Source organism: Bradyrhizobium sp. T-12, assembly GCF_058314695.1.
Window position 1 is genome coordinate 3,219,839 of record NZ_CM177756.1, and the last position, 111,955, is coordinate 3,331,793.

Annotated in this window: 106 protein-coding genes and 3 tRNA genes (2 of these 109 cut by a window edge); 69 read left to right on the forward strand and 40 right to left on the reverse strand. The window is 64.9% G+C overall.

All coding sequences use genetic code 11. The features are described 5' to 3' along the window. The 3 genes from parC to AC0WRY_RS15105 form a co-directional block, all read left to right on the forward strand. On the forward strand, positions 1 to 1,010 hold the final stretch of the coding sequence (parC, locus tag AC0WRY_RS15095) for a DNA topoisomerase IV subunit A (RefSeq protein ID WP_194407726.1). 1,249 nt of this gene lie to the left of the window's left edge; the window shows 1,010 of its 2,259 coding nt (coding positions 1,250-2,259); its start codon lies off the left edge, out of view; the stop codon is at positions 1,008 to 1,010. Between the two features lie 255 nt (positions 1,011 to 1,265). Then, entirely contained in the window at positions 1,266 to 2,810 is a 1,545-nt protein-coding gene (locus AC0WRY_RS15100) for a GMC family oxidoreductase (protein ID WP_194408271.1), read from the forward strand. Positions 2,811 to 3,726: 916 nt separating this feature from the next. Continuing rightward, on the forward strand, positions 3,727 to 3,912 hold the full coding sequence (locus AC0WRY_RS15105) for a hypothetical protein (RefSeq protein WP_194407727.1): 186 nt from the start codon (positions 3,727 to 3,729) through the stop codon (positions 3,910 to 3,912). Positions 3,913 to 4,978: 1,066 nt separating this feature from the next. Here AC0WRY_RS15105 and chrA read toward each other — a convergent pair. Next, the gene (chrA, locus tag AC0WRY_RS15110; protein ID WP_194407728.1) at positions 4,979 to 6,364 is read right to left on the reverse strand and encodes a chromate efflux transporter; all 1,386 of its coding nucleotides are present in this window, start codon (positions 6,362 to 6,364) and stop codon (positions 4,979 to 4,981) included. Further along, entirely contained in the window at positions 6,364 to 7,182 is an 819-nt protein-coding gene (locus AC0WRY_RS15115) for a chromate resistance protein ChrB domain-containing protein (protein ID WP_194407729.1), read from the reverse strand. The genes chrA and AC0WRY_RS15115 overlap by 1 nt, the downstream gene beginning before the upstream one ends. Before the next feature lie 197 nt (positions 7,183 to 7,379). Between AC0WRY_RS15115 and dmeF the strand changes: the two genes are divergently transcribed. Next, positions 7,380 to 8,342, forward strand: coding sequence for a CDF family Co(II)/Ni(II) efflux transporter DmeF (gene dmeF / locus AC0WRY_RS15120; RefSeq protein ID WP_194407730.1), 963 nt, complete (start codon positions 7,380 to 7,382; stop codon positions 8,340 to 8,342). Positions 8,343 to 8,434: 92 nt separating this feature from the next. Next, positions 8,435 to 9,256, forward strand: a complete 822-nt coding sequence (locus AC0WRY_RS15125) for an N-acyl homoserine lactonase family protein (protein WP_491123307.1) — start codon at positions 8,435 to 8,437, stop codon at positions 9,254 to 9,256. Between the two features lie 7 nt (positions 9,257 to 9,263). On the opposite strand, the gene AC0WRY_RS15130 is transcribed toward AC0WRY_RS15125, so the two are convergent. Both AC0WRY_RS15130 and AC0WRY_RS15135 read right to left on the reverse strand, forming a co-directional pair. Further along, complete coding sequence (locus AC0WRY_RS15130; RefSeq protein ID WP_194407732.1) at positions 9,264 to 9,455, reverse strand: hypothetical protein; 192 nt, start codon at positions 9,453 to 9,455, stop codon at positions 9,264 to 9,266. Positions 9,456 to 9,486: 31 nt separating this feature from the next. Continuing rightward, a complete protein-coding gene (locus AC0WRY_RS15135) occupies positions 9,487 to 10,644 on the reverse strand; it encodes an MFS transporter (protein ID WP_194408272.1) in 1,158 nt (385 codons plus the stop codon). A gap of 173 nt (positions 10,645 to 10,817) precedes the next feature. On the opposite strand from AC0WRY_RS15135, the gene AC0WRY_RS15140 reads away from it, so the two are divergent. Then, positions 10,818 to 12,077, forward strand: a complete 1,260-nt coding sequence (locus AC0WRY_RS15140; protein ID WP_194407733.1) for an adenylate/guanylate cyclase domain-containing protein — start codon at positions 10,818 to 10,820, stop codon at positions 12,075 to 12,077. Here AC0WRY_RS15140 and AC0WRY_RS15145 read toward each other — a convergent pair. Beyond that, on the reverse strand, positions 12,074 to 13,318 hold the full coding sequence (locus AC0WRY_RS15145; RefSeq protein ID WP_194407734.1) for an MFS transporter: 1,245 nt from the start codon (positions 13,316 to 13,318) through the stop codon (positions 12,074 to 12,076). The two genes, AC0WRY_RS15140 and AC0WRY_RS15145, sit on opposite strands and share 4 nt — an antisense overlap. Before the next feature lie 168 nt (positions 13,319 to 13,486). Between AC0WRY_RS15145 and AC0WRY_RS15150 the strand changes: the two genes are divergently transcribed. The 5 genes from AC0WRY_RS15150 (at position 13,487) to AC0WRY_RS15170 (ending at position 23,052) form a co-directional block, all read left to right on the forward strand. Then, on the forward strand, positions 13,487 to 14,839 hold the full coding sequence (locus tag AC0WRY_RS15150; RefSeq protein WP_194407735.1) for an Nramp family divalent metal transporter: 1,353 nt from the start codon (positions 13,487 to 13,489) through the stop codon (positions 14,837 to 14,839). Positions 14,840 to 15,385: 546 nt separating this feature from the next. Next, a complete protein-coding gene (locus AC0WRY_RS15155) occupies positions 15,386 to 18,499 on the forward strand; it encodes an ATP-binding protein (RefSeq protein ID WP_491123308.1) in 3,114 nt (1,037 codons plus the stop codon). Then, positions 18,496 to 19,782: a cytochrome P450 gene (locus AC0WRY_RS15160; protein ID WP_491123309.1), complete on the forward strand. Its 1,287-nt coding sequence runs from the start codon at positions 18,496 to 18,498 to the stop codon at positions 19,780 to 19,782. Before AC0WRY_RS15155 ends, AC0WRY_RS15160 begins: the two co-directional genes overlap by 4 nt. Before the next feature lie 19 nt (positions 19,783 to 19,801). After that, positions 19,802 to 21,613: a hypothetical protein gene (locus AC0WRY_RS15165; protein WP_491123310.1), complete on the forward strand. Its 1,812-nt coding sequence runs from the start codon at positions 19,802 to 19,804 to the stop codon at positions 21,611 to 21,613. After that, entirely contained in the window at positions 21,610 to 23,052 is a 1,443-nt protein-coding gene (locus AC0WRY_RS15170) for a Dyp-type peroxidase (RefSeq protein ID WP_491123311.1), read from the forward strand. The genes AC0WRY_RS15165 and AC0WRY_RS15170 overlap by 4 nt, the downstream gene beginning before the upstream one ends. Before the next feature lie 21 nt (positions 23,053 to 23,073). Here AC0WRY_RS15170 and AC0WRY_RS15175 read toward each other — a convergent pair whose 3' ends face one another. The 3 genes from AC0WRY_RS15175 to hemB form a co-directional block, all read right to left on the reverse strand. After that, positions 23,074 to 23,850 carry an arginyltransferase gene (locus tag AC0WRY_RS15175; protein WP_063194860.1) on the reverse strand — a complete coding sequence of 259 codons (777 nt, stop codon included), beginning with the start codon at positions 23,848 to 23,850 and terminating at the stop codon, positions 23,074 to 23,076. A 135-nt stretch (positions 23,851 to 23,985) separates the two neighbouring features. Then, positions 23,986 to 24,525, reverse strand: coding sequence for an RDD family protein (locus AC0WRY_RS15180; protein ID WP_491123312.1), 540 nt, complete (start codon positions 24,523 to 24,525; stop codon positions 23,986 to 23,988). Between the two features lie 152 nt (positions 24,526 to 24,677). Beyond that, the gene (gene hemB / locus AC0WRY_RS15185) at positions 24,678 to 25,739 is read right to left on the reverse strand and encodes a porphobilinogen synthase (RefSeq protein WP_211416730.1); all 1,062 of its coding nucleotides are present in this window, start codon (positions 25,737 to 25,739) and stop codon (positions 24,678 to 24,680) included. A 124-nt stretch (positions 25,740 to 25,863) separates the two neighbouring features. On the opposite strand from hemB, the gene AC0WRY_RS15190 reads away from it, so the two are divergent. The 12 genes from AC0WRY_RS15190 (at position 25,864) to AC0WRY_RS15245 (ending at position 36,483) form a co-directional block, all read left to right on the forward strand. Next, positions 25,864 to 26,349 (forward strand): DUF6163 family protein, encoded by a 486-nt coding sequence (locus AC0WRY_RS15190; RefSeq protein ID WP_194407742.1) that lies wholly within the window; start codon positions 25,864 to 25,866, stop codon positions 26,347 to 26,349. 467 nt (positions 26,350 to 26,816) lie between these two features. Further along, on the forward strand, positions 26,817 to 27,335 hold the full coding sequence (ldtR, locus tag AC0WRY_RS15195) for a transcriptional regulator LdtR (protein WP_018320040.1): 519 nt from the start codon (positions 26,817 to 26,819) through the stop codon (positions 27,333 to 27,335). A 202-nt stretch (positions 27,336 to 27,537) separates the two neighbouring features. Beyond that, positions 27,538 to 27,774 carry a hypothetical protein gene (locus tag AC0WRY_RS15200; protein ID WP_211416731.1) on the forward strand — a complete coding sequence of 79 codons (237 nt, stop codon included), beginning with the start codon at positions 27,538 to 27,540 and terminating at the stop codon, positions 27,772 to 27,774. Between the two features lie 37 nt (positions 27,775 to 27,811). Beyond that, a complete protein-coding gene (locus AC0WRY_RS15205; protein WP_194407744.1) occupies positions 27,812 to 28,033 on the forward strand; it encodes a hypothetical protein in 222 nt (73 codons plus the stop codon). 269 nt (positions 28,034 to 28,302) lie between these two features. Next, on the forward strand, positions 28,303 to 29,601 hold the full coding sequence (gene glyA, locus AC0WRY_RS15210) for a serine hydroxymethyltransferase (protein ID WP_491123313.1): 1,299 nt from the start codon (positions 28,303 to 28,305) through the stop codon (positions 29,599 to 29,601). Positions 29,602 to 29,616: 15 nt separating this feature from the next. After that, the gene (gene nrdR, locus AC0WRY_RS15215; protein WP_011087793.1) at positions 29,617 to 30,099 is read left to right on the forward strand and encodes a transcriptional regulator NrdR; all 483 of its coding nucleotides are present in this window, start codon (positions 29,617 to 29,619) and stop codon (positions 30,097 to 30,099) included. Beyond that, on the forward strand, positions 30,096 to 31,244 hold the full coding sequence (gene ribD, locus AC0WRY_RS15220; protein ID WP_194407746.1) for a bifunctional diaminohydroxyphosphoribosylaminopyrimidine deaminase/5-amino-6-(5-phosphoribosylamino)uracil reductase RibD: 1,149 nt from the start codon (positions 30,096 to 30,098) through the stop codon (positions 31,242 to 31,244). Before nrdR ends, ribD begins: the two co-directional genes overlap by 4 nt. Beyond that, on the forward strand, positions 31,244 to 31,852 hold the full coding sequence (locus AC0WRY_RS15225; protein ID WP_194407747.1) for a riboflavin synthase: 609 nt from the start codon (positions 31,244 to 31,246) through the stop codon (positions 31,850 to 31,852). Before ribD ends, AC0WRY_RS15225 begins: the two co-directional genes overlap by 1 nt. Positions 31,853 to 31,963: 111 nt before the next feature. After that, positions 31,964 to 32,455, forward strand: coding sequence for a 6,7-dimethyl-8-ribityllumazine synthase (gene ribH, locus AC0WRY_RS15230; protein ID WP_194407748.1), 492 nt, complete (start codon positions 31,964 to 31,966; stop codon positions 32,453 to 32,455). Between the two features lie 4 nt (positions 32,456 to 32,459). Next, complete coding sequence (gene nusB / locus AC0WRY_RS15235; RefSeq protein ID WP_194407749.1) at positions 32,460 to 32,954, forward strand: transcription antitermination factor NusB; 495 nt, start codon at positions 32,460 to 32,462, stop codon at positions 32,952 to 32,954. 147 nt (positions 32,955 to 33,101) lie between these two features. Further along, positions 33,102 to 34,127 carry a thiamine-phosphate kinase gene (thiL, locus tag AC0WRY_RS15240; protein ID WP_491123314.1) on the forward strand — a complete coding sequence of 342 codons (1,026 nt, stop codon included), beginning with the start codon at positions 33,102 to 33,104 and terminating at the stop codon, positions 34,125 to 34,127. Positions 34,128 to 34,362: 235 nt separating this feature from the next. Further along, entirely contained in the window at positions 34,363 to 36,483 is a 2,121-nt protein-coding gene (locus AC0WRY_RS15245) for a sodium-translocating pyrophosphatase (RefSeq protein WP_194407751.1), read from the forward strand. A 100-nt stretch (positions 36,484 to 36,583) separates the two neighbouring features. Here the strand turns inward: AC0WRY_RS15245 and AC0WRY_RS15250 are convergent, their stop codons facing one another. Together AC0WRY_RS15250 and AC0WRY_RS15255 are read right to left on the reverse strand one after the other, a co-directional pair. After that, positions 36,584 to 37,000: a carboxymuconolactone decarboxylase family protein gene (locus AC0WRY_RS15250; protein ID WP_194408273.1), complete on the reverse strand. Its 417-nt coding sequence runs from the start codon at positions 36,998 to 37,000 to the stop codon at positions 36,584 to 36,586. Next, positions 36,939 to 37,367 (reverse strand): MerR family transcriptional regulator, encoded by a 429-nt coding sequence (locus AC0WRY_RS15255; protein WP_194407752.1) that lies wholly within the window; start codon positions 37,365 to 37,367, stop codon positions 36,939 to 36,941. The genes AC0WRY_RS15250 and AC0WRY_RS15255 overlap by 62 nt, the downstream gene beginning before the upstream one ends. Before the next feature lie 359 nt (positions 37,368 to 37,726). Here AC0WRY_RS15255 and AC0WRY_RS15260 point away from each other — a divergent pair, with 359 nt between their 5' ends. From AC0WRY_RS15260 to AC0WRY_RS15280, 5 genes are read left to right on the forward strand one after another with little or no spacing between them, the layout of a single operon-like run. Continuing rightward, positions 37,727 to 37,870, forward strand: a complete 144-nt coding sequence (locus AC0WRY_RS15260) for a hypothetical protein (RefSeq protein ID WP_194407753.1) — start codon at positions 37,727 to 37,729, stop codon at positions 37,868 to 37,870. Further along, positions 37,867 to 38,067: a hypothetical protein gene (locus tag AC0WRY_RS15265; RefSeq protein WP_194407754.1), complete on the forward strand. Its 201-nt coding sequence runs from the start codon at positions 37,867 to 37,869 to the stop codon at positions 38,065 to 38,067. Before AC0WRY_RS15260 ends, AC0WRY_RS15265 begins: the two co-directional genes overlap by 4 nt. Continuing rightward, the gene (locus AC0WRY_RS15270) at positions 38,064 to 39,614 is read left to right on the forward strand and encodes an amino acid adenylation domain-containing protein (protein ID WP_194407755.1); all 1,551 of its coding nucleotides are present in this window, start codon (positions 38,064 to 38,066) and stop codon (positions 39,612 to 39,614) included. Before AC0WRY_RS15265 ends, AC0WRY_RS15270 begins: the two co-directional genes overlap by 4 nt. 35 nt (positions 39,615 to 39,649) lie before the next feature. Then, on the forward strand, positions 39,650 to 41,125 hold the full coding sequence (locus AC0WRY_RS15275) for a hypothetical protein (RefSeq protein WP_491123315.1): 1,476 nt from the start codon (positions 39,650 to 39,652) through the stop codon (positions 41,123 to 41,125). Beyond that, positions 41,122 to 41,394, forward strand: a complete 273-nt coding sequence (locus AC0WRY_RS15280; protein WP_194407757.1) for an acyl carrier protein — start codon at positions 41,122 to 41,124, stop codon at positions 41,392 to 41,394. Before AC0WRY_RS15275 ends, AC0WRY_RS15280 begins: the two co-directional genes overlap by 4 nt. A 141-nt stretch (positions 41,395 to 41,535) precedes the next feature. Here AC0WRY_RS15280 and AC0WRY_RS15285 read toward each other — a convergent pair whose 3' ends face one another. Further along, positions 41,536 to 42,525, reverse strand: a complete 990-nt coding sequence (locus AC0WRY_RS15285; RefSeq protein WP_194408274.1) for a Bug family tripartite tricarboxylate transporter substrate binding protein — start codon at positions 42,523 to 42,525, stop codon at positions 41,536 to 41,538. A 206-nt stretch (positions 42,526 to 42,731) separates the two neighbouring features. Continuing rightward, positions 42,732 to 43,238, reverse strand: coding sequence for an outer membrane protein assembly factor BamE (locus AC0WRY_RS15290; RefSeq protein WP_194407758.1), 507 nt, complete (start codon positions 43,236 to 43,238; stop codon positions 42,732 to 42,734). A 98-nt stretch (positions 43,239 to 43,336) separates the two neighbouring features. Here AC0WRY_RS15290 and AC0WRY_RS15295 point away from each other — a divergent pair, with 98 nt between their 5' ends. The 7 genes from AC0WRY_RS15295 (at position 43,337) to AC0WRY_RS15325 (ending at position 48,080) form a co-directional block, all read left to right on the forward strand. Beyond that, positions 43,337 to 43,888, forward strand: coding sequence for a ubiquinol-cytochrome C chaperone family protein (locus AC0WRY_RS15295; RefSeq protein ID WP_491123316.1), 552 nt, complete (start codon positions 43,337 to 43,339; stop codon positions 43,886 to 43,888). Beyond that, complete coding sequence (locus AC0WRY_RS15300) at positions 43,885 to 44,454, forward strand: YceD family protein (protein ID WP_212068281.1); 570 nt, start codon at positions 43,885 to 43,887, stop codon at positions 44,452 to 44,454. Before AC0WRY_RS15295 ends, AC0WRY_RS15300 begins: the two co-directional genes overlap by 4 nt. Before the next feature lie 299 nt (positions 44,455 to 44,753). Further along, positions 44,754 to 45,815: a phosphate acyltransferase PlsX gene (gene plsX, locus AC0WRY_RS15305; RefSeq protein ID WP_194407761.1), complete on the forward strand. Its 1,062-nt coding sequence runs from the start codon at positions 44,754 to 44,756 to the stop codon at positions 45,813 to 45,815. Then, positions 45,812 to 46,792, forward strand: coding sequence for a beta-ketoacyl-ACP synthase III (locus tag AC0WRY_RS15310; RefSeq protein WP_194407762.1), 981 nt, complete (start codon positions 45,812 to 45,814; stop codon positions 46,790 to 46,792). The genes plsX and AC0WRY_RS15310 overlap by 4 nt, the downstream gene beginning before the upstream one ends. A 134-nt stretch (positions 46,793 to 46,926) precedes the next feature. Then, complete coding sequence (locus AC0WRY_RS15315; RefSeq protein ID WP_018456841.1) at positions 46,927 to 47,268, forward strand: integration host factor subunit alpha; 342 nt, start codon at positions 46,927 to 46,929, stop codon at positions 47,266 to 47,268. Positions 47,269 to 47,292: 24 nt separating this feature from the next. Next, positions 47,293 to 47,874 (forward strand): MerR family transcriptional regulator, encoded by a 582-nt coding sequence (locus AC0WRY_RS15320; protein ID WP_491123317.1) that lies wholly within the window; start codon positions 47,293 to 47,295, stop codon positions 47,872 to 47,874. Between the two features lie 128 nt (positions 47,875 to 48,002). Further along, a tRNA-Pro gene (locus AC0WRY_RS15325) sits at positions 48,003 to 48,080 on the forward strand. A 355-nt stretch (positions 48,081 to 48,435) separates the two neighbouring features. Here AC0WRY_RS15325 and AC0WRY_RS15330 read toward each other — a convergent pair. Then, positions 48,436 to 49,440 carry a GlxA family transcriptional regulator gene (locus AC0WRY_RS15330; protein ID WP_194408277.1) on the reverse strand — a complete coding sequence of 335 codons (1,005 nt, stop codon included), beginning with the start codon at positions 49,438 to 49,440 and terminating at the stop codon, positions 48,436 to 48,438. Positions 49,441 to 49,551: 111 nt separating this feature from the next. On the opposite strand from AC0WRY_RS15330, the gene AC0WRY_RS15335 reads away from it, so the two are divergent. The 3 genes from AC0WRY_RS15335 to AC0WRY_RS15345 all read left to right on the forward strand — a co-directional run bounded on the left by AC0WRY_RS15335 (position 49,552) and on the right by AC0WRY_RS15345 (position 52,485). Beyond that, positions 49,552 to 50,259: a DJ-1/PfpI family protein gene (locus AC0WRY_RS15335; RefSeq protein ID WP_194407787.1), complete on the forward strand. Its 708-nt coding sequence runs from the start codon at positions 49,552 to 49,554 to the stop codon at positions 50,257 to 50,259. A 119-nt stretch (positions 50,260 to 50,378) separates the two neighbouring features. Continuing rightward, entirely contained in the window at positions 50,379 to 51,644 is a 1,266-nt protein-coding gene (locus tag AC0WRY_RS15340) for an ABC transporter substrate-binding protein (protein ID WP_194407788.1), read from the forward strand. Positions 51,645 to 51,756: 112 nt separating this feature from the next. After that, a complete protein-coding gene (locus tag AC0WRY_RS15345; protein WP_246776474.1) occupies positions 51,757 to 52,485 on the forward strand; it encodes a creatininase family protein in 729 nt (242 codons plus the stop codon). Between the two features lie 71 nt (positions 52,486 to 52,556). Here AC0WRY_RS15345 and AC0WRY_RS15350 read toward each other — a convergent pair whose 3' ends face one another. Then, positions 52,557 to 53,180: a TetR/AcrR family transcriptional regulator gene (locus tag AC0WRY_RS15350; RefSeq protein WP_194407789.1), complete on the reverse strand. Its 624-nt coding sequence runs from the start codon at positions 53,178 to 53,180 to the stop codon at positions 52,557 to 52,559. Positions 53,181 to 53,304: 124 nt separating this feature from the next. Here AC0WRY_RS15350 and AC0WRY_RS15355 point away from each other — a divergent pair, with 124 nt between their 5' ends. Continuing rightward, positions 53,305 to 54,270, forward strand: a complete 966-nt coding sequence (locus AC0WRY_RS15355; protein ID WP_194407790.1) for an alpha/beta hydrolase fold domain-containing protein — start codon at positions 53,305 to 53,307, stop codon at positions 54,268 to 54,270. 124 nt (positions 54,271 to 54,394) lie between these two features. Here AC0WRY_RS15355 and AC0WRY_RS15360 read toward each other — a convergent pair whose 3' ends face one another. Further along, positions 54,395 to 54,634: a hypothetical protein gene (locus tag AC0WRY_RS15360; RefSeq protein WP_194407791.1), complete on the reverse strand. Its 240-nt coding sequence runs from the start codon at positions 54,632 to 54,634 to the stop codon at positions 54,395 to 54,397. Positions 54,635 to 55,019: 385 nt separating this feature from the next. On the opposite strand from AC0WRY_RS15360, the gene AC0WRY_RS15365 reads away from it, so the two are divergent. Next, on the forward strand, positions 55,020 to 55,991 hold the full coding sequence (locus AC0WRY_RS15365) for an SDR family NAD(P)-dependent oxidoreductase (RefSeq protein WP_194407792.1): 972 nt from the start codon (positions 55,020 to 55,022) through the stop codon (positions 55,989 to 55,991). Between the two features lie 248 nt (positions 55,992 to 56,239). Beyond that, positions 56,240 to 57,355 carry an alpha/beta hydrolase family protein gene (locus AC0WRY_RS15370; protein ID WP_194407793.1) on the forward strand — a complete coding sequence of 372 codons (1,116 nt, stop codon included), beginning with the start codon at positions 56,240 to 56,242 and terminating at the stop codon, positions 57,353 to 57,355. Between the two features lie 65 nt (positions 57,356 to 57,420). Here the strand turns inward: AC0WRY_RS15370 and AC0WRY_RS15375 are convergent, their stop codons facing one another. Further along, positions 57,421 to 57,927 carry a MarR family winged helix-turn-helix transcriptional regulator gene (locus tag AC0WRY_RS15375; RefSeq protein WP_194407794.1) on the reverse strand — a complete coding sequence of 169 codons (507 nt, stop codon included), beginning with the start codon at positions 57,925 to 57,927 and terminating at the stop codon, positions 57,421 to 57,423. 400 nt (positions 57,928 to 58,327) lie between these two features. Here AC0WRY_RS15375 and AC0WRY_RS15380 point away from each other — a divergent pair, with 400 nt between their 5' ends. Next, positions 58,328 to 59,884 carry a porin gene (locus AC0WRY_RS15380; RefSeq protein WP_491123318.1) on the forward strand — a complete coding sequence of 519 codons (1,557 nt, stop codon included), beginning with the start codon at positions 58,328 to 58,330 and terminating at the stop codon, positions 59,882 to 59,884. Between the two features lie 263 nt (positions 59,885 to 60,147). Here the strand turns inward: AC0WRY_RS15380 and AC0WRY_RS15385 are convergent, their stop codons facing one another. From AC0WRY_RS15385 to AC0WRY_RS15395, 3 genes are all read right to left on the reverse strand, one after another. After that, positions 60,148 to 60,618 carry a GcrA family cell cycle regulator gene (locus tag AC0WRY_RS15385; RefSeq protein ID WP_194407796.1) on the reverse strand — a complete coding sequence of 157 codons (471 nt, stop codon included), beginning with the start codon at positions 60,616 to 60,618 and terminating at the stop codon, positions 60,148 to 60,150. A 72-nt stretch (positions 60,619 to 60,690) separates the two neighbouring features. Beyond that, positions 60,691 to 60,888 (reverse strand): hypothetical protein, encoded by a 198-nt coding sequence (locus AC0WRY_RS15390; RefSeq protein ID WP_007603456.1) that lies wholly within the window; start codon positions 60,886 to 60,888, stop codon positions 60,691 to 60,693. A 199-nt stretch (positions 60,889 to 61,087) separates the two neighbouring features. Then, positions 61,088 to 62,029 (reverse strand): acetamidase/formamidase family protein, encoded by a 942-nt coding sequence (locus tag AC0WRY_RS15395; RefSeq protein WP_491123319.1) that lies wholly within the window; start codon positions 62,027 to 62,029, stop codon positions 61,088 to 61,090. 218 nt (positions 62,030 to 62,247) lie between these two features. Between AC0WRY_RS15395 and AC0WRY_RS15400 the strand changes: the two genes are divergently transcribed. From AC0WRY_RS15400 to AC0WRY_RS15415, 4 genes are read left to right on the forward strand one after another with little or no spacing between them, the layout of a single operon-like run. Next, positions 62,248 to 62,964 carry a YdcF family protein gene (locus tag AC0WRY_RS15400; RefSeq protein WP_246776475.1) on the forward strand — a complete coding sequence of 239 codons (717 nt, stop codon included), beginning with the start codon at positions 62,248 to 62,250 and terminating at the stop codon, positions 62,962 to 62,964. Positions 62,965 to 63,021: 57 nt separating this feature from the next. Then, a complete protein-coding gene (locus AC0WRY_RS15405) occupies positions 63,022 to 63,804 on the forward strand; it encodes a DUF169 domain-containing protein (protein ID WP_194407798.1) in 783 nt (260 codons plus the stop codon). A gap of 9 nt (positions 63,805 to 63,813) precedes the next feature. Then, positions 63,814 to 64,992, forward strand: a complete 1,179-nt coding sequence (locus tag AC0WRY_RS15410; RefSeq protein WP_194407799.1) for a saccharopine dehydrogenase family protein — start codon at positions 63,814 to 63,816, stop codon at positions 64,990 to 64,992. A 30-nt stretch (positions 64,993 to 65,022) separates the two neighbouring features. Then, complete coding sequence (locus AC0WRY_RS15415) at positions 65,023 to 66,204, forward strand: saccharopine dehydrogenase family protein (protein WP_491123320.1); 1,182 nt, start codon at positions 65,023 to 65,025, stop codon at positions 66,202 to 66,204. A 105-nt stretch (positions 66,205 to 66,309) separates the two neighbouring features. On the opposite strand, the gene AC0WRY_RS15420 is transcribed toward AC0WRY_RS15415, so the two are convergent. Then, positions 66,310 to 67,506: an FAD-dependent monooxygenase gene (locus AC0WRY_RS15420; protein WP_194407801.1), complete on the reverse strand. Its 1,197-nt coding sequence runs from the start codon at positions 67,504 to 67,506 to the stop codon at positions 66,310 to 66,312. A 147-nt stretch (positions 67,507 to 67,653) separates the two neighbouring features. On the opposite strand from AC0WRY_RS15420, the gene AC0WRY_RS15425 reads away from it, so the two are divergent. After that, a complete protein-coding gene (locus AC0WRY_RS15425; protein WP_212068272.1) occupies positions 67,654 to 68,130 on the forward strand; it encodes a MarR family transcriptional regulator in 477 nt (158 codons plus the stop codon). Here AC0WRY_RS15425 and AC0WRY_RS15430 read toward each other — a convergent pair. The 3 genes from AC0WRY_RS15430 to AC0WRY_RS15440 all read right to left on the reverse strand — a co-directional run bounded on the left by AC0WRY_RS15430 (position 68,099) and on the right by AC0WRY_RS15440 (position 72,249). Then, positions 68,099 to 69,370 carry an O-antigen ligase family protein gene (locus AC0WRY_RS15430; RefSeq protein ID WP_491123321.1) on the reverse strand — a complete coding sequence of 424 codons (1,272 nt, stop codon included), beginning with the start codon at positions 69,368 to 69,370 and terminating at the stop codon, positions 68,099 to 68,101. The genes AC0WRY_RS15425 and AC0WRY_RS15430 overlap by 32 nt on opposite strands. Positions 69,371 to 69,450: 80 nt before the next feature. Further along, a complete protein-coding gene (locus AC0WRY_RS15435) occupies positions 69,451 to 70,998 on the reverse strand; it encodes an undecaprenyl-phosphate glucose phosphotransferase (protein ID WP_491123322.1) in 1,548 nt (515 codons plus the stop codon). A 117-nt stretch (positions 70,999 to 71,115) separates the two neighbouring features. Then, the gene (locus AC0WRY_RS15440; protein WP_194407805.1) at positions 71,116 to 72,249 is read right to left on the reverse strand and encodes a glycosyltransferase family 4 protein; all 1,134 of its coding nucleotides are present in this window, start codon (positions 72,247 to 72,249) and stop codon (positions 71,116 to 71,118) included. A gap of 205 nt (positions 72,250 to 72,454) precedes the next feature. On the opposite strand from AC0WRY_RS15440, the gene AC0WRY_RS15445 reads away from it, so the two are divergent. Then, positions 72,455 to 74,743, forward strand: a complete 2,289-nt coding sequence (locus tag AC0WRY_RS15445; RefSeq protein ID WP_491123323.1) for a GumC family protein — start codon at positions 72,455 to 72,457, stop codon at positions 74,741 to 74,743. A gap of 54 nt (positions 74,744 to 74,797) precedes the next feature. Here the strand turns inward: AC0WRY_RS15445 and AC0WRY_RS15450 are convergent, their stop codons facing one another. After that, complete coding sequence (locus AC0WRY_RS15450; RefSeq protein ID WP_491123324.1) at positions 74,798 to 75,979, reverse strand: GNAT family N-acetyltransferase; 1,182 nt, start codon at positions 75,977 to 75,979, stop codon at positions 74,798 to 74,800. A 130-nt stretch (positions 75,980 to 76,109) separates the two neighbouring features. On the opposite strand from AC0WRY_RS15450, the gene AC0WRY_RS15455 reads away from it, so the two are divergent. Then, the gene (locus AC0WRY_RS15455) at positions 76,110 to 77,159 is read left to right on the forward strand and encodes a polysaccharide deacetylase family protein (RefSeq protein WP_194407808.1); all 1,050 of its coding nucleotides are present in this window, start codon (positions 76,110 to 76,112) and stop codon (positions 77,157 to 77,159) included. Here the strand turns inward: AC0WRY_RS15455 and AC0WRY_RS15460 are convergent. Continuing rightward, positions 77,143 to 77,364, reverse strand: coding sequence for a DUF2842 domain-containing protein (locus AC0WRY_RS15460; RefSeq protein ID WP_063194821.1), 222 nt, complete (start codon positions 77,362 to 77,364; stop codon positions 77,143 to 77,145). The genes AC0WRY_RS15455 and AC0WRY_RS15460 overlap by 17 nt on opposite strands. A gap of 111 nt (positions 77,365 to 77,475) precedes the next feature. On the opposite strand from AC0WRY_RS15460, the gene AC0WRY_RS15465 reads away from it, so the two are divergent. Beyond that, entirely contained in the window at positions 77,476 to 78,558 is a 1,083-nt protein-coding gene (locus tag AC0WRY_RS15465) for a COX15/CtaA family protein (protein ID WP_194407809.1), read from the forward strand. Between the two features lie 5 nt (positions 78,559 to 78,563). Here the strand turns inward: AC0WRY_RS15465 and AC0WRY_RS15470 are convergent, their stop codons facing one another. The 4 genes from AC0WRY_RS15470 to AC0WRY_RS15485 form a co-directional block, all read right to left on the reverse strand. After that, positions 78,564 to 78,905 (reverse strand): hypothetical protein, encoded by a 342-nt coding sequence (locus AC0WRY_RS15470; protein WP_194407810.1) that lies wholly within the window; start codon positions 78,903 to 78,905, stop codon positions 78,564 to 78,566. Between the two features lie 161 nt (positions 78,906 to 79,066). Continuing rightward, entirely contained in the window at positions 79,067 to 80,347 is a 1,281-nt protein-coding gene (locus AC0WRY_RS15475) for an O-acetylhomoserine aminocarboxypropyltransferase (RefSeq protein ID WP_194407811.1), read from the reverse strand. Positions 80,348 to 80,486: 139 nt separating this feature from the next. Further along, positions 80,487 to 81,071: a CoA-binding protein gene (locus AC0WRY_RS15480; RefSeq protein ID WP_194407812.1), complete on the reverse strand. Its 585-nt coding sequence runs from the start codon at positions 81,069 to 81,071 to the stop codon at positions 80,487 to 80,489. A 19-nt stretch (positions 81,072 to 81,090) separates the two neighbouring features. Continuing rightward, positions 81,091 to 81,915, reverse strand: a complete 825-nt coding sequence (locus AC0WRY_RS15485; RefSeq protein WP_194407813.1) for an enoyl-CoA hydratase — start codon at positions 81,913 to 81,915, stop codon at positions 81,091 to 81,093. Positions 81,916 to 82,001: 86 nt separating this feature from the next. On the opposite strand from AC0WRY_RS15485, the gene AC0WRY_RS15490 reads away from it, so the two are divergent. From AC0WRY_RS15490 to AC0WRY_RS15515, 6 genes are all read left to right on the forward strand, one after another. After that, positions 82,002 to 82,430, forward strand: coding sequence for a PaaI family thioesterase (locus tag AC0WRY_RS15490; protein WP_194407814.1), 429 nt, complete (start codon positions 82,002 to 82,004; stop codon positions 82,428 to 82,430). A 158-nt stretch (positions 82,431 to 82,588) separates the two neighbouring features. Continuing rightward, positions 82,589 to 83,053, forward strand: coding sequence for a 50S ribosomal protein L13 (gene rplM, locus AC0WRY_RS15495; RefSeq protein ID WP_011087726.1), 465 nt, complete (start codon positions 82,589 to 82,591; stop codon positions 83,051 to 83,053). Between the two features lies 1 nt (position 83,054). Further along, a complete protein-coding gene (gene rpsI, locus AC0WRY_RS15500; RefSeq protein WP_018320095.1) occupies positions 83,055 to 83,534 on the forward strand; it encodes a 30S ribosomal protein S9 in 480 nt (159 codons plus the stop codon). Between the two features lie 229 nt (positions 83,535 to 83,763). Further along, positions 83,764 to 84,984: a GGDEF domain-containing protein gene (locus AC0WRY_RS15505; protein WP_194407815.1), complete on the forward strand. Its 1,221-nt coding sequence runs from the start codon at positions 83,764 to 83,766 to the stop codon at positions 84,982 to 84,984. Between the two features lie 61 nt (positions 84,985 to 85,045). Then, positions 85,046 to 85,285 carry a hypothetical protein gene (locus AC0WRY_RS15510; protein ID WP_194407816.1) on the forward strand — a complete coding sequence of 80 codons (240 nt, stop codon included), beginning with the start codon at positions 85,046 to 85,048 and terminating at the stop codon, positions 85,283 to 85,285. A gap of 102 nt (positions 85,286 to 85,387) precedes the next feature. Then, positions 85,388 to 85,684 (forward strand): antibiotic biosynthesis monooxygenase family protein, encoded by a 297-nt coding sequence (locus AC0WRY_RS15515; protein ID WP_025036647.1) that lies wholly within the window; start codon positions 85,388 to 85,390, stop codon positions 85,682 to 85,684. 65 nt (positions 85,685 to 85,749) lie between these two features. On the opposite strand, the gene AC0WRY_RS15520 is transcribed toward AC0WRY_RS15515, so the two are convergent. Then, positions 85,750 to 86,895 (reverse strand): AI-2E family transporter, encoded by a 1,146-nt coding sequence (locus AC0WRY_RS15520; RefSeq protein WP_491123325.1) that lies wholly within the window; start codon positions 86,893 to 86,895, stop codon positions 85,750 to 85,752. Positions 86,896 to 87,029: 134 nt separating this feature from the next. Here AC0WRY_RS15520 and AC0WRY_RS15525 point away from each other — a divergent pair, with 134 nt between their 5' ends. Next, the gene (locus tag AC0WRY_RS15525; RefSeq protein WP_194408280.1) at positions 87,030 to 87,731 is read left to right on the forward strand and encodes a hypothetical protein; all 702 of its coding nucleotides are present in this window, start codon (positions 87,030 to 87,032) and stop codon (positions 87,729 to 87,731) included. A gap of 90 nt (positions 87,732 to 87,821) precedes the next feature. After that, positions 87,822 to 88,595, forward strand: coding sequence for a gamma-glutamyl-gamma-aminobutyrate hydrolase family protein (locus AC0WRY_RS15530; RefSeq protein WP_194407818.1), 774 nt, complete (start codon positions 87,822 to 87,824; stop codon positions 88,593 to 88,595). A gap of 541 nt (positions 88,596 to 89,136) precedes the next feature. Here AC0WRY_RS15530 and AC0WRY_RS15535 read toward each other — a convergent pair. After that, positions 89,137 to 89,940, reverse strand: a complete 804-nt coding sequence (locus AC0WRY_RS15535; RefSeq protein ID WP_491123326.1) for an adenylate/guanylate cyclase domain-containing protein — start codon at positions 89,938 to 89,940, stop codon at positions 89,137 to 89,139. Between the two features lie 206 nt (positions 89,941 to 90,146). On the opposite strand from AC0WRY_RS15535, the gene AC0WRY_RS15540 reads away from it, so the two are divergent. Next, the gene (locus tag AC0WRY_RS15540) at positions 90,147 to 90,758 is read left to right on the forward strand and encodes a hypothetical protein (protein WP_194407820.1); all 612 of its coding nucleotides are present in this window, start codon (positions 90,147 to 90,149) and stop codon (positions 90,756 to 90,758) included. A 190-nt stretch (positions 90,759 to 90,948) separates the two neighbouring features. On the opposite strand, the gene AC0WRY_RS15545 is transcribed toward AC0WRY_RS15540, so the two are convergent. Further along, entirely contained in the window at positions 90,949 to 91,926 is a 978-nt protein-coding gene (locus AC0WRY_RS15545; protein WP_194407821.1) for a GlxA family transcriptional regulator, read from the reverse strand. A gap of 151 nt (positions 91,927 to 92,077) precedes the next feature. On the opposite strand from AC0WRY_RS15545, the gene AC0WRY_RS15550 reads away from it, so the two are divergent. Together AC0WRY_RS15550 and AC0WRY_RS15555 are read left to right on the forward strand one after the other, a co-directional pair. Continuing rightward, positions 92,078 to 92,341, forward strand: a complete 264-nt coding sequence (locus AC0WRY_RS15550) for a tautomerase family protein (RefSeq protein WP_063194804.1) — start codon at positions 92,078 to 92,080, stop codon at positions 92,339 to 92,341. A gap of 152 nt (positions 92,342 to 92,493) precedes the next feature. Continuing rightward, positions 92,494 to 93,633 (forward strand): asparaginase, encoded by a 1,140-nt coding sequence (locus AC0WRY_RS15555; RefSeq protein WP_491123327.1) that lies wholly within the window; start codon positions 92,494 to 92,496, stop codon positions 93,631 to 93,633. A gap of 137 nt (positions 93,634 to 93,770) precedes the next feature. Here AC0WRY_RS15555 and glnA read toward each other — a convergent pair whose 3' ends face one another. Together glnA and AC0WRY_RS15565 are read right to left on the reverse strand one after the other, a co-directional pair. Next, positions 93,771 to 95,180 carry a type I glutamate--ammonia ligase gene (gene glnA, locus AC0WRY_RS15560; protein ID WP_100179304.1) on the reverse strand — a complete coding sequence of 470 codons (1,410 nt, stop codon included), beginning with the start codon at positions 95,178 to 95,180 and terminating at the stop codon, positions 93,771 to 93,773. A gap of 151 nt (positions 95,181 to 95,331) precedes the next feature. Then, positions 95,332 to 95,670 carry a P-II family nitrogen regulator gene (locus tag AC0WRY_RS15565; RefSeq protein WP_007603495.1) on the reverse strand — a complete coding sequence of 113 codons (339 nt, stop codon included), beginning with the start codon at positions 95,668 to 95,670 and terminating at the stop codon, positions 95,332 to 95,334. A gap of 381 nt (positions 95,671 to 96,051) precedes the next feature. Here AC0WRY_RS15565 and AC0WRY_RS15570 point away from each other — a divergent pair, with 381 nt between their 5' ends. Then, entirely contained in the window at positions 96,052 to 97,551 is a 1,500-nt protein-coding gene (locus AC0WRY_RS15570) for an NAD(P)H-hydrate dehydratase (protein WP_491123328.1), read from the forward strand. 4 nt (positions 97,552 to 97,555) lie between these two features. Here the strand turns inward: AC0WRY_RS15570 and AC0WRY_RS15575 are convergent, their stop codons facing one another. Continuing rightward, positions 97,556 to 98,872 carry a multicopper oxidase domain-containing protein gene (locus tag AC0WRY_RS15575; RefSeq protein WP_491123329.1) on the reverse strand — a complete coding sequence of 439 codons (1,317 nt, stop codon included), beginning with the start codon at positions 98,870 to 98,872 and terminating at the stop codon, positions 97,556 to 97,558. A 154-nt stretch (positions 98,873 to 99,026) separates the two neighbouring features. Between AC0WRY_RS15575 and AC0WRY_RS15580 the strand changes: the two genes are divergently transcribed. The 6 genes from AC0WRY_RS15580 (at position 99,027) to AC0WRY_RS15605 (ending at position 106,546) form a co-directional block, all read left to right on the forward strand. Next, a tRNA-Leu gene (locus tag AC0WRY_RS15580) sits at positions 99,027 to 99,111 on the forward strand. A gap of 175 nt (positions 99,112 to 99,286) precedes the next feature. Further along, positions 99,287 to 100,648: a trigger factor gene (gene tig, locus AC0WRY_RS15585; protein ID WP_194407825.1), complete on the forward strand. Its 1,362-nt coding sequence runs from the start codon at positions 99,287 to 99,289 to the stop codon at positions 100,646 to 100,648. A gap of 280 nt (positions 100,649 to 100,928) precedes the next feature. Further along, entirely contained in the window at positions 100,929 to 101,564 is a 636-nt protein-coding gene (locus AC0WRY_RS15590; RefSeq protein WP_063194797.1) for an ATP-dependent Clp protease proteolytic subunit, read from the forward strand. 457 nt (positions 101,565 to 102,021) lie between these two features. Further along, on the forward strand, positions 102,022 to 103,293 hold the full coding sequence (gene clpX / locus AC0WRY_RS15595) for an ATP-dependent Clp protease ATP-binding subunit ClpX (protein ID WP_018320118.1): 1,272 nt from the start codon (positions 102,022 to 102,024) through the stop codon (positions 103,291 to 103,293). A gap of 323 nt (positions 103,294 to 103,616) precedes the next feature. Beyond that, positions 103,617 to 106,040, forward strand: coding sequence for an endopeptidase La (gene lon, locus AC0WRY_RS15600; RefSeq protein ID WP_491123330.1), 2,424 nt, complete (start codon positions 103,617 to 103,619; stop codon positions 106,038 to 106,040). Positions 106,041 to 106,141: 101 nt separating this feature from the next. Further along, positions 106,142 to 106,546: a GFA family protein gene (locus AC0WRY_RS15605; RefSeq protein WP_194407827.1), complete on the forward strand. Its 405-nt coding sequence runs from the start codon at positions 106,142 to 106,144 to the stop codon at positions 106,544 to 106,546. 51 nt (positions 106,547 to 106,597) lie between these two features. On the opposite strand, the gene AC0WRY_RS15610 is transcribed toward AC0WRY_RS15605, so the two are convergent. From AC0WRY_RS15610 to AC0WRY_RS15620, 3 genes are all read right to left on the reverse strand, one after another. Next, a tRNA-Val gene (locus AC0WRY_RS15610) sits at positions 106,598 to 106,674 on the reverse strand. Positions 106,675 to 106,894: 220 nt separating this feature from the next. Further along, entirely contained in the window at positions 106,895 to 107,251 is a 357-nt protein-coding gene (locus AC0WRY_RS15615) for a hypothetical protein (protein WP_491123331.1), read from the reverse strand. A gap of 148 nt (positions 107,252 to 107,399) precedes the next feature. Continuing rightward, positions 107,400 to 108,488, reverse strand: a complete 1,089-nt coding sequence (locus AC0WRY_RS15620; protein WP_194407829.1) for an acyltransferase family protein — start codon at positions 108,486 to 108,488, stop codon at positions 107,400 to 107,402. Positions 108,489 to 108,656: 168 nt separating this feature from the next. Here AC0WRY_RS15620 and AC0WRY_RS15625 point away from each other — a divergent pair, with 168 nt between their 5' ends. Continuing rightward, entirely contained in the window at positions 108,657 to 109,517 is an 861-nt protein-coding gene (locus AC0WRY_RS15625; RefSeq protein WP_194407830.1) for a class I SAM-dependent methyltransferase, read from the forward strand. A 34-nt stretch (positions 109,518 to 109,551) separates the two neighbouring features. Here AC0WRY_RS15625 and AC0WRY_RS15630 read toward each other — a convergent pair whose 3' ends face one another. Together AC0WRY_RS15630 and AC0WRY_RS15635 are read right to left on the reverse strand one after the other, a co-directional pair. Next, positions 109,552 to 110,532, reverse strand: coding sequence for a cation diffusion facilitator family transporter (locus AC0WRY_RS15630; protein WP_491123332.1), 981 nt, complete (start codon positions 110,530 to 110,532; stop codon positions 109,552 to 109,554). Positions 110,533 to 110,534: 2 nt separating this feature from the next. Continuing rightward, positions 110,535 to 111,955, reverse strand: partial view of an efflux RND transporter permease subunit gene (locus tag AC0WRY_RS15635; RefSeq protein ID WP_491123333.1) — the 3' end only. It continues 1,798 nt past the right edge of the window; only the last 1,421 of its 3,219 coding nucleotides appear in the window; its start codon lies beyond the right edge, outside the window; its stop codon occupies positions 110,535 to 110,537.

A 111,955-nucleotide genomic window follows, 5' to 3' on the forward strand; every position in this document is an offset into this window, starting at 1 on the left:
AGTTCAAGCTCACCGAGGTGCAGGCCGAAGCCATCCTCAACATGCGCCTGCGCTCCTTGCGCAAGCTCGAGGAGATGGAGATCCGCACCGAGGACAAGAACCTCCGTGCCGAGCTCAAGGGCATCAACGCGGTGCTCGCCTCCGAGGCCGAGCAGTGGAAGAAGGTCGGCGAGCAGGTCGGCAAGGTCCGCGACATGTTCGGGCCGAAGACGCCGCTCGGCAAGCGCCGCACCACCTTCGCCGACGCTCCCGAGCACGATCTCGCCGCGATGGAGGAAGCCCTGGTCGAGCGCGAGCCGGTGACGGTCGTCGTCTCCGACAAGGGCTGGATCCGCACCATGAAGGGCCATGTCGAGGATCTCTCGGGCCTCGCCTTCAAGCAGGACGACAAGCTCGGCTTTGCCTTCTTCGCGGAGACCACCTCGAAACTGCTGCTGTTCGCCACCAACGGCAAGTTCTACACGCTCGATGTCGCCAAGCTTCCGGGCGGTCGCGGCCATGGCGAACCGATCCGCCTCTTCATCGACCTCGAGCAGGAGGCGGCGCCCGTCGCGCTGTTCGTCAACAAGGGCGGACGCAAATTCCTGGTCGCAAGCCACGAGGGCCAGGGTTTTGTGGTGAGCGAGGACGATTGCGTCGGTACCACCAAGAAGGGCAAGCAGGTCCTCAACGTCGACATGCCGAACGAGGCGCGCGCGATCACGGAAGTGATCGGCGACACCGTCGCCGTGATCGGCGAGAACCGCAAGATGCTGGTCTTCCCGCTCGACCAGGTGCCGGAAATGGCGCGCGGCCGCGGCGTGCGCTTGCAGAAGTACAAGGACGGCGGCCTCTCGGACGTCGCCGTGTTCGAGGCCAAGGCCGGCCTGACCTGGAAGGACTCCGCGGGCCGCGAATTCTCCGCGACCATGAAGGAGCTTGCCGAGTGGAAGGGCACCCGCGCCGACGCCGGCCGCCTGCCGCCGAAGGGTTTCCCGAAGTCGAACAAGTTCGGCAAGGCGATCGGGTAGGGTGTTTAGTGTCCCGGACGCGCTGCAGCGTGCAACGCTGCTGCGCAGAGTCGGGACCCACGCTGCACAGGTGGCTGGGAGACATGGGCTGCGGCTCTGCAGCGCACCGCTGAAGTGGCGCTGCGCTGCGTCCAGGGCACGCGCACCTGCGCTCACGGGCTGCGACAGCGCCGCTCTCCAATTCGCATTCCACCGCTTAGCACCGTCTGATACCGTCCACGACGCCGGTGGTCTGGAATGTCGAGAATGAGCGCGATGTACGATGTCATTGTTGTCGGCGGCGGCTCCGCCGGCGCTGCTGTGGCCGCAAGGCTTTCCGAGGATCGCGCGCGGCGCGTGTTGCTGCTCGAAGCCGGGCTCGACTGGCGTGCCGATGAGGCGCCGTGGGAGGTGCGGACGCCGAATCCGATCCCGATCATCCACAAGCGCAAGTACCAGGAGAAATGGCAGTGGCCTGATCTGCTGTCGCGCCGGGTGGCGGGGCAGCAGCCGCGCTTCTACTGGCGCGGCAAGGGGCTCGGCGGCTCCTCGATGATGAACGGCCAGATCGCGATCCGCGGTGTTGCCGATGCCTTCGACGAATGGGCCGCCCATGGTTGCACCGGCTGGTCGGCGAAGGACGTGATGCCGCTGTTCTCCGTGATCGAGGACGATTTTGAATTCGGCGATGCCGAGGGCCACGGTCGCGGCGGTCCGCTGCCGGTCTATCGCGCGCCGCCGGAAAAATGGGGACCGATCGACCGCGGCTTGCGGGACGCGGCGCTGGCGAGCGGCTATCCCTGGTGCACGGACCTCAACGGTCCCGACGGTGAGGGCGTCGCCTGCTATCCCATCAACAGCCGCGACTTGCGCCGCATCAGCACCAACGAGGCTTATCTCGAGCCCGCGCGCGGCCGGCCTAACCTCGAGATCCGCGGCCATGCGCTGGTCGATCGCGTCCTGATCAGCGACGGCCGCGCCACCGGCGTCCGCGTTCACGTGGAGGGGCAGGGCACCCAAGAGATCAGCGCGCGGCAGATCGTGCTGTGTGCCGGCGCGATCCATAGCCCGGCGATCCTGCTGCGCTCGGGCATTGGGCCGGCCGACGAATTGAAGGAAATGGGAATTGCGGTCGAGCGCGATCTGCCGGTCGGCAAGCATTATTTCGATCACCCGCTGTTTCGCGCAACCATCCAGCTCCACGAGAACCTGCGGCCCACCGATCCTGATACGCGCCACACCAATTGCTGCGTGACCTATTCCTCGGGCCTTGCGGACGGCGGCAAGCGCGACATGATCCTGATCGCCTTCAATCACCGCGGCATCGGCGTGCCCGGCGCGATCGGCGCCGGGCTGTTCAACGCCTACTCCCGCGGCACGCTCAAGCTGGCCTCGACCGATCCCGCGATCGATCCTGTCGTCGAGGAGAACATGCTCGCCGATCCCCGCGACATGCTGCGCATGATCGACGCGGTGAGGCGGCTCGCGGTGATCACCTCGCAGCCGGCGCTTTCGGGCATCGCCGACTGGATCCGGCTCGCCGATACCGACCTGACGCTGCCGCAGGCAGCCGCCCTGCCGGATCACGAGCTCGACGCGGTGCTGCGCCGTGAGACCGGTGACATCCAGCACGCTGCCGGCAGCTGCCGGATGAGCGGCATCAATGATGCCGACGGCGTGGTCAACCCTGATGGCTCGGTGAAGGGCATCTCGGGTCTGCGCGTCGCCGACGCCTCGATCATGCCGTCCGACTGCCGCGCCAACACGCATTTCACGACGGTGGTGATCGGGGAGGCGATCGCGCGGATGATGATGCGGTAGCGCGGCAACGACGGTGTTCGCGGTTCTCTCCGCGTCGTTGCGAGCGTAGCGACCTGTCCGCCGTTCGTGACGATCGCGATCCGCCCCTTGTCTCGGGCCAGGGTGGTTTGCTTGTGCGACAAATCCGAATTTCGGTAAAGTGGAATATTTTTGCAGGAAGGGGTTGGCAGGCGGCCTCGTCGGAATGGCTGAGCTGTTTTGCCCGACGGCAGCTTGCGCCAGCACGGGGAAGAACAACGCCGTTGCGAGCGACAGCATGACCATTTGCGCGCGGAGCCCTGCGCCCCTCCGAGCATAACCTGATAAAGTGTCAGGCCGAGCCCGCCGCCGAGGAGAGCCGCGCATCGATGGAAAGGTCGGTCATGCTCTCATCCAAGGTAAGTTGTTCCTGGCAATGGAAGCTAACCCCGGCGAAAAGGCCCCGCTTTAAGCATTTTACGCTGGAGTCGCGTTCCGGCCGCCGGCGGCAAGTTGCTCAAAAGGGCTCGACGAGGTTTCCTTTTTGCCCACTTTCCTCCATAGTTCGGCATGGCAAAAATAAGAGTGAGCTTCAAACCGCTTCGTAAATCTGAGGGCGACTGGGTCATCGTCGCCGAGTATCCAGGCTCAGAACCCCGAGAAATAACCGGCTTCGCGAGCAAAGCCGAAATCGACGATTGGATGAACGGAGAGCGTCGGATTTCTTGGCTCCGGTCACAGGGCTACGCCAAGTGAGATGAAATCCGTCCGGCCATCGCGTCCGTCTGACCTATGGCTGCGGTAAACGTCTGCCCGTCCTTTTGCGATCCGAGTTGCCTCGACCGAAGCCGCGGCTCTCGTTGGCGGCCGAAGCTCTCACGGCAAACGGGGTGATCAACACTTGTGGCCCACACCTAAACTCTCGCCGCGTCAAATCTACGGGTGCAAGGATCCAGTCATGACCAAATCGAAACGCTCAGCCGAGCAGCAGATCGCCGATGAAGCCGACCGCAGGGCGCAAAACCCGAACGCAGCGCGGCAGTCGATCGCGGATAGTCAAGCCGATCCCCAGTTTCATGAAAACCACAAGCGTCTGAGAGCGGAGCGGTTGGCGCGAGACGAGGCGCGCAAGCCGTCCAAATGAACACTTGGCCGCATATGCGCTCCTTGCTGCCTCTCCCACGCGGTGGGAGTCCGACAGACGCGTGCGGGAAGGATGCGGGAATTCACTGAAAATACGACACTGATCCACCCTAACGACGCGCTCGATCGTCGCAGCAAAAGCGAGGCTACGTTAGCTCCAAGGATGGGTAGCTCGTAGGATGGGTAGAGTGTAAGCGAACCCCATCAATCCCTCCGAAGGGAGCGAACGCTTAGAATCTGGCTGACCCCTGCGCTCTGGGGTTGAAGGTTCCATTCTCGAAGGCTACGGTCGCCGTTGTCAACTTGGGGGTGTATTATGAAATCAATGATTGTCGCTTCCGCGTTTTTCGTCGTGTCGGCCGGGCTGACGTCTGCTCACGCCCGCGTCGTATGTCACCACGATCCTGTGTGCCAAGCTCAGCGTGACGGCACCAGCGTGGATCAGGCCAGAAAGAGAGAACAAGGCGTAACCGACTGCGTGACCGCCGCCGGTTATACTCGCGCGGACTGGAGTGCCTACAGGGTGCCAGAGGGGCCCGCCAAAAAGGTGCGCGCCTGTCTCGCTAGGAAGGGCCTGCCCACGACTTAACTGAGCGAGTTGATCACTAAACTTTTTGAGTAAGGAGGCCGCTGAATGTTACGCGGGTCTATTTCGCTTGCCCTCGCTTCGATCTGCTCTCAACTATTGCTGTCGGAAGCTTCGGCGCAAGATTTATCCCAATGCACCGCAAGCTTTCCGCTGGCATGCTGCAAACAGTCGTACGCAAAGCATGGCCCATTTGGTTCGCTGACGGGAGCAGCGCAGGAGGCTAGAAACTACGATATGCGGGTATGCGTTGATCGGTTAGCGAAAAAGAAGAGCCGCTGAGAGCGCTTCGCAAATTGACGTTGAACCTGTGGGACCGCCGCGCTGTCCGTTGGAGGGCGAGCGGTCCCTTGGCCGCGCCTCCGGGTCGGCGGTCCAGCTCGTAGGATGGGTGGAGCGTAAGCGAACCCATCAACCCCTCCGCCGACGACGAGGCAGGGTGGGTTTCGCGAGGGCTCGACCCATCCTTCGCGCCAAGGCCCTAAATCACCCCTAACAACCTCAGCGCCACGCCCGCCGCGCAGCTCCCCGCCAGCACCGTCAGCATCCCCAGCTTGAACCTGAAGATCGCGGTCGCCGCCGCGATCGAGAGCACCAGTGCCGGCACGTCGGCGCTCCCGAGCACCGGCATGTCGAAGTTCAGCGGAAACGCATGCACCGGCACTGTTTCGCGGAACAGCGTGTGCAGGGCGAACCAGATCGAGAGGTTCAGGATCACGCCGACCACGGCGGCGGTGATCGCGCTGAGCGCGCCGGCAAGGCCGGTGTTGCCGCGCAGGCGCTCGATATAGGGCGCGCCGACGAATATCCACAGGAAGCAGGGCGTGAAGGTGACCCAGGTCGCGAGCAATCCGCCGAGCGTGGCCGCGAACATCGGCGACAGGCCGCTGGGGTCGCGATAGGCCGCCATGAAGCCCACGAATTGCAGCACCATGATCAGCGGGCCCGGCGTGGTCTCGGCCATGCCGAGGCCATCCAGCATCTCGTGCGGCTTCAGCCAATGATAATGCTCGACCGCCTGTTGGGCGACATAGGCCAGCACGGCATAGGCGCCGCCGAAGGTGACTAGCGCCATCTTGGAAAAGAACAGCGCGATCTGGCTGAAGACGTTGCCTTGTCCGAGGGCAAGCAACAACACGATGACAGGCACCAGCCAGAGCGCCAACCACAACGCGCCGGTTCGGATCTCGCGCGCCGTGTTGGGCTTGACGTGTTCGGGCACGGCTTCGCCGAGCATGCTGTCGATCGCGGCGCCGCCGCTGCCATGGCCGTGACCGGCCGGGGCGAACTCCGGCCGGCCGCTGCGCGCGCCGGCATAGCCGATCAGGCCGGCGGCGATGATGATGATCGGGAAGGGCACCGCAAAGAAGAAGATCGCGACGAAGGCGATCGCCGCCAGCGCGATCATGATGCGATTCTTCAGCGCGCGCTTGCCGACGCGTACCACCGCCTCGACGACGATGGCGAGCACGGCGGCCTTGAGGCCGAAGAACAATGCCTCGACGAAGCTGACATTGCCGAAAGCCGCATAGATGTAGCTGAGGCCCATGATGGCGATGATGCCGGGCAGGATGAACAGCCCGCCCGCCATCAGCCCGCCGGCGGTGCGGTGCATCAGCCAGCCGACATAGGTGGCGAGCTGCTGCGCCTCCGGGCCCGGCAATAGCATGCAATAGTTCAGCGCATGCAAAAAGCGGCCTTCGGAGATCCACTTCTTCTCCTCGACCAGGATGCGATGCATCACCGCGATCTGGCCCGCGGGCCCGCCGAAGCTCAGACAGGCGACGCGAAGCCAGACGCGGAACGCATCGCCGAAGCTGATGCCGTGACCGGCATCAGCTCCTGCTTGAACGTTACGAATGTCCATTACGCCTTCACCTTGTTGGTCGGCCAGTTGTGGGTCTCGGCCGTGGCGTCGCGGCACCAGCGGTAGAAGGCATCGTACAGCGTCATGCCGGCCTCGAGCTGTTCGAGGTCGTCATCATACATGCGCGACAGCCCGAGCGAGGCCGCGAGCAGGCCCGGCGCTTCCGGCGCGAGGTCCGGCCGAGCAGTGTCGGCGCCGCGCACCAGCGTCGCGAGCCGGAGCAGAGCCGGCGTGGCGATGCCGAACTCCTCGATCATGACGTCGAAGGTGCAGAGCTCGCCGCGGTGGCTCCAGAACACGTTCTCGATGTCGAAGGGCGCCGCGTTGAAGCGTTCCCCGACCGCGACCACCTCGGACGGCGCCACATAGAGGAACACCGCGTTGGGGTCGACGAAGCGCCGGATCAGCCAGGGGCAGGCGATGCGGTCGACCTTCGGCCGCGCCCGCGTGACCCAGATTGTGCGTCCCTTGGCATCGCGCGGCGGCAGCTTGCGGGCGTCGACCAGCGGCAGCTTGGCCGCCTTCCAGCCCTCGAAACCGTCTTCCAGGGTTTCGGCTTCGGCGCCGAGCTGCCTCAGCCAGGCGGCCGTGCCCTGCGCCAGCTTGGCGCCGCGCAGGCAGGAGACGATGGCCGAGCGGCCGGCAAACTCGCCGCCCCATTCCGCGACGGTCTCGTGGCTCAGCTTGATCGAGCCGGGAATCAGCCGCCGGTCGGCGGCAAAATCCTCCTCGGTGCGGACATCGATCAGCACAGGCGCGTTGGCCGTGCCGATCAGGCGCGCCAATTTATCGGATGATATGGTCGTGAACGTAGCCATGATGCGTCCTCGCATAAATCAGACGGGACGCGATACTTGGGCATGTCGCCTCGTGGGGAGATCGCTCAAATCCCCATGGCGCAGATTACAGCGAAACTAAGAAGCACTGTCAATCCAAGGGAGCGATTGGACCTTCGAAAAGTGCGGCCCCGCGGTCTATACTAGGCTCAACAGAGCTGAATCTCCTGGAGAATTCGATGCATTCGCATTCCATCGAACAATGGACCCACGACCACGCGTTTCTCGGCGAGAAGCACGACGAGAACGAGCGGCGCACCTGGCTTGTGGTGGTGCTGACGCTGGTCATGATGGTCGGCGAGATCGTCGCTGGCTCGGTGTTCGGCTCGATGGCGCTGCTCGCCGACGGCTGGCACATGGGCACGCATGCGGCCGCGCTGGGCATCGCCGCCTTCGCCTATCGCTTCGCGCGCCGTCACCTGGGGAATGCGCATTTCACCTTCGGCACCGGCAAGTTCGGCGATCTCGCGGCCTTCGCCAGCGCGATCATCCTCGGCCTGATCGCGGTCGAGATCGCCTATGAGAGTGTGCTGCGGCTGATCAATCCGGTGCCGATCGTCTATGGCGAGGCCATGGCGGTGGCCGCCCTCGGCCTCGGCGTCAACCTCGCCAGCGCGTGGCTGCTGCGCGACAGCCATGATCATCACCATCACGGGCACGCGCACGGCCATGAGCATGACGATCATGACCACGATCATCACGGCCATCGCCACCATCATCACGACAACAATCTGCGCGCGGCCTATGTCCATGTCATGACCGATGCTGCGACCTCCGTGCTGGCGATCGCCGCGCTTGCGGTCGCGATGTATTCGGGATGGGTCTGGGCCGATCCGGCCGTTGGCCTGATCGGCAGCGTGGTGATCGGGGCTTGGGCGTTCGGCCTCGTCAAGTCGTCGGGCGCGGTGCTGCTCGACGTGCGCGCCGACGAGAAGCTGGAGCGGGTGATCCGCGCGCGCATGGAGGTCGGCGACGACCGCGTCACCGATCTGCATCTGTGGCAGGTCGGCCCCGGCCATTGTGCCGTGCTGCTCTCGGTGGTGTCGGACAAGCCGAAGACGCCTGCTATCTACAAGCGGCGGCTCGCCGGGCTGAAGGGCCTCAGCCATGTCACGGTGGAGGTCGAGACCTGCCTGCATTGACGCTGGTCTTCGCGGGAATTCTGCCGTCGGACCGGGGTTGATCCGACGTTGATGCCAAGTCGCGGCCTCGTGGCCGCCAGGGAGGACCAAGGATGCGCAGGACCAAGCTCGCTCTCGCCATTGCCGCACTGGCGCTGTCAGGCCCGGCGGCGCTCGCGCAATCGGCCGGCGTCGAAAAGCTCTACGTGCTCAATTGCGGGGAGGGCGCCGCGGGCGACATCTCGCGCTGGACGCCCGGGCTGAACGAAGGCAAGACGATGGACTTCGTCGACAGTTGCTATCTGATCAAGCACGCCAAGGGCTGGTTCCTGTGGGACACCGGCATCGCCGATGCCGTCGCCGCGATGCCGAATGGTCTTGCGCCCGCCGATCCCAAGGCCGTGACCTGGCGCCGGCCGAAGACGCTTGCCGCCCAGCTCGAGCAGCTCGGCGTGAAGCCCGACGACGTCAAGGCCATGGCGGTCTCGCACACCCATCCGGACCATACCGGCAATGTGGAGCTGTTTCCGCAATCGATGCTCTACGTGCAGAAGGCCGAATATGACTGGCCCGGCGCCAACAATTCGCCGCGCTTCAAGCCCTCGCACCCCGTCGAGTTGCTCACCGGCGACAAGGACGTTTTCGGCGACGGCAGCATGACCATCCTGTCGACGCCCGGCCACACGCCCGGGCACCAGTCGCTGCTGGTGAAACTGCCCAAGACCGGCGCGGTGGTGCTGTCCGGTGACGCCGTGCACTTCAGGGATAATTGGGACAATCGCCGCGTGCCCGGCATGAACGTCGACAAGGGCCAGACCACGGCTTCGATGCAGAAGATCGCCGACACTCTGGCCAAGGAGAAGGCGCAGCTCTGGATCAACCACGACAAGGCCCAGCGCGACAGCCAGAAGATGGCGCCGGAGTTTTACGATTAGCGGTGGATCAGCCTTTCGGCGCGGTCACGCCCGGCGGGCTCGCTTCCGGCGTCTTCTTCGGCTTCAGCGTGCCGGCGTAGAACGAGAGCAGCCAGACCAGGAGGACGGCGAGGAGGTAGACGCCCCAGGCCTGCGGCGGCGTGGTTGCCCAGCGCAACAGGCCTTTGAAGGTGCGGGGCGGATCGTTGTCGTCGCTCATGGCCCGCTTGTGCGCGAAAGCTCGGGGCCGGTCAATCCGGCCGCGGCCTGGTGCGGATCAGGAACAGCGCGGCCAGCGCCGAAAGGCTGAGCGCGGAGGAGACGATCAGCACCTTGGCGCCCATGAGGTCGATCAAGAGGCCGAAGGCCAGCGGCGCCACCGCCTGCGCCATGCGTGCGGGAGCGCCGATGATGCCGAGACGGTAGCCGAAGTCCTTCGGACCGAAGATCGACAGCGGCAGCGTGCCGCGCGCGATCGTCAGGATGCCGTTGCCCGAGCCGTGGAACAGCGCGAACGCGCTCGCCGCGGCGCCGCCGAAGATCGCCACGATCACCGCGCCAATCGGGTGGGTGAGGCAGGCAAGCCGCGTCGACCACAGCGGATGGAAGCGGCTGAGGAAGCCGGCCTCCAGCATGCGTGCACCGACTTGCGCCGGGCCGATCAGCGCGCCGGCGGCGATGGCCTCGGCGGGCGTCGCGCCTGTCGTCTCCAGGATTCGCGGGAAATGCGCGGCCATGGCGCCGGTGACGGTCCAGACCGCCGCGAAGATGAAGGCGAGCAGCAGCATGGTGCGGTCGAGCGGCAGATGCGGCTTCTCGGCGGTCGCCGCCGCCTGCCTGGCGCCCTTGATCGCCGGCAGCACGAAGAAGTTGAGCGGCAGGCCGATCAGGATATTGGCGGCCGCCCAGGCAAAGCAGGTCTCGCGCCAGCCGATATGGGCGAGGCCCCAGGCGGTGAGCGGCCAGCCGACGGTGGAGGCAAACCCCGCCATCAGCGTGATGCCGGTGATGGGCCGGCGCGCCTCGGTGCCGTAGATCCGCCCCAGCGCGGCGAAGGCGGCGTCGTAGAGGCCCATCGCCATGCCGACGCCGAGCACAAGCCAGGCGATCGCCATGACCGCGACGGACTGCGAGACGCCGAGCAACACGAGGCCGGCCGCGATGGTGAGGTTCGAGACCGACAGCACCTGCCGGCCGCCGACGAGATCGATCTGCCGCCCGATGCGCGGGCCGAGCATCGCCGAGATCACCAGCGAAGCCGAGAACGCGCCGAAGATCCAGTTGGAGGAGACGCCGAGGTCGCGCGCCATGGGATCGGCGAGCAGGGCCGGCAGATAATAGCTCGAGGCCCAGGCCAGCGTCTGCGTGGTGCCGAGCGCCAGGATGATCGGAAGCTGGCGCTGGCTCATTCGCGCGTACTTTCGATTCTGGCCGACGAAATCATCATTGCCGGCATTTGCCGTCCGTGCGGCGAGGGCGTCAACCGCAACCTCGGCATATTCGATCTGCACGGGACGGGGAGCCTTGCGCGCGTGCCCGGCTTGCGCCTTTCGCTCGTCACGAATGCACGCCATAATGGCGCATGCAAACAGCTTCGCGCCTTTCATTGATGAACTGGATCGCCAGCCAGGGGCTCACGGGTCTGCCCGAGCAGGAACTGCTCCGCGGCTTTTGCGAGCGCTGCTGCGACGAAGGGCTGGACCTGTCGCGCGGGCTCGTGATCATCGACACGCTGCATCCGATCTACGAGGGCCGCGCGTTCCGCTGGAGCGATACGCCGAGCAACGAGAGCGACGTCATCGAGTACGGCTCGACGGCGGAGGGCGACGCCGCCACGAACTGGCGCCGCTCGGTGTTCTATCATTTGCTCGAGCACGGCAACGACGAGATGGTGATCGATCTCGCCGAGGCGCCGTCGCTCGATTTCTCGCAGATCGGCGACCTCGCCGAAAACGGCCACCGGCACTTCCTGGCTTTCGTGCACCGCTTCGGCGAGAGCGGAGCGCTCGGACAGATGGACTGCCTCTATTCCTATTGGACGACGCGGCGGGACGACGGCTTCACCGAAGCCGAACTGGCCGCGCTGCGCGATCTCGTGCCGGTGCTCGGGCTCGCGATCAAGTCGGCACAGCAGGTCGACATCGTGCGCACTTTGGGGCGCGTCTATCTCGGCCGCGACGCCTCCGAGCAGGTGCTGCGCGGGCGCATCTCGCGCGGCGTCACCGAGCGCATCAATGCCGTGCTCTGGTACTCGGACCTGCGCGGCTCGACCGGGATCAGCGAAAGCATCGGCCCCGACGAGATCATCCCGTTCCTCAACGACTATGCGCAGGCCGTGATTGACCCGATCCACGAGGCCGGCGGCGATGTGCTCAAGCTGATCGGCGACGGCGTCCTCGCGATGTTCTGGGGCGAGGACATGGCGGATGCGCGCCGTGCCGCGCTGCGCGCCGAGCACTTGTTCCGCAAGAATATCGCGGCGCTCAATGCGCGCCGGGCGGCGGAGGGGCGTCCGACCACGTCGGCCTATATCGGCCTGCATGTCGGGCAGGTCTTCTACGGCAATATCGGCAGCGAGGACCGGCTCGATTTCACTGTGGTCGGTCCGACCGTGAACGAGGTCAGCCGCATCGCCTCGATGAGCCGCTCGGTCGACCGCGAGCTGCTGGCGTCATCGGAGTTCTACAAGGGCCTCGACGCCGCCGGGCGGCGCTATCTCGTCTCCACCGGCCGCTACGCACTGCGCGGCATCGGCCGCGCGCAGGATCTCTACACGCTCGACCCCGATGTCGACGCGAGCGAGCCGGTGACGGGGAGCTACGAGCGGTATCTGGCGAACTAGCACCGCGCCGCCACCTCATCCCCCACCATCTCCGGCTGCCGGTCCAGCGCCACGGCCGGCGACAGCCAGATCACCAGCGCCTGCACGCCGAACACGGCCGCCGCCAAGTAGAGGCAAGCTTCCGCGCTCCATAGCCCGCCGACGATCGCGCCCAGTCCCGAACCGAGCGGGCGCGCGCCGTAGCTCATGATGTTGATGGCGGAGACGCGGCCCAGAAGGCGCGGCGGCGTCACCGATTGGCGCAGCGTCGTGGTCGAGATCACCCACAGGATCGGCCCGACGCCAAGCAGGAAGAAGCTCAAACCCGCCAGCCAAGGCGAGGGGACCAGCACGGTCAACGCCATGACCATCGCGGCAATGAAGCCGGTGACGGGGCCGAGGCCGACCACGGTGCCGAAGCTGATACGCTGCATCACGCGGGTGGCGAGCAGCGCGCCGATCACCATGCCGACGCCGTACATTGTCAGCACTGTGCCGACGCCCGCGGCGGTGAGGCCGAGATGGCGCACGGCGTAGGGCACGAACACGGCGATCTGCAGGAACCAGCCGGTGTTGAAGATGAACTGGGTGATGAACACCGGACGCAGCAGCGGATGGTGAAACACGAAGGCCGCGCCTTCGCGGATGTCCTGGAACGGATGGCGGCGCGGCGCTGGCGCGCGGGCGGGCTCGAAGATGCCTGAGAGCAGCACCACGGCGATGGCCGAGAGCGCCGCGGCGAAGCCGAAGGCCGGGCTCGCGCCCCACCAGCCCACCAGCGCGCCGCCAAGCGCAGGGCCGCTGGCAAAGGCGATGGTGCGCGCCAGCTCGATCCGCGCATTCGCCGCCGGCAGCAGCTCGGCACTCACCAGCGAGGGCACCAGCGCCGGTGCGGCCACGCTGTAGACCACGGTGCCGCACACCGCGGCGAAGCCGAGCAGCGCCAGCAACGGCAGATTGAGCGCGCCGAGCGCGAGCAGCAGCACGATGGTCGCGAGCGCCACGGCCCGCAGCGCCTCGGCTCCCGCCATCAGCGAGCGGCGTGAGATCCGGTCGGCGAGCAAGCCGGCGGGAATCGCGAACAGCACGAAGGGCAGAGTCAAAGCGGTCTGCAACAGGCCGGTCTGGCCTTCCGCGACCCCGAGCGTGAGCACCGCGACGATGGGGGCGGCGGCCAAGGCGATCTGCTCGGCCGACTGCGCGGCGAGGTTGGACCAGGCGAGCCGGGCAAAGGTGTCGGGGAGGCGGGGCGGGTTTGACATGGCTCATTTCCTGCAAAGTCGGGTTGGCGCCAGTATCCGGCCCCGGGGGCCGCCAAACCCACCCGCTTCCCGACAGGGCGGCGAATAACCGCCCGGAACGGGAACCCCTGCCACTAGATGCAGTTGCAAATGAGTTGCAATAAGCCTCGACTTCGGTATTCTCGCCCCATGGATGCCCGATCGCCTGATTTGACGCGCGACACCGCCGGCTGGCGCACTGACGCGCCCGCCACCAAGAGCCTCGCCGAGGTCAACGCCACGGTTGCCATTCCGGCCGCGGGCCGCTGGTGGCGCCGGCTGCTCGCTTTCGTCGGCCCGGGCTATCTGGTCTCCGTCGGCTACATGGACCCCGGCAATTGGGCGACCGACCTCGCCGGTGGCTCGAAGTTCGGCTACACGCTGCTCTCCGTCATCCTGCTCTCGAATTTGATGGCGATCCTGCTGCAGTCGCTGGCGGCACGGCTCGGCATCGTCACCGACCGCGACCTCGCGCAGGCCTGCCGCGCCACCTATTCGCCGGCGACGAACTTCCTGCTCTGGCTGGCCTGCGAGGCGGCGATCATCGCCTGCGATCTCGCCGAGGTCATCGGCACCGCGATCGCGCTCAAGCTCCTGTTCGGCATTCCCCTGATCGGCGGCGCGCTGCTCGCGGCGCTCGATGCCTTCCTGCTGCTGCTCCTGATGAACCGCGGATTCCGCTTCCTCGAAGCCTTCGTCATCGCGCTGCTGGCGGTGATCGCGGTCTGCTTCGCGGTCCAGGTCGCCGCCGCCGCGCCGCCGGTGGCGGAGGTGCTGCACGGCTTCATGCCGAGAAGCGAGATCTTCACCAACCCCGAGATGCTCTACATCGCGATCGGCATCATCGGCGCGACCGTGATGCCGCACAATCTCTATCTGCACTCCTCAATCGTGCAGACGCGCGCCTATGAGCGCAACGACGAAGGCCGCCGCGAGGCGATCAAATGGGCGACGACGGATTCGACCATCGCCCTGATGCTGGCGCTGTTCATCAACGCCGCCATCCTCGTCGTCGCAGCTGCGACCTTCCACAAGAGCGGCCATTCGGATGTCGCCGAGATCGGACAAGCCTTCGAGCTGTTGTCGCCGCTGCTGGGTCTCGGCATCGCCTCGACGCTGTTCGCGGTAGCGCTGCTCGCCTCGGGCCTGAACTCGACGGTGACGGCGACGCTCGCCGGCCAGATCGTGATGGAGGGATTCCTCGATCTGCGCCTGCCGAGCTGGGCGCGCCGCCTGCTCACGCGCGGCATCGCCATCGTCCCCGTGATCGTCGTCACCGCGATCTATGGCGAGCGCGGCACGGCGGATCTGCTGGTGTTCAGCCAGGTCGTGCTGTCGATGCAATTGCCCTTCGCCGTCATCCCGCTGGTCCGCTTCGTCTCCGACCGCCGCAAGATGGGCAAGTTCGCGATTCCCACCTACGTCGCCGCGATCGCGTGGATCGTCGCGGGCGTGATCGTGATCCTGAACCTCAAGCTGTTGTCCGACACATTGTTCGGGTGAGGGCAGGCGCTATCGCTCCGTCTGTCCGGAGCGGCCCATGACGAGCCGCCCTTGCGCGAGCTCGGTCCGGCAATTTCGGAAAAGCCGCGCCATGCGAGGGCCGACGGCTCCGGTCGCGAGCCGGCGAACTACCGCTTTTCAATCGGTGCGAAGAGGGTATACTACCTTCAATTGCTGCGGGGCCGCGTATTACTGACAGGCCATATTATGACATTACGTTTTTCAGGATTGATTTTTCTCCCCGCGGGATAATCGGCGGTCCCGCGCCGGAGTAAGTGCGCCGATCCGCATTTTCTCCGGTTACGTCTATGAGTTGTGCGCGACGTCGGCGCGCGGAGCCGGTGGCGAGACCACTGGCTTGATGGATTGATTTTGACTGCGCGGGTTCACGTCCTAGGGGACGGTGATCAAGCCAGAATGCGTTGATTGCTGCGTTGATATCATTGATGAGCGTGTACTGCCGTGACCAAGTGTCCCGCATGTTCAGCCCGTGTTACTCGCGAGCATCGCTTCTGCTCTCAATGCGGCGCGCGCCTCGATCACGCCGTGGAGCAGCCCTCCGGTCCATCACTTGCCAGCATCGTCGACCGCGACGCGCGGGTTGTTCCGCTGCACGATCATGCGACGGTTCGGTCACAGATGCTGACCGAGAACAAGCAGGTCAGCGTCCTCTTTGTCGACGTCTGCGACTCCACATCACTGCTCCAGCACTCCGACCCCGAGGAATCCCGCAACTATCTCGGCAAGACGCTGAACCATCTGGCCGAAGCGGTCGCGACCTATGGCGGCACGGTGAGCCAGTTGCTCGGCGACGGGCTCGTCGCCTTGTTCGGCGCGCCCGTGGCGCAGGAGGATCACGCCCTGCGGGCGTGCCTTGCCGCTCTCAAGATGCAGAGAGCCAACATTCCCGGCCACGCGGTTCAGGGCGTGGCCAGCCCGATGCTGCGCATCGGCATCAATTCGGGCGAAGTGCTGGTCGGCGTCGTCGGACAATACGGCTGGTCGCATTACGGGGCGGACGGCAAGACGATTCACCTTGCATCGCGGCTCGAAAAGATGGCGGCTCCCGGCGGCATTCTGATCAGTGCCGCGACGCAGCGCCTCGTCGCGCAGCAGATCGACACGCAGCCGGTGGGGACGCGGTCGGTCCGAGGGCTGGACGATCCGGTCGACCTCCATGAGGTCGTGGTCGCCACCGAAAGTTCGGCGGCCGCGCCGCTGACGCGCAAGCAGCGCTGGGCGCCCCTGGTCGGCCGCGAAGATCCCTTGCGGATCCTGGCCGGGGATCTCGACATCGTTCGAACCGGCGCGATGCGAACGATCGGGCTGTGCGGCGATGCGGGGATCGGGAAGTCCCGCCTGATCTCCGACTGGATTGCCGCGCTTGCAAGCCAGGGCATGGAGGTCTGCCTTTCGCAGGCACGAGGTTACGCGAGCGCGCGCGCCTACAGCACCGCCGCGGACCTGATCGCAAGCCTGGCCGGGTTGCCGCAAACAAGCCTGACCGATGCACAATCCGTCAGGCAGACCCTGGCCGCCGAATGGGCCACCGAGGGCGCCGCGCATCTCGCGGCGATCAACGATCTGCTGGGTCTGGCTGCGCCGGACCAGGCTTGGCTGGAGCTCAACCCGGTCCAGCGGCGGCGCCGGATTGGCGACGCGTTGCTGTGGCTCGTGCGCAGGCGCGCCCAAGCGGGCCCCTTCGTGCTCGTGCTCGAAGACGTTTTCCTGGCTGACCGCGAGAGCCGGCGGTTGTTCGAGGCTCTGCTGCCAAAGCTACAGGGACTGCCGATCCTCGTCTGCGTCAGCTATCGACCTGATTTCGACCATCAGTGGCGCCAGGCCCCCTGGTTTGCAGAGCGCATGATCGAGCCGCTCCGCGATGGCGAGATGTTCAGGCTCGCGCGCGCCCTGCTGGGGGATGACCTGTCCGTGCTCGGCGCCATGAACGAATTGGTGGCGCGCGCCGACGGCAATCCCTTCTTCCTGGAGCAACTGGTCATCACGCTGATCGACGACGGATCGCTCGAGGGAACGCCGGGCGCATACCGCCTGCAGCGGCCGCCGGGGGAGCTGCGCGTGCCGGGCTCGATCGCCGCGGTGATCGGCGCGCGCGTCGACAGGCTGCCTGAAGCCGCCAAGTCCGCGCTCGAGGCCGCTGCGATCCTCGGCGACCCCATCACGCGCGAGCTGATCGCCGCGATGCAGGCCGTGGACCTTGGGCGTGCCGAAGAATTGCTGGGCTTGTGCGTTGCATCCGGATTGTTGGCGGGGGCGGATCAGGCGCGCGGTCAGCTCGAGCAGCACGCATTCGCGTTTCGCCATGCATTGGTGCGCGATGTTGTGCTCGGCGCCCTCACGCGCGCTCGTCTCAAGGCGCTGCATCGACAGGCCTTCCTGGCGCTGCATGCGCGGCCGGGGGCGGCTGATGCGGATGTCGCGCCGGCGCTGGCGCACCATGCCTTCAAAGGGGAGGAGTGGGAGCAGGCGGCGAGATTCACCGTCAAGTCGATGGCCCGTGCGATCTCGCGCTCGGCCAATCAGGAAGCCCTTCAACTGTTCGAGAAGGGTCTTCAGGCAGCGCGCCGCGTCGACGACGCCTCGATTGCCCAGACCCTGGAACTCGCGCTTCGCCTGGAAGCCATCGGGGCGATGCTAGCCCTCGGGCAGATCGACGACATCTTCAGCAACATGGAGCGCGCGGAAGCCATCGCGGTGCAGCTGAACGATCAGCGCGCACGAGCGGCGGTGTCGACCGAGACGGCGGTGTTCCTGTGGATGCGCGGACGCTTCGAGCAAGGTCTGCGCTATGCTTCACGGGGGCTCGAGGCGGCCCGCCTCGCGCAGCGCCGCCACATGATGATGGCGGCGCATCAGACCCGCCTGATGAACCTCCACGCGCTCGGTCGATATGCAGAGGCGGCCACGGAAGGCCAGGTTCTGCTCTCCGATTACGGACGGGAGCTGTCGGCGCATGTCGTTCAGCCCGGATGGGCCGCGATCCCCATCATCAATCTCTATGCGTTTCACGCCAGCACGCTCTGGCGGCTGGGAGACAGTGCAACCGCCCACGCGTTCTGTGCCAAGGCCTACGAGATCCTGTCGAACATCGACCATCCCTATTCCCGGCTGCTGATCGACACCGTCCAGTCGCAGATCTGGATCGAGAGCCGGGAGCTCGACAGGGCCGAGCCCTTGATGCGCGCGGGCGTGCAGCAATGCATGACGCACAACGTTCCGACCATGCTTTCGGTTTGTACGGGTGTTCTCGGCAGCGCGCTTGCGCGCAACGACAAGGCCGCCGAGGCGGCGACGATGCTGGAGAAGGGGTTCGCCGATCGCATCTACGCGGCGGCCGGACCTTACGGCAGGACGTTCATGCGCGTGAGCCTGGGCGTCGCCTATCGCAAGCTCGGCCGGCTGGACGATGCGATCGCGGTCGGCCGCAAGGCGGTCGAGGAGGCCGCCGAAGAATACGGCCACCAGACCGAAGCCCTGTACGAGCTTGCTGAGACCTTGCGGCAGGCCGGCGATCTCGCCGGCGCCGAAGCGCATTTCAAGCGGGCCGCCGATGCCGCGGAGCGTCTGGGCATGCCCCACTATCAAAGACAGGCCGCAGCGGCCCTCGCGGATTGGCGGAAGGACGGGTATGCAGCATGAAACTCTCGACCTATGAACCCGACGCGTTGCCGCCGGGAGCACGCAGCCTCTCCTATGGTCTGTTCTGCTGGCTCAATCGCCACATTACGGTCTTGCGTGCGGTCGGTGCAGTGCTTCGGCACTGGCCAGCCATTGGCGGCTGGTTCGGCCTGGCGGCACGCGCCAGTGCGGTCAAGGATGTGCTGACGCGCACGCGCAGCTTCGCCAATACGGCGCATGCGGCCAACATGGTCTCTGGCGACTACCTCATCGGGATGGATCCCGGGCCGACCTATTCGGACGATCGGGACCTGGTCCATGCGCGGTTGGCGGCTCTGAACGTCCCCGCCGATTCCGATGCCGAGGCGCAGCGGCGCATCAAGGCTCTGAGCGTGCGCGGCGCGGGCGGCTTCGACCTGATCGATGAGTATCTGATGTGGGTCGTGTTCCACGCCATGCGGCCGCTGTTCGGCGCGGCAACGGGCGCTGTGGTGGCGGGGTCGGCGGTCGACGCTGCGCAGGGCGATGTCGACGAGGGCTTGCAGCGACAATACATGCTCGAGATCCGCTATGTTGCGGGGCAACTGCTGGCCGGCAGCTTGGCGACGCTCGATCTTCGGCGACGGGCGGAAGCCTGCGGGGATGCGCTGCAGACGCGGATCGATCGCGTGACCGGCCTCATCGGCGCCGCCTGGGGCGTCAAGAGCTCCTCCGCCGACATTGAACGAAACGCGGTCGGCCTTGCCTGGATCTCGCATCCTGTCACCGTCCAGTCGGGCGCTCTCGTCGTCCAGGAGCTGCTGGGACGAACGAAGGTCTACGAGGAGCTGCGATCGAAGGCCGCCAAGCTCGGCGAGCCCGCCGTCTGGACCGATCCCGAGTTCCGCAAGATCGTGCGCAACCATGTGCTCGAGCTGATGCGCTTCCGGCCGATCTTTCCGCTGCTGGCGCGCGACGTGCCGCGCGACACGGAAATGAAAACCGGGGCGCGGCACAACGCCGGATGTCCTGGCGGTGGTAAGGTCTCGCTGCTGTCGATCGCAGCGCTGTTCGATCCCAACGCCGTTCCCCAGAGCGGTCGCTTCTGCCCGGAGCGCGATTGGGGCAAGAACGATGCCTTGCGCTATCTCATGTTCGGATACGGCTACCGCCAATGTCCCGCGCGGGATCACGCGGTGGAGATCCTGACCAGCGCGCTGATTGGCCTGCTCACCTTGCCGCGGCTGCAACTGGCGCGCGGTGAAGGCAAGGCCATCGCCTATGACGGGCCGCTGATGCTGTGCATGCGGATGTGTACGACCTGAGTGAGCGGAGAACACGGCCATGCTCGAGATCGTCCGGCAGCAGATGATCTGCATCGTTGCGCCAGGCTGGGCCGGCGGCGCTGAAATTCCAAGGCAACTTCACGGTGCATTGGATGCCCTGCTGGACGACGTCGCGGTGGTGCATTTCGTTTCGATCGGGCTGCTGCCGGCCTTGGCCGGGGCCCCAAACCAGCAGCCGGTGCTCTTGCTCGAGCTTGCCGTGGAGGAGGGCTTGCGTCCTTACGACCTGCTGTACCGCCTCGTCTATCATCCAGACGGCGCGATGTGGACGCTGTTCGGCGGCATGGTCGCTCCCAACGTCGCCGTGCCCACGGCCAAGGACAAAGAGCAATTGCTGAACCAGCTGATGAGCTGGCACAGCATCGCCGACGGCGGCTTCGTCGGCGCCCGCGATCGCTCGGTCCGGCAGATCAAGATGGAGAGCGACCTGCTCGATCAGACGCGCATCGAAGCGCGGAATCTGAAGCAAAAATACGGCAGCGATCGCACCGCATTCGCCCTGGCGCTGGCCCGGTGGGCCTACGCCAACCCACGTTTCGAGTGGGCGGCCAAGCCTGCGCCGCGATCCTATTGGCGCGGGACGGGGGCGAGCATCGGTGCCAAGCTCGCTTATCCCTTGGCGGCGATCGTGCTGTGGTTCGCCGTGCTCTGGCTGCTGCGGGCACTTCCGCGCGCCTTTAACTGGTTCTTCGGCGAGCCCGGTCCCGGACTGCGGGCGGTCGAAGATACCGTCATCAAGACGAGCGCATGCCTGCACGCGATGAGCTGGCACGGGCTAGTGGCGCTCGGGGTGATCGCATTCCTCGTCTGGCTGTTCCTGGTGCCGCTGCCCGCGCAATTCGTGTCCTGGCGGCGCTGGCTGAACAGCGTTCAGCAGGAGCTCGATCGGCCGACCCAGACGCTCTCGTCGCTCGCAACCTATGTGGGCGGCTGGCTGATCGGCGTGCCGCTGCTGCTGGCCGTCGCCGCCTGCGCCATCGCCTACACGTTTGCGCCGCTGGCCTATGAGGTAGCTCCGGCCTATATGCATGACGTCATCGAACCGAAGCTGCCGAAGCTGACCGGATTGCAGATCACCGGCATCGCGATCGTCGTTATCGCCGCGGTGCTTTGCATCGGCGCGCTGTTCTACTGGCTCAATCGCTATTTCACCGAGCTGAGCAGAAAGTTCTTTCATCCGCTCGAAGAGGACGTTCCGCGGGCCCAGCAGATCCATCCGTCGGTCGAGCGATGCGAGGCCGATCTGGTCGGTGGCACCCAGCACATGTTCAGCCTGACGGAGCTGCGCGGTCCGCAATGGTGGAGCGCGTGGTGTATCCGGCTGGCGCTGCGCATCGTGACGTTTGCCGGACGGGTGTTCTTCACGCAAGGCTGGCTCGGCAATGCGCCGGGCATCCATTTCGGCCATTGGCACGTCATCGACAACGGCCGCCGCTTTCTGTTCTGCTCGAACTATGACGGCAATTTCGGCGGCTATCTCGACGATTTCATCAACGGCGCGGCCGTCGGCACCACGCTGGCCTGGCGTTGGACCGAGCTGAATCCACGCGCCCCGGCGCTGGAGGGGCAGCCCGGCATCGCCAAGGCGCGCAGCTTTCCGCCGACGCGCTTCGTGGTGTTTCGCGGCGTGAAGTGCGAGCTGAGATTCAAGTCCTATGCGCGCGACAGCATGCTGCCGCATCTCTACCATTTCGACGCCTGCAACCGGACGGTCGACCAGATCAACCTCGCCACGGGGCTGCGCGACGCCTTGTTCGGCGAGCGCAACGAGAAGAACGACGACCTGATCATGAGGGCCATCGAGACATGAAGCACGCTCCGCGCCTCTCCGAGCAAAGCCACGACATCCAGGGCATGCTGAAGAGCGGCTTCGGCTGGCTCAAATCCAGCCGCTTCTGGCTGCTGACGATCCGCGACGGCCGCGAGGATCAGGCGCGGGCCTGGCTCGCGCGTCTCGTCGACAGCAAGCTGGTCGTCAGCGCCAAATGCGTCGCCAAGGGCAAGACTAAGGGCAAGACCAAGGGCAAGACGGAGCCGGAAGCGTCGATCGGGGAGGCGGTGTCGGTCGCCTTCAGCTTCGCGGGGCTGAAGAAGCTCGGCTGTACCGAGGCCGAGACGCATCCGTTTCCGACGCCTTTCAGCTCCGGCATGGGCAGCGCGTTGCGCCAGGATCTGTTGAGAGACGCTCCGCGCGATGACTGGCGCTGGTCGGATGTCGAGGGCGCCAGCGGCCGCCAGACCGTTCACATTCTCGTTGCGCAATGGTGGGTGCTCGACGCAACCGCGCGCATGGAGGAGCCGGACCCGGCAGTGTTCATCGTCGAGACCGTCGAGAACAATCCTTGCTCGTTTGCGGATGGCCAGTTGCGTGAGCCGTTCGGCTTCCGCGACGGCCTCGCCCAACCCGTGATCCGCGATCTCCGGGACGAGGAGGGAGCGACCCCGCAGCAGGCCCGAAAGGACGCCGGCAAGCTTTATGAGGATCGTGTCGTCGAGCCCGGCGAATTCATTCTGGGCTATCGCAACGAGTACGACGAGCTCACCTACTGCCCCAACGTGAATGAATGGCCGCAAACGGAAGACCGCTTCACGCTGAACGGGAGTTATCTGGCGGTCCGGCAGATCGAGCAGTATGTCGATGCGTTCAGGCAGTTCGAAGCTGCCAATGGCTTACCGACCTGCGAAAAACTGATGGGACGTCGGAAGGACGGCATGCCGCTCGGCTGGCAGGGGCCTCCAGGGTCGAATTCGGCGGCCGACGCCTTCCGCTATCGCGTCGAGGACGCCAATGGCTTCGTCTGTCCGAAGGGCGCGCATATCCGCCGGTCCAACCCGCGCGATTCCCTCGGGATCGACGTGCCATCGAGCATCAAATCATCGAAGCTGCACCGGCTGCTCCGCCGCGGGCGGCCCTATCGCGAGAAGACCGAGACCGGACATCGCGAAGGCATCTTTTTCATCGCGTGCAATGCCGATCTCGAGCGTCAGTTCGAATTCATCCACCAGCGCTGGCTGCAAAATCCGCGTTTCGGCACGCTCGAGAAGCAGGACGATCCGATCGTGGGGTCGCAGGCCGGCGGCAAGAGCTTCACCATTCCGGGATCGCCGAGCGGCGGCGAGGTCACGCTGGCTTCGTTCACCGGCGCGCGCGGAGGCGGCTACTTCTTCCTGCCCGGGATCGCAGCACTGAAATTCATCGCCGGCGCGAAGATCGGCGCAACGCACCGCCTTGAAGCGGCCGCCTCCTGACAGGCACGATCCCGGAAGGTGTCAGTCCTGCGGCTCGGATGCCGCATCGCCCTGGGCGTCGATGCGCAGCCAGCCCGAGGGGGCGAGGCGCTGCTGCGGCAGGAAGCGGGCCTTGTAGTCCATCTTCTTGGAGCCCTCGATCCAATAGCCGAGATAGACGTAAGGCAGTCCCTGCCTGCGGGCGCGAGCGATGTGGTCGAGGATCATGAAGGTGCCCATCGAGCGTGAGACCTGGCCCGGCTCGAAGAACGAATAGACCATCGACAGGCCGTCGCTGAGGACGTCCGTGAGCGCGACCGCGATCAGCTCCTCGCCGCGGCCGGTGATGCCGCTGTCGGGGCCGCGCTTGCGATACTCGATGATGCGGGTCTCGACGTGGCTGTCCTCGACCATCATGGCGTAGTCGAGCACCGTCATGTCGGCCATACCGCCGTGGCGGTGGCGGGCGTCGAGATAGGCACGGAATACGGAATATTGCTCGGAGGTCGGCACCGCGCTGCGCTGCTCGCCGATGATATCGGCATTGCGCGCCATCACCTTGCGGAAGTTGCGGGAGGGGCGGAACTCGTTGGCGACGACCCGGACTGAAACGCAGGCGCGGCACTGGTCGCAGGCCGGCCGGTAGGCGATCGACTGGCTGCGGCGGAAGCCGCCATGGGTCAGGAGGTCATTGAGGTCGCCGGCGCGCTCACCCACGAGGTGCGTAAACACCTTGCGCTCATGCCGGCCCGGCAGATAGGGGCACGGGGAGGGCGCCGTCAGGTAAAATTGGGGGGTGTCGCGCGAGTGCTGGGTCAAGGGACGTCGTGGGCCTCCGAAGTGAATGTCAGCATCGCGCTACGGAAGCCCCCGGTCAATTGGTCTGCTCGGCAAGGCAGATCAGCAAGGCAGATCGGCAGTCAGCTTAGCGGATCCCGGTTAGTAGGCGGTTGATCACCAGGTCCGCGAAGCCTGCGGCACCGGCGCGCGGACGGAATTGTTGACCACGACCGTTCCCAGCACGAAATCGTGCAGCAGGCGCCGGCGGGTGTTGAACGGGCCGACCAGCACCACGAAGGGCGTCAGGAACGAGACGGTCACCCAGAACAGCACGGCATGGGTGGCCCCGAGCACGAAATAGCCGGGCGCGCCGTACCAGGTGCGCAGCTCCAGATCCATCAGCCGCATGCCGATCGTCGCCGACGAAGGACCGCCGATGCAGGCGCCATAATAGACGATGGCCCAGATCACCGAGGCCGGCCAGGCCAGCCAGAACAGCGCCCAGCCGAGGCCGAGCGTGACCACGCCGAACAACGCGATGAAGAGGTAGCCGAGGATCACCGGCACCGAGATCACGACCATGTCGATCAGGAAGGCGAAGGCCCGGCGCGTCGCGACGCCGCGGAACTGTTCCGGGTGCAAATAGGGGTCGTAGGCGTGCGGTTGCACCCCGCCGTCATTGCGCCAGGCATTGCCCGAGTCCGAATACGACATGTCCGTTCTCCCAAGGGGAAGCTCAAGGGGGAAGCTCCCGTGGCAGGACATGGGAACAGGCCGTCCGCGTGCCAAGGGTGCGCTGGGATTAACAAGCCGAAATATTCCGGCGATTCGGGGGCGGGGGACGACAGTGAGGATGACGCGCCAGCTTACCCCTGCGTCCGCAGCTTCTCCGCCGCCTTCGGCGCAAAATAGCTCAGCACCCCGTCGGCGCCGGCGCGCTTGAACGCCAAAAGGCTCTCCATCATCGCGCGCTCGCCGTCGAGCCAGCCGTTGTTCGCGGCGGCCGCGATCATCGCGTATTCGCCCGAGACCTGGTAGGCGAAGGTCGGCATCGCGAAGGTGTCCTTCACGCGGCGGACCACGTCGAGATAGGGCATGCCGGGCTTCACCATCACCATGTCGGCGCCCTCGGCGATGTCGAGCTCGACCTCGCGCAGGGCCTCGTCGGAATTGGCGCTGTCCATCTGGTAGGTGCGCTTGTCGCCGGTCAGCGTCTTGGCCGAGCCGATGGCATCGCGGAACGGGCCGTAGAAGGCGGAGGCGTATTTGGCCGCATAGGCCATGATCTGCACGTCGGACTGGCCTGCGCGATCCAGCCCCTCGCGGATGGCGGCGACGCGGCCGTCCATCATGTCCGAGGGCGCGATGATGTCGCAACCGGCTTCGGCCTGCACCAGGGCCTGGCGCACCAGCACGGCGACCGTCTCGTCGTTCAAGATCCTGCCGTCGGAGATCAGGCCGTCATGGCCGTGGCTGGTGAAGGGATCGAGCGCGACGTCGCAGAGCAGGCCGATCTCCGGAAACTCCTTCTTGATCGCGCGCACGGCCTGGCAGACCAGATTGTTCGGGTTGGTCGCCTCGGAGCCTTCCTCGTCGCGCAAGGACGGCTCGGTGTAGGGAAACAGCGCGATGCAGGGGATGGTGAGCTTCATGGCGCGCTCGGCCTCGCGCACCGCCTGGTCGACGCTGAGGCGCTCGACGCCGGGCATCGAGGCGACCTGCTCGCGCTTGTTGTTGCCGTCGATCAGGAACAGCGGCCAGATCAAATCGTCGGTGGTGAGCACGTTCTCCCGCACCATGCGCCGGGCCCATTCGGCCTTGCGGTTGCGGCGCGGCCGGACGGTCAGATCGAGGGCATGGGGCACCGCGGTGCCCTCGCTGCGCGAAACCTCGCGCAATTCGATCGGACGTCCGTATTTGATCGCCATCACTCTTCCTCCGGCTGGAATTATTCTTATACCAGCTCGCACGGTTCCCGTCACCGCGGCTTGACCTGCCGCAAGGGATGGGTAGCCGATTGATTTTGCAGGGCGAAGCAGCCAGAAGGGGCTCATGTCCGAGATTTCCACCCGCGATGGCGCCCGCGACGGCGCCAGGGACACTGCCAGAGACAATGCGATGTCCGTCGCTGCGATCTCGTCGGAGCGGGCCGAGTCCGACGACAATGTCTGGACGCGCCGCCTGGTGCTGTTCCTGCGGGTGATGGCGCTGCTCTCGATCCTGAAAGGTCTCTATCACTGGGCGCAGGTCACGGGCTTTGTCGGCGGCGAGGACGAGGCGTTCGAGAACCAGGCGATGGCCTGGCAGGCCGCGACGGTCTACTTCGCCGTGATCGAGCTCGTCGCCGCGGTCGGCCTGTGGCTGGCAACGCCGTGGGGCGCGGTGGTGTGGCTGACGACCGTGGTGTCGATGGCGGTGATCGAGCTGATGTTCCCGGGCATCTACGGCGGCAGCCTGATCGTCGTCGGCGTCGAGGCCTTCATGCTCGCCGCCTATCTCGCGCTGGCCTGGATGGCCGCGCGCGAACGGCCGCCATAGGCGACGACGTCGCCGCAAAAATTGCGGGCGTCCGGGGCCATCTCTCCGCGTTCTCGCTTTGAAACATCCGGGTCCCGGCTCTGCGCGCCGCTTTGCAGCGCTTGTCCGGGACACGAGAGTGTTGTGTTTGGTTGACCGCTGGTTGCCTAAAATTTGCGGTAAGTTTTCGTTGACCAGGGCGGTTCCGCCACAGCTCTTACGCGCCCGTTTCGAAACGAACCGGGGCTGTTCTGGAATGCGACAACAGGGGCGGACGGAGGGTGAACAGGACCTTGCGAAGGTCAACAGAGGGTTGCGAAAAGTGCTTGTGGCACAGGCTTAATCCGCAATTCACTGTCTTAAATTCATGATCTCTTTATTCTCTTATTTAAGCCGATCTTCAAACGAGCCCCTTAAGTTGCACCTATCAGACGGGACACAAGTTTCGTCGAATAAGTGTCGATAAAAACGACAACAGGGGAAGTGTCATGATGAAAGCCGTCGCAACTGCGGCAGATACCGCAGAGCGCGTCTCCGGCCAGCAGGGTTCGGTGCAGTCGCTCTATCTGGAAGCTTTGACTCTGGTGGAGCGGCTGCATCGCCGGCTCCTCGACGTGATCAAGGACGAATTCGATCGCCGCGGCCGTGCGGACATCAACTCGGTGCAGGCGCTCCTGCTCTACAACATCGGCGACAAGGAGCTGACCGCGGGCGAGCTGCGCACGCGCGGCTACTATCTCGGCTCCAACGTCTCCTACAATCTGAAGAAGCTCGTCGAGCTCGGCTTCCTCGATCATCAGCGCTCGCGCGTTGATCGCCGCTCGGTGCGCATTCGCCTGACCCCGCAGGGCCAGGAAGTCCGCCGCATCGTCGATGCGCTCTACCAGAAGCACGTCAAGACGGTGGAGCAGGTCGGCGGCATCTCGGGTGAGGAATTCTCGACCCTCAACAAGTCGCTGCACCGCCTCGAGCGGTTCTGGACCGACCAGATCCTCTATCGCCTCTGAGTTTTCTGGAGGGACCAAGGCCAAGCCGGCCCGCAACAAGACCGGCAAGCCTGCCCTTGACGTGCCTGACTTCCCCAAGCGCACTGGTCCGGAGTTGCCCCGGACCGGTGCGTTTACATTTTTGCACTGCGAAAAAAATTCGCGGATGCGAGGAACCAGTTCCGGGTCCGGCGCTTATCTCCTTCGGATCGGAGACAGGACGATGCTGGTCGAGCGGGGGCTTCAGGCGATGAACGTGGAACTCGTGAGCGAGGCCTACGCGATCGCGGCGAACTACCTTCGCCGCTCCGGCGCCATCCCCGATACGCTCGTCACCGACGAACGCCTGCTCGAGGTCATCATCAAGCTGATCCAGCGCGGCGAATTCAACAAGATCAGGCTCGCCAACAAGGCGATCAATTGGTTCGAGACGCAGTCCGAGGCTCGCGCGGTTGCCTGATCAAGACTCCGAAAATCCAAGAGAACCAGAGGGTGCCATGGAAGCCGCGATCGACCGCATCATGCAGACCTATGACCTGCTCGCCAACCGCACCGCTGCGGCCAGCGAGGAGGCACGGGCCAAGGTCACGAGCTATCTCACGACGTTGATGGAAGCCGGCGAGAAGGACCCGCACAGGTTGACGGTGTGCGGCCTGACCTATCTGCGCCAGCTCGACGGCAGTGTGGACCCGGTGAAGGCGGGGTATACGGGGCTGTAAGGCGACGCCTGCCGGAGTCCGCGCCTCCAGGCATGAGCAGCTAGGGCCGAAGCGGCCCCATTCCGGATGAGGCGGACGGGCGGTTCTCTCTAACCGGCCCGATCCCCGGAAACTCCGTTCTCCACCATATCTGGCATAAATCCGGTCCTCGACCCGCAAACCCTTGGCCTGTTGCGGGCGATGTGGTAGATCGCGCGCGCCGCTTCCGATCGCCACACCAGACCGCCCGTAGCCCGCCACAAGGCTGCGGCGGTGGAGATATTCTCAAGATGACGTCAGCCAAGACCGCCTCCGCGCCCGATTCGTTTTTCACCGCCTCGCTCGAACAGGCCGACCCGGAAATCGCCGCCGCCATCAAGGGCGAACTCGGCCGGCAGCGCCATGAGGTCGAGCTGATCGCCTCCGAGAACATCGTCAGCCGGGCCGTGCTGGAAGCGCAGGGTTCGGTGATGACCAACAAATATGCGGAAGGTTATCCGGGCGCGCGCTATTACGGCGGTTGTGAGTGGGTAGACGTCGCCGAGAACCTCGCGATCGATCGTGCCAAGAAGCTGTTCGGCGCGAACTTCGCCAACGTGCAGCCGAACTCCGGCAGCCAGATGAACCAGGCGGTGTTTCTGGCCCTGCTGCAGCCCGGCGACACCTTCATGGGTCTCGATCTCGCGGCCGGCGGCCATCTCACCCACGGTTCGCCCGTGAACATGAGCGGCAAGTGGTTCAAGGCCGCGCACTACACCGTGCGCCGCGAGGACCAGATCATCGACATGGATGCGGTCGCCAAGCAGGCCGAGCAGGTCAAGCCGAAGCTGATCGTCGCCGGCGGCTCGGCTTATTCGCGTGCCTGGGATTTCAAGCGCTTCCGCGGGATCGCCGACAGCGTCGGCGCCTATCTCCTGGTCGACATGGCGCACTTCGCCGGCCTCGTTGCCGGTGGCGTCCATGCCTCGCCCGTGCCGTACGCGCACATCACTACCACCACGACGCACAAATCGCTGCGTGGCCCGCGCGGCGGCCTGATGCTGTGGAATGACGAGACGCTGACCAAGAAGTTCAACTCGGCGATCTTCCCGGGCCTGCAGGGCGGCCCCCTGATGCACGTGATCGCGGCGAAGGCGGTCGCTTTCGGCGAGGCGCTGCGTCCGGATTTCAAGGTCTATGCCAAGAACGTCGTCGAGAACGCCAAGGCGCTGGCGGAAGCGATGAAGGGCCACGGCTTCGACATCGTCTCCGGCGGCACCGACAACCATCTGATGCTGGTCGACCTCAGGCCGAAGGGCCTGAAGGGCAACGCCTCGGAGAAGGCGCTGGTTCGCGCCGCCATCACCTGCAACAAGAACGGCATTCCGTTCGACCCCGAGTCGCCGTTCGTCACCTCCGGCATTCGTCTGGGCACGCCGGCCGCGACCACGCGCGGCTTTGGCGTCGCCGAATTCCAGCAGGTCGGCGGCATGATCGCCGAGGTCCTCAACGCGATCGCGCAGTCCGCCGACGGCAAGGCGCCGCTGGTGGAAGCTGCGATCAAGGAACGGGTCAAGGCGCTCACCGATCGGTTCCCGATCTATCAGTAAGGTTGGGTCAAGCGGATGCGCTGTCCAAACTGCAACAGTCTCGATACGCAGGTGAAGGACTCGCGTCCGACCGAGGACTCGTCCGTGATCCGCAGGCGGCGCGTATGCGTCGCCTGCAATTTCCGCTTCACCACCTTCGAGCGCGTGCAGCTGCGCGAGCTCACGGTGATCAAGCGCAACGGCCGCCGCGTGCCGTTCGATCGCGACAAGCTGATGCGCTCGGTGCAGATCTCGTTGCGCAAGCGTCAGGTCGAGCCGGAGCGCGTGGAGAAGATGGTCTCCACCATCGTGCGCGAGCTCGAGACCGGGGGCGAGGCCGAGATCTCGTCCGAGGTGATCGGCGAGACCGTGATGGAGCATCTGCGCACGCTCGACGACGTGGCCTATGTGCGCTTCGCGTCGGTCTACCGCAATTTCCGCGAGGCCAAGGATTTCGCCGATGTGCTCGGCGAGCTCTCCGGTGAGGAGGAAGCGCGGCTCGCCGCGATCCGCAAATGATCTTCCGTATCCTGGAAGACCAGTACGCGCAGAAGGCCCGCGAGGCCAAGGACGCCGATCTTCGCTTCATGCGGCTGGCGCTGGCGCTGGGCAGGCGCGGGCAGGGGCGCACCTGGCCCAATCCGGCCGTCGGCGCCGTCATCGTCAAGGACGGGGTCATCGTCGGTCGCGGCTGGACGCAACCGGGCGGGCGGCCGCATGGCGAGCCCGAGGCGTTGCGGCGGGCAGGTGAAGCGGCACGCGGCGCCACGCTCTACGTCACGCTGGAGCCGTGCTCGCATTTCGGCAAGTCGCCGCCTTGCGCCGATGCGGTGATCGCGGCCGGCATCAAGCGCGTGGTGGCGGCGATCGAGGATCCCAATCCGGAAGTTGCGGGGCAGGGCCATGCGCGCCTGCGCGCCGCCGGCATTACTGTGGACGTGGGCCTGTGCGCGGCGGAAGCCGCCTTCGACCATGCCGGGCATTTCCGCCGCATCCGCGACAAGCGCCCCCATGTGATCCTGAAGCTTGCGGTGTCGCCCGATGGCAAGATCGGCGCGGCCGGCGGCAAGCCGGTCGCGATCACCGGGGAGGCGGCGCGCAACCGCGTGCATCTGCTCCGTGCGCAGAGCGATGCCATCCTGGTCGGCATCGGAACGGTGCTGGCAGACGATCCGCTTCTCACCTGCCGCCTGCCGGGCATGGCAGCGCGCTCGCCGGTGCGCGTGGTGCTCGATCAGAGCCTGCGGCTTCCCGGCGCGAGCAGACTGATAGGCTCCGCGCGCGAGACGCCGCTCTGGGTGGTGGGGTCTGAGCTCGCGGAAGCCGCCGCGGCGACGCGGCTGGGTGCGACCGGCGCGCAAGTGATCCGTGTCCCGGCGGCAAATGCCTCCGGGCTCGATCTGCCGGCGGTGCTGCGGGCGCTGGCCGGGAAGGGCATCACCCGCCTGATGGTCGAGGGCGGCAGCCGGGTGGCGTCCTCGTTCGTCGCGGCCGGTCTGGTCGACGAGATCTGGCTGTTCCGCGGCGCGGAAGCGGTGGGCAGTGACGGCGTCGATGCGCTCGATGCATTGCCCCTGTCGAAAATCACGCAGTCGCAGGCCTACAAGGTTCATGCTAGCGAAACATTCGACAAGGATACTCTCACCGTCTACGAGCGCGCGTAATGTTTACCGGCATTGTCACCGATATCGGCGAGATCGTCAGCTTCACGCCCGTGGCACAGGGCCAGCTGCACCGGCTGCGTATCGCCTGCAGCTACGATCAGACCACAATCGCCGACGGCGCCTCGATCGCCAGCAACGGCGTCTGCCTGACGGTGGTTGCTTCCGGCGTCGCAGGCGACAAAACCTGGTATGACGTCGATGCGGCGGCGGAAACGCTGGCGCTGACGACGGCGAAGCACTGGAAGCAGGGCACGAAGCTCAACCTCGAGCGCGCGCTCAAGATCGGCGACGAACTTGGCGGCCACATCGTCGCCGGCCACGCCGATGGCATTGCGACCATCGTCAGCCGCGAGGACCTGCCTGACATGGCCCGGTTCGAGCTCTCGACCACGCGGGAGCTGGCGCGGTTCATCGCCACCAAGGGCTCGATCACGCTCGACGGCGTGTCACTGACGGTCAATACGGTGAAGGACGTGACCTTTTCGGTGCTGATCATCCCGCACACGCTGACGGTGACCACGATCGGTGGCTGGAAGGCGGGCAGTGAGGTCAATATCGAGGTCGATCTGATGGCCCGCTATGCGGCGCGGCTGACGGAAATGAAGTGACGGCGCATAAAGTTCGTCATGCGCGGGCTTGACCCGCGCATCCATCCTCTTATGAGGGGCTTGCCCGATGGATTGCCGGGTCAAGCCCGGCAATGACAGAATAGGTAGACCATGGCAGACGCGCGGCGCGCACCCCTGAAGGACCAGACCGACATTTCCGGCGCGCGCGCGCTGATTGTCGAGGCGCGGTTCTATGACGATCTCCAGGACGCACTTCTGGACGGCGCAATTGCCGAGCTGAAGGCGGCCGGCCTGAGCCATGACGTCATCACGGTTCCGGGCGCGCTGGAGATTCCGGCCGCCGTGGCTATCGCGATCGATGCGGCTGCGGCGAACGGCAAGCCTTATGACGCGGTGATCGCGCTCGGCTGCGTGATCCGTGGCGACACCATTCATTTCGAGATCGTCTCGCAGGAATCCTCGCGCGCGCTGATGGACCTCGCGGTTGCGCGCAAGCTTCCGCTCGGCAACGGCATCCTCACCGTCAACAACGAGGACCAGGCCTGGGCGCGGGCGCGCGCCAGCGAGCTCAACAAGGGCGGTGATGCCGCGCGCGCGGCGCTCGCGATGCTGCGCATCAAACGCCGTCTGGCGCGGGCCTAGAGCCATGGCCGACAACACCAAAAAGCCGGCGGGGCCTAACGAGAAGAAAGCGAACCGGCGCGGTGCGGCGCGGCTCGCGGCCGTGCAGGCGCTGTACCAGATGGACATCGCCGGCGCCGGCATCAACGACATCTTCGCCGAGTTCGAGAGCCATTGGCTCGGCAACGAGGTCGAGGGCGACACTTACTTGCCGGCGGAAGCCGCCTTCTTCCGCGACGTCGTGTCCGGCGTCGTACGCGACCAGAAGAAGCTCGATCCCCTGATCGACGAGGCGCTGTCGAAGGGCTGGCCGTTGAAGCGGATCGAGGCGATCCTGCGCGCGGTGCTGCGGGCGGGGGCCTACGAACTGGAGCATCGCAAGGACGTGCCGGGCCGCGTCGTCATTTCCGAATATGTCGACGTCGCCAACGCCTTCGTCGACCGCGAGGAGACCGGCATGGTCAATGCGGTGCTCGACCAGATCGGCCGCCAGTTTCGCGGCGACGAGTTCGGGCGATAGTCGTGCTGGGGGGCGTTGCATTGAAGCAATACGCGAGCCCCATTCTCCGCTGTCATCACCCGCGAAGGCGGGTGATCCAGTACGGCGCGGCCTATCGATTTGAAACGAGCCTCTCTGGAATACTGGATCGCCCGGTCGAGTCGGGCGATGACACCTGTTTGTGGGGATAAGCCAGTGGCAAACCCACAAAATCCCTCCGCCGAAGACAGCCTCATCGCGCGCTATTTCAAGCCGCTGGCGACCGATCCCGGTGCGTTCGGTCTGGTCGATGACGCCGCGGTGCTGTCGTCGTCCGGCGACGACATCGTCGTCACCACAGATGCCGTCGTCGAGGGCGTGCACTATCTTGCCGGCGATCCGGCCGGCACCATCGCGCGCAAGGCGCTGCGGGTGAACCTGTCCGATCTCGCCGCCAAGGGCGCGGTGCCGGCGGGCTTCGTGCTGTCGCTGGCGTTGCGCAGCAAGGAGGATGCCTGGCTGCGGCCCTTTGCGGACGCGCTGGGCGAAGACGCAAGGGAATTCGCTTGTCCTCTGCTCGGCGGCGACACGGTCTCGACGCCGGGTCCGCAGATGATCTCGATCACGGCCTTCGGCCGCGTGCCGCAGGGGCGTATGGTCGGCCGTACCGGCGCAAGGCCTGGCGATCGCATTCTGGTGACGGGCACGATCGGCGACGCGGCGCTCGGCCTCGACGTGCTCAGCGGCGGCGCTGCCGCGGCAGCGCTCGCCAACAGCCCCGCCGCAAAGGACGCCCTGGTCTCGCGCTATCGCGTGCCGCAGCCGCGCAATGTGCTGGCGCGGGCCGTGCGCGATCATGCGACCGCGGCGATGGACGTCTCCGACGGGCTCGCCGGCGATCTGGTGAAGCTCTGCGCGGCGTCCGCCGTCTCGGCCACGGTCGACGTGGCAAGCGTGCCGCTCTCGGCCGCGGCAGCAGGCCTGGTCGCCCGCAACGTCGTTGGCGTCGAGACGCTGCTCGCGGGGGGCGACGATTACGAGGTGCTGTGCACGGTCCCGCCGGCGCAAGCCGATGCGCTGATTGCCGCGGGGCGGGCGGCCGGCCTTGCCGTCACGGCGATCGGCACGATCGTCGCGGGGACGCAGAGGCCGCGCTTCCTGGATGGGCTGGGCCAGGAACTGGCTTTGACGCGGCTGTCCTACAGCCACTTCTAGGAATTGCTCCAAACCGGCATCTTGGTTCTCAGCACTTGGTTCTAAATACCTGCCGAGATCGGCGTTTTCGGCGTTATCCGGCGTTGCACCCTCAATTTGATTTTGGCAAGCTTGCGGCTGACTGAAGCCGCCCCTTTTGGGCAAGGGGCGGCTTTGTTCGAAATCAAGGCGCCGCACTGCACAACGGACAATAAAAGGCGCCGGGGGTACATCAAGGATCTGAGGCAAACATCACATGACAGCATTATGGTTGATAGTGCTCTGCGGAGTGCTTTCCGTCGTCTACGCGATTTGGGCGACGTCTTCGGTGTTGAGCGCGGATGCGGGGTCGCCGCGCATGCAGGAGATCGCAGGAGCGGTCGCTGAAGGCGCACAGGCGTATCTGCGGCGCCAGTACACCACGATCGGCATCGTCGGCATCGTGATCTTCGTGCTGCTTGCCTATTTCCTCGGTCTCTATGTCGCGATCGGATTTTTGATCGGCGCCGTCCTGTCGGGCGCGGCCGGCTTCATCGGCATGAACGTCTCCGTCCGGGCCAATGTGCGGACGGCCCAGGCTGCGACGACCTCGCTTGCCGGCGGCCTCGAACTCGCTTTCAAGGCGGGCGCGATCACCGGCCTTCTGGTCGCAGGTCTCGCACTGTTAGGGGTGACCCTCTACTTTGCCTTCCTGGTCCATTCGTTGAAGCTTGCGCCTGACAGCCGAACCGTCATCGACGCCATGGTGGCGCTCGGCTTCGGCGCCTCGCTGATCTCGATCTTCGCCCGTCTCGGCGGCGGCATCTTCACCAAGGGTGCGGACGTCGGCGGCGATCTCGTCGGCAAGGTCGAGGCCGGCATCCCCGAGGACGATCCGCGCAATCCCGCCACCATCGCCGACAACGTCGGTGACAACGTGGGCGACTGCGCCGGCATGGCTGCCGACCTGTTCGAGACCTACGCGGTGACCGCGGTCGCCACCATGGTCCTGGCGGCGATCTTCTTCGCCAAGACGCCGATCCTCGCCAACATGATGACGCTGCCGCTCGCGATCGGCGGCATCTGCATCATCACCTCGATCATCGGCACCTTCTTCGTCAAGCTCGGGCCGAGCCAGTCGATCATGGGCGCGCTCTATAAGGGCCTGATCGCAACTGGTGTCCTGTCGCTGATCGGCATTGCGCTGGTGATCTACTACCTGATCGGCTTCGGCAAGCTCGAGGGCGTCAACTACACCGGCATGGCGCTGTTCGAATGCGGCGTGGTCGGCCTCGTCGTCACCGCGCTGATCATCTGGATCACCGAATACTACACGGGCACCGACTACCGTCCGGTGAAGTCGATCGCCCAGGCCTCGGTGACCGGCCACGGCACCAACGTGATCCAGGGCCTTGCCATCTCGATGGAAGCGACCGCGCTGCCTGCGATCGTGATCATCGCGGGCATCCTGGTCACCTACAGCCTCGCCGGCCTGTTCGGCATCGCGATCGCGACCGCCACCATGCTGGCACTGGCCGGCATGATCGTCGCCCTCGACGCCTTCGGCCCCGTCACCGACAATGCCGGCGGCATCGCCGAGATGGCGGGACTGCCCAAGGAGGTGCGCAAATCGACCGACGCGCTCGATGCGGTCGGCAACACCACCAAGGCGGTGACCAAGGGCTACGCGATCGGCTCGGCCGGTCTGGGTGCTCTCGTGCTGTTCGCGGCCTACAACGAGGATCTCAAGTACTTCGTTGCCGGCTCCGCGAAGTATCCCTACTTCGCCGGCGTCAATCCGGACTTCTCGCTGAACAATCCCTACGTGGTTGTCGGCCTGCTGTTCGGCGGCCTGTTGCCCTACCTGTTCGGCGCGATGGGCATGACCGCCGTCGGGCGGGCGGCCGGCGCCATCGTCGAGGAGGTGCGGCGTCAGTTCCGCGAGAAGCCCGGCATCATGCAAGGCACCGACAAGCCTGATTACGGCAAGGCGGTCGACCTGCTGACGAAGGCGGCGATCAAGGAGATGATCATCCCCTCGCTGCTGCCGGTGCTGTCACCGATCGTCGTCTACTTCCTGATCTACGCGATCGCGGGTGGCGGCGTGGCCGGCAAGTCGGCCGCGTTTTCCGCGGTCGGCGCCATGCTGCTCGGCGTCATCGTGACGGGTCTGTTCGTCGCGATCTCCATGACCTCGGGCGGCGGCGCCTGGGACAACGCCAAGAAGTACATCGAGGACGGCCATTTCGGCGGCAAGGGCTCTGATGCCCACAAGTCGGCCGTCACCGGCGACACCGTCGGCGATCCCTACAAGGACACGGCGGGCCCCGCGGTGAACCCGATGATCAAGATCACGAACATCGTGGCCTTGCTGCTGCTGGCGATCCTGGCGCACTGAGCGGCGGGTAGAGGCTCAAGACAAACCCCGCGGCGCAAGCCGCGGGGTTTTTCGTTGGGGGCGGCGCGGCTGCACGACGAAACACCTCGAGGGGCGAACCTCAGGCTTTCGGCTCCGATCCGTCCTCGGCTCTTTGCGCGAAGACCTCCTTCGCTGCGAACAGGCCGTTGAGGGCCGCCGGGAAGCCGGCATAGACGGCCATCTGCATCAGGATCTCGACAATCTCCTCTCGGCCAAGCCCGACATTCAGACCCGCCTCGATATGCACCTTGAGCTGAGGTGCGGCGTTGCCCAGGGCCGCGAGCGCTGCGATCGTCGCGATTTCGCGCGAACGGACGTCGAGCCCGGGCCGTGAGTAGATGTCGCCAAATGGAAACTCGAATATATAGGTGGCGAAGTCCGGGGCGATCTCGCCAAGCGCCGCCACGACCTTGTGGCCGGCCTCTCCGTCGATTTCAGCGAGTGCGCGCCGACCGCGCTCCAACCGGCTTTCGCCGGCGTTCGGAAAGTGTTGCATCATAATCCTTCATCCTCTGTTCCGTTTCGGCATAACCGCCGATCTTGGTGTCGAGGACGAGAAGACAGGCATTGAGCTCGTCGACGTGGGCACGCACGCTTTCGCGGTGGCGCTCCAGCAGCGCCCGCCGCTCGGCTTCGGTGCCGCTGCCCTGATCCCGGAGGTCCGCGTAAAGCAGCATGTCCCGGATCGGCATGCCTGTTGTCTTCAGGCGGCCGAGAAACTCGATCCAGGCAAGGATCGAGGCGTCGTAGTCACGTCGGCTGGATCGATCCCGGTCGGCGTAAGGCAACAGTCCGATCCGCTCGTAGTAGCGGATCGTATGAGCCGTCAGTCCGGACCGCTTCGCAAGTTCGCCGATCTTCATGTCTGTCTCTCATCACGACGCAGGCAAACTACGAGTTCGAGCGCGCTCTAAGTCAAGGGACATTCTGGCCCGGACCGTGCGAGCGTCGCGCCGCCGGCGGTCGGCAGGTCCGGTCGAGCCATGTCTCGGGCGCGGTCCGCGCCGCGTCGAAGGTGGAACCTGGACCGGAGGATGCCGGAGCTCCGCATCCTGAGCGTGCATCACATTTAAGGTTGTTTAACCGGCTGCGCTCTAAGAATACGGGAGATTGCCGCCGGCACCTGGCCAGCTCCGCCGCGGGCCTAGGAGTCCATTCACATCGTGCGCGGTCGCGACATGGTCAGGTACCCGTTGCTTGCCGGCTGCCACAGGAGGGTCCGTTGGGTGCGCTGCCGATGAGCCAGATTGAGCGCGCCCTGATGGCGCATCCCGGCGTGACGAACGCCGTCCTCAGCATCGAGCAAACCCCCGACGGGCGCCGGTTCAAGATCGCGTTCTGGCCGGTCAGGACAGGCCGTTGGTGACCGACCCGATGGCCGCCGCGTTCCTCCAGCATCTTGGCATGAAGCTCGTGACCATGTTGCGGACGAGGTTTCCGGAGCTGGAATCGCCAGCGGCCGTGATTGCGCTCGACCAGCGCGATTTTGCCGAGATCGCACCTTCGTTGTCGCCTGCGCCGGACCATCCCGGCGTCCATGAAGCGGACGAGGCCGCGATATGACCGCCTGTAATTTGGGGCTGCGCTTCGAGGAGGTCGCGGCGCGCGCGCCGGACGCTGTCGCGCTGTTCTGCGAAGGCGACAGCTGCACGTTTTCAGAGCTGAACAAATTGGCGAACCGGTTGGCGCGATGGCTGACGTCGCGGGGCGTGGGCAAGGGCGCCGTCGTATGTCTTGAACTGCCGAAGATTGCCGAGGCTTATGCTCTTGCGCTGGCCTGCATCAAGATCGGTGCGCCCTATGCGTTCCTGGATCCCGTGGCCCCGGCGGAACGGGCCCGGTTGATGCTGGAGCGATGCCGGCCCGCCGAGATCGTCAGCGTGCGCGAGGGGATGGGGCCGCGGACGGTGATCGGCAATGCAGGCGCCCGAGCGGCCTTGCATCATGAGTTGTCGAAGCTTGACGACGACAATCTGCCGCTGACGTCCCTGATCACCGGGACCGATCCGGCCTATGTCATGTTCACCTCGGGATCGACGGGTGAGCCGAAGGGCGTGGTCATTCCCCATCAGGGCGTGCTTCACTTGATCGCGTGGGCGAGGAGCGACCTTGGAATTGGACCGCAAGACCGGCTGACCAACGTCAACCCGATCTACTTCGACAATTCGGTCTTCGACATCTATGCCGGATTGCTGAACGGTGCGGCCATTGTGGCGCTCGATGCGCTGAAGGGAAGGCCGCCCGCGGAGCTGGTGGCGGAGATCACGAGGCATCAGTGCACGTTCTTCTTCGCCGTGCCGACGCTCTTCATGTTCCTGGACTCCATGCACCTGTTGAGTCCCGAATGGCTGCCGAGCGTCAGCCGCTTCATGTTCGGTGGCGAAGGATTTCCGCTGGCGCGGCTGCGCCGTTTCCACGACGCGTTTGCCGGCAGAGCGAAGCTGATCAATTGTTACGGCCCGACCGAGACGAGCTGCATCTGCAGCGGCTTCGAGATCATCGAGTCCGTGTTTGACACCAACGACGGGTTGGCCCCGTTGGGACGGCTCAATCCCAATTTCAGCTACCGCATTCTGGACGAGGACATGCAGGCGGTCACCGCGGGCATCGCCGGCGAGCTGTGGCTGGGAGGCCCGTGCGTCGGGCTCGGCTACATCAACAATCCGCAGGAGACGGCCCGCCGCTTCCGCCAGGACCCGCTGGTCGACGGTTATCGATCGATCCTCTACCGGACCGGGGACCTCGTCGAGGCCGATGCCGAAACGGGTGTGCTCCGTTTTCGCGGTCGTGCGGACAATCAGGTCAAGCTCCGGGGATATCGGATCGAGCTGGAAGAGATCGACCATGCTCTGGCGGCATGCAAGGGCATCACCCGGGCCCTCGCCGTGGTGCTTCACGATGCCGGCGGCGCAAGCCGGCTCCTGGCCGCCTATTCGGGCGCGCGAACGGCGGACAGCGATTTGCGCCAGCACTGCGCCGCGCGCCTTCCGGCCTATATGGTGCCGAGCCGCTTCATCTGGCTGGAGGACATTCCCGTCAACGCCAATGGCAAGGCGGACCGGCGCTCGGTCGCCGCGCTGCTTGGCGAGGCCGCCGCGAGGGCATCGTAGATGCCATCGCCCGCAGCACTCATGCGCGCATTCCAATGAGTGTCGAGAGCCAGTTCTACGACGCGGCCACAGGCTTTCTCGCGAAGCCGTCGTGGCGGTTGATCCCGCAGATCGATCGGGACCCGAATCTCGTGGCAGGCCTCCAGCGAGGTCGCGGCCGCGTGCTGCTGTGCTGCACGGTCGCGCTGCTCGCTGTGCTGTTCTGGCAGATCGGTATGGATTTTTCAGTGGCAGGTCTCGCGCTGGCGTGCGCCTATGCCGGGCGGTACCGGCGTGTTCTGATCCTCTTCGCAACCGTGCTGCTGCTTTACCGGAGCGGGTTCCTGATCGACCGCGCGTTTCTCGAGCGGGTGGCCGTCAACGAAGGCGTTGCGGACCGGATCCATCAGCCGCTGCTGGAGGCGGTCACGCTGGTAGCGGTGTTCGCGCTGTTTGCGGGACTGCTGGCCATGCAGGGTTCAGCCGGCACGGCGCTTCGCCGTCCGACGCTCAGCCTGGTGCTCGCATTCCTGGGGCTCGTCGCGCTGACGCAAGCGGAGATGACGGCCGGCATGCCGCGCGTGCTGCTTTGGTCGTTTCTGATGACATCGCAGCCTTATCTCTGGTTCCTTGCTTACGGTCTGGCCGATGCCGGCAGGACGCCGTCTCCGATATGGCAACGCTTGAGCGTCTTTCATCCGTTCTGGGGATCGTCGCTGACGCCGGTCGGGAAGGGACTGTCCTACCTCGAACGCTTCGAGGCCAAGACGCCCGAGGAGCTCGCAGTTACGCAATTGAAGGGGATCAAGCTCGCGGCCTGGAGCCTGCTGCTGGCGAACGTCAGGCTCTGTCTCGGCGTGCTCGTCCACGGTCATTTGCAACTGCCCTTGTTCGACGACAACCTGCTGCACTATCTCGCAGGCTCTCCCTTGCCGCGTCTTGTCGGGTGGGCCAGCCTCGTCAGCTTCTTCGTGCAGGACGTCCTGGGCATGACGGTGTTCGGCGGCGTCATCGTCGCGACGGCGCGGCTGGCCGGTTTTCGCCTGCTGCGCAACACCTGGCGGCCGCTGGAATCGACGACGATCGCCGAGTTCTGGAATCGCTATTACTTCTATTACAAGGAGCTGCTGGTCGATCACTTCTTCTACCCGACCTTCGTCCGCTATTTCCGCGGTCATCGCCGGCTGCGCATGTTCTTCGCCACCTTCATGGCGGCGTGCGTCGGCAATCTGCTGTTCCATTTCATCCGCGACATTCATTTCGTCGGCGACATGGGCCTGTGGCGGGCCGTGGTCGCTGAGCAGTCGCATGCGTTCTACACGTTTGTGCTCGCCGTCAGCGTCGGGCTGTCGCAGATGCGCCGCGCGCCGCAGCCGGCCTCGCGCGGCTGGCTGCGTCGCCGCGTGCTGCCTTGCCTGTGGGTCTTGACCTTCTTCTGTCTCATCCACGTCTTCGACGCGCCGTTGGACCGCGAGCATACGCTCTGGCAACGCGCCGAATTCCTGTTTTATCTCCTGGGAGTGACGACATGACCGCGAAAGCCGGCCCTGAAATCAGATCGCAAATGCGGCGCTATATCGAGCAGCGCCTGCTCATGAAGGGCGATGGCGCGCCGCTTCATGACGAGGACCTGCTGTTCACCAGCGGACGTCTCGATTCACTCGACGCAGTCGAGCTGGTGATGAGCATCGAGACCGACTACGGGATCAACTTTGCCGACATTGGTTTCGACCTGACGCGCCTGGACTCGATTTCGGCCATCGCCGATCTGGTCGGACAGCCGTCGGCCGAGCCCGCCTAAAGCATGATCCGGAAAAGCGCGAAGCGGTTTTCCGAAAAGATCATGCGCAAACAAGAACCTAAAGCGCGATGACGAGTCATCCAAATCTCATCGCGCTTTAGCGCGCTCTCGCGCAAGGCGGGATGCCGGTTCGTCGCAGCGTCACTGCACGTCCATCTGCAGTCCTTCCTTCTGGATGATGCCGGCGAACTTCTTCGTCTCGGCGTCCACGAAGGCGGCGAATTGCTCGGGCGTGCCGTAGTCGGCGCGGGCGCCCATGGCGAGGATCTGCTTCTTGATGTCGTCGCGCTCCAGCATCGCCTTGACCTGAAGATTGAGTGCGTTCAGCACCTCCGGTGAGACGCCCTTCGGCAGGAACACCGAGAACCACGACGAGACGTCGAAATTCGCCAATTCCGGCGCGCTCTCGCGCATGGTCGGCAGGTCCTTCGCGAGGTCGCTGCGCTCGGTGGTGGTGACGCAGAGACCGTTGAGCGTGCCGTTCTGCACCTGCGGCAGGCTTGGATAGAGATTGTCAAACAGGATCTGGATGTCGCCGGCGAGTGCGGCCTGCAGCGCAGGGCCGGCGCCGCGGAACGGGATGTGCGTCATCTTCAGCCCGGTGAGCTGGAGGAACCAGGCGCCAGTGAGGTGAGGGCTCTGGCCGACGCCCGAGGAGGCGTAGCTGAGCTTGTCCGGATTGGCCTTGAGATAGGCGATCAGCTCGGCGATCGACTTGATGCCGGTCTTCGGATGCGCCGACACGATGTTCGGGATCCGGATGATGTTGCTGACGGGCTGAAGCTGGTCCGGCTTGTAGGTGAGGTTCTTGAAGATGCTGTAGGCGATCGCGTTCGGACCGGGATTGCCGATCAGGATGGTATGGCCATCAGGCTTGGCGCGGACCACCTCGGCCGTGCCGATGGTGCCGCCGCCGCCGGAGCGGTTTTCCACGACGGCCGACTGGCCCCATGCGGTTTGCAGATGCGCGGCCAGGAGCCTGCCCATCACGTCGGTCGAGCCGCCGGCCGCGGCCGGCACCACGAGACGGACGTTTTCGGTCGGCTTCCAGTCCGCAAGGCTCGATCGCGGCAGGATGGCTGCGGCCGAAATGCCGGCAGCCGCGGTGAGCACGCGGCGGCGGGACAGCAAAGTGTTTTGAAATTGAGTGTTCTGAAGTTTCTTGGACACGAATCCGCTCCCAGCTTTTTGCTTTGCATGGAGCGTAGGAAACCGCGGGTGCGACGGCAAGTCGCGCGCGACGGCAAAGAGCGCGCGAAGGGTGGCACGACGCCGCAGGCGCGAGCCCATTTACCTTGCGGCGGAATTGGCGTCGCGCGAAAACGCTTGTCGAGGCCTCAGTTGAAGCTGAGCAGCTTGAACAGCGGCGTGAGGTAGCTCATCTCCTGGCCCGAGGTCGGCGTCGTACGGCTGATGAAGTCGAAGATCTTGCCGTCCTGCAGGCCGTAATTCGCAAGCCGGCGCACACGCCGGTTCTTGTCGAAATAGATCGCGATGACGCGCTGGTCCACCACCCTCTGGTTCATGAAGGCGACCATGCGCTCCGAGCGCTGCGAGATGTAATAGAACACTTCGCCGTCGAGGGTTGCGACGGTGGAGGGCGTGCCCATCACGATCAGCACCTGATCCTGGCTCGCGCCGATCGGAATCTGCTCCAGCGCGCCGGGCGGCAGGATGTAACCCTTCTGGAATTGCTCGCCGGTGCAGCCCGCGAGCGCGGCGCCGACCAGGGCGGCGGCGGCGAGCAGGCGCAGGCCGCGCCAGCGCAAATGAGCGCCGCGCCAGCGTGCATGAAGGCCGCGCCGCTTAACCGCGCGCTGGCTGGTCTCGATCGTTATCGTCATAGCGGAACTGATTCCGTCCCCTTGCGTCGCGCGAGGCGCTGAAGTACCGGGCAGGGCGTCTGAATGCAACACGCGCGCGCCCGCTTGCGGAAACCACAATGCTTTGGCCGTTCAATCACTTCAGGAAACCCCTGGTAACCCCGAGGGGCACCATTGAAGCCATCTATGGCATGATCGTGACGCAGGCGCGAGAACCCATATTTTACCGGGACTTGGGCGTGCCCGACACGGTTAACGGGCGTTTCGATCTCTTGCTGCTGCATCTGTGGCTGCTGCTGCGGCGCCTGCGCACGGTCCAAAGCGCCACCGAGCTGTCGCAGGCGCTGTTCGACCGCTTCTGCGAGGACATGGACGACAATCTGCGCGAGATGGGGATCGGCGACCAGACCGTGCCGAAGCGGATGCGGGCCTTCGGCGAGGCCTTTTACGGCCGGGTTCAGGCCTATGACCAAGCCATCGAGGCCGGCGGCGAGGCACTGGCAGCGGCGATCTGCAAGAATATCTTGAATGGGACCGGCCTGGATCAGGCCAAGCGGCTCGCGGCCTATGCCCGGGCCAGCGAGGCCGATCTCGGCCGGACCGGCGAGGCCGCGCTGCTGGCCGCGTCCTTCACGTTTCCCCCGGCGCCCAGGGAGGATCTCACGCCATGAGTCGATCGAATGCCGAATCCAGGCCTGATCCCTGGCGCTCCCCGGTCATCGTCGCGCAGATCCCCGACACCGGCCTGCATCGCAAGCTCGAGGCCTCCGCCGCCGAGCGGCAGGCCATCGCCGAGGTCGGCGGCCTGCGGGAGGTCCTGGCCGCCCACGCCGACCTCGACGTCGTGCCCAGGAGCGGCGGCCGGGTTCAGGTGACCGGCACCATCAGGGCCAGGGTCGGCCAGACCTGCGTGGTCACGCTGGATCCGATGGAGAGCGAGATCGAGGAGGACGTAGACTTGATGTTCGCCCCCGAGGCCGAGGTGCGCCGCATGGCCGACCTGATCGAGGAGGGGCAGGACGACGAGGAGCCGCCGGAGGTGATCGATCCGCCGGAACCGATCGTCAACGGCATGATCGATCTTGGCCGGATCGCCACCGACGCGCTGTTCCTGGCGGTCGACCCCTATCCGCGCAAGGAGGGCGCCGTGTTCGAGGCGGAGGTCACCGCGCCCGATCCGGAGGACCATCCCTTCGCCGCGTTGAAGGCGCTGCAGGACAACAAGAAGGGCGAATAGCCGGCCCTTCCCCCTGGGATAGCCTTGCAACGGTGCACGAGGCATCTGCCTGGATGGTTTCAAAAGGCTCCTTATCTAGCTGATTTCAATGTATTTCTTGCAAATTCCGGGGTCCGCCCGCGGATCGCCCGGGATGCAAAAGCCTGGGGGCAAGAGGTTGTTTCGGGATAACAAAACGCTATTGTCGCGCCCCGGTCGGGGCGCGGCGTGGCGCCTGACCGGTCGCCATGTCCATGGCGAACTCATTCTGCGGCCCCGCTCGCGCAAGACCGCACCAGATCAGGTTTTCCAGGACTTTTATGCCAAGCAAGGTTCGTATTGCGCTTGACGCCATGGGGGGCGACGCCGGCGCCGCCGTGGTCATTCCGGGCGCGGCCATCTCGCTTGGCAGGCATCGCGACACCGAGTACCTGCTGGTCGGGGACCGCGCCAAGATCGAGCCCGAGCTCGAGAAGCATCCCGAGCTCAAGGCCGCCTCGAAGGTCATCCATACCGACGTCGCCGTCAGCGGTTCGGACAAGCCGAGCCAAGCGCTGCGGCGCGGCCGCAAGACGTCCTCGATGTGGCTTGCCATCGACGCGGTGAAGAAGGGCGAGGCGGATGTCGCAGTCTCCGCCGGCAATACCGGCGCGTTGATGGCGATGTCGCGCTTCCACCTGCGCACGCTGAAGGGGATCGACCGCCCGGCCATTACGGGGATATGGCCGACCAGGCGCGGCGAATCCGTCGTGCTCGATCTCGGCGCCACCATCGGCGGCGACGCGCACCATCTGGTGTCGCTCGCGCTCATGGGGGCGGCGACGGCGAGCGTGCTGTTCGACAAGAAGCGGCCCACGGTTGGCCTGCTCAATATCGGGACCGAGGAGATCAAGGGCCACGAGGAGATTCGCGAGGCCGGGGAAATCCTGCGGGCGCGGAACCTGCCGGAGCTCGACTATATCGGGTTCGTCGAGGGCGACGGCATCGGCAAGGGCGTCGCCGACGTGATCGTGACCGAAGGCTATGCCGGCAACATCGCGCTCAAGGCCGCAGAGGGAACCGCCCGGCAGATGGCCGAATTACTCCGTAACGAGATGAAACGGAGCTGGCTGTCCAAGCTCGGTTATCTCTTTGCCAGCAGCGCCTTCCAGGCCCTGCGGGACAAGATGGACCCGAACAAGTCCAATGGCGGCGTGTTCCTGGGTTTGAACGGACTGGTGGTCAAGAGCCACGGCGGAACCAGCGCCGAAGGCTTTGCCTATGCGATCGATGTTGGCTATGAGATGGCTCACTACGATCTCCTGAACAAGATCAATCAGATGCTCAACCGCGAGGGTGGTGCACTCAATTCCGTGCAGGCCGCGCAGGAGGCTGTTTCGTGACTCAAATTCGTTCGGTCGTGCTCGGCTGCGGCTCCTATCTGCCGGAGCAGGTGGTGACCAACGCCCAATTGGCGGCGCGTATCGACACCTCCGACGAGTGGATCGTGCAGCGCACCGGCATTCGCGAGCGGCACGTCGCGGCCGAGGGCGAGTTCACCTCGCATTTGGCGATCAGGGCGGCGCAGGCCGCGCTCGGCGATGCCGGCGTGGATGCGCAGTCGATCGACCTCATCGTGCTCGCGACCTCGACGCCGGACAACACCTTTCCCGCGACCGCCGTCGCCGTGCAGAACGCGCTCGGCATCAATCACGGCGCGGCGTTTGACCTGCAAGCGGTGTGCTCGGGCTTCGTGTTCGCGCTCGCCACGGCCGACAATTTCCTGCGCACCGGCGCCTTCAAGCGCGCGCTGGTGATCGGCGCCGAGACCTTCTCGCGCATTCTCGACTGGAACGACCGCGGCACGTGCGTGCTGTTCGGCGACGGCGCCGGTGCGGTCGTGCTGGAGGCGCAGGAGCAGCCGGGCAACGCCGCGACCGACCGCGGCGTCGTGACCACGCATCTGCGCTCCGACGGCCGTCACAAGGCGAAGCTGTTTGTCGACGGCGGGCCGTCCTCCACCCAGACCGTCGGTCATCTGCGCATGGAAGGCCGCGAGGTCTTCAAGCATGCGGTCGGCATGATCACCGACGTCATCGTCGACGCCTTCCAGGCGACCGGGCTCAATGCCGAGACCATCGACTGGTTCGTGCCGCACCAGGCCAACAAGCGAATCATCGACGCCTCCGCCCACAAGCTCCACATCGCGCCGGAGAAGGTGGTGCTGACGGTGGACCGCCACGGCAACACCTCGGCGGCCTCGATCCCACTGGCGCTGACGGTGGCGCGCAAGGACGGCCGCATCAAGAAGGGCGATATGGTGCTGCTGGAAGCCATGGGCGGCGGCTTCACCTGGGGCTCCGCGCTGGTGCGCTGGTAGAGCCACAGTCGATAAAATTTTGCCGGAATCAGCTGGGATTATCGATGCGCCTGCATTGATGAGCGCTGTTGACCGCCGTATCGTAAGCTCATAATTTCAGACAACAATTGTTCGCCGTGATGTGGGGCAGGGCGATGACCGATCAAAGTAAAACCGTAACGCGTGTCGATCTGTGCGAAGCCGTCTACCAGAAGGTGGGCCTGTCGCGCACGGAATCGTCCGCCTTCGTGGAACTCGTGCTGAAGGAGATCACCGACTGCCTGGAAAAGGGCGAGACGGTGAAGCTGTCCTCGTTCGGGTCCTTCATGGTGCGCAAGAAGGGTCAGCGCATCGGACGCAACCCGAAGACCGGCACCGAGGTACCGATCTCGCCGCGCCGCGTCATGGTGTTCAAGCCGTCGGCGATCCTGAAGCAGCGGATCAATGCTCAGCATCGCACCAATGGTGATGCCAGCAAGGCTCAACCCGAGGCGTAACGCCTTCCGCGAAGGATTTGGCATTTGGACAAGGCGCCGGATGCGTTCCGAACCATCAGCGAAGTAGCGCAGGAGCTCGACATCCCGCAGCACGTGCTGCGGTTCTGGGAAACCCGCTTCTCCCAGATCAAGCCGATGAAGCGCAGCGGCGGCCGCCGCTATTACCGCCCCGACGACGTCGACCTGCTCAAGGGCATCCGCCGCCTGCTCTACGGCGAGGGCTACACCATCCGCGGCGTGCAGCGGATCCTCAAGGAACACGGCGTCAAATCGGTGCAGGGCCTCGCCGACAGCGCGGCCGCGGTCTCGTTCGGCGCCATCGAGGACGCCATCGGCGCCAGCCTGATGGAGCCCGAGGACGAGGAGGCGCCGATCAAGGGCGTCACCGACACCGACGATGACGACTACCAGGGCGACGAAGAGGAGGGCATCGACTTCCGCTTCAGCGAGATCGACGACGAGGAGATCCTCACCACCTTCCGCAAGGGCGGCACCCCCGCCGCGCCCACCGGGCCCAGCGCGCTGGACCGGGAGCGCCTCGGGAAGGCGCTCGCAGACCTCGTCGCCTGCCGCGAGATGCTGGATCACGCGCTGAAGGACGGGTAGGGGCGGTATTCGGACCGCGCGGCCAGTTCCCCGGGGCGCTTCGGGCTCCGAGCCGATCAAGGAGAGGCACCAAAATGCTGCGACCTCGCCTTGCGCATCGCGCCGATCCTAGCTAATGGAACGACGTTCGGAGCGTGGCGCAGCCCGGTTAGCGCACTAGTCTGGGAGACTAGGGGTCGGAGGTTCAAATCCTCTCGCTCCGACCATTTTTTCAAAGCATCTGTCGGGTGGATTGACTGTTGGCGCGAGCCTGCTGCCGGCGTTGCGCTGCGCGACATCGCTGCCCGACGAGGTGCTAAAAGTGGAAATGTCAAAAACAACCCCATGCACAGTACCGAAGTCATTGGGGGGATGTCGGTTTTCCGAATTGGTTTGGGGGTTGGTCATACGGGGCATGGCCGCCTTTTCATCGGCGGGAGGATGGAGGCGATCTAGCGGGATGATCAAAACCCGTAAGATTTTGATGGGTGGATTGCCGAAGGCTGCCATCACGCAAGTGCTCCGGCGATGGCGCGTTCCTATCTATGCAGCTCAGCATAATGCGCAGGACAGCTGAGCCGATTATTGCCCTGCTATCGGCTCGCGAAGCTGATCACCGCCTGCGTGAAACCTGGCGCGATATTCGTTCGGCAGAACACTCAAACGCCGACGGAAAGCCCGTCTCATGTGCTCTTCGCTTTGAAAGCCGGCACGGACAGCGATTTCCTTGATACTGGCTTCGGATTCCTCGAGAGCCCGCCGTGCCGCCTCGACACGAAATTCCTCAACGGTCTTGCCGGGGGACTGACCTGTTCTTTTCCGGAATAGCCGGGCAAAGGTGCGAGGGCTCATCTTCGCCTGCTCGGCCAATCGTTCGACGCGCAGGTCTCCTCCCAGATTGTCTTGGATCCAGGCGGTGATCTCCTCAAATGCCGGATGGTCGGACGATTGTACTGAAAGCGGCACACTGAACTGGGCTTGGCCTCCAGGTCGCTTGAGAAAGACCACCAATCTTCGCGCGACCCTCATCGCTTCGCGATGGCCCAAATCGTCCTCCAGAAGCGTGAGCGCCAGATCGATACCGGCGGTGACACCCGCCGACGTCCAGATGCCCCGGTCATGAACGAACACGGGATCGACTTCGACCGTGGTGTCGGGATGGCGGGTCCTCAGCAAGTCGCATGAGCCCCAGTGCGTCGTGGCGCGACGACCAGCAAGGAGGCCGGCTGCCGCCAAGACAAATGCTCCCGTACAGACCGAGCAGATGCGCCTGACGTGCGGAGCGGCCGAGCGAAAAAATGCGATGAGCTTGAGATCTGTGGCGGCTCGGTGAACGCCGGGCCCACCGCCGATGACCAGGGTGTCGATGCCCTCCAAATCGACAGGGAGTGGTCGCGTCATCAGTTCAAGGCCGGCGGAGGTCCGAACAAGCCCCCCGTTGGCGGAGCAGATCTCCCACACGTAAGGCGGATTCGATGCGTCATTTTCGCAAGCCAACTCAAAGACTTGAAGCGGCCCTCCAAAATCGAGCAGAAGCCCATCCTCGAACAAGACGAAGACGAGACGTCGGGGGGAAGCGGCGGGCATGGCAGCCTTGGCAGAAAATGCGTGTAGATTGACATTTCGGCAAAGTCCAGTGGCTGTCAACATTGTCCAATCAGAGAACGAGACGGCATCAGTCAAAGGAAGAGGCGACAAATGTCCGACAAGCCCATTCAAATCGGGATCGTCTGCTTCCCGGGTATGACCCAGCTTGATGTGACGGGGCCGTTCGAGGTTCTTGCCCGATTGCCGAACGCCAAGGTTCATCTGCTCTGGAAGCGTATCGAGACGATCGTCAGCGACGTCGGACTGCCGCTGCTGCCGACAACGACGTTCAGCGAGTGCCCCGACCTCGACATTTTCTGTATCGGCGGCGGTCCGGGCATGACGTCGATCATGAGCGATGACGAGGTGATTGCCTTCGTCCGCGAGAAGGGTGGTTCGGCGCGCTATGTGACGTCTGTCTGCGCCGGCAGCCTCGTGCTGGGATCGGCTGGCCTTCTCACGGGTTACGAATCGGCTTGCCATTGGCTGATGCGGGACATGCTGGCCTCGTTCGGTGCCATCGCCGTCGACCAGCGCGTCGTCGTCGACCGCAATCGCATCTCGGGGGGAGGGGTCACGGCCGGGGTGGATTTCGCTTTCCGGGTCGCCGCCGAAATCTGCGGCGAGGACGTCGCGAAAAGGTTGCAGCTGTTCCTCGAATATCAACCTGAGCCGCCGTTCGATCTCACGGTCCAGAACGCTCCTCCGGAGCTCCTGTCGGAGATCAAATCAGCCTCGCTGCCCTGGCTCCGCGCGCGTCAGGCCGCCGTCGATCAGGCTGCGGAAAAGCTCCGGTCGCGCAAGGCGGTGCCGGCTTAGGAAGCGGCAAGGCCAGGGGTCGCGGACCACCAGCTGCGACGCCCATGTCATTTCGCACGACGGCAGACTTCACGGCAGCAATCTTGAAGCGACCACGCGACATATATTGGGAGCGTCGAATGACCAGCCATGGGTCTAAGCAGGAATTGTTGGTGCGATGTCAGGGGCGGCGAGGTGCCCGCGTGACGGCTCTCCTGGCGATCATCGCGTTCGGATCGCATTGTGGCCAAGCCGATGCCGCGGAGTTCTCAGGCGGCCTCATCAAGATCGGTATCATCAACGATCAGACGGGTCCGCTATCCGACATCAATGGACCGGGATCAGTCGTAGCGGCCAAGCTTGCGGTTGAGGACTTTCAGAGGACGAATCCCTCGGTCAAGGTTGAGGTCGTATCGGCCGACCATCAGAACAAGGCGGATATAGGCGTAAGCATCGTGCGCAGATGGTTCGATGTCGAAGGCGTCGACATGGTCGCGGATGTCGGCAATTCGGCTGTCGGGCTGGCCATCCAATCGCAGGCAAGAGACAAGAACAAGATCGTCATCTATACGTCAGTCGCGACGACCGAATTGACCGGCAAACAATGCACCAAAACAGGCCTGGCCTGGCTTCATGATTCCTACAACCTCGTAGCAGGCCCAATTCGAACACTCGTCTCTCAAGGCTTCGATAGCTGGTACTTCATCGCCGCCGACTATGCTTTTGGGAAGAACATGGTGCTCGAGTCGCAGCGAGTGCTTGCCTCGACCGGCGGCAAGGCCCTCGGGGCCGTCTACCATCCGCTCGGGAATGCCGACTACGGGTCGTTCCTTCTTCAGGCGCAAGCCTCTGGTGCCAAGGTCGTCGCCTTCGCCAATGCCGGCGACCAACTCGTAAACTCCATGAAACAATGGAACGAGTTCGGCATGACCGCAGGCGCTCAGAAGCCGATCGCCGAACTGATGTTCATCAGCGACGTGCATGCCATGGGGGCCCAGACCGCGCGAGGTCTGACCACTCTGACTGCATGGTATTGGGCTCGGAATGAGGAAACGAGAGCGTTCTCGCAACGCTTCTTCAAACTTCGAAACGCAATGCCGACTGAGCCGCAGGCGGCCACCTACTCCGGCGTGCTGCATTATCTCAAGGCCGCCATGTCGGCCGGTACTGACGCGACCGATGCGGTTCTGGAGAAAATGCGTGCCACCCCGATTGATGATTTCTACGCGAGAGGAGCGACCATCAGGGAAGACGGAAAGCTTATTCACGACTTCTACCTGGCGCAGGTCAAGGAGCCGTCGGAAATCACCGCCCCCTGGGATTACTATGACATCATCAAAACCGTGCCGAGTAGCGAGGCTTACTTTCCCTTGAGCGAGAGCGAATGCCCGTTGGTCAAGAAGTAACCCGGGCCGCCGGCGCGGTCGTCATATCGTCGGAATGATGGTCATGGCATGCACGACTTGGAATTGCTTGGATGCGGCCACTCTGCGAACGCTCGCTGCGCGGGACGCGATTGTGCTTCTGCCCGTCGCATCAACGGAACAACATGGTCCGCACTTGCCGACCGGCGTCGACGACATGCTGGTGACGAACGTGTGCCGACGGGTGGCTGGCTTGTTGACTTCAGAACTGCCCGTCGTGGTCACACCGACGGTATGGTGTGGCTTGGCTGACCACCATGTCCCGTTCGGAGGGACGTTTTCGCTGACGCTTCAGACATATTATCTGCTCTTGAGGGACCTGTGCCGCTCCGTGTTGGAGGCCGGCTTTCGCAAGATCGTTCTTGTCAACGGACATGCCGGAAACATCGCGGCCTTGGCTGCGATCACGACAGATCTGACGCGTGAGCTGAATGCGCCGATCGCGACAGCGACCTATTTCATGGCGGCCCGGGAGGCGATCTCGAGTATTCTGGAGGATCAGCCCGGTCTCATGCACGCATGCGAAGCTGAAACGTCCATGATGATGGCCGCATGTCCCGAGTTGGTCGATGCCGATCGTCTCGGGGAAGCGCAGGGGCCGGCCTTTGACGTTGTTGCGTCGCTGGTGCCGACGCTGAAGCGGTTTGTGTCGTTCGAGCAGGTGACTTCGACTGGCGTTGCAGGGGACGCCAGACGCAGCTCGCGGGACAAGGGGGAGGCGTTGCTGGCCGCATGCGCGTGCGCGCTGGCCGACGGGCTGAGGCGCGGGGAGCCTTGGGAAAAGCCGGCGTTCCCTTCCACGCCGAAAGCCGGAGAGGCGTGATGGCCCCGACAGCGAACACGACTAGGCCTCGCAGTCCAGCAAGCGCGTCCAGGTTTCGGGCATCGTTCCACCTACCTCAAATATCCCACCACTAGCCGCGTCGTCTCGTCCACCAGCACCTTCACCATCTTCTCCGACAGCATCTCGGCTCCGTGCAGCACCGTGTTGTGCGCGACCGACTCGATCGCGCTGACGCAGATGAAGGTCGCTACATCCAAATCGACCTTGCGCATCTCCTTGCGGCGGCTTTCGAGATAGCTGCGCACGAGGGTTTGGACCTCGCGGTTGAAGGCTTCGACGTCTTTGAGCTGGCCGGTGCGGGGAATCTGCTCGGCGAGCACGCGGTGCAGTTTCGGGTTGATGCGGTGGGCTTCGATCGCGACGGTGACGAGTTTTCGCACGGCTTTCTCGATCGGGAGGTCGGCGACTTCCACGAGGGCGGCGCGGACGATGCCCATGATCTCCTCGTTGTGATGCTCGATCACAGCGGCGACGAGGGCTTCCTTGCTTGGAAAGTACTGGTAGAGCGAGCCGACGCTGACGCCGGCGATCTCCGCGATGCGGTTGGTGCTCGCCTTCTCGAAACCGTCGCGGACCAGAATGCGAGCGGTCGCCTCGACCAGCGCGTCGACGGTGGCGCGTGAGCGCGCCTGTGAGGCGTTTTTGCGCGGATTTGTCGGTGGCGTGCGGGCCATGGCATTGCGATCCGAATGCGAGTAGGAAAAGCGAGCGAATGCTCGCATTATATCTGCCTATGGCGGCCTTCTCGCAACCATCTTCGTCGCCATATGGATGCGAAAGCCAGGCGGAGAACGGACCATGAGCGTCGCAAGACTTGTGTCGTCCCTGCAGTTTTGTCCTGCGATGTGCGCGCCGCGCAACCACGATCCCACGCCGAGCCTGCAGAGCCGTCTGTTCAACGCGGTGCTGCGGCAGCTCCCCTACAAGCAGCAGCTCGCCTCCGCCGAAGCGGTGCAGGCGCATGTGCAGAAGCTTGCCTTGCAGCCGGCCTCGTTCGAGCCGACCGGGCTTGGCCGCGGCGTCGAAGCGATCCTGACCAGGATGGGCGGCTGGCCGGTCTATTACACCGCGCCGGCGTCGGGCCATGAGGGCTGCAACTTCGTCATGTTCCTGCATGGCGGCGGCTACATCAACGAGATCGTGCCGGCGCATTGGCGCTTTGTCGGCGAGATGACGCGCAAGGCGAACGTCGTCTGCGTCGTGCCGATCTATCCGCTGGCGCCGCGCGCCACCGCGAAGGACCTTGTCCCAAGGACTTCCGAGCTGCTGCGGATGCTGCTGGAGGATGCCGGGTCCGCAAAGGTGACGGTGGTCGGCAATTCCGCCGGCGCGGGCCTTGCGCTCGCCGCCTGCCAATGGCTGCGCGATCGCGGGCACCGACAGCCGGCGCGCTTGATGCTGATCTCGCCGGCGGCCGACGCCTCGGTCAGCCGTCCCGAGCAGATCGAGATCGCCGCGCGCGATCCGGTCCAGGACATTCCCGGCATCGTCGAGGCTGCCAGGCTATATGCCGGCGAGCTCGATGTCGGCCACCCCTTCGTCAGTCCGCTCAACGGCGCGTTCCGCTTCCTCGCGCCCATGACGATCTTCTCAGGCACGCGTGATCTGCTCTATCCCGACAGCGTCGATCTGGCGGAGCGGGCGAGGGCGGTGGGCGTGCCGGTGGATCTGCATCTGCTCCGCGACCAGCCGCACAATTATGCGCTGATGCCGACGCCGGAGGGCCGGCGCGCGCGGGCGATGATTTTGCGGGCGGTGGCGTGAGAGGCGTGTGACCGTTGTCACAGGGATGCGCCGTCGTGTCGACTGGCGCGGGGCCCATTGGAGGCGGCCTCCGGGGCGTTTCCTCGTCGTCTTCTATCTTCGCGTCAGTAGTTTTGCGGGATCTTCAGGCGTGGCCCTTGATCTCGTAGTGACCCGGCACGCATTTGAAGCGCTCGAGGCGCCAATTGGCGTGATAGATCGGATGCTCGCCCATCCATTTCGCAAGGGGTGCCTGTGCGCCGACCGCGCACTGCATCATCGAAATCTCGGGCGTCATGTTGCTGTCGGTCACGATTTCCTCGACGCAACTGCCTGAGCTAGCTGCGCTAAGCCGGCAGAGCACGGCTACGACGGTCACGAACATTCCTGTCACCTCATCGGTAGTTCTGGACCACGAAGAGGATGCAAGCGGAGTGCCAGAGCCTGTGACACGCAAACAACACGCTGGCCTGGCCGACTCGACCCAGCGTCCGGTGTCCATTTGATGATTCGGATTGTAAAAAATTTGCCTATAAACCGAAGCCGGACAAATACGGGAACCGGATGGTTATGTCCGATTGCGGGGGTGTGGCTCGGAGGGGCAGCGGCGCGACGAAACGTCGGAATAGTCCATCCGCCGAAATAAGCGATGTCGGCCACCGCGGGCGCCTGCTTTTACCTGCCGGTGCAGCGCTGCTACATTTTGCGCGCGCGTCGGCGAACGGCGCGGCGACGAAGAAACATACCGACAAGGGAGGGACTCCAGTCCCATGAAGGATTTTGCTGGAAAGATCGCGGTCATCACCGGCGGCGGCACGGGTATGGGGCGCGAGCTCGCGCGGCAGCTGGTGGCCGAGGGCTGCAACGTCGCGATGTGCGACGTCTCGGAAGCGGCCATGGCCGAGACCAAGCGGCTGTGCGAGACCGAGAAGCTGCCGCAAGGCTTGCGCGTCACCACGCATGTCGCCGACGTTTCGATCGAGGATCATCTGAAACGGTTTCGCGACGAGCTCGCCGAGCAGCAGAAGACCGATCGCGTCAATCTGTTGTTCAACAATGCCGGCATCGGCGGCGGCGGCAGCCTGTTCACCAACACGCGCGAGCAGTGGGAACGCACCTTCAACATCTGCTGGGGCGGCGTCTATCTCGGCGTGCGCACCTTCCTGCCGATGCTGGTCGCGGCGGACGAGGCCCACATCGTCAACACCGCGAGCGTCAACGGCTTCTGGGCCTCGATCGGCATGAACCAGGCGCACACTGCCTACAGCTCGGCGAAGTTCGCGGTGAAGGGATTCACCGAAGCCCTGATCAACGACCTCCGCCTGCACGCGCCGCACGTCAAATGCTCGGTGGTGATGCCCGGCCATATCGGCACCTCGATCGTCTCCAATTCGCGCAAGGTGCAGAGCGCCGACGGCTCGGAGCGACTCAATGCCGACGAGGTCGCGCTGACCCGCAAGCGCATGGTCGCGGCGGGCGTGCCGGATGCCGACAGGATGTCGGACGAGGACATTCAGGCGGCGTTCGCCGAGCGCGCCCGCAGCTTCCTGGAGGATGCGCCGACGACGGCCGCGCAAGCGGCCAAGATCATTCTCGACGGGGTCAAGGCGGAGCGCTGGCGCATCCTCGTCGGCGAGGACGCCAGGCGATTGGACGAACGCGTGCGCGCCACGCCCGAGCAGGCCTATGACCGCGCCTTCTACGAAAGCTTTACGCAGGAGGTCGGCTGGAAGCTCGGTTGAGACCGCCGGCGGGCGCGCCGATATAGGTATGATAGTCATCATGACAAGGGGTGTGCGCGTGATATTGCGTGCCACCTCTTGCCAATCCCCGGCTCTCCATGTCGGATCGGAATGTCATGCATGCGTCACGGATCGTCGCTCAAGCGAAGGTGATCTCGAACGCTTGTAATGCCGCGCGCGGCGTCTTGGTCGGACACCTGAAATGGTTTAGTCAATCAGGGGTAACGCGATGATAGAGCGCAGCTCCGATGATACCCGCATGCCTCTCCGACGACTGGATCCTCTGCCCGGAGCGAGAGGACATCTCCGCTGAATTCACGCGGCTGCTCACCGCGGCCCAGGAGGGCGGCGCCACGATCGCCGAATGCCTGATGATCGCGCGGCAGCTGAAGCGCGGCGACGATCGCTCCTGGCATCGCGAATGGAAGCGGCTGGCGCAAGCCAACCGGCAGCGCGCCGAGGCCGCCTTCGCGGAAGGCCATATGGCGAGCGCACAGCGCAACTGGCTGCGCGCCATGAACTATTATGGTGCAGCGGCCATGCCGCTCGAGCAGGACGACGAGCGCCGCTGGGTCGCGGTGCTGGCGATGCAGGAATGCGCACGCCGCTACCTTTCGGCGCGCAGTCCGGCCGGCGAGGTCGTGACCATCCCCTGGCTCGACGGACATGCGCTGCAGGGCTACTTCCTCCCGGCACCGTCGGGCAGCGTGCGAGCGCCGACCGTGATCTGCATCGGCGAGCCCGGCCACCGCAAGGAAGAGTTCTTGTTCAAGCTCGCGCCGCATGCGCGCGAGCGTGGCTTCTCGCTGCTGGCGCTGGATCTGTTCGGCGAGCAGCGCGACGATTTCATCGATGCGCTGTTGCGGCGCCGCGATCTCGAGAGCGCGATTCCTTCCGTCATGGACTATCTGGAGACGCGCGGCGAGGTCGATTTCGCGCGCGTCGGGATCATTGCCGATGGCTGGGGCTCTTCCTTCGTGGCGCGGGCGGTGTTGCAGGAGCCGCGGCTTGCCGCCGCCGTCTGCGACGGCGGCCTGTGGGACCTGCACGAGCGCGCCTTCTTCGCCAGCCGATTCGCGCTGAGCGACGTCGGCATCGTGCCGGTGCCGCATGCGCCGCTGATGGCCTCCAGCGCCGACTGTCCGGTGCTGATCACGCTCGGCGAGGACGGCTGGCTCAAGGCCGACCGAGCCCGTCAGATCGTCCAGAGCTCCCGGCTCGGCAGCTCGGATGTCATGTTGAAGGTCTTCACGGCCGCCGAGACCGGCGCGGCGCAGGCCCACGCGGACAATCCGAGCCTTGCCAACGAATATATCTTCGACTGGCTCGAATCGCGGCTCGGCGCCGCCGCCCGCCGGATCTGAACCCGGCTTTATCGCTTGGGCATGATCTTGTCGGAAAACCGCGGCACACTTTTCCGCAATGTGCCCTAGAAGTCGAGCGAGATCCGGACGCAGGCCTTCTCGAGGCGAGTCTTCAGCGTCGCGAGCTTGGTAGTGAATTCCGCCAGTTCGTCCTCGTCGAACTCCTGGAAGACGAATTCGCGAATCGTCTTGTACTGCTCGTTGAGGCTCGCGATGTGCTTCTGCGTCTTGTCGGTCAGCGACAACCGCACCACGCGGGCGTCGGTCGGCGAGGGGCGACGGCGCAACAGGGCCTTCTTCTCCAGCAGCTTGGACTGCGTGGTGATGAAGGACGGATCCACGTGGAGCAGCTTGGAGACGACGTTGACCGGGATGCCCTCGTCCTTGTCGAGGTCGGAGATGGCCATCAGGATCAGCCATTGCGGGCCGCTGATGCCGAGCGTCTTCGCCCACAACTGACGCAATTCCTCCAGATGCATGTTGATCGACGATATCTCCCAGGTGAAGCGCCTGATGATATCCAGATTGCCGACCGAGCGCATACGCGCTCCTTCTTTCCTCGTCGCGGACACAGCGTCACTCCAGTGAACGATGGTTCAGGCCGGTGTTCGTGGAGGGCCATAGTCCACGCAAGCCTGCTCTGACGCAAGTGCAGAGCAGGGTAATTTCGTCACTAAAATTACAAAGATGATCAGCTCAGCATTAGCCCGTTGACTTCCGGTGTTGCGCGCGGAGCACAGGTCGGGCGAAACCATAAAGCTGATCTAATAAACTATTTTGATTAGCGAACGACGCGCTGCATATTGTTCCCCGACGGTGGGGGGTACTCGATCGTCCCGTTGCAGGTGGTTCGCTCACGTTCCTCGCGTCGCGATGCGGGGGTGTCCGAAAGCGGCCGAGCGGATTTGAGAGGCGGGGATCTGGGGGGCCTCACGGTCCGTCTCCGCAAAATGAGCAACTTGGAGGTTTTAAATGAAAGTGGTGAAGAGCCTTTTGCTCGGCACTGCGGCGGGTCTGATCGCCGTCGGTGGAGCCCAGGCGGCCGATCTTCCCGTCAAGGCCAAGGCGGTCGAGTATGTCAAGATCTGCTCGCTTTACGGTGCGGGCTACTACTACATCCCGGGCACCGATACCTGCATCAAGCTCGGCGGCTATGTGCGTGCCGAAGTGGCGCTGAACGCGGGCGGCAATTACAGCGCCCAGTACAACGGCGTGTTCGCGGCCAACAACCGCCTGACCAATTACTACTCGATGCGTGCTCGTGAAGACCTCAACATCGACACGCGCACCGCGACCGAGTACGGCGTCGTCCGCACCTATTTCGACGCGGTTTTCACCTGGACGACCGGCAGTTACGGCGGCACGGGGTCGGCCACGGGCGCGACCCAGTACAGCGGCACGATCGGCCTCAACGCGGCCGGCACCGGCCTCACCGGTTCGAGCGGCGGCGCCATCAACGGCACCGACGGCAACACCTCGGGCGGCGCGCTCGGCGTGTACTACGCCTTCATCCAGTTCGCCGGCTTCACCATGGGTAAGGCGGTGTCGCAGTTCGACGCGCCCTGGATCAACTATCCCGGCAACAACTTCGACCAGCTCGTCGGCGGCAGCGGCACCACCAACGGCGTGGCGCAGTTCACCTACACGGCCGATTTCGGCCAGGGCATCACGGCGGCGTTCTCGGCGCAGGACCAGACGCAGGTCTACCAGACCAGCCTCTGGAACACCGCGGGCATGTCGACCACCGGCGTGCTCGGCGGTGCGTACGGCTCGAACGACATCGGCGGCAGCCGCTCGCCCGATCTCGTCGCGATGGTTCGCGTCGATCAGGCCTGGGGCATCTTCCAGGCGTCGGTCGCAGCCCACGACAACCATGTCGCCTATTACGGCGCCAACGAAGCCACCGGTCATCCCGAAGACAAATGGGGCTGGGCCGTTCAGCTCGCATGGGGCATCAAGAACATCCCGACCGGCGCCGGCGACGTGATCAACATCTCGGGCGTCTACACCGAGGGCGCGAGCCGCTACAACTTCCAGGAGCTGGCCGCGACCAGCTACTCGATGTTCGGCAGCTCGAACGCCGCCTATCAGAGCATCGGCTTCGCCGGCGTGTCTGACGCGGTGTTCGCCCCGGGCGGCCAGCTCGAGCTGACCAAGACCTACGGCTTCCGGGGTGCCTTCACCCACAACTGGAGCCCGTACTGGAATACGGCGCTCTACGGCGCGTGGGCCGCGGTCAACTACAACGGCACCGCGAAGGGCCTGATCTGCGGCAGCGCCGCGTTCGCCACCCTGACCGGCACCTGCAACCCGGACTTCAACATCGGCCAGGTCGGTGTCATCACCCGCTGGACGCCGGTGAAGAACCTGACCTTCTCGGCTGACTTCACCTACAGCCACCTCGATCAGAAGTACTCGGGCGCGATCACGACCGCCGCGCTGACGGGCGTCGCCAAGCCGGCAGCGACCTACGAGCTGAAGGACCAGGACACCTACAGCCTGCTGCTGCGCGCCCAGCGCAACTGGTAAGCTTCTAGGTTCTTCGATCCGACACAGCCCCGGCGGACAACCGCCGGGGCTTTTTCTTTGCAGGCGCTCGCACGCCTCATCGCCGTGCGGCGGACGAAGACGAGCCATGCGATTCAAGCGTCCCAGATTAATTTACTTACATGAGTTACTAAGCTATATAGCTGAAAGCCAGATACGAAAGTTGCGGCTCTTAGCTTCACGCTAAGCCTCCAGAAGCCTCCGGCGATGCCCCGCCGGAGGTTTTTTATGTCCGCAAGTGGAGTTCAGCCCCGCATCACGCGAACGCGGGCGGTTGGCCGGTAGGCGAGGCGGCTGTGGCCGGCGCAATAGGGCTGACCGTCGGGCGCGGAATTGCCGCAGAAGCAGAAGTCCTCGGCGCCGGGCGTCGAGATCGGCCAGCGGCAGCGGTTCTCCGAGAGCTCCAGCAGCGAGCAGCGATTGGCCTCGTCGATCGGGCCTGTCACCACGCGGGCGTCGGTGTCGCCATAGATCGTGGCGAGCATCTCGAATTGCAGCCGCGGGACCGCCTTCGCGCGCGCCGGGCCTCTGTCCTGAATCTTGCGCTCATCGCCGGTGCGGCCACGCGTCAGGTTGAGGCGGGACAGCTTGCCGATCACGGCGTTGCGGCTGACGCCGATGTCGGCGGCGATCTCGCGGCAGGAAAGGCCGGCCTCGAAGTGCCGCTTCAGGAGCTCAATTCGTTCGTCGGTCCAGGTCGGTGAGAGAACAGGCATTTGTCAACGGTCCCAGGTTGCAGCTGTCGGCCATCCGCCTCGAGATCCGTCCGCCTCACGTTCGGCGCGCGCTCACGTCCTGCCATTGTCGCGGATCGACAAAAGCCCGTCCTTGATGGCGAGACGGATGCCTTCCTCGATCAAGGTACGTGCGACGCCGGGAACGCTGGTGCCGTGGGTGCCCTGTCTCACCAGCTTCTCCAAATAGGTGATGGTCGAGAGCGCCAAGGTTACGGGAATACGGTCAGTCTCGGCTTTTTCGGTGGCCATGGCCCGAACGCTAGCCTCTTACTCGGGTACATAAAAGTAACGATTAAGACTCTATTTAGGTTCAGGGCCGGAAGTCAAATGCAGGCTGCGCTTGACGCTCAGCATGTTAGAATCGCACGGGAAATCAGACACGACTCAGCGCACCGCGCGGGGATATGGGCGGCGGCGTGGGGTCAGCAGGTCGGGAAGGGCGGTCCGCTCAGCCGTGCACGATGGCCTTTTCGATCATGCAATGGATGCCTTTGGAGCCGTTGACGGTCTGGGTCACCCTGAGATCGGCGGCCAGGCTGCACAGCGTGTAGGCGTCCTCGCGCGACAGGTTTCGCGTCTCGCCGAGCAGCGCGATCATGTCGCGCAGCGCGCGCACCACGCATTGGTCGAGGTCGGGATCCATCGCGATGGTCATGTAGTGGGTCGCCGTCTCGGCGCGGGGATAGTCGAACTTGAGGTCCTTGCGCAGCGTCAGGCGGAAGCGGCCCTGCAGCGCGGTCTCGATCGCAGTGACGCAGACCTCGCCGTCGCCCTGCACGCCGTGGCCGTCGCCGCAGGAGAACATCGCGCCCGGCACGAACACCGGCAGATAGAGCGTCGCGCCCGCGCCCAGCTCCTTGTTGTCGAAATTGCCGCCCATCGCGCGCGGGACCAGCGAGGAGATGCGGCCCCAGGCTGGCGGCGGCGATACGCCCATCACGCCGAAGAACGGCTTGAGCGGCAGGTCGAGGCCCCACGGCATGCGGCCGGTCATCCGTGTCCGGTCGAGCGGGATGTTCAGGATGCGCGTCTCGTGGAAATCGTCGGGCAGGGTCCCGGATAGCGGCTTGATCATGTTCCAGCCCCAATCCTGCCGGAGCTGAACGTCGAGGATCTCGACCGCGAGCACGTCCCCGGGCTCGGCGCCCTCGACCGCGATCGGGCCGGTGAGGATGTGGCCGGGCAGCATGCGCTCGTTCCTGGCGTGAACCTCGTGCATCTCCGGCGGAATGTGAAACTTGTCGCGGTCGGGCAGCATGTCCGGCCCGCCGCTGATGGTGTCGACCGTCACCTCATCACCGCTGGCGATGGTGAGGACGGGCTTCAGCGCGGCTTCGAAGAAGCCCCAATGGCAGGTTTCGGGGCTGGAATGCAGGTGGTGATGGGTCATTTGCCGCGTCCGGTCGCTTTCATCAGGCCGGGCTTGACCCGGCGATCGATCATCTTTCAAGAAGCTGTCTGAAGATCGCCGGGCAGGTCAAGCCCCGCGCAGACTGGCAAGATCATCCCCGCGAGGCTCCCCTGTATTTCGTTCTGTCCAAGACCCTTGGCGCTGCGCTGCTGCCGATCAATCTTCTGGTTGAGCTCGGTATCGTCTCGCTGGTGCTGATGGCGACGCGCTTTGCCGCGCTCGGCCGCAAGCTTGCCGTGACCACGCTGGTGCTGCTGGCGCTGGCGGCGTTCTCGCCGCTCGGCAATCTGCTGATCTATCCGCTCGAAACGCGCTTTCCGGCGTGGGACGCCGCGCGCGGCGCGCCCGACGGCATCATCGTGCTCGGCGGTTCGGTCGACACCGATCTGTCGGCGGCGCATCGCACGCCCGTCGTCGCGCACGCCGCCGATCGCCTGTTTGCGCCGGCCGAGCTCGCGCGCCGCTATCCGAATGCGCGCATCGTGTTCACCGGGGGCAGCGCCAACATCGTCTCCAACGACGCCCGGGAAGCCGACTACTCCGCGCCGATCCTGGAAAGTCTGGGCATCCCGAAGGAGCGTCTGATCTTCGAGCGCAATTCGCGCAACACGTGGGAGAACGCGATCTTCACCAAAGAGCTGGTGACGCCGAAGCCGGGCGAGCGCTGGCTTCTGGTGACCTCGGCCTTCCACATGCCGCGCTCGATGGGAATCTTCCGCCAGGCCGGATTTGAGGTCGAGGCCTATCCGGTCGACTGGCGGATGGGCGGACGTGACGATCTCCTGTCCTTCACCAACATGGGCATGGATGGCCTCGGCCGAACCGAAGTTGCGGTGCGCGAGTGGATCGGCCTCGTGGTTTACCGCCTGATGGGCCGGACCGGCGAGTTGCTTCCCCGACCCGGCAAGGACTAGAACGAGAGCCGCAAAACAAGAATACGCGGCGCACGATCGCTGCGTCCGGAGGAAGTCATGCAACAGCACAGCGCAGACAGCATCGATCTTGCCGGCCTCGTTGCCGATCTCAACAGCCTGCTGCGGCTGAAGACGAATGTGATCGGCATGAAGCTGTTCGCGCGTACCGCGGATATGGAAGCGATCCCGAAGATCCGGCGGCCGAATGCGATCCACACCACCGATCAGATCGTCAGCATGGCCTCGCGGCTCGGCTGGACCGTCGGCATTACCGCGGATGACCTCGTCGGCGCGCAGTGCCGCGCGGTGATCGGGCTGAGCCCCCAGGACGACAAATGGCTCGCCGGTGAAAACTATGTCGGGGTCTGGCACGGCACGGCGGAGGACGCGCGCAAGCGCCAGGAGGCGCTGGACGTGGTTCCATTCGGACAGTATCAGGCGCTCGCCGTCAGTCCGCTCGCGAGCGGCCGGCTCGATCCGCCCGATATCTGCCTCGTCTATGCGACGCCCGGGCAGATGATCATCCTGATCAACGGGCTGCAATATACCGGCTACAAGAAGTTCGAATGGGGCGTGGTCGGCGAGACCGCTTGCGCGGATTCGTGGGGGCGGGCGCTCAAGACCGGGGAGCCCAGCCTGTCCTTGCCATGCTATGCCGAACGGCGCTATGGCGGCGTGCCGGACGAGGAGATGCTGATGGCCTTGAAGCCCGTGCATCTCGCCAAGGCAATCGAGGGCATGAAGGCACTGGCCAAGAACGGCCTGCGCTATCCGATTCCGCCCTATGGCATTCAAAGCGACGTTCGTGCCGGCATGGGCGTGAGTTACGCGAAAAAGTAAGGGACGAGCATGAGCTCTGCGAAATTCGACATCGTCGTCTATGGCGCGACCGGTTTCACCGGCCAGCTCGTCGCCGAATATCTGACGAGGCAATACAAGACCGACAATTCGCTCAAATGGGCGATGGCAGGCCGCAGCCTCGGCAAGCTGAAATCGGTACGCGATGCGATCGGCGCGCCCGGGAATACGGCGCTGATCGTTGCGGATGCGTCGGACGCGGCCTCGCTGAGGGCGATGGCGGAGCAGACGATGTCGGTGATCACGACGGTCGGTCCGTACCAGCTCTATGGCGAGGAATTGCTCGCGGCCTGCGTCGCCACCGGCACGGATTATCTGGATCTCTGCGGCGAGCCGGTCTGGATGCGGCAGATGATCGACAAGTACGAGGCGGCTGCAAAAGAGAGCGGCGCGCGCATCGTGTTCTCGTGCGGCTATGATTCCGTGCCGTTCGAGCTCGGGACGTTCTTCGTGCAGGAGGAGGCCAAGCGCGTGTTCGGTGCGCCGGCTCCTCGCGTGAAGGGACGCGTGCGCGACATGCGCGGCACATTGTCGGGCGGCACCGCGGCGAGTGCGAAAGCGACGTTCGACGCGGTCGCCAAGGATCTCAGCCTCGTCGCCATTCTCAACGATCATTTTGCGTTGACGCCGGGGTTCAGCGGCCCGAAGCAGCCAAAGGGCAACAAGGCGGCCTTCGAGGAGGACCTGAATTCCTGGGCCGCGCCGTTCATGATGGCGCTGATCAACACGCGCAACGTCCATCGCTCCAACATGCTGATGGGTTTCCCCTATGGCCAGGACTTCGTCTACGACGAGATGGTCTTGACCGGCCCCGGCGAGAAGGGCGAGGCCAACGCCAAGCGCGTGATGGCGGCCAACGCCGAGAAGACCGGTCCGAACGCGCCGAAGCCGGGCGAGGGGCCGTCGAAGGAGGAACGCGAGAAGGGGCTCTTCAATCTGCTCTATGTCGCGATCGCGCCCGATGGCCGCACGGTCCGCGCCGGTGTCACCGGCGACCGCGATCCCGGCTACGGCTCGACCTCGAAGATGATCTCCGAATGCGCGATGTGCCTGCTGCGCGACGCGACGGATGTTCCGGCCGGCTTCTGGACACCAGGCGCGGCGATGCAGCACAAGCTGATCAAGCGGCTGCAGGACAATGCGGGGCTGACGTTCAGGGTGGAAGCTTAGGAGTCCACGGTGCTGCAGGAGGCGTGATCCGTGCCCGCGACGTTCGACATCGTCCTCTATGGCGCAACCGGATATACCGGCCAGCTCGTCGCCGAATATCTCGCCGCGCACTATGTCGGCGACGGCGCGCCGACATGGGCGATGGCGGGGCGCAGCAAGGATAAGCTCGCCTCCGTTCGCGACGCGATCGGCGCGCCTCAGGCCACGCCGCTCATCGTCGCGGACGCAGCCGATCCCGCGTCGCTGCGGGCGATGGTCGATCAGGCGAAGCTGGTCATCACCACCGTCGGCCCGTACCAGATCTATGGCTCTGATCTGGTTGCGGCCTGCGCCGCATCGGGCACGGACTATATGGATCTGTGCGGCGAGCCGATCTGGCTGAAGCAGATGATCGACAGGCACGAGGCGGCCGCCAAGGCGAGCGGCGCGCGCATCATGTTCTCCTGCGGTTTCGATTCCGTGCCGTTCGAGCTCGGTGCGTTCTTCGTGCAGGAGGAGGCAAGGCGCGTGTTCGGTGCGCCGGCTCCGCGCGTCAAGGGACGCGTCCGCGACCTCAGCTGGAAGTTCTCCGGCGGCACCTCGGCAAGCGCAAGGGTCACTTTCGAAGCGGTGGCGCGGGACCTCAGCCTGGTGCCGATCCTCAAGGACCCCTTCGCATTCACGCCCGGCTTCGAGGGGCCCAAACAGCCGCGCGGCAACAAGCCTGTCTTCGAGGAGGATTTGCAATCCTGGTCCGCCCCGTTCGCGATGGCGATCCTCAATACGCGCAACGTCCATCGCTCCAACATGCTGATGGGATTTCCGTATGGCAGGGAGTTCGTCTACGACGAGATGGTGCTGACCGGTGCAGGCGATGAGGGGCAGGCCAACGCGAAGCTCGTCATGGCCGCCAACAGCGAAAAGACCGGCCCTGAAGCGCTCAAGCCGGGCGACGGACCGTCGAAGGAAGAGCGCGACAATGGTCGTTACGACCTGCTCTATGTCGCGACCGCGCCCGATGGTCGTCAGGTCCGCGCGGCGGTGAAGGGCGATCTCGATCCGGGCTATGCGTCAACGGCGAAGATCATCTCCGAATGCGCCATCTGCCTGCTACGAGACACGCCGGATGTTCCGGCCGGTCTCTGGACGCCGGGCGCAGCGATGCAGCACAGACTGATCAAACGGCTGGTCGATCACGCCGGCTTGAGGTTCGAGGTGGAAGCCCAGGCGTAGCTTCCCTAGGGTGGGCAAAGCGAAGCGTGCCCACGTCTTCTGTCGAATGCCTGGAAACATGGTGGGCACGGCACATTGCGCCTTTGCCCACCCGGCAGCTCGCCGCTACACCGCCCGAGCGTCATATGCGTACATGAAGTCCATGCCCTTGGCGCCGAGCGGCAATAGCCACTTCATCATCTGATTGCGAACCCACGCGCCGCCGGCGCTGAATTCGCGCTTGCTGTTGCCGTTGCGGCGGGCGATGGCGACGATCTTCTCGGTGCGCGGGCGACGCTCGGCCTCGAAGGCCTGGAACGTGGCGCCGAGCTCCTGGCCCTCCTGCATCAGGCGCGCGAGCCGCATCGCATCCTCGAGCGCCAGCGAGGCGCCCTGGCCGGCATGGGGGCTCGTCGCGTGCGCGGCGTCCCCGATCAGCAGCGAACGCTTGCGCGACCAGGCCGGCAGGGTCGCGACGTCGAGCGTGTCGGTGACCACGATATTCTCGGCGGCCTCGATGATGCCAGGGATCGGATCGTGCCAGCCGCGGTGGAAGCCGCGCAGATGCTGCTTCAGTGTCGCGTGGTCGAGCGCGCGAAACATCGCCGCGTCCATGCCGTGCGCAGGCTGCGTGCTCCACCACATCACGCCGTCGTTCGGATCCGGGCTGCAATAGCCGTATCCGAAGAAACCGCTCTGGCCGAACGTGGTCTCGACGTGCCGGCTGATCGACCTGCCGTCGAGGACGGCGTGCGGCGCGAAGCCGCCGAAGCCGATCAGTCCGGTATCGAAAGGCTGCGGTCCGTCCGGCACCACCTGACGGCGCGTCACGGAGTGGACGCCGTCGGCACCGATCAGGAAATCGCCCTCGGCGGTGGTGCCGTCGGCGAAATAGGCAATGACAGGCTGGTCGCCGCGGTCCTCGACCTTGATCAGCCGCTTCTCGAAATAGAGCGAGACGCAGGCGCACCAGGCCTTGTCGATCAGCATCTCGTTCAGCGTGGCACGGCAGACATTGACGGCCGGCTGGCCGAAGCGCCGTGCCATGTCGCGGTTGATCGAGCCGAGCTTGGCGCCTCCTTGCGAATAGAAGTCGAAGGCCTCCGCGACCGAGCCGCGGCTGATCAGCTCGTTTGCAAGGCCGATCTCGTCCATCACATGCATGCCGTTCGGCGCGATCTGAAGGCCGCCGCCGATGCCCTTCGAATAGGGCCAGGCCTCGTAGATCGCGGATTCGATGCCGGCGCGGCGCAGCAGGATCGCGGCCACGGGGCCGGCGATGCCGGCGCCGATGATCAGGGCCTTGCGGGGACGAGTGGACATAGCTTGCTCCCGACGTTTCCGTGGTGCTAGGAGAAATTGCGGTCGCTAAATATCTTAGTGACTAAGATATATATCGAGTAAGAGAAGAGGTCGGCCTTGTCAAGGACGAAGGCGCGCGCGGTGTTGCTCGGGGAATTGGAGGAGGCGATGCGCAGGTCATCCGCGCAGGGCGTGCTCTATGGTCAGACCGTTGCGAACGTTGCCGGAATTGCCAATTCCGACCTCGAATGCATGGACATCCTCTATCTCGAGGGCCGCGTCACAGCAGGCAGGCTCGCCGAGGTCACGGGCCTCACGACGGGCGCCATCACCGGCGTGGTCGACCGGCTCGAGACGGCGGGGCTGGTGCGCCGCGAGCGGGACGAGGCCGACCGCCGCAAGGTCTTCATCGCCGTCGTGCCCGAGGCGATCGACAAGCTCAGCCAGTTCTACGTGCCGATGCAGCAGGCCATGGAGAAGGTCTGCAACGGCTATTCCGACGAGGAGCTGCGTCTGCTGCTGCGCTTCGCCAATGAGGGCTACAAGGGCGTGCTCGCGGCAACCGAAGCGCTGAAGAGCCTGCTCGACACGCCGCCGGAAAAGCGTCCGGCCCTCAAGCTGAAGACGCGTCCTCGTCAGTCCTGAGGTTGTCAGCCCTGACCTTGTAGATCTGCGCGGCGGCGATCATGCCCCACATCGCGCCCAGCATCATCCAGAAGTGCCGCCAGTGGTCGGTGTCGATCACGAGGCTTTCGCCGACGGTGCCGACGAAGGCGGAGAACACGGCCAGATAAGCGCGCTGCCAGGGGACGGGAACGAAGACGTGCTTGAAGCCCATGATCACGGTGGTGAAGACGAGCGCCGGATAGCACACGCCGGACAGCCAGCCGCCGGACATGAAGGCATTGAGGTAGGAGTTGTGGGTGTCCTCGGGAAAGAAGCGGTGGAATTGCAGCGGGCCGATGCCGAACGGCATGTCGAGCGCCATCTCCGCACCCAGGATGTGGCGGCCGAACCGGCCGAAGCGGCCTTCGTCGTAGCTCTGGTCGAAACTCGCGCGCTGCTTGAACATCTCGGCGGTGGAATCGAACGATAGCAGTACCGCGATCAGCGCCAGCCCCAGCACGGCGGCCACGATCGCCATGATGACGATGCGCGAGCGCTGCGCGTTGGTGCGGCCGGTCAGCACCATCAACGCCAGCATGAAGGCGGAGGTCAGCACGAGGCCGCCCCAGGCGGCACGCGAGAACGCGAGCAGGATCGCGAGCGACATGATGGCGAAGGCGAAGACGTTGCGGAAGGCCTTTCCGAGCTTGTCCGAAACCACGCTCTGGAGCGAGAACAGCGCGGGCAGGATCAGGAAGGCGCCGAGCACGTTCGGGTCCTTGAACGTGCCGCGCGCGCGTCCGTAGAGCGTGAGGAGGTCGTTGCCGCCGGGTACCAGGTGGAAATAGCCGGCGACCGCCAGGACCGAAGCGACCATCGCGCCGACCACGAGCCCGCGGCGGAGCATGTCGAGCCGGGCCAGCGTATCCTCGGACATCACCATGGCGAAGAACACCACTGTCACCGCCATGTACCAGGAGGTCGCGATCCAGCTCACCACCTCGGATTGCTCGAACAGCGGAATCGCGCTGATCGTGTAGCCGACATTGAGCAGGACCAGCAGCGCGAGCAGCGGCATCAACGCGAGCCGCAAGCGAAGGCCGGTGGCGAAGAACGTGACCGCCGCGAGCAGCGTCATGATCTCGTAGGGGCTCGGCTCGATGAAGACGACCGCGCCGGAGGCGCCGACCAGCCACACCAGCGCGCGCTGCAGCGCCAGCACGCCGGGCGCGGCACGGACCGCTGCATTCATCTCCCCGGCTGTCGCCGCATACGCCATCACACGCTCATACGCTTACGCAACTCGCACGCCACAACTTCCGCCGTCATCGCCCAGCTTGACCGGGTCATGACGGAAACTCAATACGCGTTCTCGTTCTTGGTCAGCAGCGAGATCGGCGTCTTCAGGAGAATGTAGAGGTCGAACAGCACCGACCAGTTCTCGATGTAATAGAGGTCGAACTCGACGCGCTTCTGGATCTTCTCTTCGTTGTCGATCTCGCCGCGCCAGCCGTTGATCTGGGCCCAGCCGGTGATGCCGGGCTTGACCCGGTGGCGGGCGAAATAGCCGTCGACGGCCTCGTCGAACAGCCGGCTCTGCAGCTTGCCCTGCACCGCATGCGGGCGCGGGCCGACCAGGGAGAGATTGCCGGAGAAGACCACGTTGAAGAGCTGCGGCAGCTCGTCGAGGCTGGTCTTGCGGATGAAGCGGCCGACGGGGGTGACGCGCGGATCGTTCTTGGTCACGACCTTCGACGCCGTCGGATCGGCCTGATGATGATACATCGAACGGAACTTGTAGACGTCGATGCGCTCGTTGTTGAAGCCGAAGCGCTTCTGGCGGAACAGCACTGGTCCGGGGCTGGTCAACTTGACCGCCAGCGCCACCAATCCCATCACCGGAAGCGCTGCGAGCAGCGCGAGGCTGCCGACGACGCGGTCGAACAGCCATTTCATCACCAAATCCCAGTCGGTGATCGGCGCCTCGAACACGTCGAGTGTCGGCACCTCGCCGAGATAGGAATAGGAGCGGGGCCGGAAGCGCAGCTTGTTGGTGTGCGCGGAGAGGCGGATGTCGACCGGTAGCACCCAGAGCTTCTTCAGCATCTCGAGGATGCGCGTCTCCGCCGAGATCGGCAGCGCGAACAGTACGAGATCGACGCGGGTGCGGCGGGCGAATTCGACGATGTCGTCGACCTTGCCGAGCTTGCGCGCGCCGGCGCAGGTGTCGAGCGCCCGGCTGTCGTTGCGGTCGTCGAACACGCCGAGCACGTGGATGTCGGAATCCTCCTGCGCCTTCAGCGCCTCGACCAGCTGCTCGCCGTTGCTGTCGGAGCCGACGATGATGGTGCGGCGGTCGAGCCGGCCCTGGCGCGCCCAGCCGCGCACCAGCGAGCGCAGCACCAGGCGCTCGGCGATCAGTGTGGTGAGCCCGAGGGCGTAGAAGCCGGCCAGCCAAAGCCGCGAGATTTCGCTGCCGTATTTGGCGAAAAAGGAGATGCCGATGAACAGCAGGAAGACGAACGACCAGGACGAGATCATCCGAGTCATCTGCCGGAGCTGCCCGCGGAACAACTGCACCTGATAGATGTCGGCGGCCTGGAAGCAGATCACGGCGGCGACCGCCACCGCGATGATCTCCGCGGGATAGAGCCAGTTGAAGCCGGCGTGGGGCATCACATAGCCGGCATAGAGCGCGATGCCGACGAGGCTCAGCAGCGTGAAGTCGGCGAGGCGCACGAAGCCAGCGATCACGATCGGCGAATAGGCGCGGGCGACCTTCTGGTTGACGACTTCGAGCGCTGCGGGCGTCAGCCGGCGACGGCGCTCGACGAAGGGTTGGTCAGCGGGCTTCGCCGCAGCGCTGGTCGCGGCGTCGAGCATCGAGCGTGCGTTGAGCGGTTCCACGGGCGTCCACGTCCATTCCAAAGCCCGCGGCACGGCCTTGAGCGCCCGGGCGAGCATCCCCTGGAGCTTCGATTATCGAACAAATCGGAAGATTCTCTAAAGCGGGCTTAAGGATGGTTAATGATTGGCAAATGCGTCGCGATAGCCGGCGATCACGCCGTCGACCATCGCGGCCTGCGAGAAATGCGCGGAGATGCGTTCGCGCAAGGAGATCGCGCGCTGGGCGGTGACTTGCGGATCGTCGAGCGCGGCGGCGATCGCTTCCGCCATGGCCTCGGAATTGCTCGGCGCGAACAGCGCCGGGCTTTCGTCCCCGAAGATCTCGGGAATGCCGCCGATGCGCGACGCGATCATGGGAATGCCGGCCGCGCCGGCCTCGATCACGACATAGGGCATGGAATCGCCGCGCGAGGGAACGACGAGCAGCCGCCCCTTGGAGAAGCCGTAGCGCGCCTTGACGTGGCCGATGAAGCGGATCGCGCCTGACAGGGCGAGCTTTTCGACCTGTGCCTTCAGTGCCGCCGTTTCCTCGCCGTCGCCGCCGAGCGTCAGCGTGACCTTCTTGCCGCCCTCGTGCAGGCGCGCCACGGCATCGACCAGGAGATCCGCGCCCTTGATGTGCCTGAACTCGCCGACATAGCAGATGTCGGTGGCATCGTCGGCGGTCACGACAGGCTCGAATTCCTCGGGCGTGACGCCGTTGAAGACGCAATGCACCACGCCCTTGGGCGTGCCGACGATGCGTTGATAGGTGTCGCGGGCGAACGCGCTCTCGAACAGGAACAGGTCGGTCGAATCCATCAGCGTTCGCTCGAGCCGCGCGTAGAACTCGCCCTTGAAGGTGTTGAGCGGGTAGTGCAGCGAGCCGCCATGCGGCGTGTAGATGCGGATGGTGTCGTCGGAGCGCCGCCGCATCCGGATGAAGGCGCCGGCCTTGGCGCCATGGCCGTGCATGACGTCGGGCTTGAGCTTCGCGATCAGCCGCCGCATGCGAAGCCACACCAGCACGTCGTCCGGCGAGGGTTCGCGGCGAATCGCGAGCCGGTGCACGCCGAGCTTCAGGCGCGGCGCGAGCTCGGCAAGCGCCTTGTCGGCGCGCTCGCCGCCGGTGAGGCTGTCGGCGAGGATGCCGACATGATGGCCGCGGTCGACCTGGCCGTTGGCGACGTCGAGGATGTGGCGGAAGATGCCGCCGACCGGAGCACGCACGGCGTGCAGGATACGAAGCGGCCGGTCAGGAGAGGGGGGCATGAATCAAAACCAGCGCTCGACGGCGATTGCCGAACAATTCCTCGGAAATATCGAGACGGATTAAGAGCCCTCGTGGTTAACAAACGGTGACGGGCATGCGCGCGAGGTGCGCCGGATGCCCGCGATTAACCCAGCGGCAACCTTAATGGAGTGTAATCGCCGGCGTTGAGGTAGCTTGGTGGCGTTGCCCCTGCGGGAGTGTTCGATGCGTTTAGCGTTTTGGCGTGCCGGCAAGGACAAGGCGGTGGTGGCGCGGGTCGTTGCAAAGCCCAAAGCCGAAGTTGCGCCCAAAGCCGAAGTCGAGGTCGAGCCCAAGATCGAGCCCAAGATTGAAGCGAGGCCTGCGCCTGTTGTCACCAAGCAGCCGCAAACCGAATCCGGCGATATCGATCTGCACGCGCTCGGCGCGGCATTGGCGCGCAAGCGCGGCTGGATCGTCGTGCCGACGGTGCTGGCGCTCGTCGGCTCCATTGCAATCGTCAATCTCGTCACGCCGCGCTACAAGTCCGAATCGCGCATCCTGATCGATGGCCGCGAGAACGTGTTCCTGCGCCCGAGCAGCGATCGCGCCGAGGAGCGCCAGGCGCTCGACGCCGAAGCCGTCACCAGCCAGGTGCAGCTCGTGCTGTCGCGCGATCTCGCGCGCGAGATCATCAAGAAGAACAAGCTCGCCGAACGTCCCGAATTCGATCCGGTGCTGCAGGGCGTCTCGCCGCTGAAGTCGCTGGCCGCGATGATCGGGATCGGCCGCGACCCGTTCTCGATGACGCCGGAAGAGCGCGTGCTCGATGCCTATTACGATCGCTTGCAGGCCTATGCCGTCGACAAGTCGCGCGTCATCGTGGTCGAATTCCAGTCCGCCGATCCCGACCTTGCGGCCCGCGTCGCCAATTCGATCGCCGACGGCTATCTCGTGCTGCAGCAGGGCGTTCGCCAGGAGCAGGCCAAGAACGCCAGCCAGTGGCTGGCCGGCGAGATCGAGAGCTTGCGCAAGAAGGTCTCCGAGGCCGAGGCCAGGGTCGAGGACTTCCGCTCCAAGTCGAGCCTGTTCGTCGGCACCAACAACACCACGCTCTCGAACCAGCAGATGGGCGAGGTCAACACCCAGCTTAACAATGCGCGCTCGATGAAGGCGGATGCGGAATCAAAGGCGCGGCTGATCAAGGAGATGCTCCAGAGCGGCAAGCCGATCGAGGCATCCGAGGTCGTGAACTCCGAATTGATGCGGCGGCTGTCGGAGCAAAGGGTGACGCTGCGCGCGCAGCTCGCCGAACAATCGTCGACGCTGCTCGGCAATCACCCGCGGATCAAGGAGCTGAAGGCGCAGCTCGGCGACCTCGATAACCAGATTCGCGACGAGGCGGCCAAGATCTCGCGCTCGCTGGAAAGCGACGCGCGGATCGCCAGCGGCCGGGTCGACGGCTTGATCACCAGCCTCGAGCAGCTCAAGAAGCAGGCGACCTCGACCAACGGCCAGGACGTCCAGCTCCGCGCGCTCGAGCGCGAGGCCAAGGCGCAGCGCGATCTGCTCGAGACTTATCTCGCCAAATACCGCGAGGCCAACACCCGCGAGACCATCGACACGGCGCCAACCGACGGCCGCATCATCTCGCGCGCCATCGTCTCCAACACGCCGGCCTATCCGAAGAAGCTGCCGATCGTGCTGATCGCAACGATCGCGACGCTGCTGCTGTCGTCCGGCGTCGTCGTCACCGGCGAGCTGTTGCGCCAGACCGCGCCGCGCGCGGTGGCCGCGTTCAGCCCGGTGCAAGCGCCGGCGGCGATTCGCCGGGAAGCGATCGTCCAGCCCGAGGCAGAGCCGTTCACCGATCCCGTCATGGCAGAGCCCGCGCCGCTGCAGCCTGAGATGGTTGATGATGCAGAATCCACCGAATTCACCGAGATCGAGCAATTGGCTGACAGATTGGGCGCCGCCGGCGCTGCCGCGAAGAAGGTCACCGTGCTCGGCACTGCCTCGGGCGAAGCCATCACGCTGTCGACGCTGACGCTTGCACGGCATCTGGCGCGCGAGGCGCGTGTCGTCGTGGTCGATCTCGCCGCGTCCTCGCCGACGATCGCCGCGGTGTCCGTCGACGCTTCGGCACCTGGACTTGCCGAGCTGATGCAGGGCGAAGCCTCGTTCGCGCAAGTCATCACCCGGGACAAGCTGTCGCGGCTGCATCTGGTCATGGCCGGCCGTCCCGGCTTCGACCGCAGCCTGCTGCAATCGCCGCGGGTGACGCTCGCGATCGACGCACTGCTGCGCGCCTACGATCACGTGTTGATCGATGCCGGCAGTGCCTCAGACCTTCCGGCCGAGCTGCTGACGGCGCATGCCCGCGCCGTCGTGGTGCCCGATGCTGCGATGGCGCCGGATGCGCGCACGCTGATGTGCGAGCAGCTGCGAGCGGTCGGCTTCAGCGAGGTGACGATGCTGAGCAAGCCGGTGCAGCCGTCGAATGCGGCAGAAGCGCCGCGCGTGGTGGCGGCGTGATCCCTCTTGCCCTCTCCCCTTGTGGGAGAGGATGGCATCTCGCGAGAGGATAGATTACCCGAACGCCTGCCGCACGCGCCGGGCCAGATCGAACAGCATCTGGTTCTGCTTGACCAGCCGCTTGCCGTGGCTCAGCGATGACATCGCCATCGCGGCGAGCTTGCCGCGCGACGTCAGGGGCACAAAGCTGTCGAAGATCTCTTCGTCGTCCTTGCAGAACATCCGCTTGTAATCGTCCGAGCCGATGCCGAGATCGAGCGAGCGGTAGCCGCGCTCGCCGTAGCGATCGATGATGTAGCGCATCAGGATCAGGCCGGGGCTGTAGCGGGCGTGCTCGGACATCGTGTAGGTGTTGAACATCATCGAGAAGCGCTGGCCGTCGGCGACCCCGGCGTAGATCGCGATGACCTCCTCGTCGCACTCGAGCGCGTGGATGTCGATGACGCGGCCTTCGCCGCGCGGCGCCAGGCAGGCGCTGCGGATGAACTGTTCGACGCCGGGCTCGGCAAAAACGTTCGGGAGCTTCTGCTCCGCCATCCGCGCCGGCTTGACGCGGAAGAACCAGTCGAGCAGGCGGGTGATGTCGGCGTCGGTGGTGGCGAGGTGATAGCGATAGCCGGCGAGGGTCTGGAGCTTCTTTTCCTTGCTCTTGAGACGGCGGCGAAGGGAATTGCTGATCCGCGAGGCCGGCGGTCCGCCCGGCTCCATCACCAGCTGCGGACAGCCGTTGATCGCGCTCTGTCGCGGCCACAGCGCAAACGGGTTCTGCTGGTCGTGCCAGCGCAGCGGCTGCTGCGTCAGCGCGAGCACGTCGACATGTTCGCGCAGCGGGGCCAGCAGCGCCTCGAGATCGGCGATGGCGGTCTGCGCGGCGCACGCGGCGTCCCACAGACCCATGTTGAAGGTCGTGTGCTTGCCGCCCATGAAGCAGGCCGTGCGCACACCGTGGCTTTGGCGCAGCGAGAGCGGCAGCAGCAGCAGCGGCTTGTGATCGGCGTCGCGGGCGATCACGACGAAGGGGCGGGCGCCTTCGCGCGCGCCGACCAGGCGCTGCCAGGGGCTCAGCAGATCAAACCGCTGATAGGGCGTGAAGAGGTGGCCGGGCTCCTCGAGGCTGCGCCAGGCCGCTTCAGTGGCGTCGAGATCGGCGACGATGTCGACCTGCGCGATACGGCTCGCTTTCGACCGCGCTGGCGCTTCTGCCGTCCGGCTTTGCATCGCCGCAGCCATGGTCATTCGCGAAACCTGTCGAGAAATCAGAAATATGCGTAATTCGGCCTGTGGCCGACCTTTGCAAAGAAATGTCAACAAAGGGTAAGGACAATGGGAGCGGGAACGGGCGCCCGCGGGCGCGAGGATGGGGATATTGGCTTCCGACGACAGATGGCTGGAACGGCTGCGCCTCGAGCTGGCCTGGTTCACCGGCCGGGCCGCGCTGGGCAGCCGCGGTGCGGGCGCCATCCTGCGCCTCGAACGGGTGCGGCCGCGGCGGCACGGCGGGTTTCAGCCGCTGCGCGCGCACGAGATCACGCCGCAATTCCTCGACCGCGCCATTCACGCGCTGAAGCGCTGGGGCTACGATTTCATCGGCATGGATGAAGTCTGCCGGCGCGCGGTGACATTGCCGGAGCAGCGGCGTTTCGTGGCGCTCACCTTCGACGGTGCGCATAAGGATCTCGTCGACTTCGCCTGTCCGGTGCTGGCGCATCACGCGGTGCCCTTCACGATCTACGTGCCCACCGCGTTTCCCGACGGCGTCGGACAGGCCTGGTGGCTCGGGCTCGAACAGGTGATCGCGCGCGAGAGCCGCATCAGCCTGATGATGGGCGAGAAGGAGCAGCGCTTCAACGTGGCTGATCGCGCCGAAAAGCAGGCGCTGTTTTCGCATCTGGAGAGCTGGTTGCGCTCGCTGTCGCCGGCGGATCTGTCGGCGGCGATCGCCGATCTCTGCACGCGCTACCGGGTCGACCTCGCCGCGCTCTCGCGCGAAGCGGCGATGGACTGGGAGGATCTGGCGAAGCTCGCTGCCGATCCGCTCGTTACGATCGGCAGCGCGACCGTGAACTACCCCGTCCTCGCCAACATGAAGGACGCTGCCGCGCTGCGCGAGATGAATATGGGCAAGGCGGTGGCGGAAGCCGCCTTCCGCCGCGATGTCGGGCATTTCGCCTTTCCGTTCGGCGATCGCACCTCGTTCCGGCGCAGCCATGTCATCATGGCGGAAGAGGCCGGCTTTGCCAGCGCGGTGTCGACCATCCCGGGCATCGTGGATGCGGAGGGGCGGACCAATCTGCGCGCGCTGCCGCGGATCTCCTTGGACGGTCGTGTACGCTCGCTGCGCATGCTGCGCGTGCTGGTGTCGGGCGTCGCCTTTGCGCCGGTGAAGCCGACCGGCAGCGCTAGCGACCGGACTTGACGCGATCCGGCCGCTGCATCCAGCTCACGATCGGCATTGCCGGCAGCACCCAGCCCATGCCCACGACCACGTAGTAGATCGCCTGCCGCCAGCCGGACTCGGCAATCCACGGCATCTGTGCCGCGGCCATGCCGAGCAGGGCCCAGACCGTGGCCAGCACCAGGAGCAGGATGGCGCCGAGGAACTTGCGGGTGCGGATATTCATGGCGAACGTGGGCGGCTTTCGCGTAACTTGCGCTGCGGGAGCGGGGGACTATAAGGGGCACGCAGTCCGGTTCAAGCCTCTTAAGTTCAAGCCCTGGTTTTAGCCCCTGAAATGACGACGAATTCCGTTCCGACCAACCCGCATCGCGCCGTGCGCTGGTGGCTGATCTCGGTCGCCGCGTTGATTGCGTTGATGGTGCTGGTCGGCGGCGCGACCCGGCTGACGGAATCCGGCCTGTCGATCGTCGAATGGAAGCCGGTCACGGGCAGCGTGCCGCCGCTGTCGGAGGCGCAGTGGACCGAGGCGTTCGAGGCCTACAAGAAGATCCCGCAATATCGCGAGCTCAATGCCGGCATGAGCCTGTCGGAGTTCAAGGAGATCTTCTGGTGGGAATGGAGCCACCGTTTGCTCGGCCGCTTCATCGGCGTCGCCTATCTCCTGCCGTTCCTGTTCTTCCTCTGGCGAGGCGGTCTCTCCGGTGAGTTGAAGCGCCGGCTCTGGTTGCTGTTCGCGCTTGGCGGCCTGCAGGGCGCAGTGGGCTGGTGGATGGTCGCCTCGGGCCTGACGGAACGGGTCGAGGTGTCGCAATATCGGCTGGCGACGCATCTCTTGCTCGCGCTCCTGATCTTCGCCGGCATCGTCTGGACCGTGCGGCGGCTCAAGGAACGGCCGCAGATCGCAGCCCCGGTTCGGCTGCGCTTCACGAGCGCGCTGCTTCTGGTCGTGACGCTGGTGCAGATCTATTTCGGCGCGCTGGTCGCAGGCCTGCGCGCCGGCCGCGCCTACAACACCTGGCCGCAGATCGACGGCGCATTCATTCCCTCGGCCGAGCGGCTGTGGTTCGAGACGCCGTGGTGGCGCAACATGTTCGACAATGTCCTGACGGTGCAGTTCGAGCACCGCATGACGGCCTATGCACTGTTCGTGCTGGCGCTGCTGCACGCGATCGACGCGGTGCGCTCGCGCGCAGGCGCGGCCGCGGGCGGGGCGCTGTGGCTGTTCGCTGCGGTGAGCGTGCAGGCGGTGCTCGGCATCCTCACGCTGCTCAATCAGGTGCCGATCGATCTCGCGCTGTCGCACCAGGCGGTCGCGATCGCCGTGCTGACGCTTGCTGTGATGCAGGTGGAACGGCTTGCGTCGCGGCAGTCCGCGCAGGCGCAGCCGCGCGCGGTTCCGGTTAGCCAGGCCGGCTGATCAGGTCAGCAATAGCCGTAGATGCCGCACGCGTAGGGCAGCCGCCAGAAATAATCGACCTGCTTCCCGCCGTAATACGCGCCCTGATAGTCGTAATCCCAGGGGCGGCCGTAATAGCCCGGCAGCGTGTGCGACCCCGGCAGCAGCGGGGTGCCCGGCAGGTTGCGGATGTAGCTGCCGACGCCATAGGCCGGTGAGATCAGCGCATCCGGATCGGTCTCGACCCAAACCTTGGGCGGCTCTTGCTGCGCGGCGGCCCGCCGCTTCGGCGTGGCCGGCAAGTCCGCAGCGATCGCGCTTGAAACCGTCAGCATCGCGGCAAGGGCAGGCACCATCCAGCGCAGCATCGTCGGCTCCGAATCAAAGGGGCGATCCAACGACGATGTATGGGGCAGATATGGTTAATGATCGTTAACTGACGGTCGCCGAAGCGGCCGTCGGGCGCGCGTGAGCAACGGAATTCCGTAGCCCGGATTGCGCTTCGCTTCATCCGGGCTACGAGAGGAACCTAAGCCCCCAGCGCCTGTTCCAGGTCCGCGATCAGGTCTTCCTTGTCCTCGATGCCGATCGAGAGCCGCACCACGTCAGGACCGGCGCCGGACTTCACCTTGGCGGCGTCGTCGAGCTGGCTGTGCGTGGTCGAGGCCGGGTGGATCACCAGCGAGCGGGTATCGCCGACATTGGCGAGGTGCGAGAACAGCTGCAGCTTCGACACCAAATTGACGCCGGCGTCATAGCCGCCCTTCAGGCTGAAGGTGAACACGGCGCCCGCACCCTTCGGCGCGTATTTGCGGGCGAGCTGGTTGTACTTGTCGCTTGGCAGGCCCGCATAGCTCACCGAGGCCACCGCCGGATGTCCCGCGAGAAATTCGGCGACCGCTTTCGCATTGTCGCAATGCTTCTGCATGCGCAGCGGCAGCGTCTCGATGCCGGTCAGGATCATGAAGGCGTTGAAGGGCGACAGCGCGGGGCCGAGATCGCGCAGGCCCAGCACGCGGCAGGCAATCGCGAAGGCGAAATTGCCAAAGGTCTCCTGCAGGCGGATGCCGTGATATTCGGGCCGCGGCTCCGACAGCATCGGATATTTGCCACCCGTCGACCAGTCGAAGGTGCCGGCATCGACGATGATGCCGCCGAGCGAATTGCCGTGACCGCCCAGGAATTTCGTCAGCGAGTGCACGACGATGTCGGCGCCGTGGTCGATCGGGCGGATCAGATAGGGCGAGGCCAGCGTGTTGTCCACGATCAGCGGCACACCCGCTTTCCGCGCGACCGTCGAGATCGCCTCGATGTCGGTGATGCTACCGGCGGGATTGGCGATTGACTCGATGAAGATGGCTTTCGTGCGCGGCGTCACCGCACGCTCGAAGCTCGCGATGTCATCGGGATCGGCCCACACCACGTTCCAGCCGAAGCTCTTGAAAGCGTGCGTGAACTGGTTGATCGAGCCGCCATAGAGCTTTCGTGCGGCGATGAACTCGTCGCCGGGCTGCAGCAATTGCTGGAGCACCACGACCTGGGCAGCATGGCCCGAGGCCACCGCCAGCGCGGCCGTGCCGCCTTCGAGGGCCGCGACGCGCTCTTCCAGCACCGCGTTGGTCGGGTTGCCGATGCGGGTATAGATGTTGCCGAATGCCTGCAGGCCGAACAGCGAGGCGGCGTGGTCGGCGTCGTTGAAGACGAACGAGGTTGTTTGATAGATCGGAGTCGCGCGCGCGCCGGTGGTGGGGTCGGGCTGTGCACCGGCATGCACGGCGAGGGTTGAAAATCCCGGAAGGCGATCGCTCATTGAGGGCGTCCTGTTCTTGTGGCCTGAAAATCGCGCGGCATGCTGATCGGCGCCGCGCTCGCCGTCAAGGCACGACGTCAGATCGGAATGATCTTGCTACGCATTGTCGCGTTCGCGAAATGAATCCTTCGCGATTGCGTCAGCTTTGCTCGCTCTTGTTTTTGGCGGCCCGATCGGAGGCCGCGGTGTCGCCGCCGCCGACACTCATCCGATTGAGGGATAGCCGCATGCCTTGCGTTGGTGCCGGCGCGCGCTTGGAGCTGAGCGTGCGCGAATTCACGCCCATCCAGGAGATCTCGGAAGACAGGCGGCCATATTCGATCTTGGGGCAGCGGTTCATCACCACCTTGATACCGACGGATTCCGCCTTCGCCGCCGCGGCGTCGTCACGCGCGCCGAGCTGCATCCAGATCACCTTGGGCAGCGGATCGAGCGTGAGCGCCTCTTCGACCACGGGCATGATGTGGCTGGAATTGCGGAAGATGTCGATCATGTCGACGGGGCGGCCGATGTCCGACAACGAGGCGACGAAGGGCTTTCCGAGCAGCTCCTTGCCGACATGGCCAGGATTGATCGGGATCATGTCGTAGCCGCGCTGCGCCAGATATTTGAACGCGAAATAGCTCGGCCGCACGTTGACGGGCGAGGCGCCGACCATCGCGATCGACTTCACGCTGTTGAGGATGCTGCGGATGTAATTGTCGGGATAGGCGTCGTGGTTCATTTTCGTCTTTTTCTTTTTGTCACTCATCCCGCCATGTCGGCGTGCGCTTCTCGATGAACGCGCCGATGCCTTCCTCGGCGTCGCGCGCCATCATGTTCTCGGTCATTACCTCTGCCGCATAGCGATAGGCGTCCGCAAGGCTCATCTCGACCTGGCGGTAGAACGCCTCCTTGCCGAGCTTGACGGTGTAGGCGGATTTCAGCGCGACCTGCTGCGCGAGCTCGATCGCGGCACCAAGCTCGGTACCGGCCGGCACCACGCGGTTGACGAGGCCGATCTCGCGGGCGCGCTCGGCCGTTACAGGCTCTCCCGTCAGCAGCATCTCCATGGCCTGCTTGCGCGGGACGTTGCGCGACAGCGCCACCATCGGGGTCGAGCAGAACAGGCCGATGTCGACGCCCGGCGTGGCGAACTTCGCGTCCTCCGACGCGATCGCAAGATCGCAGCTGGCGACGAGCTGGCAGCCGGCCGCGGTCGCGATGCCCTGGACGGAGGCGACGACGGGTTTCGGCAGATGCACGATCGCCTGCATCATCGCGCTGCAGGCATTCATCATCTCGGCGAAGAAGGCGCGGCCGCGATCGGGATCGGTGCGGCGCGCGGTGAGTTCCTTCATGTCGTGGCCGGCCGAGAAAGCTGGGCCGTTGGCCGCGATCACGACGCCGCGGACCGCCTTGTCGTTGCGGATCTCGTCGAGCTCTGCATGCAGGCTGGCGATCATCGCCGCCGACAGGCTGTTGCGCGCGGCGGGCCGGTTCAGCGTCAGGACCGCGATGGGACCTACGGTCTCGCGCAGCAGGATCGGCGGTTGCGGGGAGGGGGCGCGGGCAGCCTTGACGGACATTGACGCGATTTCCGCTAAATGATTGCAATTGGATGACGCAGATAACTTAATGTAACAGGGCAAGCGAAGCGAGGGTGGGAAACGGCATGGCGTCAGCGAAAATGAGCGTGGCAGAGGTCGAGCAGTTCCTCCGTCACGAATTCCCTCAGGCCTTCAGCGGCGACGACATCACGATCGAAAGCGCCGACGGCCAGACCTGCCTCTTGCGGCAGCGCTACAGCGAAAGGATGCTGCGGCCGGGCGGCACCGTGTCCGGCCCGACGCTGATGGCGCTGGCCGATTTCGCCATGTACGTGGTGCTGCTGTCCGCGATCGGGCCGGTCGGGCTCGCCGTGACCACCAATCTCAACATCAACTTCCTGCGCAAGGGCCAGCCCGGCCAGGACGTGCTGGCCGAGGCGCGCCTGCTCAAGCTCGGCAAGCGGCTGGCGGTCGGAGAGGTGAAGCTGCTGTCCGGCACCTCGCCCGATCCGATCGCGCATGTCACCTCGACCTATTCCATTCCAACTATTTGAGCTTTTCGCAGGTAATATAGCACCATATTTTTAACCTATTGATATTGCGGTATTAATTTCCGTCTACGGGCATTGACCGTTGCGCGTCTCTTCTCTAGAAAACGGCGCAGTCCGGCGCGGTGTTCGCGCCGATGCTCCCCGTCCACGGAAACTCTGACATGAAAACCTTTTCGGCAAAGCCGGCTGAGGTGACGAAGAAGTGGGTGCTGATCGACGCCAAGGGTCTGGTCGTCGGCCGCCTCGCCACCATCGTTGCCATGCGCCTGCGCGGCAAGCACCTCCCGACCTACACCCCGCACGTTGATTGCGGCGACAACGTCATCATCATCAACGCGCAGCATGCGGTCCTCACCGGTCGCAAGCGCGAGCAGAAGACCTATTACAAGCACACTGGCTATGTAGGCCACGTCAAGGAGCGCACCGCGCGCCAGATCCTCGAGGGCAAGCATCCCGAGCGCGTGCTCGAGAAGGCCGTCGAGCGCATGATCCCGCGTGGCCCGCTCGGTCGCGTGCAGATGGGCAACCTCCGTGTCTACGGCGGGGCCGATCATCCGCACGAGGCGCAGCAGCCCGAGAAGATCGACATCGCCAAGTTGAACCGCAAGAACACGAGGGCCGCATAACATGGCCGAATCCATCCAGTCGCTCGACCAGCTCTCGCAGCTCAAGACGGCGGCGGCGCCCGACGCGCCCAAGCACGAGAAGAAGGTCGACAAGTTCAATCGCGCCTATGCCACCGGCAAGCGCAAGGACGCGGTCGCCCGCGTGTGGATCAAGCCGGGCGCCGGCAAGGTCACCGTCAACTCGCGCGAGGTCGAGGTCTATTTCGCCCGTCCCGTGCTGCGCATGATGATCGAGCAGCCGTTCTCGGTGGCCCAGCGTTCGGGCCAGTACGACGTGATCTGCACGGTTGCCGGCGGCGGCCTGTCCGGCCAGGCCGGCGCAGTCCGTCACGGCATCTCCAAGGCGCTCACTTACTTCGAGCCGGAGCTGCGCTCCGTGCTCAAGAAGGGCGGCTTCCTGACCCGCGACTCGCGCGTGGTCGAGCGCAAGAAGTACGGCAAGGCCAAGGCCCGCCGGTCCTTCCAGTTCTCGAAGCGTTAATCGCTTCGGTCACATTCGCCGCGAAAGCGGCTTCAATGAGATGCAAAAGGGCGCTGATTTCAGCGCCCTTTTTGTTGTTCGTTTGTACGCAAATTGATGGCGTGTTTCCGGAAAACTTAGGCGTCCGCGAAAACCTGAATGGAACTCGCCGCACCTAGCGTTGCCTTCGGAAGGGCGCGCAAATCGGATGTGCCGATCGCGTAACTGCTATGTTCTAGAGGGGGCCGACATGATGTCGCTCGATAGCATCACGCTCTATTTGGTCGCCACCATGGTCGCCGCACTGCTCGGCGCCATGATGGTGTTTTTCGGCAAGCAGGAGAACAGCCCCGCGCTGAAATGGTGGGGCACCGCCTATTTGCTCGGTGCCGCCTCCGTCGCGTTATGGACTGCGGCCGGCGACAAGCTGGGCCCGCATCTCTATCTCGCGTTAAATGCGGTCGGCTTCGTAGCCTGCGGCATGGTGTGGAATGCGGCGCGCGTCTTTCACGGCCGCAAGCCGAATTGGCCGGGCCTCGTGCTCGGCGCACTGGCCTGGGTCGCCACCGTCACGCTGCTCGATCCCGCGGCGTCCATGCTGCGGATGATCGCCGGTGCCGGCATCGTCTCGGTCTATGCGGCGCTGACCGCCAGTGAGCTCTGGACCGAGCGGCGCAAGAGCCAGCAGCGCCGCTGGGCGGCCTTCGTCGTGCCGGTGATGCACGGCTGCGTGTTGATGCTGCCGATCCTGATCGGCAGCTTCCTGCGCCCGCACGATGCAGGCTTCTCCTCGAGCATCTGGGTCACCGTGTTCGCGGTCGAGCTCATCCTTTACGCCGTCGGCACCGTCTTCGTGATCTTCATGCTGGTGTCCGAACGCACGGTGACTGCGCACCGGACCGCCGCGTCGACCGATCCGCTGACCGGCATGCTCAACCGCCGCGGCTTCTCGGAAGCCTGCGGCCGCGTCATCGAGCGCGAGGCCAAGGCCGGACGTCCCGTGACCGTCATGATCTTCGACATCGATCATTTCAAGTCGATCAACGATCGCTTCGGCCATCCCGCCGGCGACGAGATGCTGAAGCTGTTCTCGACCGTCGTCGTCAGCAATTTGCGCATCACCGACCTGTCGGGCCGCATCGGCGGCGAGGAATTCGCAGCGCTCCTGCCGTGCTCGCTGGAGGAGGGCGTGCTGGTCGCCGAGCGCGTGCGCGAGGCGTTCGAGACCTCCGGCGTCGTGGTCGACGAAGGTCCGGTCGACACCACGGTCAGCATCGGCGTCGCCGGTGGGCCGGCCGGCACCGAGCTCGAGGTGCTGCTGGCCTCGGCCGACACCGCGCTCTACCAGGCCAAGCGCGGCGGCCGTAACCGGGTCGAGGCGGCGGAGGAGCTGCCGTTGTCGCTGGAGAACTGGCGCCGCCAGAGCGCCGCGCGGACCGCTGCGCCACAGGCGCGGCCGGCCACCGCCTGAGGCACAGAGGCGGCACCCGCGGTAATGCTCTGTTTACCATTCGATCCCTACCATTGCGGTCATGGAATCGATCCGTCGAGAGAACCCGCAAGCCGCCCTGATGTCGCTCGAAGCCGCTGCGGCCTCGGCACGCAGCGGTTTCGCCTGCCTGTTCTCGACCGCGGATGAATATGAGAGCGCGCTGATCACCGAGCGCCGCGCGCAGGGACGCTACGCGCAGAGCCGCCGCAGCTATTGGCCGCTTGCGCTGTTCGTCGGTTGCGCCCTCATCGTGGCGGGCACGGTCCTGCTGCTGGTCTGAGAGAGCTGCGTTTTTGAGCCGACCAGGGCGCCGTTTCGGCGCCTTTTTCTTTGTCGCCGGCTGCGCTAGACACGCCCATCGAACAAAAATGGGTGGAAACCGATGATCACCGAGATCGCGCAAATCGACGTCAAGCCGGGCAGCGAAAAGGACTTTGAGGCCGCCGTCGCCAAGGCCAAGGCCGCCTTCGGCCGCTCGAAGGGGTTTCACGGCTTCGAATTGCACAAATCGATCGAGAAGCCGCAGCGCTACCGGCTGATGGTGAAATGGGCGACGCTGGAAAACCACACCGTCGATTTCCGCGGCTCGGAGAATTTCACCGAATGGCGCGGTCTCGTCGGCCAGTATTTCGCCGCGCCCCCGGAGGTCGAGCACACCGAGACCGTTCTGACGACTTGAGGATTACGCCGCGTCTTGTTGTTTGAGCATGATCTTCTCGGAAAACCGCTGCACACTTTTCCGGATCATGCTGCGAGCGGCGGCGCCTCATACGTCTTGAAATGGTCGATCATGACCTTGGCGATGGCGACCAGCGGCAGCGCCAGCGCCAGGCCCCAGATGCCGAACACGACGCCGAGCACGATCTGGAACGCGAACAGCGTGGCCGGCGGGATGTCCAGCGCCTGCCTCTGCAGGATCGGCGTCAGCACATAGCTCTCCATGGCGTGGACGCCCATAAAGAGCAGGAAGGCCGATAGCGCCGGGATCCAGCCCGAGGCGAGGCTCGCCAGCACCACGATGACGCCGGCGATGATGGCCCCCACGGTCGGGATGAAGGCGAGCAGGCCGGCCTGAATTCCCAGGATGAACGAGCCGGGAATGCCGATGAGGGCAAGCCCGATCCAGGTCACCACGCCGACCGCGAGCATGACGATGATCTGCGCGATCAGCCAGCGCTCGAGCGTCTCGGCGATGCGGTCGATGATGAGGGTGACGCGGGTGCGGTGCCTGGCCGGCGCCAGGAACAAGAGGCCGTCGTGATAGACGGCGGGCTGGGCGGCGAAGGCGAAGCCCAGGAATAGCACGATGAAGATGTTGCCGACACCGTGGATGGTGCCGAGCAGCAGCTTGAAGGTCTGGCTCACGATCGCACCGCCGCTGGAGGCCAGCGCGCCCGCGCCGGGCAGGGCACCGCGCGAGGGCGTCGCCGGCGCGGGCGTCGTCTCCGCCGGCGCCGTGGTCGCGGCATCGGCTGCGCCGTTGCCGAGATCGAAGAAGCTGGTGTCGATGCCGTGGCTGTCGAGGAAGGACCTGACATTGGCCAGCTGCGACTTGAGGGTCTTGCTCAGCAGCGAGGCCTGCTCGGCAATGGTGGCGCCGCCGAGATAGGCGATGCCGGCGAGCATCAAAGCGAGCGCGACGCAGACGATCGCGAGCCGCACCGCATGGGGCAGGGGCACGCGGCGGCCGAGCGCGATCGTCAGCGCGTTGAGGCCGAGACCCAGCAGCATGCCAGTGAAGATCAGCAGCAGGGTGGCGGCGAAATACCAGGTGAAGGCGAGCAGCGCGGTGAACAGCACGACGCCGATGCCCCCGACCGAAATCGCCCAAGCCTGATCTCGAGCAAGGTCGCCGCGGGTCCGGGAGCGTTCATCTTGGGACATGGTCACTTCGGGGTCCTTTTCAGCGCAAGGCGCGCCGCACTCTCTCGATAAACGCAGCTGCGATCAAGACCGCGTCAACGCGCTGGTTTGACGGCGGCGCGCTGACGGTGCAGAGCGGTGAGGGCAACAATGGGGGCGGTTTGAGCTTCATCAGCAAATGGGCGGGTCTGCTCGGGCTTCTGGCCGTGATCGTGATCGGCGACCAGATCCGGATCAACCGGCCCGGCCACAAATATCGCCTCACGGTCGAGGTGACGACGCCTGAGGGCATCAAGACCGGGTCCGGCATTCTCGCCGTCGTGCCCGACCGCAACTATAACCGCGGTGGCCGTACCACGATGCGCGGGGAGGCGGTGTTCGTCGATCTCGGCGGCAAAGGCAGAAATCTGGTGGCCTTGCTGGCGCATCGGCAGGACGCCAGGCTGGATTTCGACGACATCAACTATGTCGCGCTCCGTGCCTACGGCGCCGCGCGTGGCAACCGCGTCTCGTTCAGCGATATCCACCGGCAGACCGGAATCGTTTCGGTGCAGGGCGACCTCGTTCCGGTGCTCGTGAGTTTTGGCGATCCCAGCGATCCCACGACCGCGCGTCCCGTTGCCGGCGACCATGCGAAGGCGGTCCTGGGCGAGGGCTATGCGATCCGTGGTCTTAACGCCGAGATCGTGCCCAACGGATTTTGGCCGATTGATTTCGGTGGGCCGCTCGGGGAGCCCGTGACGCGCGGCATCGACGCCAAGTTGCCCTGGCTGGCCGCGCCTGGCGACGGCGCGGCAACCGCCCTGAAGGCCGCCGGCCTGCCCGCGGGAGGCGAGGCCAGGGAGGCATTTACGCGAAAATAGCATTGCCGTCCCGCGATCCCTTCTGTTGAATTTGTTCCATCGGAGGGGCATGTTTGGGGAATCTTCTTTCGGAGAGGCGCGGAACGACAGATGAGAAAGCCGGTCGTCGGCGTGATCGGGAATTCCCATCGCGTCGAAAATCGATTTCAGGTCCAGATGGTGGGCGAGCGCAATTTGCGCGCCGTGGCCGAGGTCTCCGGCGGCTTACCGGTGATGTTCGCTGGAGCCCCCGATATCACCGATATCGCGGCCCTGCTCGACACCGTGGACGGCATTATCCTCACCGGCGCGCGGGCCAACGTGCACCCGACCCGTTTCAACGTCGACCCCTGCGAGAAGCACGAGCCCTACGACATCCACCGCGACGAGGTGGCGCTGGCGCTCTCGGTCGCCTGCGTTGCCCGCGGCATTCCGCTGTTCGGCATCTGCCGCGGCCTGCAGGAGATGAACGTCGCCTTCGGCGGCTCGCTGCATCCCGAGATCCGCGAAATTCCCGGCCGCATGAACCACCGCATGCCCAGGCTCGAGAATGGCGAGATCCATCCCGACCCGACCGTCGTGTTCGCCGACCGCCACGACGTCGACCTGACGCCGGGCGGGGCGTTCGCGAGGCTTCTCGGCTGCGAGAAGATTAGGGTCAATTCGCTGCATGGGCAGGGCATTCTCGAGCCCGGCAAGCGCGTGCTGATCGAGGGCATCGCCGAGGACGGCACCATCGAGGCGATCCGGATCGCGGAAGCCCCGACCTTTGCGCTCGGCGTGCAATGGCACGCCGAATACGATCCCCAGCACAATCCGATCAACCGCAAGCTGTTCGAGGCGTTCGGCGAAGCGCTGCTCGCGCGGCAGAAGGCGGCGGCGTAACGCATCTCGCGCTCACCCGGACGCGCTGCAGCGCTCTTGCGCTGCTGCGCAGAGCCGGCCCAGCGGAGGCGCACTCGCTGATAGGTCGGCCCCGGCTCTGCAGCACACCACCCCGGACGATGCTCCGCATCGGCCGGGCCGCTGCGCTGCCGTCCGGGGCACGAGAGTGCGGGTGGGACGCTCGCTCCACGTCATTGCGAGCGCAGCGAAGCAATCCTGAATCTCTCGGCGGAGGCAGCCTGGATCGCTTCGTCGCAAGCGCAAAATTGCTTCGCAATTTTGTCGCGGGCTCCTCGCAATGCCGGAGCAAGGTGCACTGTCCGCATCCTCCAACTCTCGGCTCAATAGCAGACTCGCCTTCTCGCGGCGCGTTTCGCCCGAGGCTTGCTGTCGTTCGGCGTCCTCGAAAGATCAGAGGACGCAGGGAAGGCCGGGTGCCGGTAATCTTTTTATGGAGAGGCTTGACCCGGTGTTTTTTCCTGACGCCTCGCGGGGGCTCGATTTCGGTCCGCAGAAAAATTGAGAAATGTCTGCCTAAACATCACCCCGCGAGCTTTACGACATAGGCGTCGATAAGGTCGGCATAACCCTTGAGACGCAGACTGCGCCGCTCGGCCGCCATGCCGGTCGATGCGTCGCCCCAGACCGCCGAGCTAATGACCATCTCGCCGCCTTTTGCCGCTGCCACCAGACGTGCGCAGAAATTCATGGGGTCTCCGAGCGCGGCAAACTGGTAGTTGCCGTCCTCCACACCGATCGAGCCGACAAAGGTCCTGCCCGTATGTACGCCAACGCCGATGGACAGCCAGGGGCCGGCGGGATCGTCATGGCCGGTCGCGCGCAGAAGCGCGAGCCCGGCCTTGACCGCGAGCTGGCGGTAGTCACTGCCCGAAATACCGGGTGGAAAAATTCCGATCACCTCGTCGCCGACCATCTTGTCGACCACGGCATCGGTCGCCGCGAACACGTGGGTCGCCACGCGGAAGAAACGTTGCATCAGCGCGGCAAATTCAGTTGGGCCGATGCGGGCAGCAAGCTCGGTCGATCCGCGCACGTCGGCATAAAGCATTGCGATCTCGATCTCGGCGCCGCCGCGCTCCTTGGCGAGCACTGTCTCGCACTGCTCGCAGATGTGCGGATTGCGCCGCCACGGCCGAAAGCCGGCAAGCCGCAACGCCGGCGCCGTGAAGCCGTCGAAACCGACGCAGCAGAGCCGGCAGCGGTTGTCCGCGGTCGGCGACAGCATGCGCATCACCGCGCGGCCGCGACGGAGCGAGGGGTGCTCGCCGGCCAGCATCTGCTGCCAGAACGCGTTGCGATCTCGTTCGTCCCTGGGGTCCGACATCTAACTTCTCGTTCGATCGCCCGAAGTTAGTCTGTTCCATCCTAGTCCGTGGGCGGCAAGCCGGCAACGAGCCTTGCGCGCCATCGCGGTGGCTCAGTTGCTCGCGATCTGCGATTGCCTCAGCGGGCTGCGATGATGTTCAGTTGTACCGAACCGACCGAGTAGCTACCTTTTCGCATGGTTCTCAAGTTCGGAATTGCATCCAGATGATACGGAGCCTGATTGCCACGACCTCCTTTCTGCTCGTCTGTCCCGTACATGCCCAAACCGCGCCGCCGCAGGAAGGCGCCATCACCTGTGTCACGCCCGTGGCACCCGAGGACACCGAACGGAGCCTGAAACAGCGCTACGGCAAGGACGCCGTGGTGCAGCAGCTGCCCGGCGCCGAAGGCGAGACCTACAAAGGCGTCGTGCTGTTCCCGAAGGCGCGGGACCGCCGCATCGAGGTCGCCTTCACCGACGACAAAGCCGGCCGCGCCTCCGGCTTGACCTTGCGCGACGCAGGCAAGACCAGCCTGTGGACCATCGCCGGCATCACGATCGGATCGAGCCTTGCCGACGTGCAGAAGGCCAACGGCAAGCCATTCCTCGTCAGTGGCTTCGAATGGGACTATGGCGGCTTCGTCACCGACTGGAAAGGCGGCGCGCTTGCGCGTCCGATGCAAGGCGGCTGTCGGGTGACGATCCGCTTCGGCGGCAAGAGCGGCGCGCCGAGGTCGCTGTCCGGCGACGGCGTGAAGGCAGCATCCGACAACGCGGCGCTGGTGAAATGGGCCCCCGTCGTGACCGAGATCGGCGTGAATTTTCCGGACAAGTAGGATGTGAGCGCGTAGGGCGGATGAGCCGAAGGCGTAATCCGCCGTCTTGGGTCGAACGCCGTGCATTTGGCGTAAACCAATCAGTAGGAATTGGTCCGGCCTGATTTTTGCGACTCTGATTTGTTCTTTGAGAACGAAGTGGAGTCAGATGCGGAACGAAAGCTGACGGATCCGACTCGCAAGATCTGTCCTACGCCGTCCGCTCCATTCGCCGCGCGCGATAGGCCTGCGGTGACATCAGGGTCAATTTCCGGAACGCCTTGCGAAAGCTGCTTTCGTCCTCGTAGCCCGTCGTGCGCGCGATGGTCTTGACCGGCTGCGTCGTCGTCTCCAGCAGCGTGCGCGCGTGCTCGACGCGGCGGCGCATGATGAAGGCTTGCGGCGGCTCGTGCGTGAGCTCCTGAAACTTCCGGTTCAGCGTGCGCTCGCTGAGGCCGAGCGCGCCGGCAAGGCGCTTGACGGTCATCGGAGCCTTGCCGGTGCGGCGAACCAGGAGGTCCGCCCTGGTCAGCAGCGGGTCCTGCGAGAGCAGATAGCCGACCGGCATGAAGATCGACTGGGTGCGCTGGGCCGTGTCGATCACGACGTAGTCCGCGCATAGTTTTGCGATCTCCTTGCCTTCGACCATCGCGATCAGCCTGAGCAGGAGATCGACCCACGACATCGGGCCGGCCGCGCAGACGATGCGGTCAGCCACGGTGATGACGGCGTCGGCGGCGAGGTCGATGCTGGGATGTCGCTGCCGCAATTCGCCTTGCAGCCACCAGGTGATGGTGGCGCGGCGGTGGTCGAGCAGGCCGGCGCCGGCCAGCAGGAATACGCCGCTGCAGAATGCGCCGATCAGCCGGCCGTTGGCGTGCTGCTGCCGGAGCCAGGCGCCGGCCCGGGCATATTGCGGTTGCAGCCGCGCCGCCGTGACGTGATCGACGAGATTGCCGGGGACGAGGATTGCATCGAAGCGCGTGCGCTGTCCGATCGCGCCGTCGACCGCGATCATCTGGCCGCCGCCGGCGCGCACCGCTCTGCCGTCGAGCGAGAGCGTCTGCCAGCTGAAGCGGGGTTTTGCGCCGCTCTGCTGCATGACGTGATTGGCGAGCGACAGTATGTCGGCGACGCCGGCGATCGCCGAATGCATGCAGCCTTCCACGGCCAGAATTGCAAGCTTCATGAGACCTCCAGATGGGACGCCTCGATCCTATCCGATCTGCGCGCCGCGATGTGGCGGAAATTGCCCGATCTCTGTCTTATCCGCCACTGCCTTGGCGGTCGCGTTCGGGTCACTCTGCCGTCGTCGTCACGCGACATGATTGGAGAAAGACATGCCTTACGTCACCATTTCCACCGTCCGCGGCATCCTGGACGCCGCGCAGAAGAAGCAGCTGCTCGAACGCGTCACCGACCTCCTGGTCGAGGTCGAGGGGCAGGGCAGTGCGGACTTCCGCCGCAACGTCTGGGTCCGGATCGAGGAGCAGGAGCCCACGCACTGGTCGCTTGGCGGCATGCAGCCGACCGCCGAGATCATTGCCGGCACGTTCGGTGCGATCGGCGCGGACGGACTGCGGCTTGCGCGGCCGAAGCCGTAATTGCCTGGGCGGGTAGGGCGGAGCGGGACGCATCTCGACACGACCGGCGAGATGATGTCTGGCAAGGATCTTACCCGCCCTACGTGTGCCGCCCATCTTCGGCCCCATTGCGCGGTTTCGAATAGCCTGCCGGGGACAGCAGGAGATATTCGATGATCAGCGACGCCGCCACATCAGCCCCTCACCGGCCTGGCCGGATATCGGGACTTGCCATTCCACTGCTGGCCTTCGCGCTCTGGTCCGGCTGCATCGGCGCGGCAGCGCTGGCCGCCGAGCCGGGCAAGGATGCTCCGGCTGGCGGCCTGCCGCGCATTCTCGTGCTTGCGACGGGCGGCACCATCGCAGGCCAGGCCGACGCGCGCGCGACCGGCGCCTACAAATCCGGCCAGATCACGGGCGAGCAGCTGATGCAATCGGTGCCGGGCCTGGACAAGCTGGCGAAGCTCAACGCCGAGCAGATCTCGTCGATCGGGTCCCAGGACATGAACGACAAGGTATGGTTCGCGCTGGCCCGCCGCATCCAGGATGCTTTCGACAAGAACGAAGCGGACGGCATCGTCATCACCCATGGCACCGACACGCTGGAGGAGACCGCGTTCTTCCTCGACAATGTGGTGCGCGGCGACAAGCCGGTGGTGATCGTCGGCTCGATGCGGCCGGCCACGGCAGTCAGCGCCGACGGCCCCGGCAATCTCTACGAAGCCGTGCAGGTCGCCGCCGATCCGCGCTCGCGCGGGCGCGGCGTCATGGCTGTGCTGAACGACAAGATTCAGGGCGCGCGCTCGGTCACCAAGACCAACACCACCAGCATCGAGACGTTCAGCTCCGCCAATGACGGCCCTGTCGGCTATGTCGACACCGCCGGCGGCATCCGGTTCATGACCCAGGCCGCGAGCCTCAGGCGCGCGACCTATCCGCTGCCGGCTGGCGAGCAATTGCCGCGCGTCGCGATCGTCTACTCGCACGCCAACATGGACGCCGTCCCGATCGAGGACGCCATTGCGCACGGCGCCAAGGGCATCGTGCTGGCCGGTGTCGGCGACGGCAACACCTCGAAGCCGGCGCTCGATGCGCTCGAGGCGGCGGCGAAGAAGGGCATCATCGTGGTTCGCTCCACGCGGGTTCGTTCCGGCTTCGTCACGAGGAATGTCGAGGTCGACGACGACAAGAACGGTTTTGTGGTGTCCGAGGACCTCAATCCGCAGAAGGCCCGCGTACTCACTCAATTGCTGATCGCGGGCGGCGTCACCGCGCCGGCCGAGCTGCAGAAAGCGTTCACGGCGACGTGGTGAGGGGACGTAACGCGTAGGGTGGGTTGGCCGAAGGCGTAACCCACCATTGCTCGCATCCGAAAAGACAGAAGAGGTGCCCAAACGAAAAGGCGCTCCTTTCAGAGCGCCTTTTGCTTGTCGCAGAAAGTCCGGGCCGCTTAGCCCGAATAGTACATCTCGAACTCGACCGGGTGCGGGGTCATTTCGAAGCGGGCGACTTCGGTCATCTTCAGCTCGATATAGGCGTCGATGAAGTCGTCGTCGAACACGCCGCCGGCCTTGAGGAAGCCGCGGTCCTTGTCGAGGTTTTCGAGTGCCTCGCGCAAGCTGCCGCAGACGGTCGGGATCTGCTTCAGCTCTTCCTTCGGCAGGTCGTAGAGGTCCTTGTCCATCGCCGGACCCGGATCGATCTTGTTCTTGATGCCGTCGAGACCGGCCATCAGCATCGCGGCGAAGCCGAGATAGGGGTTGGCCATCGGATCGGGGAAGCGTACCTCGACACGCTTGGCCTTCGGCGAAGCGGTGTAGGGAATGCGGCAGGAGGCCGAGCGGTTGCGCGCGGAGTAGGCGAGCAGCACGGGGGCCTCGTAGCCCGGGACCAGACGCTTGTAGGAGTTGGTCGACGGGTTGGTGAAGGCGTTGATCGCCTTGGCGTGCTTGATGATGCCGCCGATGTAGTGCAGGCAGGTCTCCGACAGGTCGGCGTATTTGTTGCCGGCGAACACCGGCTTGCCGTCCTTCCAGATCGACTGGTGCACGTGCATGCCCGAGCCGTTGTCGCCGAAGATCGGCTTCGGCATGAAGGTGGCGGTCTTGCCGTAGATGTGCGCGACCTGGTGGATGCAGTATTTGTAGATCTGCATGTGGTCGGCCATCAGCGTCAGCGTGTCGAACTTCATGCCGAGCTCGTGCTGGGCGGAGGCGACCTCGTGGTGGTGCTTCTCGACCTTGACGCCCATCTTGGCCATGGCCCCTAACATTTCGGAGCGCATGTCCTGCACCGAATCCTGCGGGGGAACGGGGAAGTAGCCGCCCTTGGTGCGGATGCGGTGGCCGAGATTGCCGCCTTCATATTCGGTGTCGGAGTTGGTGGGCAGCTCCGAGGAGTCGAGACGGAAACCGGTCTTGTAGGGCTCGGCCGAATAGCGCACGTCGTCGAACACGAAGAACTCGGCCTCGGGGCCGACGAACACGCTGTCGCCCACGCCCATCGACTTCACCATGGCCTCGGCCTTCTTGGCGATGCCGCGGGGGTCGCGGTTGTAGGGCTCGCCGGTGGTCGGCTCGAGCACGTCGCAGGTGATGACCATCGTGGTCTCGGCGAAGAACGGGTCGATCGTCGCGGTGACCGGATCGGGCATCAGGCACATGTCGGACTCGTTGATCGCCTTCCAGCCGGCGATCGAGGAGCCGTCGAACATCGTTCCTTCGGCGAAGATGTCTTCATCGATCATGCTGACGTCGAACGTCACATGCTGCCACTTGCCGCGCGGATCGGTGAAGCGCAGGTCGACGTACTTGACGTCGTTGTCCTTGATCGATTTCAGGACGTCTTTGGCGGTCTTCATGCATACCCCTTTTGGCTCTGCGGGTCGGTTTCCAGATGAGCAAAATTATTCTCGCTCGGGCGAGTTTTGCGCGACCGCACAAACGAAATCAGGCCGCCGAAGCAGCCTTCATTCTAGTCGGAGTGTCGCAAAATTCGGGATAGCACCCGGCTCAGATAGCGTCCAGCCCGGATTCGCCGGTTCGGATGCGGATCGCCTCTTCGATGTTGGAGACGAAGATCTTACCGTCGCCGATGCGGCCGGTCTGCGCGGCGCGGCGGATCGCGTCGATGGCGCGCTCGACCAGATCGTCGCCGATCACGATCTCGATCTTCACCTTGGGCAGGAAGTCGACGATGTATTCGGCGCCGCGGTAGAGCTCGGCGTGGCCCTTCTGCCGGCCAAAGCCCTTGGCTTCGGTGACGGTGATGCCCTGAAGGCCGACTTCCTGAAGCGCTTCCTTCACCTCGTCGAGCTTGAATGGCTTGATGATGGCTTCGATTTTCTTCACTGCGCGCCTCCCGGCCTTTCGATCAAATAGCAACGTCTTCGTCAGGATGCGCTTCTCTAACGCACGATCTTGTCTTCGCTATGCCGGGAGTCCTGACCTGTCCGGCAACAACGGCCGGCGACACCCTGATAAACGCCAGTGAGCACGACAAACCGAAGCGGCTTCCTCGAAAGCAGGGTCTATGCCAAGTTGCAAATGCCCTGATTATTGGAGCGTTATCAGCCTTTTAACGAGCATCTCTGAATGGTGACGCCGATCTGCACAAAATACCGAAGACTACGAAATAGGCAAACGGTTCAATATGTGTGCAGATCCTTGTTCCCCGCGTCGGATCGGCGCGGAAGATGCCTGTTGAAAAGGCGATTCTACTAGGGAAGTGGCATGGAAGTTCTGACCAACGCCGAAATGCAGCGCGCGGACCAGCTCGCCATCGCGGCCGGCACCCCCGGCTTCAAGCTGATGCTGAGCGCGGGCCAGGCGGTCGCGGAGGCCGCCCAGGCGCTGGTGGAGGAGGGGCCGATCCTGATCGTGGCCGGTTCCGGCAACAATGGCGGTGACGGTTTTGTCGCAGCCGCCGAGCTCGCCGCCCAGGGACGGGAGGTCTCGGTGATCGCCATGTGCGAGCGCGAGCAGCTCCAGGGCGATGCGGCCTCCGCCGCGCGCGGCTGGAAGCACCCGCTGCTCCCGTTCAATCCGCAGGCGATCGGAAAGCCTGCGCTGATCATCGACGCGCTGTTCGGCGCGGGCCTCAGCCGGCCCGTTGAGGGCGAGGCGCGCGCGATGATCGAGGCGATCAACGCCAACGGCGCCCCGGTGCTCGCCATCGACCTGCCGAGCGGCATCAACGGCACCAGCGCGGCCGTGATGGGCGCGGCGGTGAATGCCGCCGAGACCGTCACCTTCTTTCGCAAGAAGCCGGCGCACTTGCTGCTGCCGGGCCGGATGCATTGCGGCCGCGTGCGCGTCGCAGACATCGGCATCGACGCGCAGGTGCTGGACGAGATCGCGCCGCAGACCTTCGAGAACGATCCGGAGGTCTGGGGCGCCGCCTTTCCGATACCGCGCATCGATGGCCACAAATACGCGCGAGGGCACGTGCTGGCCATCTCGGGCGATGCCGCGGCAACCGGGGCGGCGCGGCTCGCCGCGCGCGGCGCGCTGCGGGCAGGGGCGGGCCTCGTGACGCTGGCGAGCCCGCGCGATGCACTCGCGATCAACGCGGCTGCGCTGACGGCGGTGATGGTTCGCCCCGTCGACACCGTGGTCGAGTTCGGCGAGCTGCTCGGCGACAAGCGCTACGGCACCTGCATCATCGGCCCCGGCGCGGGCATCGGTGAGCGCACTTGCGATCTCGTCCACACCGCGCTGAGCGCGCAGCGCCACCTGGTGCTCGATGCCGATGCGCTGACGAGCTTTGCTGCAACCCCCGAGCGCCTGTTCGAATCGATCAAGTCCTCAGGTGACAACGCGGTGGTGCTGACGCCGCATGAAGGCGAGTTTCCGCGCCTGTTCTCCGACCTCAGCAACAAATTTCCGGGCCGTTCCAAGCTGGAGCGTGTGCGCGCTGCCGCCGAGCGCTCCGGCGCCGTCGTGCTCCTGAAGGGGCCGGACACCACGATCGCCGCCCCCGATGGCCGCGCCACCATTGCCGCCAATGCGCCGCCCTGGCTCGCCACCGCCGGCGCCGGCGACGTCCTCTGCGGCATCATTGCCGGCCTGCTCGCGCAGGGCGTGCCGGCGTTCGAAGCCGCCAGCATCGGCGTCTGGATGCACGGCGAGGCGGCACGCGAAGCCGGGCCGGGACTGATTGCGGAGGACCTCACCGAGACGCTGCCAGCCGTGCACCGGCGGATCTATGACGCGCTGGGGGTGGAGTACTGAGCACTCACTCCACCGCGTACCACCGCACCAGCCGTGGTGCGGCCCAGTCGGTGGCGACGGATTCGAGCAGCCAGCGGCCGGGCGCGGTCGCCGCGAAGGCGATGCGGTGGGTCTGGCCGGGTTCGATCGCGAGCGTGTCGAGCCAGTAGGGCTTCCAGCCATCGTCGAGCTTGTCGAGCAGCCGGAAGGGGAGACCGTGCAGATGAAAGACGGTCGTGACGGGGGCGGGGTTCTTCAGGGCGAGCACGACGGTGCGGCCAGTCCTGGCCCGGAAGACGGGGGCGGAAGCGGTGGAGAAATTCACAGGCCGCGCCCAGCCGGCGTCGGGGGGCCCGAGCGCGACATCGAACCGCAGGGCGCCTCTCAAGTCGAGCCTCTCGGGAAGGTCGTTCGACGGGAGCGGCTGCGGCGGCGCCAGCGGAACGCGCCGCTCCAGCTGGTCCGAGATCTTGAGGCTGCCGATCGGTTGCGCCGCCTTGCCGTCATGCAGCACGAACTGGGCTGATGCCGCCGCATCCACGACGGCGTCGGCGCGTGCGCCGGGCGCCAGCACTAGGGCGCCATTGCGCGCCGAAAACGGCTCGGCCGGCTGTCCGTCCAGGGCCAGCACGCGGACGTCGTAGCCTTCCAATTTGATAGCGAGAACAGTGCGTTGAGAGCCGTTGATAAAGCGCAGCCGCAGCCGTTGATGGCCCGAGGCTGAGAGTTCGAATGAAGTCTGCCCGTTGACCGTATAGAGCGGTGTCGCGTCCTTCGGGTCCTGGCCCGGTGGGACAGCGGTGCCATCCGGCCTCAGGCGCCATTCCTCGATCAAAAGCACTTCGTCGCGGTCGGCGGCAACCGGGCTGGTCTCGGCTGCGATGACCGGAAGCGGGCGCGCGGGATGCTTCAGGCCATCCTCGAACAGGCGGAAGTCGGCCAGCAAGGTTCCGGCGTTAGACACTGAAATAATTGACGTTTCGACCGCATTCGGTGGGGCGGGCGCGCGCCCCCGCAGCGGGTCGGTCGTCACGGGGCCGTTGAGGCCGTACCAGACTGGCGCAAGTGGCACAGGAAGGTCGTTCTGAAACACCACTTCGCAACGGTCGCCACGCCTCAGACGGACGTCCCGGAGATGGCTTGCGGCGGCCAGCTCCCAGATCGGTGTAGCCGGCTGTCCTGGTTTGAGAGACAGGGTGGACGCCCTTGCCTGAAGGGCGAGCTGGGCGGTCACAGGCGGGGTTGCCCCGCCCACCATCGCACCGGCTGCGGACGCTCCAAGCCCGGCCAGAAGTCCGGCCAGAACCTCGCGCCGATCGGGGTGAAAGATCCGCGGTTTCATGAGGCAATCCGGACCACGCCGCGCTGGATAAGTCCAGCCGCCGTGCCTACTTCAAGCCTGCCTCCATCAGGCCATTTTTTTGCTGCGAACAGTCAGGCACATGCTATAAGCCCGGCCGCCCGCGGCATCGCGGCCGGTCTTGATGCAACTTCACGCGGGCGTGGCGGAACTGGTAGACGCGCTGGATTTAGGTTCCAGTGACGAAAGTTGTGGGGGTTCGAGTCCCTCCGCCCGCACCAAGCGCTTATCGCGTTTGCACGGATTACGAGGGCCTGCTTTCGCGCGGATGTCTGTCCGCTGGGAGCCGGTCCGATTGAAGCACCGGCGCTGAGGCGTTTGCCTTGCGCCGGATCGATTAATGACAGCGTCCCGACGCATGCGCGCCGGGACCGAACGAGAAGAAGATTGGACGCCATGCAGGTCACAGAGACCCTCTCGGAAGGTTTGAAGCACGAGTTCAAGATCAGCGTTCCCGCGTCTGATCTCGACGCCAAGGCCGGCGCCAAGCTCGTCGACCTCAAGGACAAGGTCCGTATCAACGGCTTCCGTCCCGGCAAGGTGCCGGTCGCTCACCTGAAGAAGGTCTACGGCCGCTCGGTAATGGCCGAGACCATCGACCAGACCATCCGCGACACCAATACGCAGCTGTTCTCCGAGCGCGGCTTCCGCCTTGCGACCGAGCCGAAGATCACCATGCCGAGCGAGCAGGCCGAGGTCGAGGAGCTCCTCAGCGGCAAGACCGACCTGACCTACACGGTCGCGATCGAGGTCGTGCCGTCGATCGCGCTCGCCGACTTCAAGACCTTCGAGGTCGAGAAGCCCGTCGCCGACGTCACCGACGCCGACGTCGACGAGGCCATCAAGCGCATCGCCGATACCAACCGCACCTTTGCCGACAAGGGCGAGGGCGCCAAGGCCGCCTCGGGTGACCGCGTCACCATCAACTTCAAGGGCAGCATCAACGGCGAGGTCTTCGAGGGCGGCACCGGCGAGGGCATCCAGGTCGCCATCGGCTCCAACACCTTCATTCCCGGCTTCGAGGAGCAGCTGATCGGCATCGGCGCGGGCGAGACCCGCACGCTGAAAGTGTCGTTCCCGAAGAACTACATGAACGAGAAGCTCGCCGGCCAGCCGGCCGAGTTCGAGACCACCGCGACGCTGATCGAGGCGCCGCAGGACCTCGCGATCGACGACGAGTTCGCCAAGACGCTCGGCCTCGAATCGCTGGACAAGCTGAAGGAAGCCGCGCGCGAGCGTCTGGTCGCCGAGTTTGCCGGTGCAACGCGCCAGCGCGTCAAGCGCGCCTTGCTCGACCGCCTCGACGAAGCGCATCGCTTCGAGGCACCGCCCTCGCTGGTCGACGAAGAGTTCAATCTGATGTGGAACTCGGTCAAGGCCGAGATGGATTCCGCCGGCAAGACCTTCGCCGACGAGGACACCACCGAGGACAAGGCCAAGGAAGAGTACCGCAAGATCGCCGACCGCCGCGTGCGGCTTGGCCTCGTGCTGTCCGAGATCGGCGAGAAGAACAAGATCACGGTGACCGACGATGAGGTCGGCCGCGCCGTGATCGAGCGCGCGCGCTCGATGCCGGGCCGCGAGAAGGAGGTCTGGGACTATTACCGCAGCAATGCCCAGGCGTTGGCCCAGCTCCGTGCACCGATCTATGAGGACAAGGTCGTCGACTTCATCCTCGAACTCGCCAACGTGACCGAGAAGAAGGTCTCCCGCGAGGACCTCTACAAGGACGACGAGGCGGAAAAGACCGCAGCCTAAGAGGTTGAGTCAGCCATCCATTAAGAATGATCTGCGAAGAGGCCCAGCTAGCCAGATGGCCGGCTGGGCCTCTTTGTGCGAATCAGCTTCAACTGCCCGACGGATTAAGCCTTAATGCGCTCCGCACTTGTCAGAAGCGAATTGGGCTATATCTGTCGATACGCCTTCTACCTCTACCCAAGTTCCTGCATCACACGACGTCCACTCGCCCTTCCGGCAAATCCAGCCAAGCTGGCAAGCCTTCCCGGCGATGTCCGTCTCCGAAAACCCTAGGTGACTCATGCGCGATCCGGTTGAAACCTACATGAACCTCGTGCCCATGGTGGTCGAGCAGACCAACCGTGGCGAGCGCGCCTACGACATCTTCTCGCGCCTCCTGAAGGAACGCATCATCTTCCTGACCGGGCCGGTCGAGGACGGCATGTCGACGCTGGTCGTCGCCCAGCTCTTGTTCCTCGAGGCGGAAAATCCGAAGAAGGAAATCTCGATGTACATCAACTCGCCGGGTGGCGTGGTGACGTCGGGGCTTGCGATCTACGACACCATGCAGTTCATTCGTCCGCCGGTCTCGACGCTGTGCACGGGGCAGGCCGCCTCGATGGGCTCGCTGCTGCTCGCCGCCGGCGAGAAAGACATGCGCTTCTCGCTGCCGAACGCGCGCATCATGGTGCACCAGCCCTCCGGCGGCTTCCAGGGCCAGGCCACCGACATCATGCTGCACGCCCAGGAAATCCTGAACCTGAAGAAGCGGCTCAACGAGATCTACGTCAAGCACACCGGCCAGACCTACAAGGCGATCGAGGACGCGCTGGAGCGCGACAAGTTCCTGACTGCGAACGACGCCAAGGAGTTCGGCCTGGTCGACAAGGTCATCGACAAGCGTGCTGAGGAGCCGGCAGCCGCGAAGACCCAGTAACACTACTGGGGTGGACGGCGATCTCTCGGCAAGGCCCTGGGACCGCCGGTTACCTTTCAGGTTGCGTTCACGCTATGGACGCGTGTGCGCATCGCAAAACGCAGTTTTGCGCCCTGCGACAGGCAGAAAGTTCCGCTTTCGTGCTTGTTTTTCGTGGCAATCCAGCAACGCCGCGGTGATTTCGGTCACTTCGCCCGTGCCAAGACCGGAAATCACGGTATTGTCACGGGTAGCCGGCGACCCCCGATTAGCGAATTCTTGATAGTCGGGTGACAGCATGGTTGGCTACGAATGATCGGCTATGATCGCGGAGAATCGAGCGACCGTGATTCGCACGGGATGTAATGCGTAGGGTCTTTTTTGGTACGGAATTTGCTCTACTTAAGCTTCATGCCGGCCATCGTGTCGGAATGGAGCGATCGAGCGGAACGGGATCGAACCGCGGACGGAGACATGAATGAGTAAGGTCGGCACGAGCGACTCCAAGAACACGCTATATTGCTCGTTCTGCGGCAAGAGCCAGCACGAAGTCCGCAAACTGATCGCGGGTCCCACGGTCTTCATCTGCGACGAGTGCGTCGAGCTCTGCATGGACATCATCCGCGAGGAGAACAAGTCCTCGCTGGTCAAGTCGCGCGACGGCATTCCGACGCCGAAGGAAATATGCAAGGTCCTGGACGATTACGTCATCGGCCAGAGCCATGCGAAGAAGGTCCTGTCGGTCGCGGTGCACAATCACTACAAGCGCCTCAACCACCAGACCAAGCACAACGACGTCGAGCTCGCGAAGTCGAACATCCTGCTGATCGGTCCGACCGGCTCGGGCAAGACGCTGCTCGCGCAGACGCTCGCCCGCATCCTGGACGTGCCGTTCACCATGGCGGATGCGACGACGCTGACCGAGGCTGGCTATGTCGGTGAGGACGTCGAGAACATCATCCTGAAACTGCTCCAGGCCGCCGACTACAATGTCGAGCGGGCCCAGCGCGGCATCGTCTACATCGACGAAATCGACAAGATCAGCCGCAAGTCCGACAATCCCTCGATCACGCGCGACGTGTCGGGTGAGGGCGTGCAGCAGGCGCTGCTCAAGATCATGGAAGGCACGGTGGCTTCGGTCCCGCCGCAGGGCGGCCGCAAGCATCCGCAGCAGGAATTCCTGCAGGTGGACACCACCAACATCCTGTTCATCTGCGGCGGCGCGTTCGCCGGCCTCGAGAAGATCATCTCCGCGCGCGGACGGTCGACCTCGATCGGTTTCGCCGCCCAGGTGATGGCGCCGGAAGACCGCCGGACCGGCGAGATCTTCCGTCACGTCGAGCCTGAGGACCTCCTGAAGTACGGCCTCATCCCCGAGTTCGTCGGCCGTCTGCCCGTCGTGGCGACGCTGGAGGACCTCGACGAGACCTCGCTGAAGAAGATCCTGACCGAGCCGAAGAACGCGCTGGTGAAACAGTACCAGCGGCTGTTCGAGATGGAGAACATCGAGCTGACGTTCGCCGACGAGGCGCTTGGCGCGGTCGCCCGCAAGGCGATCGAGCGCAAGACTGGTGCGCGCGGACTGCGCTCGATCCTCGAAGCCATCCTGCTCGAGACCATGTTCGACCTGCCGGGCCTGGAAGGTGTGGAAGAAGTCGTGATTTCCCGCGAAGTCGTGGAAGGAACGGCACGTCCGCTCTACATCTACGCCGATCGGTCCGATCGCGCCGTCGAGAACGCCAGCGCCTGATCCGGCGGCGCTGGAACGCTCCAATCGTACCTGCAAATTGGGCTGCGGATCATATCTCCGCAGCCGGTGTTGCGTCGCTTACCGCGTTGCGTAAGCGCCTGATGGCGCGCGTCTTTCAATGACTTGACACCCCCCGGGTCGATAGCCACCTAATGTCGGCGGCGAGCGAAAATTCTCTTCCAGATTCGCCTCAGTTCCGATCCGGCGAGCCGGTCCAACTCGAAAGGGACCGATCGGTCTTGCGGATCACCTCGGCACCTTGTGGCGGTTGCGCGTGAGCGGAGCGGACTGCGTGCAGGGGGGCAAAGCAAAAGGAAAAGGCCATGACTAATCCAAAACCCAGGCCAACCATCGTCCATGGCGAAACGCACGCCTATCCCGTGTTGCCGCTGCGCGACATCGTCGTCTTCCCGCACATGATCGTTCCGCTCTTCGTCGGCCGCGAGAAGTCGATCCGTGCGCTCGAAGAGGTGATGAAGAACGATGCGCTGATCATGCTCGCGACGCAGAAGAACGCGTCCGACGACGATCCGGCGCCCGATGCCATTTACGAGACCGGTACGCTCGCCAGCGTGCTGCAGCTCTTGAAGCTCCCTGACGGCACCGTGAAGGTGCTGGTCGAAGGGCTCGAGCGTGCGCGCGTGCAGAAATACACCGATCGCGCCGACTATTACGAAGCGACCGCGATTGCGCTCGCCGACACCGACGCGAAGTCGGTCGAGGCCGAGGCCATGGCGCGCTCGGTCGTGTCCGATTTCGAGAGCTATGTGAAGCTCAACAAGAAGATCTCGGCCGAGGTCGTCGGCGTCGTGCAGGCGATCACCGATTTCGCCAAGCTCGCCGACACCGTTGCCTCGCATCTCGCCGTCAAGATCGCGGACCGCCAGGGCATCCTGGAGACGCTGTCGGTCACCGCGCGCCTGGAGAAGGTGCTGGGCCTGATGGAGAGCGAGATCTCGGTGCTGCAGGTCGAGAAGCGCATACGCTCGCGCGTCAAGCGCCAGATGGAGAAGACCCAGCGCGAGTATTATCTCAACGAGCAGATGAAGGCGATCCAGAAGGAACTCGGCGACGACGACGGTCGCGACGAGCTCGCCGATCTCGAAGAGAAGATCTCCAAGACCAAGCTCTCCAAGGAAGCGCGCGAGAAGGCGCAGCATGAATTGAAGAAGCTGCGCCAGATGTCGCCGATGTCCGCGGAAGCGACCGTCGTGCGCAACTATCTGGATTGGCTGCTGTCGATCCCGTGGAACAAGAAGTCCAAGGTGAAGAAGGATCTGGAGCAGGCGCAAGCCATCCTGGATTCCGATCACTATGGGCTGGAGAAGGTCAAGGAGCGCATCGTCGAGTATCTCGCGGTGCAGTCGCGCGCCAACAAGCTGACGGGCCCGATCCTGTGCCTCGTCGGGCCTCCCGGCGTCGGCAAGACCTCGCTCGGCAAGTCCATCGCGAAGGCGACGGGGCGCGAGTTCGTGCGCGTCTCGCTCGGCGGCGTGCGTGACGAGGCCGAGATCCGCGGTCACCGCCGCACCTATATCGGCTCGATGCCGGGCAAGATCATCCAGTCGATGCGGAAGGCGAAGTCGTCCAACCCCCTGTTCCTGCTCGACGAGATCGACAAGATGGGCGCCGATTTCCGCGGCGACCCGTCCTCCGCCTTGCTCGAGGTTCTCGACCCCGAGCAGAACGGGACGTTCAACGACCACTATCTCGAGGTCGACTACGATCTGTCCAACGTGATGTTCATCACGACCGCGAATACGCTCAATATTCCGGGCCCGTTGATGGACCGCATGGAGATCATCCGGATCGCGGGCTACACCGAGAACGAGAAGGTCGAGATCGCGCGCAAGCACCTGATCCCGAACGCGGTGTCCAAGCATGGCCTGGACTCCAAGGAGTTCTCGATCGACGACGACGCGCTGCTGCTTCTGATCCGCCGCTACACCCGCGAAGCGGGCGTGCGTAACCTGGAGCGTGAGCTCTCCACACTCGCCCGCAAGGCGGTGAAGGAGCTGATGATCTCCAAGAAGAAGTCGGTCAAGGTCACCGAGAAGACTCTGGAAGAGCTGCTCGGCGTGCCGAAGTACCGCTTCGGCGAGATCGAGAGCGAGCCGCAGGTTGGCATCGTCACCGGCCTGGCCTGGACCGATGTCGGCGGCGAGCTGCTGACGATCGAAGGCGTCATGATGCCCGGCAAGGGCAAGATGACGGTCACGGGCAATCTGCGCGACGTGATGAAGGAGTCGATCTCCGCGGCGGCGTCCTATGTCCGCTCGCGCGCGATCAACTACGGCATCGAGCCGCCGATGTTCGACCGCCGCGATATCCACGTGCACGTGCCGGAAGGTGCGACGCCGAAGGACGGTCCGTCGGCGGGCGTCGCGATGGCCACCGCGATCATCTCGGTCATGACCGGCATCCCGGTCCGCCACGATGTCGCGATGACCGGCGAGATCACGCTGCGCGGCCGCGTGCTGCCGATCGGCGGCCTGAAGGAGAAGCTGCTGGCTGCGGCCCGCGGCGGCATCAAGACGGTGCTGATCCCCGAGGACAACGCCAAGGATCTCACGGAGATTTCCGATGCGATCAAGGGCGGCATGGAGATCATTCCGGTCTCCCGCCTCGACGACGTCGTCGTCAAGGCGCTGGTCAAGAAGCCGACGCCGATCGTCTGGGAAGAGGACACCAAGGTGACGGTGAAGCCTGACGGCGACGAAGCCGCCGGCGGCCTGACCGCTCACTAGGCCATCGCAAAAGATGATAAGACGGCGCCTTCGGGCGCCGTTTTTGTTTTGGGGCAAGGCATGCCAGTGGAGAAGGCATGGCGGTGGAGGGGGAGAGGGCGATGCAGATCGACGGGCAATGCCATTGCGGCAAGATCACCTATCAGGCCGAGGTCGACCCCGAGGCCGTGTCGGTGTGCCACTGCACTGACTGCCAGACCCTGACCGGCTCGCCGTTCCGGGTGACCGCGATCTGCGGCGCGGCGGACGTCAAGCTCACTGCCGGCACGCCAAAAATCTACGGCAAGCGCGGCGACAACGGCCGGATGCGCTTCCAGCACTTCTGCGCCGACTGCGGTTCCCCGCTGTTCACCAGCGGCGAGGGCGAGGCGGCCGATGATTGGGGCATCCGCTGGGGCTCCATCCGCCAGCGCGACAAGCTGCGGCCTGTCAGGCAGATCTGGTGCCGGTCGGCGGCGGTGTGGATCGACGCGGTGCCGCTGCTGCCGGGAAGGCCAGGGGATTGAGATGGCGCGGGCCTGGCCTGCCGAGCCGTAGCCCGCGAAGCGAGCGAAGGCTGGTGGGCGGTCACGGATTCGAACCGCGGACCCTCTCGGTGTAAACGAGATGCTCTAACCAGCTGAGCTAACCGCCCCACGGCGCCTCTTTACCGCCTTGGTGGGTGCCGGAGCAAGGGCCGAGCGCCGCCCCAAATCGCAGTTTGGTCCGAGGTTTTTCGCCAGGCACGAGCAGCCCTGCAACGGGCTCCGCTGCAGGGCACGCTCGGTCATCGCGTGAATCCCGGATCCGGCCGGTGGTCCATCTGCCGTGCTCGCGGGCGCTGCGACCTCTCGGCCGGGAACCCCGCCTGATTGTCAGGCTGTCTTGGTGAACATCGTCAGGACGCCGTCGGCGATGTTAATCGCGACGACTTGAGACGAGCTCAGGCCCTTGGCCTTGAGGACCGAGGCTGCCTGCGGCGTGGCGTCGATGGACTGCCGAAGCGACTGGATGTCCTTGTCGCTCGTGTGCGCTACCAGCTCATCGACTTTCGCGCGCACCGCCGGCTGCAATTCCTTGACGTCGACGACCTCGATGCTTCGGATCACCGTGCTGGACTGAGCGGAGGGCTGTTCCGTGCCGGCTTGCGGCGATGCTCCCTGTGCCTGCACGAGAGCAGGTGTTCCGAGCGAGAGAGCTGCAACGACGACGGATGCGGTAAATCTGCGCATGGGCATGCCTTTTCCAGTTTGAGGAATGGCAAAACCTATCGGCGAAATCTGGTTGGCATCTGATTCCGATGTGGCCGTTCGGTGAAACCAATGCGGCCGCAATGCGCAGAGGCGAGCCGCGCTGCGTCGCCGCTTGCCGGCGCCAAAGCTATCGTGCTGCCAAGTCCTGCTGAAGGTCCTGCCGGGCGACCTCGCCCGGGGCAGCGCCGGCGGGATGTTGGACCGCTGGCTTAGATTGACCAAGCCAGGCGAGCGGATTGGTCAGGAAGCGGGTCAGCGGCTTGATGGTGGGTTTTTCGACCAGCACGTAGACCATCCAGGCGATCGCAGCGAGAAACGCGGGAAGGACGAACGCGCGGATCAGCATGTCGCCCGTGGAGTCACGGCCCACATGCGCCCAACGCAGGATCATCATCCCGACGTCCTGATGGATCAAATAGAGCGGATAGCTGATGACGCCGATGAAGGCGAGGGCGCGACAGGCGCGCGGCAAGACGTGGTCGTAGCGCACGGCAAGATAGACGGCGGCCGTGCCGGACCACAGCAGCAGCGACCGGTACATCTCGATCGGGACGGACGGCTGCTTGACGTTGAATTTCAGGTGATAGAGCTCGACGGAGAATGCCACGAGAATTCCCGCGATCGCCTCGCCAGTGCGTCCCCTGACGAGGGCCGCGACGCTCATGCCGGCGATGAAGAACGGGAAGAAATCGTTGGAGGTGTAATATTCGGTGCTGGTCGTCAGGGTCCGGAAGATGGTCACTGCACACAGCAATGCCAGCAGGCGATGCTTGAGGCCCAATGCCATCATCAGAAAGCAGAAGACGTAGAACTGAAATTCGATCTGCAATGACCAATAGGCGCCGTCAGGCAGGTTATAGTTCACCTGCAGGACGTTGAGCGTCGGAAGCGCGATCAGCGTGTAGACGTAATGGACCCATTTCAGCCCGCGGCCGGGCTCGACCAACTCGGGCGCGAGAATCTTGAACAGCGTCGTCAGGAAGCCGCAGACGATCAGCGCGGGCAGCAGGCGGCCAAGCCTCTTGGCGTAGAAATGCCACGCCGTTTGCGACGTCTCGACGCTGAACGCGATGCAATAGCCGCTGATGATGAAGAACAGCAGGACGCCGAACGTGCCCCGGTTGAAAGCCTGCATCGGGACGAAGTGGTACAGCAGCACCCAGATGATGGAGATGGCGCGCAGGCAATCGACGCCGACCGATCGTTCCGATTTCAACGCCTTTCTCCTCTCCGGGCGACTTAACACAGCGCCTTACGGTTGTGTCAACTTGGCGCGCATCGGGCGGCCGTTCCGGCGCCCGGCTGAAATCGGCCTTGCGGCGGGCAACGACATGCGGATAAGCCTTTTGGGCAGAACGGGATCGGTACTTTTGCGGAGAGCTTGATGCAACAACCCAGCGGACACGAGCAGAACGCCGATCAGATCGCCTATTGGAACGGGCCGAGCGGACAACGCTGGGCGGATCGCCACGCGGCCCAGGAGAGCCTGCTCGGCCCCATCGCCGACGTGCTGATCGACCGCGCCAGGTTGAAGCCCGGCGAGCGTGTTCTCGACGTCGGCTGCGGCTCCGGCGCGACGACGTTTGCGTTCGCGAAGGCGGTGGCGCCCGACGGTTTTGCGCTCGGCCTCGACGTGTCCGAGCCGATGCTGTCCCAGGCGCGCGCGTTCGCGCCAAAAGGCCTGCCGCTCGATTTCGTGCTGGCGGACGCGACGGTCCATCCGTTCGAGCCGGCAAGCTTCGATCTGCTCGCCTCGCGCTTCGGCGTGATGTTCTTCGCCGATCCCGTCGCGTCCTTCACCAATCTCCGCCGTGCGCTGAAGCCGTCAGGACGGCTCACCTTCGCGTGCTGGCGCGAGCCGAAAGAGAATCCGTGGATGATGGCGCCGCTGATGGCGGTGTACAAACACGTGCCCAAGATGCCGCCGGTCGGGCCGGAGGAGCCGGGTCCGTTCGCCTTCGCCTCGGAGGAGCGCGTGATGCGCATCCTCGAGGGAGCCGGCTTCACCGCCGTAGCGATGGAGCCGCACAATCTTGCGATGGACGTCGCCATCGGCGGCGGTCTCGATGCCGCGGTGGACGGCGCGCTCCAGATCGGCCCGGCCAGCCGTGCGCTGCAGGGCCATCCGCCGGAAACCTACGCGGCGGCCAAAGCCTCAATCCGCGACATGCTCACGCCGTTTCTGAAGGGGCAGAGCGTGGCGTTGCAGGGTGCGATCTGGATCGTGACGGCGAAGGCGGGGTAGGGCTGCTTCGCGAGGCTGGTGCAGCAACGGGCCCTCACACCACATCATCGGGGGCCAGTGCACAGCCATTGTCCGGATGCGTCTCGATCTGGAGCGTGGTGTGGCCGATGCGGAAGGATGTCTTCAGGAGCTGCGCCGTCTCCATCAGGAATGCGTCGGCGGTGCCGGCGTGCATCACGAGGTGGCAGGTCAGCGCCGTCTCGGTGGTGGAGATCGGCCAGACGTGGAGATCGTGGATGGCGGATACGCCGGGCCGCGCCAGCAAAAATGCCCTGATCGCGGCAAGGTCCGTCCCTTTGGGCGCGGCCGCCATCGACATGTCGATGGAGCCGCGCAAGAGGCTGGTGGTGCTCCAGAGGATGGTTAAGCAGATGACGAGGCTGGTGACGGGATCGAGCCAGAGCCAGCCGGTCCAGATGATCAGCGCGGCCGAGACGACGACGCCGAGCGATACCGCGGCGTCAGCAGCCATGTGCAGATAGGCGCCCTCGATATTGATGTCGTCCTTGCGCCCGCGCGCGAACAGCATCGCGGTGAAGCCGTTGATGAGGATGCCGATGCCGGCGACCACCATCACGGTGACGCCTGCGACCGGCTCCGGCTGGCGCAGGCGCAGGATCGCCTCCCAGCCGATGGCGCCGGTCGCGACCAGCAGGAACACCGCATTGGCCAGCGCGGCCAGGATGGTGGAGGCGCGGAAGCCGTAGGTGAAGCGGCCGCTCGGCGCGCGGCGCGCCGCGATCGAGGCGCCCCAGGCCACGACCAGGCCGAGCACGTCGGACAAATTATGGCCGGCATCGGCAAGCAGGGCGGTGGAGTTGCCGAGATAGCCGTAAATTGCCTCGGCCACGACCAGCGCGGTGTTGAGCGTGATGCCGACCGCGAACGCCTTGCCGAAATTGGCGGGGGCATGGACATGTGCATGGCCGTGCCCATGACCATGGTCGTGGCCATGATCATGCGAATGGCCGGCATGCTCATGGTGGTGATGACCGTGATGGTCGTGGCCGCCCAATTCTAGCGCTCCCCGGAAGTCGCCAAATCAGGCGCCATTGTAGGCGTTTCGCTCGTCCCGTCACGACGGAACAGCACGTAGAGCGCCGGCAGCACCAGCAATGTCAGCACCGTCGAGGAGATGATTCCGCCGATCACCACGGTCGCCAGCGGCCGCTGCACCTCGGCGCCCGCGCCGGTGGCAAGCGCCATCGGCACGAAGCCGAGCGAGGCGACCAGCGCCGTCATCAGCACTGGGCGCAGCCGCGTCAGCGCGCCCTCGCGCACGGCCTCCACGAGGGGGCGCCCCTCGCTGCGCAGCCGCTCGATGAAGGCGATGATGACGAGGCCGTTGAGCACGGCGACGCCCGACAGCGCGATGAAGCCGACGCCTGCGCTGATGGAGAGCGGAATGCCGCGCAGCAGCAGCGCCGCGACGCCGCCGGTCAGCGCCAGCGGCACGCCGGAGAACACCAGCGCCGCATCCGCCGTCGATCCCATGCCCATGAACAGCAGCAGGAACACCAGCAGCAGTGCCACCGGCACCACGATGGTCAGCCGCTTGGTCGCCGAGACCAGCTGCTCGAACTGGCCGCCCCAACCGATCCAATAGCCCGGCGGCAGCTTGACCTTCTCGGCCACCGCGGCCTCGGCCTCGGCCACGAAGGAGCCGAGGTCGCGCGCGCGGACATTGGCGGAGACGACGATGCGCCGCTTGCCGTTCTCGCGGCTGATCTGGTTGGGACCGGGCGTCGCATCGACGGTGGCAACCGACGACAGCGGCACATAACGCATCTGGGCGAGGGGCGAGGCGGGCAGGGCCGTCCGGATCGGCGTGCCAGTGGCGGCGTCCTCGCGGGGCGGCAGCGGGATCGGAATCGCCCTGATAGCCTCGAGATTGCCGCGCAGGTGCTCCGGCAGGCGCACCACGATATCGAAGCGGCGGTCGCCCTCGAACAGCTTTCCGGCCGACTTGCCGCCGACGGCGATCTCGACGATGCCTTGCACCTCGGCGACACTGAGGCCGTAGCGGGCGAGCGCCTGACGGTCGAGGCGGACGGTGAGGATCGGCAGCCCCGCGACCTGCTCGATCTTGACGTCGCTGGCGCCGCGGATGCCGCGGATCGCGGCCTCGACCTGCTTGGCGGCGCCTTGCAGGATGTCGAGGTCATCGCCGAAGACCTTGACGCCGACATCGCTGCGCACGCCCGAGATCAGCTCGTTGACGCGAAACTGGATCGGCTGGGAGAGTTCGTAGGCGCTGCCGGGAATGTCGTCGGCGGCCTTGTCGATGGCCTCGATCACCTCCGATTTCGGCTTGTGCGGATCGGGCCATTCGCTGCGCGGCTTCAGCATGATGTAGCCGTCGGTCTGCGCCGGCGACATCGGGTCGGTCGCGATCTCGGCGGTGCCGATGCGGGTGAAGAACTCCTTGACCTCCGGGA

Bases quoted from the DNA above. Each gene is read 5' to 3' on its own strand.
- AC0WRY_RS15440 (WP_194407805.1), bottom strand. From the start codon at position 72,249: ATGCCCCCCTCTCCTGACCGGCCGCTTCGTATCCTGCACGCCGTGCGT.
- glyA (WP_491123313.1), top strand. From the start codon at position 28,303: ATGACGTCAGCCAAGACCGCCTCCGCGCCCGATTCGTTTTTCACCGCC.
- AC0WRY_RS15385 (WP_194407796.1), bottom strand. From the start codon at position 60,618: ATGCCTGTTCTCTCACCGACCTGGACCGACGAACGAATTGAGCTCCTG.
- AC0WRY_RS15535 (WP_491123326.1), bottom strand. From the start codon at position 89,940: ATGTCGGACCCCAGGGACGAACGAGATCGCAACGCGTTCTGGCAGCAG.
- AC0WRY_RS15395 (WP_491123319.1), bottom strand. From the start codon at position 62,029: ATGACCCATCACCACCTGCATTCCAGCCCCGAAACCTGCCATTGGGGC.
- clpX (WP_018320118.1), top strand. From the start codon at position 102,022: ATGAGTAAGGTCGGCACGAGCGACTCCAAGAACACGCTATATTGCTCG.
- AC0WRY_RS15445 (WP_491123323.1), top strand. From the start codon at position 72,455: ATGCGTTTAGCGTTTTGGCGTGCCGGCAAGGACAAGGCGGTGGTGGCG.
- AC0WRY_RS15340 (WP_194407788.1), top strand. From the start codon at position 50,379: ATGACCAGCCATGGGTCTAAGCAGGAATTGTTGGTGCGATGTCAGGGG.
- AC0WRY_RS15145 (WP_194407734.1), bottom strand. From the start codon at position 13,318: ATGTCAAACCCGCCCCGCCTCCCCGACACCTTTGCCCGGCTCGCCTGG.
- AC0WRY_RS15510 (WP_194407816.1), top strand. From the start codon at position 85,046: ATGGAATCGATCCGTCGAGAGAACCCGCAAGCCGCCCTGATGTCGCTC.
- AC0WRY_RS15550 (WP_063194804.1), top strand. From the start codon at position 92,078: ATGCCTTACGTCACCATTTCCACCGTCCGCGGCATCCTGGACGCCGCG.
- AC0WRY_RS15245 (WP_194407751.1), top strand. From the start codon at position 34,363: ATGACAGCATTATGGTTGATAGTGCTCTGCGGAGTGCTTTCCGTCGTC.
- AC0WRY_RS15485 (WP_194407813.1), bottom strand. From the start codon at position 81,915: ATGTCCGTCAAGGCTGCCCGCGCCCCCTCCCCGCAACCGCCGATCCTG.
- AC0WRY_RS15250 (WP_194408273.1), bottom strand. From the start codon at position 37,000: ATGCAACACTTTCCGAACGCCGGCGAAAGCCGGTTGGAGCGCGGTCGG.
- AC0WRY_RS15475 (WP_194407811.1), bottom strand. From the start codon at position 80,347: ATGAGCGATCGCCTTCCGGGATTTTCAACCCTCGCCGTGCATGCCGGT.
- plsX (WP_194407761.1), top strand. From the start codon at position 44,754: ATGCCAAGCAAGGTTCGTATTGCGCTTGACGCCATGGGGGGCGACGCC.
- chrA (WP_194407728.1), bottom strand. From the start codon at position 6,364: ATGGACATTCGTAACGTTCAAGCAGGAGCTGATGCCGGTCACGGCATC.
- AC0WRY_RS15205 (WP_194407744.1), top strand. From the start codon at position 27,812: ATGGAAGCCGCGATCGACCGCATCATGCAGACCTATGACCTGCTCGCC.
- AC0WRY_RS15170 (WP_491123311.1), top strand. From the start codon at position 21,610: ATGAAGCACGCTCCGCGCCTCTCCGAGCAAAGCCACGACATCCAGGGC.
- AC0WRY_RS15255 (WP_194407752.1), bottom strand. From the start codon at position 37,367: ATGAAGATCGGCGAACTTGCGAAGCGGTCCGGACTGACGGCTCATACG.
- AC0WRY_RS15315 (WP_018456841.1), top strand. From the start codon at position 46,927: ATGACCGATCAAAGTAAAACCGTAACGCGTGTCGATCTGTGCGAAGCC.
- AC0WRY_RS15355 (WP_194407790.1), top strand. From the start codon at position 53,305: ATGAGCGTCGCAAGACTTGTGTCGTCCCTGCAGTTTTGTCCTGCGATG.
- AC0WRY_RS15390 (WP_007603456.1), bottom strand. From the start codon at position 60,888: ATGGCCACCGAAAAAGCCGAGACTGACCGTATTCCCGTAACCTTGGCG.
- AC0WRY_RS15275 (WP_491123315.1), top strand. From the start codon at position 39,650: ATGAGTGTCGAGAGCCAGTTCTACGACGCGGCCACAGGCTTTCTCGCG.
- AC0WRY_RS15350 (WP_194407789.1), bottom strand. From the start codon at position 53,180: ATGGCCCGCACGCCACCGACAAATCCGCGCAAAAACGCCTCACAGGCG.
- AC0WRY_RS15530 (WP_194407818.1), top strand. From the start codon at position 87,822: ATGAGAAAGCCGGTCGTCGGCGTGATCGGGAATTCCCATCGCGTCGAA.
- ldtR (WP_018320040.1), top strand. From the start codon at position 26,817: ATGATGAAAGCCGTCGCAACTGCGGCAGATACCGCAGAGCGCGTCTCC.
- AC0WRY_RS15140 (WP_194407733.1), top strand. From the start codon at position 10,818: ATGCAAACAGCTTCGCGCCTTTCATTGATGAACTGGATCGCCAGCCAG.
- AC0WRY_RS15100 (WP_194408271.1), top strand. From the start codon at position 1,266: ATGTACGATGTCATTGTTGTCGGCGGCGGCTCCGCCGGCGCTGCTGTG.
- AC0WRY_RS15150 (WP_194407735.1), top strand. From the start codon at position 13,487: ATGGATGCCCGATCGCCTGATTTGACGCGCGACACCGCCGGCTGGCGC.
- AC0WRY_RS15615 (WP_491123331.1), bottom strand. From the start codon at position 107,251: ATGCGCAGATTTACCGCATCCGTCGTCGTTGCAGCTCTCTCGCTCGGA.
- AC0WRY_RS15470 (WP_194407810.1), bottom strand. From the start codon at position 78,905: ATGCTGCGCTGGATGGTGCCTGCCCTTGCCGCGATGCTGACGGTTTCA.
- AC0WRY_RS15125 (WP_491123307.1), top strand. From the start codon at position 8,435: ATGCGCAGGACCAAGCTCGCTCTCGCCATTGCCGCACTGGCGCTGTCA.
- AC0WRY_RS15575 (WP_491123329.1), bottom strand. From the start codon at position 98,872: ATGAAACCGCGGATCTTTCACCCCGATCGGCGCGAGGTTCTGGCCGGA.
- AC0WRY_RS15180 (WP_491123312.1), bottom strand. From the start codon at position 24,525: ATGTCGTATTCGGACTCGGGCAATGCCTGGCGCAATGACGGCGGGGTG.
- rplM (WP_011087726.1), top strand. From the start codon at position 82,589: ATGAAAACCTTTTCGGCAAAGCCGGCTGAGGTGACGAAGAAGTGGGTG.
- AC0WRY_RS15400 (WP_246776475.1), top strand. From the start codon at position 62,248: ATGGCGACGCGCTTTGCCGCGCTCGGCCGCAAGCTTGCCGTGACCACG.
- ribD (WP_194407746.1), top strand. From the start codon at position 30,096: ATGATCTTCCGTATCCTGGAAGACCAGTACGCGCAGAAGGCCCGCGAG.
- AC0WRY_RS15555 (WP_491123327.1), top strand. From the start codon at position 92,494: ATGATCAGCGACGCCGCCACATCAGCCCCTCACCGGCCTGGCCGGATA.
- AC0WRY_RS15370 (WP_194407793.1), top strand. From the start codon at position 56,240: ATGATACCCGCATGCCTCTCCGACGACTGGATCCTCTGCCCGGAGCGA.
- AC0WRY_RS15200 (WP_211416731.1), top strand. From the start codon at position 27,538: ATGCTGGTCGAGCGGGGGCTTCAGGCGATGAACGTGGAACTCGTGAGC.
- AC0WRY_RS15480 (WP_194407812.1), bottom strand. From the start codon at position 81,071: ATGAACCACGACGCCTATCCCGACAATTACATCCGCAGCATCCTCAAC.
- AC0WRY_RS15360 (WP_194407791.1), bottom strand. From the start codon at position 54,634: ATGTTCGTGACCGTCGTAGCCGTGCTCTGCCGGCTTAGCGCAGCTAGC.
- AC0WRY_RS15290 (WP_194407758.1), bottom strand. From the start codon at position 43,238: ATGACGATAACGATCGAGACCAGCCAGCGCGCGGTTAAGCGGCGCGGC.
- AC0WRY_RS15410 (WP_194407799.1), top strand. From the start codon at position 63,814: ATGAGCTCTGCGAAATTCGACATCGTCGTCTATGGCGCGACCGGTTTC.
- AC0WRY_RS15545 (WP_194407821.1), bottom strand. From the start codon at position 91,926: ATGAAGCTTGCAATTCTGGCCGTGGAAGGCTGCATGCATTCGGCGATC.
- AC0WRY_RS15590 (WP_063194797.1), top strand. From the start codon at position 100,929: ATGCGCGATCCGGTTGAAACCTACATGAACCTCGTGCCCATGGTGGTC.
- ribH (WP_194407748.1), top strand. From the start codon at position 31,964: ATGGCAGACGCGCGGCGCGCACCCCTGAAGGACCAGACCGACATTTCC.
- AC0WRY_RS15270 (WP_194407755.1), top strand. From the start codon at position 38,064: ATGACCGCCTGTAATTTGGGGCTGCGCTTCGAGGAGGTCGCGGCGCGC.
- tig (WP_194407825.1), top strand. From the start codon at position 99,287: ATGCAGGTCACAGAGACCCTCTCGGAAGGTTTGAAGCACGAGTTCAAG.
- AC0WRY_RS15105 (WP_194407727.1), top strand. From the start codon at position 3,727: ATGACCAAATCGAAACGCTCAGCCGAGCAGCAGATCGCCGATGAAGCC.
- hemB (WP_211416730.1), bottom strand. From the start codon at position 25,739: ATGGCGATCAAATACGGACGTCCGATCGAATTGCGCGAGGTTTCGCGC.
- glnA (WP_100179304.1), bottom strand. From the start codon at position 95,180: ATGAAGACCGCCAAAGACGTCCTGAAATCGATCAAGGACAACGACGTC.
- AC0WRY_RS15465 (WP_194407809.1), top strand. From the start codon at position 77,476: ATGACGACGAATTCCGTTCCGACCAACCCGCATCGCGCCGTGCGCTGG.
- AC0WRY_RS15515 (WP_025036647.1), top strand. From the start codon at position 85,388: ATGATCACCGAGATCGCGCAAATCGACGTCAAGCCGGGCAGCGAAAAG.
- AC0WRY_RS15115 (WP_194407729.1), bottom strand. From the start codon at position 7,182: ATGGCTACGTTCACGACCATATCATCCGATAAATTGGCGCGCCTGATC.
- AC0WRY_RS15625 (WP_194407830.1), top strand. From the start codon at position 108,657: ATGCAACAACCCAGCGGACACGAGCAGAACGCCGATCAGATCGCCTAT.
- AC0WRY_RS15160 (WP_491123309.1), top strand. From the start codon at position 18,496: ATGAAACTCTCGACCTATGAACCCGACGCGTTGCCGCCGGGAGCACGC.
- AC0WRY_RS15380 (WP_491123318.1), top strand. From the start codon at position 58,328: ATGAAAGTGGTGAAGAGCCTTTTGCTCGGCACTGCGGCGGGTCTGATC.
- rpsI (WP_018320095.1), top strand. From the start codon at position 83,055: ATGGCCGAATCCATCCAGTCGCTCGACCAGCTCTCGCAGCTCAAGACG.
- AC0WRY_RS15365 (WP_194407792.1), top strand. From the start codon at position 55,020: ATGAAGGATTTTGCTGGAAAGATCGCGGTCATCACCGGCGGCGGCACG.
- AC0WRY_RS15450 (WP_491123324.1), bottom strand. From the start codon at position 75,979: ATGACCATGGCTGCGGCGATGCAAAGCCGGACGGCAGAAGCGCCAGCG.
- AC0WRY_RS15165 (WP_491123310.1), top strand. From the start codon at position 19,802: ATGCTCGAGATCGTCCGGCAGCAGATGATCTGCATCGTTGCGCCAGGC.
- AC0WRY_RS15135 (WP_194408272.1), bottom strand. From the start codon at position 10,644: ATGAGCCAGCGCCAGCTTCCGATCATCCTGGCGCTCGGCACCACGCAG.
- AC0WRY_RS15280 (WP_194407757.1), top strand. From the start codon at position 41,122: ATGACCGCGAAAGCCGGCCCTGAAATCAGATCGCAAATGCGGCGCTAT.
- AC0WRY_RS15425 (WP_212068272.1), top strand. From the start codon at position 67,654: ATGCGCAGGTCATCCGCGCAGGGCGTGCTCTATGGTCAGACCGTTGCG.
- AC0WRY_RS15405 (WP_194407798.1), top strand. From the start codon at position 63,022: ATGCAACAGCACAGCGCAGACAGCATCGATCTTGCCGGCCTCGTTGCC.
- nusB (WP_194407749.1), top strand. From the start codon at position 32,460: ATGGCCGACAACACCAAAAAGCCGGCGGGGCCTAACGAGAAGAAAGCG.
- AC0WRY_RS15605 (WP_194407827.1), top strand. From the start codon at position 106,142: ATGCAGATCGACGGGCAATGCCATTGCGGCAAGATCACCTATCAGGCC.
- AC0WRY_RS15420 (WP_194407801.1), bottom strand. From the start codon at position 67,506: ATGTCCACTCGTCCCCGCAAGGCCCTGATCATCGGCGCCGGCATCGCC.
- AC0WRY_RS15430 (WP_491123321.1), bottom strand. From the start codon at position 69,370: ATGGCGTATGCGGCGACAGCCGGGGAGATGAATGCAGCGGTCCGTGCC.
- AC0WRY_RS15570 (WP_491123328.1), top strand. From the start codon at position 96,052: ATGGAAGTTCTGACCAACGCCGAAATGCAGCGCGCGGACCAGCTCGCC.
- AC0WRY_RS15540 (WP_194407820.1), top strand. From the start codon at position 90,147: ATGATACGGAGCCTGATTGCCACGACCTCCTTTCTGCTCGTCTGTCCC.
- lon (WP_491123330.1), top strand. From the start codon at position 103,617: ATGACTAATCCAAAACCCAGGCCAACCATCGTCCATGGCGAAACGCAC.
- AC0WRY_RS15130 (WP_194407732.1), bottom strand. From the start codon at position 9,455: ATGAGCGACGACAACGATCCGCCCCGCACCTTCAAAGGCCTGTTGCGC.
- dmeF (WP_194407730.1), top strand. From the start codon at position 7,380: ATGCATTCGCATTCCATCGAACAATGGACCCACGACCACGCGTTTCTC.
- AC0WRY_RS15300 (WP_212068281.1), top strand. From the start codon at position 43,885: ATGAGTCGATCGAATGCCGAATCCAGGCCTGATCCCTGGCGCTCCCCG.
- nrdR (WP_011087793.1), top strand. From the start codon at position 29,617: ATGCGCTGTCCAAACTGCAACAGTCTCGATACGCAGGTGAAGGACTCG.
- AC0WRY_RS15190 (WP_194407742.1), top strand. From the start codon at position 25,864: ATGTCCGAGATTTCCACCCGCGATGGCGCCCGCGACGGCGCCAGGGAC.
- AC0WRY_RS15335 (WP_194407787.1), top strand. From the start codon at position 49,552: ATGTCCGACAAGCCCATTCAAATCGGGATCGTCTGCTTCCCGGGTATG.
- thiL (WP_491123314.1), top strand. From the start codon at position 33,102: ATGACACCTGTTTGTGGGGATAAGCCAGTGGCAAACCCACAAAATCCC.
- AC0WRY_RS15490 (WP_194407814.1), top strand. From the start codon at position 82,002: ATGGCGTCAGCGAAAATGAGCGTGGCAGAGGTCGAGCAGTTCCTCCGT.
- AC0WRY_RS15505 (WP_194407815.1), top strand. From the start codon at position 83,764: ATGATGTCGCTCGATAGCATCACGCTCTATTTGGTCGCCACCATGGTC.
- AC0WRY_RS15295 (WP_491123316.1), top strand. From the start codon at position 43,337: ATGCTTTGGCCGTTCAATCACTTCAGGAAACCCCTGGTAACCCCGAGG.
- AC0WRY_RS15460 (WP_063194821.1), bottom strand. From the start codon at position 77,364: ATGAATATCCGCACCCGCAAGTTCCTCGGCGCCATCCTGCTCCTGGTG.
- AC0WRY_RS15330 (WP_194408277.1), bottom strand. From the start codon at position 49,440: ATGCCCGCCGCTTCCCCCCGACGTCTCGTCTTCGTCTTGTTCGAGGAT.
- AC0WRY_RS15225 (WP_194407747.1), top strand. From the start codon at position 31,244: ATGTTTACCGGCATTGTCACCGATATCGGCGAGATCGTCAGCTTCACG.